Consider the following 115,343-nt stretch of genomic DNA (forward strand, 5'->3'; position numbering starts at 1 on the left):
GCAGAATCACGACCTTATGTACTTTGGATGACAAAAGAATTTCATCTTAGCGATAAGCAATTTTATTTGTTACCTAAATCAGAAAAACAACAATTTATTTCTGAAAAGTTGAATAATTCAAAAATCATTCCAAATTGGTTAAGCAAGCATTGGCAAAGTGAAACAGGTTATTCCCTACCTTCTGGACATACTTTATTTTCAGCAACATGGGCATTTCTTGCAATCACTTTATTAGGATTTAGACGGCATTATATTATTGTTACTGCAATTATTGTATGGGCATTACTAATTGAGATCAGTCGACTCGCACTAGGTATGCATAGCCCAATTGATTTATTATTAGGTATTTTACTCGCTTGGGCCATTTCATTAATATGCTATTTTTATTCACAAAAATGGCATATAGTAGAGAGATAATTTTTAACTGACATTTGATAAAGATGTTTCAAGTGATATAGACGTTTAAGTAAAATTAAAAAATATAAAGGTCATTATTATGAAATTTGTTCTATCCATTGTATTAATAACTATTATTTTCACTATCTCTATTGCATTAGGTTCATTTAATGGTGAAGTAGTGTCATTTAATTATTTGTTTGCTAAAACCGAACTCCGGTTATCGGTTCTTTTGGCCATATTTTTTGGATCAGGTTTTATTGTAGGTACAATATTAACAGGAATTTTTGTCATAATTTCTAAGCTACAACATTCATCCACTAAGCGAAAATTAAATAAGTTACAAAAAAAAATGGATGATAATCTAACTGATCATCAAAAATTAAATTTAACTAAAAATACTCAAGAATAAATATTATGTTTGAACTGTTATTTCTGTTGTTACCTATTGCAGCCGCCTATGGCTGGTATATGGGCGACAGAAATGCAAAGCAAAAATACATCAATCAATCTAATCGATTGTCACGCGAATATGTAGATGGTCTTAATTTTCTTTTGTCTAACCAGCAAGATAAGGCAGTTGATCTATTTTTAGATATGCTTAAAGAAGATGAAGGCACGCTTGAAGCTCATTTAACCTTAGGTAACCTATTTCGCTCACGAGGTGAAATAGATAGAGCCATTCGAATTCATCAAGCATTAATGGAAAGTTCTTCGTTGACATTTGAACAACGACTTTTAGCCATTCAGCAATTGGGTCGGGATTATATGGGAGCAGGACTTTACGATCGTGCAGAAGAGATGTTTTTACAACTTATCGATGAAGAAGACTTTCAACAACATGCTCTACAGCAACTCATCATTATTTATCAATCCACCAGTGAATGGATTAACGCAATTAATGCAGCAACAAAACTGGTCAAGCTAGGTAACGAAAAATACAAAACATACATAGCTCAATTTTATTGCGAGTTAGCATCCCTTGCAATTGCCAATGATGACCTTGATAAAGCGTTCAACTTATTACAAAAATCTTCAATAACAGATCCAAATTGTGCACGCACATCATTAATGTTAGGTCGAATATTATTAGTTCAAAATAAAACAGAAGAAGCGATTGAATCACTTAAACAGATTTTACAACAAGATAAAGCCTTCATTGGTGAAGCATTACCTCTTTTAAATGAGTGCTATCACAAGTTAAATAAACAAGACGAATTTCAAAAATTTTTACAATTGTGTGTTGATAAAGACACGGGTAATGTTGCTGAACTCATGTTAGCTGACATTATTGAAAAACAAAAAGGTCTTGATTCAGCCCAATATTATATGTATCGAGAGTTATTAAAACATCCTAATTTAAAAGGATTTTACCGTCTAATGGATTACCATGTAGCTGATGCAGAGCAAGGGAAAGCTAAAGAAAGCCTGTTATTGTTACGTAATATGGTTGGTGAGCAAATAAAAGCTGTACCGAATTATCGATGCCAAAAATGTGGTTTTACCGTGAATACTATCTATTGGTTATGCCCTGCTTGCCGTTCCTGGTCCACAATAAAACCCGTCCGTGATTTTGAACAACATTCCCAAAAATAAAAAGAGATTATTATGTTTTTAATTGATTCTCATTGTCATTTAGATAGTTTAGATTTGAAAAATAAAACCATTGAAGATGTCTTACAGCAAGCGATGAATAATGATGTTAAACATTGCTTAAGCGTGGCAACAACACTGTCTGGCTATGAAGCAATGAAACATCTACTTATGCCATTTAAAAATCAATGTTCCTTTTCATGTGGCATTCATCCTCTCAATCTAGAGGATGAAAAATATGACGCAAATCGCTTTCAACGCTTAGCTCAAGAAGATAATGTCGTCGCTTTAGGTGAGACAGGTCTTGATTACTATTATCAGCAAGACAATTTAGAACTACAACAAGAAAATTTTAAAGAACACATTCGGTTAGGTCGAAAACTCAATAAGCCTGTGATTGTTCATACACGTAATGCAAAACAAGACACATTAAGAATACTAAAAGAGGAACATGCCCATTCTGGTGTATTACACTGTTTCACAGAAGATATCGAGACAGCAAAGCAGCTATTGGATATTGGTTTTTACATCTCATTTTCAGGTATCATTACCTTCAAAAATGCCGAAGCGTTACGTGAAGTAGCAAAATATGTACCGCTCGACCGTATTTTAGTTGAAACAGATTCGCCTTATCTTGCTCCTGTCCCTTATCGAGGAAAAGAAAACCAACCAGCATATGTGCGAAAAGTCGCTTCTTATTTATCGGCATTAAAAGGTGTAAGTTTAGAAGTGATAGCCAAACAAACAACCGACAATTTTTGTCAATTATTCAACTTACAAGGGGTGTTAAATGAACAATAAATTGAATATTGATTGGGACGATTTTTTAACAAACTATTGGCAAAAAAAACCGGTGATATTACGTCAAGCATTCAGTCACTTTCTGGATCCCATCACCCCTGATGAACTTGCTGGATTGGCAATGGAAGAAGAGATCGAAAGCCGTATTGTGACCAACAAAAATGGTAAATGGGAGGCAAAATTTGGTCCTTTTGATGATTTTAGCCACTTAGGTGAGGAGCATTGGAGTTTATTAGTTCAAGCAGTTGATCACTGGCACGAACAAGCAGCAGCTTTAGTTCAACCATTTAAATGCATCCCACAATGGCAGTTTGAAGATCTCATGATTTCTTATGCTACGCAAGGCGCTGGCGTAGGTCCACATATCGATAATTACGATGTTTTTATTATTCAAGGTATGGGATGCCGACGTTGGCAAGTTGGCGATCGCAATTCTAATTATCGACAATTCAGTGCTCATAAAGCATTATTACATGTTGAAGATTATCATCCAATTATTGATGAACAGATCACTTCTGGCGATATTTTATATATTCCAATAGGTTTTCCGCATAATGGGATATCAATAGGTGAATCATTAAGTTATTCTGTTGGTTTTAGAACGCAAACTTCACAAGAAATGCTAAGTGGCTTTGCTGATTACATCATTGATAATTTACCAAAGGGTATTTTTTATCAAGATCCAAATTTAAAGTTACCTGAAGATCCCTACCGAGTACAACCGTATGAATTAACCAAATTACAAAATCAAATCATTGATTTAATCAAGACACCTGAGCTTTTTAATGATTGGTTTGGTAAACACATTACCTTACCGATGCACGAACTCAATATTGTTACTGTTGAACCGCCTTATGAATATGAGGAATTCAAATCAATTTTACAAACAGGTGCACAATTATCTCGTGTGCCTAGTATCCGAATTCTCAAAATTGGCGATTTTGGCTACATTCATGGTGAAAAAATAAATTTACCTATGTCCGTTATTGATATGCTTTGTCAAAACGAAATACTCGGTTATGAACATTTACAAAGTGAAGAAACACAACAAGTATTACTTAATTTTGTCAATAAAGGTTATTGGTATTTCATTGATGAATCATAACATCATTTATCCGCCGATAATAAAATCGGTGGATAAAACAACCTTTTTAAGCTTTAGACTTGGCTTTTTATAAGTTTTGAGTATATACTTGCCCCGCTTTAGAGTACCCTCCGTTTAATGGCATATTAAACATCACAAAATGTTAAATTTTAGCAAAAATCTATTTTCAATTACTAGAGGTATACATGAAAACTGAATCAAACTCAGTCAAGCAAGTTGAAAGTGAACAAATAACACTCTATCAAAAGAAAACACTTTTCGCATCGACTGTCGGTTATGCATTAGATGGCATGGATATGATGATTTTAGGTGTCTGTTTTAGCCTTATTTCGGTTACCTTTAATTTATCCAAAACCGATCTAGGAACGTTAACATCTGTAACCCTGCTTGGTGCGGTGTTAGGTGGCATTTTATTTGGCGTATTAGCGGATAAATATGGTCGAGTACGCGTCTTTTCATGGACTATATTAATCTTCTCTTTATTTACCGGATTATGTGCCATATCACCTAATTATGAATGCTTCTTGATTTTCCGCTTTTTAAGTGGTTTAGGTCTTGGTGGTGAATTTGGGATTGGTATGACCTTAGTATCAGAAAGTTGGCCAAAGAACAAGCGCTCACGAGCAACATCAATTGTTGCGTTAGGTTTTCAAGCAGGTATTATCCTTTCCACGTTAACCGTCAACTTTGTGGGTGAAGCTTATGGTTGGCGCTGGGCTTTTGCTGTTGGAGTGTTACCAGCCCTGTTTGTTGCTTGGACTCGAAAAGGTTTAAAAGAGCCCGAAATTTGGCAAAATTTAAAAGATCAAAATAAAAATGAAATTGCAATTGGTAAATTATTTAAAACACCAAAAACCACTGCAACCACGATTGGTTTAACTATTGCATGTGCTGTACAAAATTTTGGGTTTTATGGTTTGATGGTTTGGATGCCAAATATGATTGCTTCTGAACTAAAATTACCTTTTAAAGATACAGTGTATTGGACAATTTCAACCACCATTGGTATGTCATTAGGTATTTTAATTTTTGGTTGGCTTTGCGATAAATTTGGACGTCGCCCTTCTTATATTACCTTCCTTTTAATATCAGCAATTTCTATATGGTTCTATTTCCAACAAACGGATATGCTGATATTAATTATCTTTGGTTCAGCAATTGGCTTTTTTGTTAATGGGATGATGGGAGGATACGGAGCCTTACTGGCCGAACATTACCCAACCGATGCCCGTTCAAGTGCTGAAAATATTATTTTTAATGTAGGACGAGGAATTGCGGGTATATCGCAAGTTCTCATTGCTTATTTTGCTAATGTGTATTCAATTAGCTACGCACTAGCCCTATTATCAGCTACCTATCTATTGTCTGCTGCTGCTTTCGTATTTTTAATACCAGAAACGAAAGGTAAGGCTTTAGAATAAGATAATCAATCTAAACAGGGCTACTGCCCTGTTAAAACCCACAATATTGATAATCGTTTAAAATAAATAAACACCCATTTTAGTTAACATTACATGAATCAGGCGTTAATTTGATGCTAAATATTTTTTCGTTGTTAATATAATAATTATGGACAGCACCATTTGGAAAAGCATCTCGAAACTCTTTAATTTGCTGATTATCCGTGCAATAAATATTTTTCAAATTTTCGGTCGTCAATTTTTCTGTTTCAGACATGTGCAATTGGTTTTTAGATACTTTAATACTATATCGATAATTAATCGAATTATCATCTTTAAATACATCAACCAAAGTAGTGACTAAATCAACTTGATAAGGAAGAGATTTCTTCGCCTCACTAATGATCATATCTTGTGTTTGAGTAAGCTTTTCTTCTTCATTTTCTTTTGTTTTTTCACTGTTATCACAACCAAACAATCCTAAGCTTATAAAAACGCACGCTGTTATTTTTATAACTGTCATATTCATTCCTCAATGATTCATATTCCAATGCTATCAAATATTTTATTCATTATATTTAGGTAGATACAACATAGTTTTTATTCATTTCACTAAAAATCCTACGCGAAAAGCAACATATTATTATAGTACGGGTTAACTTCAATCAATAAACCATAACCAGCTAAAAATTGTTTTAAATTAGAAGGATCACAAAAAAACATCCCAATTTTTTAAAAAATGTTTACCTTATTGTACAAAACAGTGGCTAAAACTCAATCAGTATTGACGATAGGCTAAAAATAAAAATTGCACGCACTTTGTACCTTATTTAAAGACAAATTTAAATGGACTTTTACCTATAACGCATTGAAAAAATTATTTGCTTATCATAATGATTCGATTTTGAACAAAACAATGTCATTATCGTTACTAATTGAAATAAAAGGGCTTTAAAAGGCCCTTTTATTAACCATGATTAATATCTGAAAAATTACTTAGCATCACAATCACTAGGTTTTAAATCAAGGGTCAAAACTTTTTCCCCATTTAGGTAATAATTATGACTTGCACCATTTGGAAAGACTAATTTTATAGCATTCATCGTCGCATCCTTACTGCAATAAAGCGTACGCAAACTATTTAAAATATTTCTTTGATTGCCTTCTGTTTGTAACTCATCTTTCGTTATGCCTTTTAAATCATATTGATAACTAATAATATCGTTCATTTTTGTTACATCGACCAAAGTTGAATGTTGATCAACATCTAAAGGTAATTTTAAATTTATACCTTTTATTATGGCATCTTGAGCAAGGCTATAATTACCATCTTTTAGATTATTAAGTGCATCTTGAGTTGCAGATTTTGTTTGTTCATATAATTCTGATACTTTATCACTAACCTTTGAACTCGTTTGCGTAACTTGTTCTTTGATATTATCGGCTGTTGGTTTTGAATTATCACAATTTACTAAAAAAAATCCCATCATTGCCAAAGTTATTACTTTAAAAGTTCTCATTATTTTGCCCTTATTGGTTATAAGTTCCATAATAGTTACTATTAAAATTTTGCATAATAGTAGGTTAATTTAACATAAATGATTACTTATCTAACCAGTAAAAAGACTTTTTCAAGCCTTTTTACTGTAATCAATATTGATTAATTAATGTGCATACCACCTGTAACGCCATACGTTTCAGCTGTGGTATAACTAGACTCTTCAGAGGCTAAATGTACATATACTCCGGCAAGTTCAACCGGTTGTCCAGCACGTTGTAATGGTGTTTGTTTACCGAATTCAGGGATAACTTCACTCGGTTGGCCACCACAGATTTGTAATGGGGTCCAAACCGGTCCTGGTGCTACACAGTTGACACGAATGCCTTTGCTACTTAATTGGTTAGCTAAACCACGAGTAAAAGCAATAATGGCTGTTTTAGTTGCGGCATAGTCTAATAAATTGCCACTTGGTTGATAAGCTTGAACAGAGGAGGTGGTAATAATCGTTGAACCAGGTTTTAAATAACCTAAAGCAGCTTTAGTGACCCAGAAAAGTGAAAAAACATTAATTTCAAACGTTTTTTTAATTTGCTCTGTGGTAAGTTCCATAATATCTTCCACAGCGGTTTGCTTACCTGCAACGAGCGTTAAATTATCTAACCCCCCTAATTTTTGATGTGCTTGGTCAACTAATTTTTTACAAAACGCTTCATCACTTAAATCACCAGGAATTAATACCGCTTTACGACCAACGGCTTCAATAATTTTAGCAACATCTTCGGCATCTTTTTGTTCATAAGGAAGATAATTTATTGCCACATCGGCACCTTCTTTTGCATAAGCAATAGCGGCAGCCCGTCCAATACCTGAATCCCCCCCCGTCACTAACATTTTGCGACCTTCTAAACGACCATGACCTTGGTAAGTTTTTTCACCACAATCAGGAATCGGATCCATTTCACACTGTAGGGCTGGTGCTGCTTGTTTTTGTTTTGGGAATTTACCATGATGGTATTTAGTAAGAGGATTACAAATTTGTTTACTCATTATTTTCTCCTAAGTTAGCTATGCATTTGTACACAAATTCAATATAACTTAAATAAAATCAATTAGTAATTACAAAATCCTATTGTTAAGCCTATTTTATATCTTTAAAATAACCAATTAATTCAATAAATTATATTTAATGACTATAAAGTTTGAATATTTGTTTCTTAAAGCTTAATTGTGTTGCTTAATGTCATCCTCCTTCTATTTAACCAAATTAATAAAAAGAGGTAATGTATCATTAAAGGTGGCATTCCTTGATTGGCTTGGAGCGGTCACTGAAAGTAGTATTACCAAAGCCATGAGTGTTTCTTAATCTCGCACCTGACCCAGTTTAACAAATTAATTTTAACTAAGCTAGTTATAACAAATTTTGTATTCATAATTTGATTTAGGATAAACATGAATACGAGTAACTATTTTTACAACAATTAAAACGGCTTTAATCATGGGTTGTCGAGCTAGCTTCATTATTGATATTTGTATTTTCTTACTCAACCATAATTGCATACTTAATTGTCAACCCTATCCTTAAACAATGATAAAATGCGCATATCCATTAACTGGTCTGAGCAATCTATCAAATCTCTTTTTATACTGAAACGTATAGTTAACCTCAAACTTTTTTACAATTCATTTCTAACACGTTATAAAAACGAAAAAAAAAGTTGAATTTTTTTTTAAAACGAGTATTTTGTTTAGAATAAATTTTTTAAAATAACAAAAAAGTTAATCAATACCTATTATGAAATTTTCACTCAAAAACGTCCTTATCAACATTGTCAGCGTGGTCATTATTCCAACGCGGGGGCGTTTTTGAATCAAAAATATGTTTATACATAAAATCAAAAACCCCGCTCCAAATAGCGGGGTTTTTTTTATAACAATAATTGGGCAAAAAAGAACAAGTGAGGAATAAATGTTAGGAACACAGTGGATAGTAAAAACCTTAAAAGAAAAAGGCGTTACCACCGTTTTTGGATATCCTGGTGGACAAATTATGCCTCTTTATGATGCCTTGTATGATGGAGGTATTGAACATGTATTATGTCGCCATGAACAAGGTGCGGCGATGGCGGCAATTGGTTATGCTCGTTCAACAGGGAAAACGGGGGTATGCATTGCCACATCAGGTCCTGGTGCGACCAACATCATAACTGGGCTTGCTGATGCATTAATTGATTCTGTACCTATTGTTGCCATAACCGGTCAAGTGCCAACGAATCTAATTGGTACAGATGCTTTTCAAGAAGTTGATGTTTTAGGGTTATCCTTAGCTTGCACCAAACATAGCTATTTAATAAATGATGCGAAACAATTGCCCAATACATTAGAAGAGGCATTTAATTTAGCCAACTCCGGCAGGCCTGGACCAATTTTAATTGACGTTCCGAAAGATGTACAGCTTGCCAATTTAGATTATCAACAATATTTAACGACTTCTTCACTAAACAACACTCCTGATAAATCAACATTATTTACTGTCTCTCCTGAAGCAATAAAACTCGCCAAACAAATGATCGCTCAAGCCCAAAAGCCAATGCTTTATATTGGTGGTGGTGTTGGACTTTCAGGCGCCATATCAGAATTAAAAGATTTTATGTCATTGACTCACATTCCGAGTGTTTCAACTTTAAAAGGATTGGGCGTTGCTGATGCCAATAACCCTTATTATTTAGGTTTAATTGGTATGCATGGTGCTAAAGCGGCCAATTTAGCCGTACAAGAGTGTGATTTACTGATTGCATTAGGTGTACGATTTGATGACAGAGTTACAGGTAAACTGAATGAATTTGCCCGTCACGCAAAAGTGATCCATGTCGATATTGATCAAGCCGAAATTAACAAATTACGCCAAACACATTTAGGTTTACAGGCTGATATTAAGCAGGTTTTACCGTTACTTACTCAAACTGTATCAATCGAGGCATGGCATAAAAGAGTAAATGATTTAAAAGTACAACATCCAACTCGTTATGATCACCCAGGTGAAGCCATTTACGCACCAGCATTATTAAAAATCATTTCTGATCGTAAGTCAGCCAACACCATTATCACTACCGATGTGGGTCAACATCAAATGTGGACCGCTCAACATATGTGTTTTAATCATCCACAAAACTTTATTACCTCAAGTGGACTAGGTACGATGGGATTTGGTTTACCAGCAGCGATTGGGGCACAAATGGCTCGCCCCAACGATTGTGTAATCTGTATTTCAGGTGACGGGTCATTTATGATGAACGTACAAGAATTAACCACTATAAAGCGTAAAAAATTACCGATAAAAATAGTCTTAATTGATAATCAACGCTTAGGCATGGTTCGTCAATGGCAAGAACTCTTTTTTAACGAAAGATACAGTGAAACCAACTTATCGGATAACCCTGACTTTTTAATTTTAGCCAAAGCATTTGATATTCCTAGTGAAACAATCACAAAAAAATCTCAAATCAATGCTGCACTGAATAATATGTTTAATGCGTCTGGTGCATATTTATTGCACGTACGCATCGATGAACTAGAAAACGTATGGCCACTAGTACCACCTGGCGCTGCCAACGAAAATATGCTCGATAAAAGTTGCAAGGAGTAAGGGATGAATCAACAAATACAACACCAATTAACGATAAAGGCTTACGATAACTTGGGTACATTAGAACGTATTTTACGTGTTGTACGTCATCGCGGTGGGCACATTAAATCCATGCAAATGCAAACCATTGAAAATAATTTACTGATTTTGACACTCAGATTAACTATTGAAAGAGAACTTTCAATGTTACAAAATCAAGTTGCAAAATTAGCAGATGTGCTTTCAATTGAATGAAATCCTTACCGATAATTTATCGTTAAAACAAAAAGTTAAATTAAAATATGTCGATATTTTAGTTATTAAACAAACAACAAAGTATTGTATAATGTTTGACGTTTCATTGATAAAAGCATAAAGCAAGATACATGCTAAACAAAAGTAAAATTTAAGAGGAAAACAAAAAATGGGTACTACAGCAAAATCGGATTATATTTGGTTTAATGGGGAAATGGTTCCATGGGCAAATGCTAAAGTGCATGTAATGTCACATGTACTGCATTATGGGACATCTGTGTTTGAAGGTGTACGTTGCTATAATACACATAAAGGACCAGCGATATTTCGCCATAAAGAACATGCACAAAGATTATTAAACTCAGCCAAAATTTATCGTTTTCCTGTCCCTTATTCTCTTGAAGAAATTATGGAAGCTACCCGCCAAATAATCAAAAAGAATAATTTAGAAAGTGCATATATTCGTCCATTAGTTTTTATTGGCGATGTTGGCATGGGTGTTATTCCACCAGCAGGTTATAAAAGTGATGTCATGATTGCAGCATTTCCATGGGGTGCCTATCTTGGTGAAGATGCCTTAGAACAAGGTATTGATGCTATGGTATCATCATGGCATCGTTTTGCACCAAACACCATTCCAGCCGCAGCAAAAGCCGGTGGTAACTACTTATCATCACTGCTCATCGGTTCAGAAGCGCGCGCTAATGGCTTTCAGGAAGGCATTGCGTTAGACGTAAATGGTCAACTTTCTGAAGGTTCTGGCGAAAACTTATTTATCGTTAAAGATGGTATATTATTTACACCGGTACTATCATCCTCAGCGCTCCCAGGGATCACCCGCGATGCGATCATAACCCTTGCACGCGATCTAGGAATCGAAGTACGTGAACAAACACTGTCTCGTGAATCACTCTATTTAGCTGACGAAGTCTTTATGACAGGGACCGCAGCTGAAATTACTCCTGTTCGCAGTGTTGATCGTATTAAAATTGGTATTGGCCGCTGTGGTCCAATCACCAAACAAATTCAACAAACATTCTTTGGCTTATTCAATGGTGAAACTGAAGATAAATATGGTTGGTTAGATCCAGTTAAATAATCAAACAACTAAAGTCCGCCGGTTAGTTCGGTGGATCTTTTTTTAAACGACATTTACTTTTTCGCGTTATACAAAACAAAAACTGGATAGTATCGTAACTTGCATAATAAAAAACTTGGGAGCAAGAAATGCCTAAATATCGTTCAGCAACCTCCGTCGAAGGTCGGAATATGGCTGGAGCCCGTGCATTATGGCGTGCAACGGGCGTTAAAAATGAAGACTTTGGTAAACCCATCATTGCGGTGGTCAACTCATTTACACAATTTGTACCAGGTCATGTCCACTTAAAAGACATAGGACAACTGGTCGCCAAACAAATTGAAGCATCGGGCGGCATTGCCAAAGAATTTAACACTATTGCAGTAGATGACGGTATTGCTATGGGTCATGGCGGTATGCTCTACTCATTACCATCACGTGAATTAATTGCTGACTCTGTTGAGTATATGATCAATGCTCACTGTGCTGATGCTATGATTTGTATTTCAAATTGTGACAAGATCACCCCTGGTATGTTAATGGCATCGCTTCGTCTGAACATTCCAACAGTATTTGTATCGGGGGGACCAATGGAAGCAGGTAAAACAAAATTATCTGATCAGATCATCAAACTTGATCTGGTTGATGCCATGATTCAAAGTGCTAACCCAAATGTCAGTGATGCTGATAGCGAAGCCATTGAACAATCCGCTTGTCCAACCTGCGGTTCTTGCTCTGGCATGTTCACAGCCAATTCCATGAACTGTTTGACTGAGGCGTTAGGGCTATCACTTCCAGGCAACGGATCACTTGTTGCAACTCACAAACAACGTGAACAACTTTTTCTAAAGGCTGCTAAACGAATTGTTGAAATCACTAAGCGTTATTATGAACACGATGATGCCTCTTATCTGCCCCGCTCAATTGCCACCAAAGCAGCTTATGAAAATGCTATGTCATTAGATATTGCCATGGGCGGTTCAACCAACACCGTATTGCATTTACTCGCCACCGCACAAGAAGGTGAAATCGACTTTACCATGTCGGATATTGACAGATTATCACGTAAAGTGCCGCATTTATGTAAAGTTGCACCAAGTACCGCCAAATATCATATGGAAGATGTCCATCGAGCCGGTGGTGTTGTATCAATTATGTCTGAACTGGATAAAGCTGGATTGCTTAACCGTAATGTTCGTAACGTACTTGGTCTTACACTTCAAGAAACGTTCGAAAAATATGACATAACTCAAACTACAGACGAAGCAGTAAAAAAAATGTATCGCAGTGGACCTGCTGGCATTCGTACTACCCAAGCATTTTCACAGGATTGCTATTGGGATACGCTTGATGATGACCGCGAAAACGGCTGTATCCGCGATAAAGAACACGCTTATAGCCAAGATGGTGGACTAGCCACACTGTATGGAAATGTCGCTCAAGATGGCGCTATTGTTAAAACCGCCAGTGTCGCAGCCGAAAACTTAGTGTTCCGCGGACCAGCCAAAGTATTTGAGAGTCAAGAAGATGCGGTCGATGCAATCTTAAGTGGTAAAGTGATTGCTGGCGATGTTGTAGTGATTATTTACGAAGGTCCAAAAGGTGGTCCTGGTATGCAAGAAATGCTTTACCCTACCAGTTACTTAAAATCAATGGGACTTGGCAAAGCTTGCGCACTGATTACAGATGGTCGTTTTTCCGGTGGATCATCCGGTTTATCTATTGGGCATATCTCACCAGAGGCCGCCAATGGTGGCGTAATTGGACTCGTACGTGATGGTGATATTATTGACATTGACATTCCTAACCGTAAATTAGTTTTAGATGTACCGGATGATGAGCTTGAACGTCGACGCGTTGCAGAACTCACACGTGGCGATAAAGCCTATACACCACATAATCGAAACCGTTATGTGTCATATGCACTAAAAGCCTACGCCAGTTTAGCAACAAGCGCAGACAAAGGTGCAGTTCGTGATAAAAACAAATTAGGTGGCTAACTGTGAAACAAAAACATGACAAACTTACTGGTGCTGATTATTTAAAGGCAACCCTTTGTAGCGCTGTGTATGATGTGGCAGATGTCACACCTCTTGAAAAGATGGAAAAACTTTCGTCGAGAATAGAAAACCACATTTTTGTAAAACGCGAAGATAGACAATTAGTCCACAGTTTCAAAATCCGTGGCGCGCAAGCAATGATTGCCAGTCTGAGCGAAGATCAACGCAAATGCGGCGTAATTGCTGCATCTGCGGGTAATCATGCACAAGGTGTGGCTTTTTCAGCAACCAAATTAGGTATCAATTCACTGATTGTCATGCCGTTAACCACAGCAGACATTAAAGTTGAAGCAGTCAAAGGATTTGGTGGTGAAGTGCTCTTATATGGTGCTAATTTTGACGAAGCCAAAGCCAAAGCAATGCAACTTGCCAAGGAACAAAATCGCATTTTTATACCACCTTTTGATCATCCACAGGTAATTGCTGGGCAAGGCAGTATCGCTATGGAATTACTTCAGCAAAATGCTAAACTTGATCGCATTTTTGTGCCAGTTGGTGGTGGTGGGTTAGCCGCAGGCATTGCGGTATTAATCAAACAAATTATGCCATCAATCAAAGTGATTGCGGTAGAACCTGCTGATGCAGCCTGTTTAAAAGCAGCGCTTGATGCAGGTCATCCGGTTGATTTAACTCGCGTTGGATTGTTTGCTGAGGGTGTAGCGGTTAAACGCATTGGCGATGAAACATTTAGACTTTGCCAGCAATACATCGATGATATTGTCATCGTTAATAGCGACGAAATTTGCGCTGCGGTCAAAGATCTGTTTGATGACGTACGCGCTATTGCCGAGCCTTCGGGCGCCGTAGCACTAGCTGGGCTAAAAAAATATGTTGAACAACATAACATTCGTGGTGAAAACCTAGCACATATTTTGTCAGGTGCAAATTTAAACTTCCATAATTTGCGTTACGTTTCCGAACGTTGTGAACTTGGTGAAAAACGTGAAGCCTTATTAGCCGTCACTATTCCTGAAAAAAAAGGGAGTTTTTTAACTTTTTGTCAGTTATTAGGTGGACGTTCAGTAACGGAATTTAACTACCGTTATCATGACGACAAATCGGCCTGTATTTTTGTTGGTGTTAGAATATCTAAAAGCAGTGAAAAGGACGACATACTACAAGAATTAACGGCTGCCGGATATTCGATTGTTGATTTATCGGAAGACGAAATGGCAAAAGTGCATGTTCGCTATATGATTGGAGGTAAACCGTGTAAACCAATACAAGAACAAATGTATAGCTTCGAATTCCCTGAATTTCAAGGTGCATTACTTAAATTTTTACAAACATTAGGCACCAATTGGAATATCTCCATGTTCCACTACCGTAGCCATGGGACAGATTATGGTCGGGTACTTGCGGCATTTGAAATCACAAAAACAGCAACACAAGAATTTGACAAACATCTTACCAAATTAGGTTATGGTTTCCACAATGAAACGCAAAACCCATCATTAAAACTATTTTTAACACATCAGCATTAATGTGAATCATGGCTATTCATTTGACATATTGATTAGCCATTTTTTAAAAAATGTTATTCATCTGACTCTATTTAATCAGCAAAATCGTGTTGATGAATAAAACGCAAAATCCAGTTTTTCAACTAAGTAAGTAACGAGTTCAAAACCCCAATAAGTACAAAATAACAAACTGATTTTCCTTACAAAAAAAAGAACAAAACGATCACTTTGGCACTATTGATAATCTCAAAAATTGAGCGCATAGTAAGACAATCAATTTTGATAAATTATAACAATCATTAGTAAGCATGGTGAATTAAAGAAAAAATTTATCCTAATTAATCACTGCGTACAACTAATCCATCAAAGGGTATCATTTTTTAATGATTCAGTATGAAAAAACTTCTTCATACGAAAAAATTTTGGATGGTAGGTATAAAAACAATGTTCAACATAACAATCTTAGGTTAACCAAGGACATTATGATTAAATTCGCAACAATAGGTAGCAACTGGATCACAGAAAAATTCATTGATGCAGCACTGCAAACGGGTCAATATCAACTCACTGCAATTTATTCACGAGATATAAATAAAGCGCGGCAGTTTGCGCAAAAATATCATGTTGAAACTTTTTATGATGATTTAACCCAATTAGCTAATGATCGCAATATTGACGTAGTTTATATTGCTAGTCCCAATTCACTACATTTTGCTCAAGCACAATTGATGTTAAAAAACAATAAAGATGTAATTTGCGAAAAACCATTAACCTCAAATTTGCGACAAACCCAAAAATTATTAGATATCGCAAGACAACATCATCAAATTATTTTCGAAGCGTTAAAAACCTATTACTTACCTAATTATCAATTAATCCAAAACTTTCTACCCAAATTAGGAAAGATACACAAAGTATTTTTGAATTATTGTCAATATTCATCACGTTATCCTAATTATTTAAACGGTGAAAATCCCAATACCTTCAATCCTCAATTTTCAAATGGATCGATCATGGATATTGGCGTTTATCCACTTAATTTTGCAATAGGGTTATGGAAAAAACCTAATAGGATAATCGCCAGTGGTTCACGGCTTGATACCGGGGTTGATGCCCATGGTACGGTTCAACTAAACTATGATGATTTTGATATTATTATTTGGCACTCTAAAGTTACTAACTCCTATATTCCAAGTGAGATACAAGGTGAGGATGGTGCATTAATCATCAACCATTTATCGTGCTGTGAAGAAGTTTTTTATCAACCAAGACAAGGGAAACGACAAGAAATAACGCTTAAGCAAAACAGCAACGAAATGTATTATGAAGCACTGGCATTTGCCAAACTTTATCAACAAAGGCAAATCAATCATAAAGCTTTACATTACTCATTAATGTCATCAGCAATACTAACCGAAATAAGAAAACAAATTAGCGTAACATTTCCATCTGATAAAACTTAAAATTTAAAAAATAGATTTCAAAATAACAAAATTGCCACTATCCTTTACGCTCTCCAAAATATGGATTATCCCTTTTTAAGTAATGCACAATGGCAAAACTAAAAGTCATTATGAAAACGATGAGCGAACATTTAAAAGAATCTTGAGAAATGGGTCAACCTGGCTTTTATGGTAATACATTTAACACTTATATACTTATACAAGAAGAAAAAAACAAATAAACAATAGAAGGGATAAAAATCCTTCACCAAAAATTTCAATTTTGGAATTTGATTAAATTTAAAATTAATACGAAAGATCAATCACATATTCATTAAAAAGCGGAATTGCAATCTTACATAAACGTTTAAAGCATGTTTGTAAAAAAAATTTAGGAGTGTATACCGTTTGTTTTTTTATTCTTATCACATTCAACTACAAAATGCAAAACTCGCCTACGTACATTTTTCTTATGTCCTTACCTTATGTCCTTGTGTTTTTATTATGATTCATTCGCATTGTGATTTTAACCATTGCCATAATCTACCCATTTGCCTGTCTTTTCGTCACGTACGCTCCATTCTAAACGGCTTTCTAATATGGCTTGTTGTACTTTTGGGGGGTAGTCCGATAAGGTGGTTTCTTTCGGGATTGGTTTGCCTGGTTTGCCGGCTTGACGAATCACTTTTGACCAACGGGGTTGCCAGCATAAACATTCCGAAATAAAGTAACCCACAGTATAAAACGGCAATAAAATTAAAAATACCGGGATTAATAAAATATACATCCAAAAAGTAGGCGCATTTTTTGCTGCGTGAATCATCGGGCTTACATGACCACTAAAACCGTGGAAAGGCATCGGTAAATGGGTGCTTAAACGGGGTTTAGGTAGAGTATCCGGTCCATGCTCCATATAACGGCGGATAAATTCCCATTCGTCTTTATAGTCTTGTGGATTATAGGTGTTTTTGCCAATGCCCACTGAGTACGCTCTATCGGAAAACCGGTTTTATACGGGTGAAAGGTCATTAAATTGACCATATTGGTGCCGCCCATATCCGAGCCGCTCTCGCCAAAGTTCGATGGCATAATATGTTCCCATTTAAACACTACTGTGCCACCGCAATATTTAGGGCGCTGAATATAGACTTGCCTTGTCACCCGATTAAAGCGTACCCGAATATGGCGTATGGTGAAGAGTTCAAAACGATAGATATAACGGAAATAGCGGAAACATAAATATGATGTTGGTAAAAAAATAATTGAATAAAAAATTATTGATATAACATGCCCAACAGCATTATTTGTTTCATCAAAATATAATATTAGAAAGCTAACAACACAGTAAAACCCTGAACTAAAAGGAATAAAAAAAACAAGTAAAGATATCCAAGTTTGAATCCCTCGAAAATTTTCAAACATTCCGCCTCGAATTTCTAAATAGCGATCGTTATCAGCGTAGTAAGGTCCTATTGGTCTGGGATTATCACTGACCGATTCTTGGGTATAGTCTTTTTGCACCTCTTTAAGTGTCATATCGGCATGGTTATAGCCCATTTTTAATTTTTTGCGGGTTTCGGATTTCATGGCGTTACCAAACCATAATAAAAATTCGCCTGCGTACATATTAAAAAGTCTCCTGTAGTGCTTGATGCCATTCGGTGAGTTCGTCGCCTAAATCTTTAAATTTTTTACGTTCAAGGCCTTACTTAAACAGCAGCGATCAAACCATTTTTGCATGGCATTGTCATCAAAAATAATCAGGTAGACACTGACCACAATAATAATCATAGACGCGTAAAAATTAATTTCCGCCAGCCACACTGCCGCAGCTCGACCAATGGCAAAGCGACCGATGACTATCGCGACTTCAGCTACATTTACCCAAAAAGTCCTTTCAATACTGGTTGTGATAATATTATCAAACCATGGCACTAATGCACCTAAAGCAGCTACAAATTGAGAAATACTAAGGGAAAAAGTTGCAAGTGATTTTACATAGTAAGCCATTGCAATATTATAATTATCTTGGCTAACGGCTTTATTACCATCTAAAAAATCCAAAACAGTAGATACTCCCCCAGTCATCAACGCAAAACTCGCCGACCATAAAAATAATCGCCCAAACGCATTATAGGTTACGGTAGCAGTTTTTGATGTTGGGTTACCTTCGATACAACTTTTGATGGCACTGGTCAGGATTTGCGTGCCCGCTGCTGCACTTGCCATTAGGGATGCGGTTAATTCGGCTAATTCTCGTTTGCCATTGATTATTTTTTTGAGTGTTTCGTAACTACTAAATGCAAATACCATCATGGCGATTTTGGTATTGACTAAATCGGCATGGTTGAAATTTTGATGGCAAGTCGGGTGATTTGTCGTGCGCCTCGTTTCGGGATGGCTGTAAAAGAATGCCCATTGATATTATAGCCCGAGTCATACATTTCTAATGCCTTCTCACTAATTTTAGCAAAAATTAAGTTGCCTAGGCGGTTTTGAATTGTTTGATTAAATTTTTGAGTCGTGACTCTTAAAAAACTTCTGACAAGATCAGCAAAGGGAACCGATAACAATGCTATTGGAAAACCGCGATCCGCTATCTGATTGATAATCGACCCAGTCCGATTAACATGTTTAGTCAATTTGTTGAGTAAGTTAATCGCTTTATCGACATTTGGCTGATTGCTATTATTATCAGCAGACTCATTAATCGCTATGTTTTGTTGAATATCCAAGTATTCGTTAATATCGGCGATTAACGCTTTGTTGTTAAATAGGTAGGTTCGCATACATAAGTTGGTCGGAGTCACTTGCGGTTCAAGCCACCATTCGTCTAACACTTTTCTGACTTTTGATGATCCACTTGCACCACACAAGCAAACCCCCATTTGTAATTGAAACATGATTCCGTATAGCGGAATGGTATCATCATATAAGTCTAGTGCCGAGATTAATTGATGCGATTTTAACCACTTTAAGTAATCATCAGCACGTTTTTCGGCAAGTTGTTCGGCACTTTGGCTTAGTTCATTGAATTCTTGTTCAAAACGTTTAAATTTGTCTTGCGATAGGCGATCCCAATAGAATTTTTGAAACTCTTTTTCAGACAGTTCTTCCGTTTTTTGCTTGATTAAGGCTTCTTCGGCATTTTGAAATATTTCCCGACTTTTATTATTCGATAGATCACCAATTGCAGGAAGGGGGATTTTGTCGTTACCCCAATTTGCAACCTTTTCCCACTGTTTATTGTGCTTGATTAGTTGCTTGATTAGTTGCCTGATTCGATGGTTATGAAAGGATTGTTTAAAACCTAATAGCTGGCGGTAGACAATTAAACGGTGTTCGTTGGATATGCCTTCTGAATCCTTGTGTTCCATCCATGGTTTCATCTGGTGTTCAAGTGCTTGATGATATCGATTATTTAAACTTTGGGTAATTCCAATGGCATCATTAACGACTATGGCAACCCCTTGCTGTTTTTTTAGAAAGTTTTCAAAGTGCATATGATTATTGTGTAAATCCTTACCATTTTCTCCGCCAAGAGTGATTAATTTTTTATAGTGAGGAATATAAGAAACATATCTTTTATCTGTTGTATTAGGGGTAACAACTAATTATTTATTAAAATTAAATTTATGCATCGCAGTGCTGTAATCTTCTAACCATTTTTTCAATCTCCTATGTTATTTATGCTTTATTTAACGCTTTGATTAATATTGTATTTTTATTAGAATATTATTTAATATAGAAGAATAAAGGTGATGAAAAATGCCTTTGATTAGTCTAATTTAAACTTTGTCATAATCGTTATTCAAAATTAATATTACCCATATTATCAATTAAATAATAACTTACCTTATGTTGTTCAGTCATAAGCTTGTCTGTTTCTATATCAATGCAATATTCTGATTCTATTATTTCAAATTTCTTATTTTTATAAATACCTGTTCTTTTATTGATTGAGCACTCTGCTTGTGCACCATCCACAACAATCATTTTGCTAATCAGTTGATTACTCTTATCAAAAATCTGTAATTCAAGAGTTGGAAGGTTATAATATGAATCTTGATCATTACGATCCCAATAAGCAAAAAGGAACACATTTAGCTTGTTATCAAGCAGAAGCTTTTTAAATAATATAGCTTCACCTGTGTAAGGTTTTCTATGATCAACCATGCTTAATAAAGGTGTATTGGGATCATAAAGCGCATTCAATGGATTTTTTTCATCATATATTTGATTATTATCCGCAAAAAAGTCTTTCAAAGAATGATAGGAAGATGTTTTTTTTTGAATATCCTTTAAATTCATAAAGGATATTATTAAGATTTTTATCTTCTACAAAAGAAAAGAACGAGACTAATAAAATGCATATATAGAAAAATGGAAATCTGATCATTTTTAATCCTGTACATTTATAATTAAGTTAAAATCAAAACCGCATATATGTAAATGATAATTATATCTATATCCATTTGGCGGATCTTTTTTCATATGTTTTGTATATTTAAGTAAAGTATTTGATTGTTTCTTATATGTAAGATATTCCGAATACATTAACGACGTTCTAGCCCAACCAAATTTATATAATGCAGTATTAAATTTTTCTTGCTCATCAAAATCAAAAGTTGAATAAGATAGCAACATTGGCTCACCATTTCTCTTTTCTGATATATACCTTAGGTCGCCTGCAATCCCATTTATATGAGATTTGCTCTCTACAGATTTAGCGTCATGAGTGCTAAATCCGTTAAAGCCTAAATAATCAGCATTTAGTTCTAACATAGCGCCGAGCAACCCAGCAAAACAACTAGGATTTATATACCATCTATGATGATCACTATTAAATGTTGCAAATTTTGCTTTAACACTACCATCAGATGAAATGTAACCATTTTCAAATTCCTTAACATTAATTAATTCCACGTTTTGTGCTTGTGGAATATTTCCTCTTGCCATAGCCTTAGTCACATGAACAGTAAAAATACCTAACTCATGTATTTTTTTATTCTTATCATGATAGACATATTTATATTTTCGCTCAAAACCAGGGAGTATGTTTCATGTATATGCTTTTCGATTTTTCCATCTTGATAGATATGATATGTCACAATGCCTGCTTTAAATTTAAAGTAATTCATAAGGGCAACTGATGCATAAACCAAACTTTACCATTTTGACTTAAAGTGGCAGGTGTTGATGAAGTTTCAGTTTGTTTAGTTGAGGGGGGTGATGTTTTACTGTTTTCAGTGGTCGTATCACTTTGTTGTGTCTGCTGCTTTTCTAATGCTTGTATTTTGCCATATAAAGCTAATTGTCCTTGTGTCAATTTCTTTTCGGGTGCATCTTTATAATCTGCTGGAAAACGCTCATATTCTCTTCTTTGTTGTTCTAAGCCTTGTTTTATTGATTCTTGTTTGCTTGCATCCATCTTACTAATATATGCATCACGTTTTGCTTCATCACCGTCTTTTATATAACCCAAATAGTTTTCCGCATCACCAGTCATTTCACTGTTTAATGCTTCCCATTCCGGTCGCTTTCCTTCTAAATCCAGCTCTTCATACCATTCACTTTTATAATTTACTAGTAAAGCAATTAAGATTTAAGGGTTTTCATTTTTATCAATAAATACAAGCATCAATAGCTGAACAATGAAGCCATTTTTTTATGATTTTATTTTTCGATGTAGTATACTCAATATGATAAAATTCATTATTCTTCGTCAATAAATGAACTACATCACCTTTAATTAAATACATTTTTGTTTGTTTATTCATATTGGGATTATTGAATAAATAAGACTTCATGACTAAATTATAAGCATTTTCATAATTAATTTTAATATTACCCTTAACACAATGACCTTTTTCTTTACCATTTTTCCACCCATCAAATGTAGGCCTTACTTCACCAAATAACTCATCGTTATTGAAGAAACTATCCAAATTAATTTTAATGTGGCTATAACAATATTTTACTGTGAATTTTCCGTTTGATGACCATTCCTGTGTTTCATAGCTTACTTTATTAAGCATATATAAATTAGTATTTTTATCTAAACCTATATCATAATAAATTTTGAAATACCCTCTATCAGGAAAAGATGTAATTACTCTTATTAAATTATTTTCATCATAACGAGTTAATAATCTCTCAAAACGATTGCCACCATCTTCATCAAAACTAGGGATTTTTGTAATCAAATTGTTATTATGATAAAGTTCAATTACATTCCTTTTATTTTCTGTATCAATAATTGCCTTATTAATCACATTGTGATTAATATTAAATGTCAATTTCTCAGCATATGAATACCTAAAGAAAACAATCAAAAAGACAAATAATATTAGTTTAAATTTTATTGATACATTCATCATAATCAAAAATCTCTTTTAATTTGTTTGTGTATTTAATACGCTCATTTAAATGATTGTATCCCCCATTAACTAAATATGTTACCTGCTCCACATGATCTCGATCAGCGACTATATTAATATCTATTGTGGTATAAATAGCCATTTTGGTTTTTTTATAATATTGCCATTCTCCATTTAGTTTGGTACTACTTTTAAGATATTCTCCTTTATCTAGCAATTTTCCTCTTGTCCAAAAATAACCTCCCACATCTATTGCAATATGTAAATCACTATTTAATACTTCGTAATCTTTTTCAAAATCAAACTTACCCAAAAAGTTAAAATATTGTTTATATCCTATAGTACCATTTTTATTTCCAGCATGGGTTAGTTGAATTATTCCTCTACCTCTCCAAGGATCATATGAAAAACTTTCACCATATTCTTTTAAAGTTTGAAATTTATCAGACTCTACAAAAGATTGAGCTATAAAGTGTATTTTCCTTATACATGTATTAATATTATATTTTTTCATCATTTGATTTAATTCTTCAGTAAAACGTTGATAAGTTTTATCTTTATTATCTAATTTACAATTCTTTTTTGAAAACAACTCTAAAGTATTTAAACCAGCTGATTGCCTTAACTGTTTAACTATCATTTCAATATCGTTAACATCAAAATCCCGATTACAATAACATCGTTTAAACATCTGTATTGCAATCGGGTGCATAAACCAAACTTTACCATTTTGACTTAAAGTGTCAGGTGTTGATGAAGTTTCAGTTTGTTTAGTTGAGGGGGATGATGTTTTACTGTTTTCAGTGGTCGCATCACTTTGTTGTGTCTGCTGCTTTTGCTTAGCTAAACCTTTGGCGACATCATCCCACCAGAGCATTTTTGTCGCTTTTTCTTTGGTTTTTTCCCATAATTCTGACTTCTGTTCTAACTCTTTTATTTTACCCAATAAGTTAAGTTGCTCTTGTGCTAGTTTCTTGTCGGGTGCATCTTCATAACCATCTGGAAAACGTTGATAATCTCTTTTTTGTTGTTCTAAGCCTTGTTTTATTGATTCTTGTTTGCTTGCGTCCATCTTACTAACATATGCATCACGTTTTGCTTCATCGCCGTCTTTTATATAACCCAAATAGTTCTCCACATCATCGGTCATTTCACTGTTTAATGCTTCCCATTCCGGTCGCTTTCCTTCTGCATCCAACTCTTCATACCATTCACTTTGATAATTTACTAACAGCCGTCCCAGTGCCGTTGTTAAGTGTGGTTTTTCGGATATCCCTTTAAAACATTTGCAATATCAAATATTCATTATGAGCATTATCAAAAATTCATATATTTCAATAACTTTTTAATTAATAAAAAACCTTATTACTTATCTAAAAATTTTTAATCTTCATAAGGATCATCTACAAATTTTCTACAATTACTTAACTCTTTAGGTGTGCATTCTCTTTGTTTTGTAAACACCAATAGATTAGAATTTACGACCATCGTTCCAACCTCTTTATACAAACATTCTGTTTCAACATGTTTATAACGGTTATTTTCTAAGTATTTAAAATTATTTTTCAACGATATAACTTCATCTTCTTTTTTGCCCGGACAGTATTTGTAGCTATAAGCAAATTTATCTTCATCATCAATGCTGAAATCATTACCGTAAAGATTCAATTTGACAAATTTCTGCTGTTTTTTGTCATAAGAGTAAGCATAATATTTATCAATATTATTTGAACCCGACAGTTGATCTTTAACGATGAAAAAGGAATTATTATTTCCATAAAAATTAAAATCAAAACTTTCATTAGTTTTGATGCTAACATAACCATGGAACTCACATTCACTTATATCATCGATGACTTGAATAAGACGACCATCTTTTTTATTGAAGATTTTGACACCCACAATATGTGCTTTTTCCTTTTGATTTTTAGACACTATCACTTTAAAATAAAAATCTTTTGTGCTATCTCTCTGTAAATAATCTATATTGCTGAATTCCGCTTCATCTAATGAATATTCGTTATATTCAAATATTTTATCTAAATTAATCTTACTATCTTTACCAAAAGCATATCCTGCTAGCTGTTGGTAATTTTCCGAACCATCATTAAAAGTCACAACATTGAAATCTTTAATAAATATTTTATCAATCATCTTTTTATATGAATTTGCATAATAAGTTTTGAAATTAAATTCATTAGCATTGTTTTTTACAAAATCTAATAATCTAACTTGATAATCTTTACCATTTGTATGAACAAAAACAGCCGTTTCAGAATCAAAATAAAAATCAGCTTCATTTCTTCCTACATTACCAGTATAAACACGGAAAATAGCTTGACTAATAGCAGGAATTAATAATAGAAAGAGTAGAATTATTTTTTTATAACTCATTTGTTATTCCTTAATTTATTTAGTATACAGCTGGATTCATACTTATCAGTCACACAGCTATTAATAATCATCATAATCATTGGTATCTATATAATTGCGACAAAAGTTCAACTCATTAAGTGTACATGCCCTTTGTTTTTTAAACTCATATCGACCATTATTTTCGTGATAACTATCCTCCTGAAATAAGCATTCTGTTGAAATTCGTTTATAACGGTTATTACCTATGTATTGAAAATTATCGGTGAGAAATATTTGGGATCTTTCTTTTTTACTTGGACAGGTTTTGTGGCTAATAGCCTCTTTTTCTTTATAATCAAAACGAAAATCATTAACATCAAGATTTAATTTAACAAATTGTTGTTGGGTTTTATCATAAGCGTAATAATCTGCTATTTGATTAGGACCATAATTTCTATTTTTAGTCAGATAAAAATCATTATTATCACCATCAAAATTGAAATCAAAGCCTTCATGTGTTTGAATACTAACATAAGAATTAAATTCACACCCTTTTATTCCCGTAATAGTCTGAATAAGGTGACCATCCTGTTTGCTATAAATTTTGATCCCCACAATTTTTGCTTTTTCTCCTTTTTTCTTTGATACCACCACTTTAAAATAAAAATCTTTAGTGCTACTTTGTTGTAAATAATCTACATTATTAAATTCTACTTTGCGTAATGAATGTTCATCGTATTCACCGTATTCAAATGTTTTGTGTAAATCTACCTTATCACCATTAGGTGTATAGCCTGTAAGCCGTTCTGAATCAAAAATATCAACATTCTCAATCACTGGATTAACATTATTAGATTTGAATTTACTGGGATTACGAATCTGACTTATATCAAGACTCTTAACTTGATGATCTTTATCATCAATATAAACCGCAACATCATATTCAAAATAAAATTCAACTTTATCTTGACCAATGCTACCTGTGTAAATGCGACTTAATTCTGCTTGGCTAATTGTTGGTATTAGTGATATTAGAAGTAAAATAGGTTTTATATAATCCATCTTGTTATTCCTTAATTTATTTGTATTTTTTATATCATTGTTTTACTTAATCTTATTTCTCTTTTTTAACCATTTATTCTTGAATTCTTCTCTCTTTCACTTTTGTCTGCTCAGCTACATCAATTGCCTGTAAATTAACAAAGAATGCCGGATTGATTTTGTAGGCTAGTCTATCGTTTTGTGCATTTTTTGTATTAGTCCGATTACCATTTTTTTTCATAGCAATTTCAAAATGTAAATGAGGATTACAAAGTCCTTTAGCGTTACCTGTATCACCTGTATAGCCTATCAAATCACCCGATTTAACCTTGTTCCCGACTTTTAAGTCAGCACGTTTATCACTTAAATGACAATAACGTAAGTAAAAATGGTCAGCATTAATATCAAAATCATCAGCTTGAACTATCTCTTGTTTGTCGGGTTCATTAAATTCAAGCGTATAGTCATTTCTTGATGCACGTAAATCATCACCCTTGACTTTTATTACTAATACGTTTCCATATCCACCCTCTACTTCATATTGGACTATTTCTCCATCTAAACACGCGTAACATGCGGTATTTATGTCTGCAAATAAATCTAAACCTGTATGAGCTTTCGCGCCCTGATTTCTTACAAAACCAAAAGCACCATTCCAATTATTAAGATTTGTATTTGAGCTATAACAAGTGCGTTGTGGGTGCTCTAAAGGTTCATGCCAGAGTTTTCTTTTAGCATTAAAATAATCCACCATCGCTACAGGATGCATAAACCAAACCTCACCGTTTTGGCTTAACGTGGCTGGCGTTGATGATGTTTCGGTTTGTTGCTTTGAGCTGTCTTCTGTTTTATCTTTTTCTGTTTCAGTGTCACTTTGTTCTGTCTGTTGACTTTGCTTAGCTAATCCTTCGACTACATCGTCCCACCACAGCATTTTTGTCGCTTTTTCTTTGGTTTTTTCCCATAATTTATACTTATCTTCTAACCCATTTATTATGCCCAATAATTTAAGTTGCTCTTGTGCTAATTTCTTGTCGGGTGCATCTTCATAACCATCTGGAAAACGTTGATAATCTCTTTTTTGTTGTTCTAAGCCTTGTTTTATTGATTCTTTTTTGCTTGCGTCCATCTTACTAACATATGCATCACGTTTTGCTTCATCACCTTCTTTTATATAACCCAAATAGTTTTCCGCATCACCAGTCATTTCACTGTTTAATGCTTCCCATTTCACCCGTTTATCTTCAGTATTTACCTCGGCATACCATTCTCTAAACTATAGTTTCTGCATAAAAGTTGTTTGTATTGTTAAATAAGATTATTTAATGGTATAAATTCCAAATTGAAGCCTTAGATTGGCTCTGCTTGCAGTATTTAATTTTTACAGTAATTCTGGGGTAAACTTATAAAAAAATCTAAAATAAATTATGACTAACTTGAAATTAAATTCCATTTATTCCTAAAATAACTTCCAATTTAAACACTATTGTTCTACATTAATAGTGTAGGTTTTTTCAAATTCTTCTGCCGGTTGATGCAGCGTATCTAAGGTAATACCATGCATTTTAATTACTATGGTTCCTGTTACTAGAGGAGTCCCCTTAATAGTAAGATGATTATATGCATGCTTTGCATCTAAATCGAAAGGCGCTAATTCAAGACCGGAATTTTTGGGCTCAATTCGATAATCAAAAATTCTATCAATTACAGGACTAAGTTGGATATAAATTTCAGCATAATAAGGTTTATTTAATGTGGCATCAGGTAAATTTTTCGGTAAAATTTTCCCTTTTGATACGCAACCAGCAAGCATAAAGATCAAAAATAGTTTGATTAGTGAGGTTAAATAATATCGTGATTTTTTCATATAATTTATTCCAATTTAAATACTATTGTTCAACATTAATAGTATAGGTTTTTTTAAATTCTTTTCCCGAATACATTGTTCCAAAAGTACTACCTGCAATTTTAATCTTAATCATTCCGGTTACTTTAGTGCTTCCTTTTACAGCAAGATGATTATATGCAGCAGGTGAGTTTAAATCGTAAGGCGCTAACTCAAGTCCTGAATTTTCAGGTTCAATTTGATAATGAAAACTTCTACCAATTACAGGACCCGGACCAACGTAAATAAAAATTTCAGCATAATAAGGTTTATTTAATGTGGCATCAGGTAAATTTTTCGGTAAAATTTTTCCTTGTGATACGCAACCAGCAAGCACAAAGATCAAAAATAGTTTGATTAGTGAGGTTAAATAATATCGTGATTTTTTCATATAATCCCCATAGTTAGGTTTATTTAATTTTTATTAACTAAAGTATTTTTTTAAGGAATTTTACTCACAATAATAGCAGCAAACGAACATTGCACAACATCTTTCAAAAAGATTCCAGCTCTCAACCAATTTTTCACCTCCCCCCATGAAAATAGTTCAAGCTGAATCTCTTCCGTTAATGAGGTTTGTTCGGTTATGTCTTGACCATTAAGTAATTTTAATTTGTCTGTCCAAACTATCCAGTGATCTTTAGTCTTAGATTTCTCGCCATATAGAAGTAGCGATGAGGCTATTAGTACGACAACATGGGTATCCGGGCGTATATAAGAATTTAAACGACATAAATCGGCCAAAGTTAAATGTAGTCCAATAATCTGTGTCGTTATATTTGTATTAATGTCATATAAAATTTTAGCACCAGACTTTTCAAACCATGTTTTAAGGTCACCAGAGGTGGTAATACCTTGAGCTTGATCATCAGGTGAGTCGTAAGCAAAAAGATTATTTTCTGAATCCCTTAAACTCGCTAAGGTCATCCAATCTATGGGTGGTGTTTTTGGTTGATTATCTTCTCTAAAAAACTTACTAGGGTGACGACAACCATAACTTGGTTTTATTTTTAAAGTGCCAATTTTAGTTTCTCCCGATTCCCAAAGCTCTTTTACAACCTGTTGATATAAATCTGATCTATCCATTAATAAACAATAAAAGAACACTGCCGGTCCACATAAACTAGCATTACCTTGATAAGGAAAATCATATTTTTTTTTCAATCTTTCTTTTAAATCTTGTTCAACTACAGTTTTATCAAAAGGATCTAACAGAACAGCTGGTGGGCGTTCTTTAACCTCAAAAGCTTTTGATTTTAAAGTTATTTTAACTTCATATATAGGTACTTCTCCATATTGAGATTTTTCGGTTGTTTCATTGTATTCAAACTCCCTTGATATACCCCACTTTTTTTCTGACGTGACGAACCCCTTAAGCGGAACAATTGCTGTCATAGGTTCAGGTAATACTTCATATTCATCCTCACCTAGTTTATGGTATAGATTTAGCTGTAATATATAAGATGTAGTATCGGCTTCTGAAACATCTAGTGAAGGATGAACTAGCGTTTTCTTATCAGATTGTAATGGCCGTTTACCTGTAGATTCTAAAACATAAATTTTATTACCTTTATCATCTATTTTATATAACTCCATTTCATAAATAATATATCTATGATTGGTTTTTGTCTTTATACTTGTGTAGATGTTGTATACTGTCATTTAAGTTTGATCCATTATTTTAATCATTTATTTTTATATTTATATTTAAAAAAAATAACCATCTAATTATTAATGTTTTACAGGTTAATAATTTCTCCCTTACTTGTTTTACTTAGAATTAAGCGAATAACAATTTTTTCTTCTTTTTCAGTATAAAACCTTTCTGTATAACCGTTATCATCAGTTTCACCGCATATAACTGAACCATCTTCCATAAAAGCTAAATATTTTGTCTTTTTATATGGTTCCGCTTCATCATTAACCATAAGGAACTTTAAGCTATATTTATCATTTTGGTCTGATTTATTTGGCAAGAATTCAGTTACAATAGTCTTAGGCAACGTTATCTCTGGTATATCTTTTTGTGCAGTGCCCATTTTTTGCAGAGCATTGCTTTTTATATACACATTATCCGCTGTGCCCAGCTCAATGCCTTCACGGCTGATTTTGATAAAAGAGCCACCACACATTAACGTCAGCTCTTCGCTTGCTGTGAGGGTGAGTTCACCGTCCACACTGTCGATTTTGATATCTTGTTGAGCCGCCATATTCAGGTTGGCATTTTGCGCTTGCAGGTTGATTTCCCCCTGGTTGGCCAACAGTTTCATGCCCGATTTATGGGCAAATAAGCCTATGGCTTCACCGGATGTGACTGTGATGTTTTTCAGGGCATGGATGTCGGTTTGGTGTTCACTGGTTAAGGAAATACTGTTACTCGAGGACAGTTGGATATTTTCCGGACTGGTTAACGCAATGCCTGCCTGTGCATAAGCTAAGATGCCACTTTCAGTGAGCGTCGTTAACGCTGCTTTAAGCTGGTCCTGACTGGCGGTGTCAGCACCGTGTGCGTCGCATTGATTGGCAGCCTGTTGCAGCGCTTTGGCTATCGATAAGGCATTTTCCAGCTGGGTAATGGCGCCTTGCATATCCAGTTGCTGACCTTGCGCTTTGGGCTCGGTTTGTGTCGTCAGGTATAAACCTTTTTCAGCCGCTATCGCCCCCCATTCATCGGTGCGCAGTTCAAACCCTTCGCCCCGTAACGCTTTTTTTTGGTTGACTAAGTGTCCCAGATTGAGTTGCGTTTTGCCGTATTCGGTCGCCAGCTTGATGTGCTCCTGCCCCCGTTTGTCTTCCATGCGCAGTTTGTTATTGGTGGGGGTGCGAATCACATTGCGGTGTTTGTTTATCGTGGTCACCAGGTCAGGGTGCGCACTGTCGTGCAGGGCATGGGCGATATACGGTCGGTCCGGATTGCCGTTGGTGAAGGCGACCGCCACTTGCGTGCCGTCAATGAGCGGAAAGTGAATGCCATAGGTGCTGCCGGCATACGGTCTGGCCAGTCTTAACCATAGGCTCTCTTCCCCGTTTTTCCACGCTTTTAAGTCAAAGTTAAATTTAACCCGATAACGACCCTGTGTATCAATGTAACCGTAAGTGTCATTATCCGGACTGCTTACCCGTGCCGGCAGGGTGCCGTGCACCGTCGGCGCCGGCAGCGGTGCCGGTCGGTAAGGTTTTAAGGCGTGATACGGTATGGCGGTAAAACGCAGTTCGTAAGCTTCGGTGCGGTTGCCTTGCCCTTCCACACTTAATATTATGACGCCCTCATCAATGTCCATCCATGGACTACCGTTAATCTGTATGCGTTGACCCGGTGTCAGATTGGCATGATTGCTTTTCCCGTGGATGATAGTTTGTTGACTGATGGCGTGTTCATGACGTATTCGCGCATACCAGTTACCACTTTCCACCGCATTGTCGTAAGGATTGTTGCTGTTATGATGGCTCTTGTCATTGTCATTGTCATTGTCATTGTCATTGTCATTGTCATTGTCATTGTCATTGTCATTGTCATTGTCATTGCTATTGCTATTGCTATTGCTATTGTGATAATTGTCGTTATTGTTGTTATTGTTGTTATTGTTGTTATTGTTGTTGTTATCTTCCTCTTCCCCGTCTTTCTCTGCCTGACCGTGTGTGGTCAGACCTTTGTAATGCTCATCATAACGGTAATCGGTGCCATAAGTGGTGGTGTCTTTCGGCTGGCTGTTGATTTCACCAACGAAACTGGCGTTGGCATCGCGGTAGTTATAATCCTGCACCTTAACCGAGGATTCGACGACCTGACTGCGCAAGGTGATGTCCCAGACACTTTCCCGTCCACCATCCAGGGTGCCACTGGGCGGTTGGTAACGGATATCCGACGCCTGCCCATACCCCTGCTCGTTATCACTGATGACCATCACATCACAATGATGCTCGCCATGCGTTTCAAACCGGAAATACACTCCCACATCCGCCAGCAGTCGTTGAATGAATGCCAGGTCACTTTCCTGCCATTGCGTGATGAATTCTCGCTCCGGATAGTGATGGTTTAATTCCAGACGATAATCCACCCCCGTATAGCCATGACTGCGCAGCACTTCTTCAACCACACTTATCACGCTTTGTTTCTGAAAAATGGCATAATTGTGACTTAACCCCAGTCTTGCCAATGGTGAGGATAAGACCACCTGATAGCGGACCTCGTCGTGACTGACCGATAACTGTCCAAATGTGGTTATCACACCATAGAGCGTACGTGATGCACCTTGTGAGAATAGGGCGTTCAATGAATTGAGTGGCGTGTTTTGCTTTAACCCGTTTAAGGGCGCTGTCGCGCTTTGAGGATTGACCGACGACTCGGAGGGTTTTAATTCGTGCAATGCATCAAATGGGGTGCTGGCGTTCAGTAAGTCTGAGGCACCCAATGCCAAAGAGGTCAAATCGGCATGAACAGGATTGAAACGAAACCAGGCTTTTTGATTGAGAAACGATTCCGCATCCAGATGTGGATGTGGGCTGGTAAAGGTGATGGTGTAATGCCAGGGCTGGTTGAGTTGTGCATTGCCGGCAACCTGTAAAACCGAAATCGGCGCGCTTTGACCATCGACAGTTAAGGTATAGCGATGGTGACTTACCATTGATATAACATTATTACCATGAATCTTTTCAGTTAAATGACTAACAAAGTTATTGATCTTGCTTTTCACATTGTTTCCTATTTTTATTTTTTCGATCAATTACGTTATTGTTTGTATGGTTATTCTACTTGCTTAAGCCATTTAGCCGCCGTTCTTATGCGTTTTACGTGTATATTTTATTCGCGCTTTACCATCGGGCATAAAGTAAGTGCCATATCGAACCAGCCCACCCTCTTTGAAATAACAAGTCATTTCATAGGCTAATACCATGTTATCATTATTTTTTTCATCTATATTGATAATAATAGCACTTAGCCTTGGTTCATAAGTTAATAGCGTTTGTTCAATAGCCCTCATTAAAACATAAGCTGACGAAGGCAAAGCTTGAAAAACAGTTGACATATCAGGCAATCCATAATCGGGGAGATGCTGAATGGCACCTGCGCGGCTATTTAAGATCCGCTCAATGTTGTCCATCACACTTATGATTGTCTGTTCGTTTTCAGACACATCGTCAATGGCGATACCGGATTCAAAATAGCCATATAGCATGTCATACAAAGATGCACTCATTAATCTTCATCCACTATTTTGATGGTATATTTGCTTGCCTCTATTTTTCGCGCTTTGGTTATGTGTAAATCAGAACGTTTTAAAATTAATCGCCAGCTATCTTCTTTTAGATTGGGTTCTTTATAAAGTGCGACTACTGCTGCAAATTTAGCTCTGTCATCAAATGGAACTTCGATCGAAACAGAAGTATTGGGTTTTAGTACAATTTCTTTAGTATCGAGTAAGGTGGCTTTGAGTTCATCATTATCTTGATCAACCAAATTTTGGTAAGAAGCAGATTTAAATGCATCATCTTTAGTTAATTGATAAATTCGAATAACAACAGGTGATGATTTTTCTTCATCATCAAGATTTAATTCAGCCCTAGCGGTGATATCTAAATGTAATGTTTTAATATCCCACGAAAAAATACTGTTTCCTAAGCTTGATGCACCTTTTGTTACACTTTGGGCTATACCACATCCACTTAAACAAATGGTTAATAGACAAATGATAAATAAATTAATTTTTTTCATAATGATTCCTTTTTTATGCTGTATAATCCATTCCACAATAGTGACCTAAATTTACAGCTACCTTATCTTGAATATACTCGCCATGTTCTGCCATTTTGGTTAATGATGCAGTTTGTCCTAATCGACAATTCTTTGATACAAGCTGGCTACGCGGCAAAAAATTTCGCTTGATATAAAGTGTCATTTTGGCATCAACTTGATAACCTAAATATGCACGCATCAGTGCCATAAGATCCTTATATAACTGCCCATCAGGAAGTAAATCGATTATCTGCTCTTCATGTTGAGGCGTTATGGCTATATGAATTGTTTGATTGCATTCTCTTAAGCGGGATCCTAAAACCGCACTACCATCTAAACCTATTTTGTTCGTTTTATCCCCTACCTGAGCTGGTTTTTCAATAGAGTGCCAAGTAGGATAGAATTCCGTGATTTCAACTTTGGCATCATTAACGATTACTCTTGTTAAACCAGCAATCCCTTCAGCAGTTCGTGTTTTTTGAGTCACTAAACCTAACAGTGCTAAAAATCGCGAAGCTGGTGAGCCTATTTGTTCACTCGTACCTTTTATTATTAGACCTGTTAACCCAAGTAAACACTGAGATATAGAATCTTTACCGCCACTTATAAAACAGGCTGGGTAATGATATTTCAACCAAATTCGATAAAATTGTGTTATAAATCGATGGTTGAATATGTCTAAAAAATCAGTCATTGCGTGATAATTTTCTTCACGGCGAATAATATTGTGCAACAACCCAAAAGGTAATACTGCATCAACGCCATATAAACCTAAAAAACGAGTTCTTACCGTTGCCGGACGATTTATATAGGGTGATCTTTCAATGTATTTCAGCTCACTCGCAGGAAATGACATATCAACTGACGGTGCAAAACGTAAAGGATCACCAGCTGGAGTTTCCAATCGTCCAAGTATAGGTTGTTTAGCATAAAGTTGTTCAAGTAACTGACAAAAACGATAGAAGTTCATTTTTGGCAGTACTTTTTCAAGTTCCTGCATTAAAGCGCTGTTTTCGATATTTTGCTCTGTTTCCATACTATTTTATTTCCAACAGGTAGAAGATTAATGACTAATTGAGTAAATAGATTAACGTCGGCATATAGAGCAAAAAATTGATGTAATAACTCACCAAAAAGCATCACATCACCTTCGCCAGTAAACTGTAAACTATTAATTGTTACTTCGATTTCGATTCCCCTTTGTAACATTCCTTTTTCAATCCGTTTTATCATTCTATGAGATACATCGACGATACCTTCTAAGCGTCGACGATTAAGTTCGTTTTGAGTCCAATCATATAAGGCCAGCGTTCCTCTTAATACTTCTGCGTTAATTAATGATAAATAATTAGGCGCTAAATGTGATAATACTCGCCAATGAAAGCGATCTTCAGTTGGTGGATAACAAGGAAGTGTTGGCGAACACAAATTACGTACACTCGAAATGCTATTTTGTGAGCTGCATAATGATTGGATCCGAGCATTGCTCAACGCTTTCCGAGGTAACATACCATTGGTTCCTGTAACGCGTAATGATAATGTTTCAGCTTCAAGTGTCTCATTTTTATCCCAAATTTTTCCACCCAAAACCAACCATGTATCATGTAATCCTGAAGCTCCTTTTCGAACGTGGGTATGATAATATCTTTCGGGTGCATCATGACGTAACATACCGCCTCTATGTTTAAAGCTTGTAAAAGGGACATAACTGTAGCGACCATTACGAGTTATCGCTTCAACATGTTCAACGGAGTAAATTTCGATGTGTCCATCTTGACGTAATAGGGGTCTAAGCAGATATTCACTTTCTAATTGATTCACTACAATCGGATCGGCTTCCATATCAAATAAATTGATGATTGGCACACAATGTAATCGAATGTTGTCCTTATTAAAAGGCATATCATTTGGCCAAGTTTGATTAAGAATGATTTCAATATCAATGTATTTACAACCTTCCGGAACAGCCTGAACATTTAAACCGTGCAGATCGACAAACATAAATTTTTCACGAAAAGCAAAGTACTCTAATAATAGTTGATAGCCGGCAAAAGCGTTATCGGGTTTTAACCATAAGCGATCTTCTTCACCAAAGCCAACAGGCGTTATGTTTCCTTGTAACTTTACGATTTTATTCGGATCATTGGAATAGCGTAATTGTATGGCTGAAACTTGGTGAATTAATGCATGATGCAAAGTTGAAGCAATTGGCGCATCTGCATTTAAATAGAATCGTAATTTAGATAAATCAACTTGTTCTAAATCAATGAGCTCACCAAAACCTAAACGAATGTTGATAATGTTTCGACCATCATGGTGTATGGCTAAGCTGACTTGATCAATTTTAACCGGTTGTAAAGTGACGTCTTGAGTTGTTCGGAATGGACACCGTGTTCCCGACGGTCCTAAAGGCTCAGTCTGTACTTGTAACCCTTTGGGAATGACTTCCAAACGGGATAGCGTTGAATAATTGGGTGTAAGCTCAATTATTGATAATGAAGGTATTAACCTCAGATAATGGGGCCATAGCAAACTAACAAGGCTTTCCGTCAATTCGGGTAAATCATCATCAATTTTCTGACGTAATCGCCCCATCAAAAAAGCAAAACCCTCAAATAATCTTTCTACATAGGGATCACGATCACCAACACGATCTAAATTCAATTGACCTGCTCTATCAGGATGAATTTTGGCAAACTCTTTTCCTGCTTCCCGCAAGTAACGCATTTCTGATTCATAATAGCGTAAAATTAAATCATCCATTTTTTATCTCTTTTGTTTTCTATTTGTCTAACATCCATCGTATTGTAAGGCGTTATATCACACTCAGTGCCCTAGCTGGATTGAGCTGCATGAGTTCATGTTGCAGCACTTCTATTTGTTCGCCAAAATTTCGATTATTGTTATCTTTCTGTTGATTTTTTTGCTTCATTATTTTTAATAAAAATCGTTTAATCTCAAACAATAATTCTGGCTCCCATTGTAATAAGGTTATTGACTGTTGCTGGTTATTCAATCCGGTTAGTAATGTTAATGCGATATCTTGTTTTCCCAGTTGTTCTGCCACTCTTGCTTGGGTATATTGCAATAAATATTGTTGCTTAGCCGTACGTAATGAGGGCAAACTTTGTATCCATTGGAATGCATTTTCTAAACTTTCTGTGTGAGCTAACTCTAAAGCCTGTTTTTCAATCTCATTCCAATCGTTTTCACCCGATACTGCAATGGGTTTAATACCATCACCTTCATCTAAATGATGTATACGCGCATCGCTGGCTATCCAGCTTAACGTTTCATCATCAGCAAAAGGCATGCCATTTTCGAAATGAAGATGTTCTATTCCCTGTAACCGTTCTAGCATTAAGCCAATATCGGTTAAATAGATATCGGCCCATGACTGATAAGGCTCCCCCATTTTTTTTAAGGCTAAAACAGAAGCTCTCTGTAAATCTAACCAAAAATGATTTGCACTTTCCATAAAAGCACTTTCAACACGTTCAAATAGGGTGGGCCATTGTTTTTGAAGAATCAAACGACTGATGGTTTGTTTCAGTTCCGCTCTGGGTGCTGGTAATCTTGTTTTACCCTTTGTATCTACAGGTGGCAAATCCACAACCATATCCCAACGAATGACTCGTAAAAAACGACCTGCTGCAAGATATCCTTCAGGATTTTCCCGTAAAAACGCTGCCATTTTTCTAGCTTGATCAAGTAAATCTCGTTGAGAGCTTATTTTTATTTCAGCATGACTTGGTTGTACTTCGGATACCGGTGTAGAATTGACCGTTGTTTGAGATGGTTGTTCTTCATTACTGGTTTTAATAGATTGCTTGGTTATATTGCCAAAAAAATGAACCAATGCCGATAAATCAGGAGGTGTTATTGACTGATTAGGCGCTTGTGAATCAAATAATGTTTGACAGATGCTGTCTATTTGACTTAGCGCGGCAATAATACGACTTAACTGCTCATTACTTATCGGTTGTAATTGTGTCAACTTATCTATGAAACGTGCATTAGTAAGCCACTCTATGGCATTTTTGCGTATATTAGGTCTTGAGGGATAAATCAATGGACCAAATTTATCCAGTAAACCCGCTAATATTTCAAGTCCATCAGCGAATCCTTCTACACCATCTTGATTTAAACGCGCCAAACAATAGTAAGTAGCCACTCGAATATCTTTACCGCTTTGTTTAAGTATGTTTTCACTTTCCGTAATAATAAATGGATAATCGATTCCTGAAATTTTGTCTATTTCTTCTTTAATCTCCTGAAAAGAATCATGATAAGTCAAATCTTCACCTGTTGGTTTATCTGAATTGATTGGCTGTAACCAATCATTCCATGTTTGATTTAACTTTTGACTAAGATTGATCTGATCTTCAGTACCGATAAAACGGCTTAATAGTTGACTGAACATTACATTAATCCAATTTAATAGTTTAATTAAACATTATTCAAATACGTTTTGTGGTAAAGTGAAATTACGTAATTTCAACAATGTTAGGGGTCCGCCACCTAGTTGTGTTCTTAAAACATACCTAAGTTTATTCCCGTCTTTAGCTTCCCAGACCAATTCGTATCGACTGGAATCGAGCGGTTTAACTGAAGCGGATTCAAGTAATCGGATCCATGCCCAATCACCACTATAATATTGATATAACCTTAAACCTGAATTATTACTACTCCAACTGAGTTGCGAATAAGGAGCATATCCATCACCTGGCCAATTGAAGCGTTGCCAAGTTGGCACTTGATTGAAATATTCAAGTTTCTGTTTGTTAATAATCAATTCTGTTCTAGCGGTACTTCCCCCTGTGCGCGGCATTAGATCGAATGATAAAGAGATATCACCTGTTTCAAGTACTTCTGCTGAAAGTTGATTAAATAAGTTTAATGCTTCAAGAAAATTAGATGAAAAATTCAATCCTTGAGCATTGACATTATTTACCACCCAAATTCCACCTTTTTTATCTAGTACACCATTTAATTCACTGATAATAAATCGATCGATAATGCCAGTATCAGCTCGAATAAAACGAGCTAATTCAGGTAAGGAAGCTTCGTTTTCACTATTTTTAAAAGGATATCGACCAGCAAAGGATTTTTTCCACTGACTGACAACATAATTTTGCCAAATATCATTAAAGCTTTCGGCTGCTGGAGTCAATACTACTTGCCAAGATTGTTCTAAGGGTTTTTTGAATAAACTGTAACCAAATCCTGACCACTCTTTTCCTAAGTTAGCCGCAATTAAATTACCGTAATCTCGGGTTTCAGTTAAATCCACCGAAGTGCCTTTAAATACACTTTTAGCTAATTCTTGCATCATCGTTTGTGGTTCGGCACTATTAGTAATATTTTGTAGTTTCAACCGTACTTGCGTGATACGCGACAAATAAGTCTCTAAAGAAAGACCATTGGCATTATCATTTCTTAACAAACTGACAATAGGTGCAAATGTTTCAGTTAAAGGTCCTGTTGATTCATTGTTCTTTTTAGACATTCCAGTAAATGATTTATTGTTATTAATAAGCTCTTTAGCTGAACGTAAAAGATTATTGGATAAACCCTCTTCGTTATAAGTTATCTCTGATTGATATTTGATAGCATTTACCAACGCGATCAAAGGAGATTGTCTCGTATCAGCAAGTATTGTTAGCTGTTCAATCACATCTGTTACATTGTCAGATTGACGCCACTCTATAGCATTTAGAAAGTTCAACCATGCAGCACTGTATTCACTAAAATACAGTTCAGTAAGTTGTTTTTTTAATGATTCAGACGAAATCGATTTAGGTAATGAGTTATCTCCATCACTTAAAACCCAATCAATTTGTTCTTGACGAAGTTTAGAGACTTCATTGATTTCCTGTTTAATTGTATTTTCCCAAGCTTTCCGTGTGTAAATACCTGGTAAGTCATCCTTACTAAAAAACAGTAAATGATTATCAAATCCATCAAGCAATTGATTTAAACTTTGATCTGCATAATTTTGGCTAGTGCGTTGGATCATCGCTTTATAGATTGAGTTAACCGCATTTTGTGCACCAATTTTATTAATTAATATTTGGCGAGCATTTTTTACTAATAATGCATCTTCCTTCTGTACCCACTTAGGATGAAGATTTAATGATTCTCCCCAAAAACGAACAAGATCAGGCATCAATCTTTGCCAATTACCATCACTAACATCTTTCGGTGCACTCCATTTTCTGGCTGCAAATTGACTTAAATAATTCCCATCACTTTTATTAGCACGACTCATCATCAAATATACTTTTAAGACATCATACGCCGATTCAACCATTTCGTCTCGGTGAGGATCATCTGGCGGTAATTGTGTTAACAATTCTAAATAATCGGTCATGGTATCTTTAAAGGGTACAACAATGTTACGTAAGTTGGTTGTGTAATAACTGGACCACAATTTTTTTAATAATTTGGTATCATGATTTAAACCAAAACGATAAGATAACGGTGCTCCATTTTGTTGACGGAACAGTAATTGTTCTAATCTTTGTTGTAGCTGATATTGAATTTGTAACCTTGTTGTATAATCTTGAATAGCTGAATCATCAGCCGTTCTGGCAAGTTTGATACTATCTTCAATTAATGATTCATTTCGGAAATAAGATGTGAGCATAGCACATCCTGTCATGATAAGAGAAATTAATAAAACATAACAGGAGATTGCTCCCCAATTTACCCCAAGTCTTCGCCCTACGTTTGATTTTGCATCATCAAGAATTGATTGCCACGTTGGCGTCATAAAAAAATGATTTAAATCGTCAAACTCTTGTTCTTCCGTTGGCTTCGAGGACTGATAAGGCATAAAAAATAGTCCTCGAAGATTTGGAACATAACGCAAAGAGATCAATGAACTCAAATATCGTTTAATTTTGTCAATATCATTTTTTATCAGATTCTGGCTTAATTGAAGTAAATAGGCATAATGAAAGTTTTCTTTTACCTGTTGTATACCTCGTTGACAACATTCTGCAGCTAATTGTTTTAAAGATAAATCCGCGGCATCAACGATACTTTCTTTAGATGAAGCAAAAGTTATCCCAACGCTTTGTTCAATTCTTCCTTCTTGTGACCATTCACTTGTTTGCCCTGACACTAAATAAAGCGGTGCAGACCATCTTAAAATTTTATCCCGAGATCTCAGTTGCAATAAAGTTTTTTCAACTAAAATTTTTTGTTGTCGAGTATTATCAAGATAATTTTTTGAAACTGTCCAAATGATTGCATCCAGAGGTTTACGATAAAATGGTACACAACGAGAAAAACGTTTTTTTAAGGCCTTCATCCATGGAATATCTACTTCACTGGAAACATCACCGCCATAAACCATTAATGTTTGACCACTTAACTGCCATTTCGCTTGTTGTAAATTAGGAAATAATGTTTCTACATCAGATGATGACCCAATAACTAAGCATTTTCGAACTTTATAACGCCAAAATAGACCATAACGAGATTTGCATTGATTTTTTATTTCTAAAAATTCAGGAAAAGTAACCATTTTTTTTACAGGTTTCTTTTCAGCGGGATTCAATGATTCACGCTTAGCTTTATCTTTAGCCCATATTTTACGATTATTAGTAATAATAACAGGTGTTAACAATAAGCCGAGCAATAAAAGCATTGCTTGTAACCATATTGAAAATTTCTGTCCTGCTGTTACATAACCTAAACCTGCTCCCCAGAAAATAAGTCCTGTGGCGAGAATTAGTGCTCCTAATAATATAATGAAAATTAATCCAATCAGTTTCCATTTATTTTTCATTTACGACTCCCGACGTACTACCGCCAAAATTGAAAGTAACCATTTATCATGACTATATGCAGTCATAAGATTATTTTGGTTAGTGAGCAAAACCATTTCATAACCCATAGCCAAAGAAAGCCAAAAACTTAACGCAGTCTGATTACCAATAAGACTGTCTAATTTAATTAAATTAGTTGGGGTAATTTTTTGATCAGCTAACTGAGTTACCATTTCTACTTGTTTTTTATTTTCCATGTTAGCTATCCAAAGCTGTTTAACTTGTTTTATGGCAAGTTGCATATCTGTCATCTGATTAATTGCATTATCAAGTTGTGTTGCTATCATCGGTCTTAAGATTTCAACTTTTGCGCCATTTATTCCTAATTCTTGATAATGTTGTTGGCTTATTCCGAGAAAAGCACATAAAAATGCCGAATTTAATGAAACCGTATTGTTGATAATGACAAGATGAAGAGCCGCTTGCGAATCATCTATCATTTCTTGTAGTATTTCAGCATTAACGTTATCGGATAGATGCTGTGATAACTTGTATTCCCAAGGCAGTTGGGCAGTTTGATAAGCATTATGAATATCTTCATCTAAAAAAACATTTGATTCAAATGATGAGTAAATGTGAATATTAATGATTTCCTTCTCCGGTATCTCAGGGAGCAATTTACGTAAAGATAGAAAGATTTCTTCAAGAGATAAATGAATGTTGAAATCGTCACCAAATTCCAACGATTTATTGACTTTCATTGGGATATTTTCAATATTACTTAAGATGTCTTGTACAGTTAGGTGATTAGGCAAAATATAATAGCTATCAAGAATGATTAAAGATTTCATCGCCCAATTTTGCCAATTTTCTTCAATATTTTTCTGTTCTAACTGCCATATTTCATATTCCTCTTGCGCCAAACCATATATATATAAACGAATACTGACAGCTATCCCAGTAATTATTGTTGGAATAATGATTGCTGATATCCAAAATATCCACTGAGAACCATAGTTTTCATTTGGCCAGATTGACATTAACAAAATGGCTGTAATAAAAATTAAAACGATAAAAAACAAATACCATCTGCCGCGATTTAATTTTAGTGGGGGTTTCAATGGATTAAGTACTTCGGGTTTAGGCCAAGACATAATATTATTCAATCTCCGAAGTACTGATTGTTGAAATCACTTTACAACCACATTCGCATAGACATTGATCTATGACAATTGCTTTCCCATCTGAAAAACACGTCTTTGAAGATTCAATAATTTTATTTACACCATGTCCTTTCTTTGGACAACTAACCAGATCACCTATTAGAGCAACAAGTTTTCCTTCTACAGTCATTGTTGAAGAAACTGAAATAACTGATCCACCATGAGTTGTGGGATCCCCCAATCGAACCACGTTTTTCCCCATTGTTTTATTCCTTAATTACTATTCCCAAAAATGTTATTTGAATTATGTTGTGATATTTACACATTTTTTCACTGTATTTTAATTCATCCTACTGTGTACAGTTTTATGCAGTATCAACAATGATTAATAAGATACATGATGCTTTTTTTATCCCGATTTTATTCTAAACTGACCAACAAGTTTGTAGACTTGTTGGTCATCAATTCTTATTTATAACTTATTTTTTTGAATGATTTATTCAGATTTTTTTTGTTTTTTTTCCGTAGTTTTAATTGGTTTTGTTTTACCCTTAGCAGATTTTTTGCTCGTTTTGACCAAATTCTGATTTACTGATGCATCAATCATTTCAAGCACGATTCCTTCTGTTTCTTTAAAATCGAGGAATAATGTTGAAGTTTTACTGTGAGTATTATTGTTTCTTTTCAATAGTAAATTTGAAATTGCAGGCAAAATTTGTTGATTTAAAATACTATCAATATTACGTGCGCCTGTATCAGGCAATAAACAAGCAGAAGTAAGTCGATCATATATTTGCTGACCAACTTTAAACTCTATTTTGTAATGTTTTCCGATACGTGAAGCAACTTTATCCAATTTCATTTTGACTATCTGCCGTAATGCTTTATCCGTTAACGGTGTATAAATGACCGTTTGGAAACGAGCTAATAACGCTGGCTGAAAATGTTCTCGTATAATAGGTCTTAATAATTCATGTTGCGTTGCAGTGTCGGCATCAGGCATTTCTTCAAAAAGTGCCATTAATTCATCACTTCCTAAATTCGAGGTCATGAGTATTAAAGTATTTCGAAAATCAATTTCACGCCCTTCTCCATCACGCATAAATCCACGATCAAACACTTGATAGAATAAGTTAAGGACATCACGATGGGCTTTTTCAATCTCATCTAATAACACTACACTGTAAGGTCGTTTTCTTACTGCTTCGGTTAACACACCACCTTGACCATAACCAACGTAGCCTGGTGGAGATCCTTTAAGTTGTGATACCGTATGGGGTTCTTGATATTCAGACATATTAATAGTGACAAGGGATTGCTCACCACCAAATAATGCATCTGCCAGAGCAAGGGCTGTTTCCGTTTTCCCTACGCCTGACGGACCCACCAATAAAAATACGCCCAAAGGTGCATCTTCTGAAGTCAGACCTGTCTTAGTAGCTCGAATGCGTTTTGCTAACTCAAATAAAGCATTATCCTGACCAACAATTCGTTTGCGTAAATCATCCTCAAGAACCATAAGGTGACTTTGCTCATCTTTTAATAAGCTTTCTAACGGAACACCTGTCCAGTCAGCAATAACAGAAGAAACGACTCGACTATCAACATCAAGCGATAATAATGGTCTGTTTTTTTGAAGTTTATGTAACTTTTCTTGTGTTTCAGTCAACTGAGTTGACAATTTTGGATCGGGTATAGCCGTTAATTGCTTTCTCAGCTCAATAAGTTCTTCAATGATTTTCTTTTCTTCTTCAAACTGAGTTTGTTCGGCAATTAATTGTTTATGTAAATCATCTAATTGCTTGTTAATTTCAGTCATACGTTCGGATGACTGGTTTTCACCTAATAACAAATCGTCTTTAATCGCCATGTTTTCGATTGTTAATGATGTAATTTTTGCTTCAAGTTCAATGATGGATTCGGGTATGGTATCAAGGCTCATTCTTACTCTCGCTGAAGCGGTATCTAAAAGATCAACGGCTTTATCAGGAAGTTGACGACCACTAATATAACGACGTGATAACGTTACAGCAGTTTTTACTGCTTCATCCAATATGTGAACACCATGATGAATTGCATAGCATGATTTTAATCCACGTAACATAAGACAGGCTTTTTCATCATCAGGTTCATCAACTTTGACCATTTGAAAACGGCGCTCAAGTGCGGCATCTTTTTCAAAATATTGTTTATATTCCGACCATGTTGTAGCTGCAATGGTTCTTAATTCCCCTCGAGCCAAGGCTGGTTTTAATAAATTTGCTGCATCCGCACCGCCTGCCGAATTTCCTGCACCAATAATGGTATGAGCTTCGTCGATAAACAGAAGAATTGGGGGTTGTGAGTGCTGAACGGCTTCAATAACATTTTTAAGTCTCTGTTCGAATTCACCTTTAACACCTGCACCGGCTTGCAATAAGCCTAAATCAAGGGATAATATACTCACCTCTTTAAGATTATTTGGTACATTGCCTTCTGCTATTCGTAATGCTAACCCTTCAACCAAAGCAGTTTTACCTACACCTGGCTCACCCACTAAAATTGGATTATTTTTTCGGCGACGAGATAAAATATCAACCATCTGCCTGATTTCTTTATCACGACCTAATACAGGATCAATTTTACCTGCTTTGGCCTTGTCTGTAACATTTTCAGTAAAACGACTTAATACAGCTTGATGATGTTTCTGCTGAAGAGCTTTATTCTCTTCTTTTGCCCCTTCAACTTGGGTTATTTGCGAATGATGACCTGAATTTTGTGGCTCATTTTCGTTTTGTAAACCATCATTAGAATCATTCAAAGGACTTTCATCGGATTGTTCATCTAAATTTGAACGGAGTTCCTTTAAAGAAACTGGTGTTAATCTAAGAAGTTGCCATGCATCTTGCGCTTTTAAACATTGTGGCATTTCTTGTAATACTTGCAGGATATGAAGAGATCGAATTGTTTCTTCATGATCTTCTAATGAAGCTTTCAACCATGCTGCTTGCAATACAGCAATAAGTGATGATGATAAACTAGGTTTATTATTTATGGTATGGGGTAATGCATCAAGGAAGCTAAGTAGTCCTTGCCAAATTTTATCCATATCAAGTTGATAATGCCTTGCTATGATTGTAATATCACCAGATCCTTGCTCTAATAGTTTCAACAACCAATGTTCAAGTGTGATTTCAGTATGGGCGCGGGTTTGACATAACTCCGCTGCCGCTTCTAGTGATTTTGCACAGTAAGGGTTCAGTCGCCTTAATAAAATAGATGGATCGGCAATCATTACTATTCCTTTTATTATATATTGATCTCTAATCGTTATTCCCAAAGATGCTGATCCTTAAGTCAGGAAAGGATCAGCAAATATTTAATTACGCTCGACTTTCTACCCAGCTATCTGAGTGGATGATGTTGCCATCTTTATAAGTCCAGGTAATTTTTTCATAACGAAGTTCAACACGCTCTAAATGATTGTATTGTTCTTTTGATGGGTCTTTGATATTGTGCATTTCTGGTTTCACAGACACTACTTTTACGCCATCCATAAACGTATTAAAATACTCAACTTCTTGACCTGCATCGTTAATTTTGTACCATTTGATCTCAACTGATTTTAAGTTTTGACCAGTAGTCACTGCTTTGTAAAGATAAGGTGATGAAGCATCGACTTCTTTAACAAACTCAAGTGCTTTATGAACACGTGTACCTGTTAATTTACCCGTGTTGCCATCTGTTGGGATGTACACTTTATGGTCAAATTCAACAAGTTCAACACTACCTTCACGGCCAACTACGGTTACAGATCCTTTGATTTCCGCACCACCGTCATCTTTTAAGAACATATATGCTGGAACAGCCATTGTTTTACTCCTTTTTTGTTTTAGTTAAATCCCTTAGTTTTCTTTTGTCATAATACAATTTGACATTTGAGGAACTAAGCTTATTTCTACACGTCGATTTTTGGCACGATTCTCTACAGTATCGTTATCAACCAACGGTTTTTTTGAGCCATACCCTTGTATGGCAAAACAGGTTTCAGGCATGTCGCTTGTTTTCATGAACCAATTTCTAACCGAAATAGCACGATCTAATGATAATTGTATATTTTTGTCCTCATTACCGGTGGAATCGGTATGTCCACCTATTAAGATAAGCCATCCTGTTTCCTGATTGGTATTGATTTGTTTTTGCATTTCGACTAAAGCATTGATCAGTATTTTGGTCGAATCTGGTTTTAAATTTGATTGACCTGTTTCGAATAATGACAAGCTATCCAAACGTATTACCATCGGTAATACCACCTGAGGTTCTTTCACTTCTGGAGGTTTAGCAACGTAATTACTGATTGCAATATTTAACGGTTCTATGAGCTGTTGACCGTGGTATAATCCAACACTTAGGCGTACAGGTTCACCTTGTGAGAAATACTTATTCAACATTATTCTGTCGTTTTTTAAAATTTCTAATGCTTTTCGTTTTTCTTCATAATTATCCATAGCGATGGAATTATAAAAAACGATATCACTTTCAACTTGCTTAGCCAGTTTTATATTATTTTTAAATGATGCCCCTAAACATCCCATAATAAATAAGGAAGTTATAATCAGTAAACCACAGATCATTGAGCTAATAGGAGAAAACGGATATGCAATTGGCATATACTTTACTAAATCATCTGGAGGACTGATGTTTTCTTGTATCTTTCGAGTATTAGGGAGCGTCATGGTTGTAAGACTTTCCCATTGAATTTGAATGATATTATTATTCACTGTCTCTTGATTAACAGGGTAAATAGCCGCGGCAACTGGCATACATTTCGCTACAGGCTGTTTAGAATCAGCTAATGTTGACAATACGACTTTTTCAATCCAATCTTTTGTTTCATTTAAAAAAGCTTGAAGACTTAATCGACGTTCTCTTTCCTTTGTTGAAATTTTACTGTCATTAATCCAACTGGTTATTGGAGATAAATAACGATCGAGCAAGTACAAATTGTGGTTTTTAACTTGAAACCATTGAGGAGGAATCGATTCAACTTCATCATAAATTAAATCATTGAATCCAATATGTACCGATAAGTAAACCGGTAATGAATATTTTGCAATTTTACTTGTATCAACCCAAGATTGACGAAAAGCTTGCAATTTTGCTATCAATATCCCTTGTTCATTCTCAATTTCGGGGATCAAAGCTAAAAAAATTCCTATCCTGCCCAGCATATCAGGCCATTTAGCGATTAATGAATCATAAACTATTGGCAAGTGCGAATATTCATCTACATAGATCCAAACGGCTTCAGATGAAACTAAGATATTAGAGTGAGCTAAAGATAGATCATCAGGGAAAAAATCTTTCGCCCCACTTCCTGTTACTAATAAAATAGGCAGACGATATCGCTGTTTTGCCGGTAGTAAATCAAGTTTTTCAGTTAAAAATGCAATATTTGTTGTCGATGAAGCAAGTACTTTTCGATAGCGCTTCATTCGCCATAATATGCCCATAGCTATAACTACCACTAAAGCTGATCCTATAAGCTGCCAACCGATTGATATTGGTAAGAAAACAAATAACAATAATAAGCTTAAGACAGCAGCATGAATAATTACAATACGCTTAGGATAATCGCTCATAAAACCCCTTTTTAACCAATAAGCGAATCAATTAAATTATCAAGTTGATTATTCAAAATAAAATAGAGTGAGATCACACAAATAAAAGACAATGCTGTTAAAGATAAAAGCAAAGTCTTTCGTCCCCAATAACGATGATCCGGAGCTTGTTCAATAAGCGGATGCGATTGCTCTGGTTCAAATTCACACAAGGCTTCTCGAAGCGCTAATATAAGATTATCTCTTTCTGCTTGCGCTTTTCCCAAATAACATCCCTGGAATCCAAGCCCTAATACCCTATCAAAGCAACTTAGAACAATTTCCTCTTTTTTATCATCTTTTAAACGACTACGAATTTTTTCAAACAAATCATAACCTGCATTATTAGTATTAAAATAGATGACTTGTAGCGGTTCACCTAGCCATTCACCATAGCCTTGATCACTTGGATTATCTCTTTGATAAAGTAAAACTGTTTCATCTAATAATGCACACAACGCATAGCTAATATCATCTATAACATCTTGTTTATATTGGGCATTATATAAACTTTCACGAACACGTTTGATTTGTTCTTTACAATGTTCATACAGTTTATGCCCTGATGGAATTTTTGCTTTTGCTTTTAACTCAACAACCACTAATATTGAGTCACGCAATAGTTCATCGATAACAATTTTTTTTGGTTCTATATTCATTACTCTAACCCTATGATCTCAGTACTGCGAAAAGTTCTAATGAAATATCTGGCATTGCCCGTGGAACGTAAAATTCGCAACATCTAGCAAGCAACATTTTTTTTGCTGAACTATGAGACAAATCCAGAGCAAAATATTGGTTTTCTAACCGAAAAGGTATTGCTGCTGGAACATGATTTAATGCTTTAATCGGAATACCTGAAAGTGCTGAATGTATAATTTGTCTAACATCATCAGGTGCCCCTGCTTTACACAGTATCGGGAATTGTGAATTTAGTTCATGGCCAGGCAAACTTGAACGAACTGACAGGTAGAAATCTGCATCCTCAACCAGGCGTGAATCATTCAATCGACCAGTCCATAAGGTATCTTGATCATGTACCAAATCAATTTTAATTACACGTGAAGGTAAACTTTCTTCTAATACATTACGCACCAATTCAAAAAGTGGAGGGAAAACCTTATTAAGATTATCATGCTGATAAGCAGGAATATCATTAACACTATGTACTAATGAAAAAGTCAATAAAGAACCGGTAAACGCTACTAAAGTTCGATAAAGACATTCAGGATGAGTTGTTGGATTATCGCGTAAAAATTTAAGCTGAGGTTCATATGAACTCAATGCATTGAGAAGCCAAAATAAAGAAACATCCGCTATTTCAAAATCAGCAATTTGTTGATTTCGCTCATGGCGCATACCGAGTAAATGTTGACGTTTGGCTTCTATCTGAGTGCATAAAAGATCTAATTCTTTCAGTAGTGAGCCACTTTGTGTTAAAAGATTTAATATTGGCGGAATGTATTGTGAATCGAGAACAAATCGACCGTTAAGATCACGTTTCAAACGAGCAATTGGACAGGTTACATAATCACTATTATCTTCAAAATCAAATAAGAAGGTCAATGCATAACGTTCTACAGCAATGGTTTCAGTGTTTTGACCAAAAAGATCGGGTACTTCAACCCACTCTTTTCGATAACGAAGGGGTCTTTCTAAACGTTGATTATCTTGTAGACAATTCCCACCATTAGCATTTAATAATGGAATTCCGATTAAAACAATGAACTCATTGAGTTCAACAGGAATATTGGCATTTAACATTCTTGCTTCTGGCAAATTATCAGCAATATCAGTATCCACAACTACACCATCATTAAACTGAATGCTAATCGATTCAGCTTTAAGACGGTCTATTAAAAGCGCTTGTGTATCAATATTTATTTTTTTAACGCCCCACGGATTAGCTACTAACATAGCCATTAAGTTTTGTGAGGAGTATTGCCGCCATAATTCTTGTTGTTGGAATTGCTGAGGCGTCAGAAAGACGCCTTCATTCCATAAAGGACGAAATATTTTCATTTATCCTAAGGCTCCAGTTTTTTCCTATAATCGATATTAATTTTTAGCTTTTGGCATTTGTGAAACCATTGATAAATTAATATCCATACCTTCTATCTGGAAATGAGGAACTAAAAATGTTTTAACACGGAAAAATCCTGGATTATCCTCGATGTCTTCAACAATTACTTTTGCTTCTCGTAATGGGTGCGATGCTTGAACTTCATCACTTGGATCGGTCATTTCTGTAACAAGATTACTAATCCATTTATTGAGTTCAAGTTCGAGTACACGGCGATCTTTAGTTGCACCAATATTCTCACGCTGAATTACTTTAAGATAATGAGCTATACGTGATAATAAGAAAATATACGGTAAACGAGAATTAATACGGCTATTTGCCGTTGCCTCTTTGGTATCATAAAGTGCTGGTTTTTGTGTTGAATTAGCAGAGAAGAAACATGCATAATCTCTATTTTTATAAAAAGATAACGGTATAAAACCTAAATTAGCAAATTCAAATTCTCGAGTTTCAGGAATAAGAACTTCCGTTGGAATTTTAACTTGATTACCGGTTCCTAAATCATAAAGATGAATTGGTAAGTCTTCAACTAATCCCCCAGCTTGTGGACCACGAATTTGAACACACCAACCATTACGAACAAAACTTTGTGCCATATTTGCTGCAAAAGCATAAGATGCATTAGCCCAAAGATAACGATCATGATCAAGACCTTTAACATCTTCAATATAGTTAAAACTACGCACTGGAACAGTATCAGGTCCATATGGTAAACGTGCTAATACACGAGGTAAAGTTAACCCAACATAACGTGAGTCATCGGTTTCTCGAAAACTGTTCCATTTTGTATATTCCGCACGATCAAAATAGTTTCCAATATCTTTGATCGCCGCAACTTCTTCCATGGTCTCTTTACCAAAAAATTTCGCTCCAGCAGAGCCAATGAATGGCATATGCGCTGATGCTGCAACTTTAGAAATGTTACGTAATAATGCGATATCCTGTGAACTACGATCAAATTCATAATTTGATATGGTTACGCCAATCGGTTCGCCGCCTGGTGTATCATATTCCTGAATATAAGTATGTCTGAAAAACCCTGTTTGGGAAATTTCAGGTGCATCTTCAAAATCTTGACGAAGATCTTCTTTAGATACATCTAGTAGTTCAATTTTCACATTTTGACGGAAGTCAGTACGATCAACTAAAAATTTTAAACCGCGCCAAGTTGCTTCAATTTCTTGAAAAGTCTCATTATGCATTACAACATCAAGTTGACGGCTGATTTTTTGATCTATTTGACTGATATGATAATCAAGTAAATGCTTATCTAATTTTTCGATTTTTTGAGATGAACCTTGTATTAGCTGAAGTAAAATATTAACGGCCATCGTAACTCGTTCATCTTGTGAAGTTTCAAACAAAACTTCGTTATCTTCATATTTATCGATGTCGCTAACTTTTTTAATAGTATTTAAATTTATTTTATCAAATAAAGATTGGTAAACACTTCCTGTTTCCTGCAAAACTGTCTCCACAGCAGCTTTATTCTCTTGCTTTTGTTCCATTGTTTTCTCTCGTAATACTTAGCTATAACATACTAATTTATCATTAATTTTTGAAATAATTCTTATAAAGAAACTACTTTGTACTTTCAGACACAATTGATTCTAATTCAGCCCGTAGATCATCAGATAATTGTTCATCCTTAACGATTTTTTCAAGTTCATAACGGAATGTTGCATTATCCAGTAAATTAGATTTTAAATCTCTGAGTAAATTACGCATTGCAAGTAAAGAACGTAATTGAGGGATCTTCTTAGCGACTTGTTCTGGAGAGAAATCATTCATGGATTCAAAAGAGAGATGAACACTGACATCACTACCATCATCAGAAAGCGTATTAGGAACAGAAATTTTCGCTTCAGGTTTAAAGTCTTTTAACACTGCATCAAAATTATTCTTGTTGATAGACACTTTTTCTTTTTCTGAAAGCGTGCGTTTATCTTTACCTCGACCATAATCACCAACAGATAAAATTTTTAACGGTAATTCAACTTTCTTTTTGGCCCCACCTGTATGCAGATCGAGTTCAATATTGACACGTGCGGCAGGTACTTCATTTTGATAACTATTAGACATTTTAATTCCTTAATTTCCCTATATTTTATAAATCTTAGCATCGAGATCAATTATTGATCCGTTTCTGTTTGGAATTTACACTAATTAATATCAATTTACAACCTTCATGACTAATTTTATTTAACATTTTTTTAGAAGTAAAAGTTCTTATTTCATTTGAATCCAAATAAAATCTACGAACTCACTGTTAATATTAGGTTTTTTTTTAGTAAAGAATAAGAAAAACTTAATTCTTCTTTATTTAATTTCACATGATAAAAATTCATGTGATATCTTCAATTAGTAATATCGTTTTTTAAAAAAAACATTTTTTATAAATTGACTTGATAAATTGCATTTCATTTTTAATGAAGGCAACGTTTTGTAAAAATGTGTTGAAAAAGTTGGATAAATTTATTAGAAATGTTACTTTTAATTTTAGAATGATTTATCTAGGCTTTTAAAATCGATGTCCGTTTTAATTCTACTTTTGATCAGATAGAGTTAATTTTTATTAAATAATTGAGACTTATTCAATAATTTGTTTAGGTTGATCATCTTGTGATTTTAATTGTTTATAGCTTAAAAAATAATGATTACTGTCATTATTATTTCTGCTAAAAAATAAGGTTAAATTATTAACAAATCATCACAAATGAAAAGATAGTATTCATAAGAAAAATTTTTATCTTGGTTAATCTTTAATCCATTAAGATATCCTTTTTTATCATATCTATCATTCATATAGATAGAACAAACTACTTTTAATTTAAATTTTATATACAATAATTTATCTTTCAAACTTGCATTGTATAACTTAGGAAACTTTAAAAAATTTGACTTTTACTTATTTAATGATAATAATTCTCATTATTATTTAATGCAGTGAAATTTTTTAAATAAATTTAATACCAAAGAATTATCAGTAAAATGGATTTTACTTTTTTAAATCATAAAACCTCTCACTGATTTTCTGTATTTTGCTTCACTTTGGTTATATATCAAACAACAGGAGTCGCTAATGAAGTTTACGTTTTTTAAACGACGCAAAACCTTACTATCAGTAATACTATCCTCTTTGCTTGCTTTAACAGGTATGTCCGAGTCTTCAGCAGCAGAAAAAAAATTTAAAGTTGTTACAACATTTACAATCATCCAAGATATTGCTCAAAATGTTGCTGGGGATGCTGCAACCGTTGAATCAATCACTAAAGTAGGGGCTGAAATACACGAATATGATCCGACGCCGCAAGATATTACTAAAGCTCTTTCAGCCGATTTAGTTTTATGGAATGGACTTAATTTGGAACTTTGGTTTAAACGTTTTTTTGAAGATATTAAAGATGTTCCATCAGTTATTGTGACAAAAGGCATCGAACCAATGCCAATTCAAGAAGGAAGTTATAAAGGTAATCCAAATCCTCATGCATGGATGTCACCAACACTTGCCTTAACTTATATTGAAAACATTCGAGCCGCCCTTGTTAAGTATGATCCTAAAAATGCTTCTGTCTATAATAAAAATGCGCAGAATTATGTTGCTAAAATTAAAGCACTTGATGCCCCATTGCGTGAGCGTTTAGCTAAAATTCCAGAAACGCAACGTTGGTTAGTAACAAGTGAAGGAGCCTTTAGCTACCTTGCTCGTGATTACAATTTAAAAGAAGCGTATTTATGGCCAATTAATGCCGAACAACAAGGTACGCCAAAGCAAGTTAAAAATCTTATTGATTTAGTTAGATCGAATAAAATTCCAGTTATTTTTAGTGAAAGTACCATTTCTGATAAACCCGCGAAGCAAGTCAGTAAAGAAACGGGAGCGAAGTATGGAGGTGTGCTTTATGTTGATTCGCTTTCCAAAAAAGAGGGGCCTGTTCCAACCTATATTGACCTTTTGAAGGTTACGGTTGAAACCATAGCTCAAGGATTTGAAAAATCATGACACAAATATGCTTGAACGTTGATGATATTACAGTGACTTATAATAATAGTCACACTGCAATTCATAATGCCAGTTTCCGTCTTAATGGTGGTACCATTTGTGCTCTGGTGGGAGTGAATGGTAGCGGTAAATCCACATTATTTAAGAGTATTATGGGCATGATTCGTCCAACCCGAGGACAAGTGACATTTAATGATATTTCGGTTGCCCAAGCATTGAAGCAAAATATCATAGCTTATGTTCCGCAAACAGAGGAGGTTGATTGGGATTTTCCTGTTTTAGTTTCGGATGTCGTTATGATGGGTCGTTATGGTCATATGTCTTTTTTTCGCATCCCAAGTAAAGAAGATAAAAAACAGGTTGATATTGCACTCGAACGCGTCAATATGCTGGAATTTAAGCATCGCCAAATAGGTGAGTTATCAGGAGGTCAAAAAAAAAGGGTTTTTTTAGCGAGAGCTTTAGCACAACAAGGTAAAGTATTATTGCTTGATGAACCATTTACAGGCGTTGATGTAAAAACTGAAAATGCCATTATCGATTTGCTGAAAGATTTGAGAAAAGAAAATCATCTTATTTTAGTTTCTACCCATAATTTAGGCAGTGTGCCAGAATTTTGCGATCAAGTCGTGTTAATTAATCAAACTGTATTGGCTTTCGGACCAACCGAAACGACCTTTACCCCTCAAAATTTGATGACGACCTTCGGTGGTGCGTTACGTTATCTAAGTTTATCTGGCGAAAAATTACACCAAGATGAAGATCCTCGTAAGGTATCCATCTTAACCGATGATGAGCGTGCGGCAATTTTTTATGGAGAAGGTAAAGATGATTCACCACACCAAGATCTGTTGGTCGATGATCAGCAAAATTAAGCAAAAGGATGACAATAATGGAATTCTTTCTTGAACCATTTAGCTATAACTTTATGCTTAAAGCCATTTGGGTTAGTAGCATTGTTGGGGCTTCTTGTGCTTTTTTATCAGCGTTTCTTATGTTGAAAGGTTGGTCATTAATGGGCGATGCATTATCCCATTCGGTGGTCCCTGGTGTTGCAGGTGCTTATGCGCTGGGTTTACCTTATTCGATCGGCGCTTTTTTTACAGGATTACTTGCTGCCTTATCTATAACTTTCGTCCGCGCCCTTACTCGCTTAAAGGAAGATGCCATTATTGGCTTTATTTTCTCGACTTTTTTTGCAATTGGACTATTAATTATTTCACTAAATCCAACTTCAGTTAATGCCCAAACGATTATTTTTGGGAATATTTTAGGCATTGATGATAGTGATATGTGGCAGGTACAGATTATTATTTTGGTTTCTTTAATTTTGTTATTATTTTTTTGGAAAGATCTGTTAGTGGTATTTTTTGACGAAATCCATGCACGCTCAATAGGTCTAAAGCCATTACATCTCAAAATTCTTTTTTTCACTATTTTAAGTGCTTGTACCGTCGCAGCCTTGCAAACCGTTGGAGCGATTTTGGTGATTGCTATGGTAGTCACTCCCGGAGCAACAGCCTATTTGCTTACTAATCGATTTTCTAAACTGTTAATGATTTCCGTCGTAATTGGTGCGTCAACCAGCGCCATTGGGGCTTATTTTAGTTACTTTTTGAATGGTGAAACAGGCGGTGTTATTGTCACGCTACAAACTTTGGTTTTCCTAATGGTATTTTTGTTTGCACCAAAACAAGGTTTAATATCAAACCGTTTACGAATAAGGCAAAGCCGTTTGAATAACGGGGGAAATCTATGATAGATATATTGGAATATCTTTATTACCCTTTTACTCTTCCTCTTATGCAACGTGCTATTTTAGCTGCACTTTCAACAGGTATTGTTTGTGCGCTTCTTTCATGTTTTTTGGTATTAAAAGGCTGGTCTTTAATGGGAGATGCAATATCGCATGCCGTATTACCTGGCATTGTGCTTGCCTATTTAGCTGGTATTCCAATTATCCTCGGTGCATTTGCATCGGGATTATTGTGCTCAGTTGCCACTGGCTATATTAAAGAAAATAGCCGGATAAAAGAAGATACAGTAATGGGAATTGTGTTTTCGGGAATGTTTGCGTTCGGATTAGTGTTGTTTTCAAAAGTAGATACATCACAGCATTTAAATCATATCTTATTTGGCAGCGTGCTCGGTACCAGTTATGATGATTTAAAACAAATTATATTAATTGCAGCGATAATATCAACAATAATAATCATTAAGCGTCGTGATCTACTTCTGTATTGTTTCGATCCAGTACAAGCCAAAGTTGTCGGTTTATCTGTAAAATTATTACATTATGGTTTACTTTGTGTTTTGGCTTTAACTATCGTCAGCTCTTTAAAAACGGCTGGAGTGATATTAGTGATTGCAATGCTGATAGCACCTGGTATTATTGCATTTTCGTTGACTAAATGTTTTGAAAAAATGCTGTTGATAGCAGTAATTGTTTCGATATTTGCAACGGTTGTCGGTACGCTCATTAGTTTTTACTTTGACGCATCGTCCAGTGCGTGTATTGTAATTTTGCAAGCTGTTATCTTTCTTGCAGTACAAGTCTGCCAATTTATTGTAAGAAAAAATATAACGCATTAATTAAGAATACATTATCTATAGCGTGAGTATAAGTGTGCTCACGCTACCTTTCTGATAATCGGCAATTATTCATCATCCATATATTTACTGGAATCGGCATAATTATCAAATCGAGAAAATTGACCTTGGAATTTTAAGCGAACTTTACCAATTGGTCCGTTTCTCTGTTTACCTAATATAATTTCAGCAATCCCTTTATGTTCAGATGCTTCATTATAAACTTCGTCACGATAAATAAACATAATTACGTCAGCATCTTGTTCAATGGATCCCGATTCACGTAAATCTGAATTAACTGGTCGTTTATCCGCTCGTTGTTCTAAACTACGGTTTAGCTGTGATAGCGCTACTACTGGTATTTGTAACTCTTTTGCTAACGCTTTTAATGAGCGAGAAATTTCGGCAATTTCTAAAGTTCGGTTTTCAGAAATATTGGGTACACGCATCAACTGTAAATAATCGACCATAATCATACTTAAACCTTTATGTTCACGATAAATACGTCTAGCCCGTGAACGCAATTCCATTGGTGTTAAACCTGATGAATCATCAATATAAATATTTTTCTTTTCGAGTAAAAGTCCCATCGTGCTCGAGATTCTTGCCCAGTCATCATCTTGCAATTGTCCTGTTCGAATACGTGTTTGATCAACCCGCGATAATGAGGCAAGCATACGCATCATTATCTGTTCAGAGGGCATCTCTAAACTGAATATTAATACAGGTTTTTCTTGCGTCATTGCCGCATTTTCGCATAAGTTCATTGCAAATGTGGTTTTACCCATTGATGGTCTGGCAGCAATGATGATTAAGTCTGAACTTTGTAACCCAGCGGTTTTTTTATCTAAATCAATATAACCTGTTGAAACACCTGTCACACCGTCATGTGGACGTTGAAATAGTTCTTCAATTTTAGCAACCGTTGCTTCAAGCACTTCAGTAATGCTTTTAGGACCATCGCCCTGCTTTGTTCGACTTTCAGCAATTTGAAAGATTTTACTTTCTGCTAAATCTAATATTTCAGTACTGTCTCGACCTTCTGTAGCATAACAATTATCTGCGATTTCATTTGAAGCACTGATTAATTCGCGCAAAATCGCCTGTTGTCGAATAATCTCACTATAAGCAACCACATTAATCGCACTTGGCGTATTTTTAGAAAGCTCAGCTAAGTAAGCAAATCCCCCCACATCCGTTAATAGATCTTTGCTTTCTAAGCTTTCTGATAAAGTAATTAAATCTATCGGTGTACCTTTGCTTATCAGCGAATGCATTTCAGAAAAAATCAGTTGATGATGGCGCGAATAAAAATCGCGATCCATAATCATTTCAGCAACCGTATCCCAACGTTGATTATCAAGCATCAAACTACCAAGCACAGCTTGTTCTGCCTCAATTGAATGCGGAGGCATCTTGATGTTATGTAGATTTGATTTTTTCGCCTCTTGATTTCTTGAATTTCTGTTTAAGCTTGTTTCATCTTTGTTCATTACGTTCATCTTTTTAATCTAATTCATCATTAAGCTTATTGGCTTACGCTAAAAATAATGGTCCTAATGCGAGATTAGGTATTTGATACTCACTAGGATAATCCACTTGTACTAAATATAAACCTTCAGGTTTTGCTGTTGCTGCTGCTTGAGTCCTGTCTTTTACGCGTAGAAGTTCATCAATCCATTTTGGTGGTTTATTGCCTACCCCAACTTCAAGTAAACTACCTACTATATTGCGAACCATATGGTGAACAAATGCATTCGCTTTGATATCAACGAGGATATACTCACCCTTCCTTATTACTTCAATATGATGAACATTTCTCCAAGGTGTTCGTGATTGACATTGTGCCGCTCTAAATGATGAAAAATCATTTTCACCTAATAGATATTGTGCAGCTTGATTCATCAATGTCTCATTTAAAGGTAAATAATAGTGCGATACACCTTTAGCTAAAATTGCTGGGCGATAACGGTTATTATAAATGATATAACGATAACGCCGAGCTGTTGCGCTAAACCGAGCATGGAAACTATCATCGACAACTTGAGACCAGCGAACAGCGATATTTACCGGTAAATGTGCATTGACCCCCATTGTCCAAGCTGTTTGGGATCGTCTAGCTTGGGTTTCAAAATGCACTACTTGTCCTGTCGCATGCACACCAGCATCAGTCCGACCTGCGCAAAACAAATTGATGGGTTCATTTGCGACAATCGACAAGGCTGATTCTAATTTTGCTTGGATAGAATCAACCGATTGCTGACGCTGCCACCCAAAATAGCCACTGCCATCATACTCAATTCCTAATGCAATTTTAGAGGTAGTCATTAATTAAGATCTCAAGGGTCTCAATCAACATTAATGCCCCTAAATAACGGACATTGTCAGCTACTGACCAAAATTGAATTTGTTCATAATGCCCATAACTGTGTCGTAAATTAGCCAATTTAATTGTTAACTGAGATTCGGATTCAGGGCTAACTTCTGTTACTGGTGTTGGTAAGTTATCTTCATGTACTTCAACACCATATTCACCAAATCGCGCCATATCCAATTCAATAGGTAAACTGCTCGATACATTAATTGCTTGGGCAAGCCCATAAAATACTGGTACCACAACAGATTCGATCGATACAGGTAAATCATAATTATTAAGGACTTTGCGAATTTGGTTAATTTGTGATTTTTCACCTAATGCCATATCATCACGTTCATGTGATATTGGTAATAAATTAAAAGCCAATTGTTTATCAAATAACGCATTATCAACTGGCATGCCATTAAGCAAACGTGCACTTTGCCCTGCTAATTCATCAACACCAGGCTTACCATAGAGTGATGCTGGGATAAAACTGGTTGCATGTAAGTTAGTGAGTAAGTCAGTATCGGTTAACGATGCCACACAACGCAATAACTGGCATACTGTTGCGCTTGCTACAGCAACAATATTATCATTACGATATTCAGTTAACACATTATTATTCACTTTTGGCACAATTAAAGGAATATGATCTTGAGTCGCAAAATAACCACTGGCATCAATAACAACACAACCAGAATCAGTCACTACTTGTGCATATTTTTCACTGGTCTCAGCCCCAGCAACAAAAAAGGCAAAATGACACTGACTCCAATCCATTTGTGCACCATCAATAACAGTTAAGTTTTTACCCGCAAAGCGAACAATTTCACCCGCGCTGTTATCACTTCCAACTAAATAAAGATTTTCAATTTGTAAATTATGTTTTTGTGCCTCGTCTGTTTGAACACAATGTTGTTGTAACAATTCAATTAGCGCAGAACCGACTTGTCCTGTCGCACCGACAATAGCAATATTCCATGCAGACATATTTAATAACCCAAATAAAAAAGTTTAGTGGTAATTATATCACTATATCGTAAATATAGCGGTAAAAGATATTTTGCCATGATATTGGCATTTGTTCTCGTTAGCCTCGTTCATATAAAAGGAATTGATTAGACTTGATTTTTAGAAAAACTTAACATTCGTTTTTAATTATTTTTTTATTATCTCTAATAAATTTTTTGGAATATTGATCGACAAAAAAGATCTTTTCCAGTTACTAATTGAATAATCATCGCTAAATTAGACAATTATAAAACACATTCAAAATCATCTATTATGGCAAAAAAAACATTATCCACCATTGCTAAACAAGCCAATTTATCCATTGCTTCCGTGTCGAGAGTTTTAAAAAAACCGCATTTAACTTCTCCCATAACACAATCGAAAGTTTATCAAGCTATTGAAGAGCTCAATATTGATATTCATAAAAATTTTAAATCACGTAATGATCATCATGATAGTAATAAAATATTGGTACTCGACAATCAATTTATTACAAGAACACACATTAACTTTGGTTTAGAGCAAACATTGACTAAAGCGGGTTTTGTAACTTTTTACTTTCGTTTTCCCTATCATACGAGACAAGATATTCATTATCTAATTAAATATATTAGTCAACATTCTTTTGCGGGTATTTTAGTCATTAATGACGCACCTTATTTGCAGGAGCTGGAAAAGTTTAAAAAAGTTTTACCGCCTATTGTTTTAATTAATCACTTTTCCCTCAACTTTATATGTGTTCATTTTGATCATTTAGTAATTGGACATCAAATAACCCAATATTTATTAAGTAATTCTCATACTAAAATTGCGGTTCTATATAATGACAAAAATAAAGCCAGTTCGACGCTTTTCTTACAAGGTTATAAACAAGCTTTGTTAAGAGCAAATTTAATCGTTAACAAAGACTATCTTATTGAAGATTGTTTTACTTATGAGCATGGCAAAGCAGCAGTTAAACAATTAATTAATAGTAATAGTCCTCCTACTGCTGTTATCTGTTGTGATCATATCAATCTAAATTATTTAGATGAACAATGTCAAAAATCAGAGTTTTTTTCAACACATTATAATGTCATTTTAGGTGCATTACATCAGGCTAAGGAAAGTGAAATTCAATTGCCTAAACCGCTTACAATAACGTACCTTAGCCACTCAACAGATAGACAATATAATGAATTAGATAAACTAAGTCGAATTAATAAACCCCTGTATAAAATGGGGCAAGAAGCAGCAACATTGCTTTGCCACTATATATTAAATAAATTGGCATCAACTAAACATTACCATATTATTGATACTGAGGCATTTTTTTATTAAAAATTCAAACCATACCGTGTTAATATAATTCAATATAGTCTATTAATTCGATAAAGCATTATTAAACATTACGAAGTTGATATTAAGCGTTTTGGCGATAATTTATTAAACAGCTGTATACCTGCTCCAATGAATTGTTCATCTTGATAGATTCTTACCAATGTTTCGACTGGTATACAATTATCAAGTTCAATTGTTCGCCCCAGTAAAATATCATTACCTTGAGCATGCGTCAGTATCACTTTTGGACAATCTTGTAATGGGCTATCAACAGCCATTAAGAATTGTTCTTTATCGATCATATCTTCTAATGTTTCTAATGTGACCATATTTTCAATAGGATAATTGGATACTTGTAAACGTCTTAAATAAATAACATGTGCACCACAACCAAGACGTTCACCCAAATCATCAACAATGGTGCGAATATAAGTTCCTTTTGAACAATGTATCTCTAACGTCAATTCATTTTTTTTATCATCAAATTGAATAAATTGATTTTTATATACAGTGATAGGCCTAGCTTGGCGTTCAATCACAATACCTTGACGAGCATATTCATAAAGTGGCTTACCTTGATGTTTTAATGCTGAAAACATGGTTGGTACTTGTAAAATATCACCACGAAAATGCGTCAAAGCTTGATTAATTTGTAATTCGGATACCTCAACAGGTCTGGTACACACAATCTGACCATCTGCATCAGAAGTGTCCGTTCGTTCACCAAGTTTAGCAATAACACGATAACACTTGTCAGAATCTAACAAGTATTGAGAAAATTTGGTTGCTTCACCAAAGCAAATTGGTAACATTCCCGTTGCTAATGGATCAAGCGCTCCGGTATGTCCTGCTTTTTTTGCTTTAAACAGTCGTTTTACTTTTTGCAGTGCATCGTTTGACGTCAGACCTTGTGGTTTATCTAGCAATAAAACGCCGTGAAGATCACGGCGAGTTTTTTTTATGTTTATCATCTTTTTATACTGAAACGTATAGTTAACCTGAAACTTCTTTACAAAAAATTAGAAGTTATTTTTAAAATTAATCTTTATGACGCTCGTTGTCTTGCTTAATAACATTAGTTACTAAATTAGACATATGCATACCTTTAACCAGAGACTCATCATAAAAGAATTTAATCTCAGGAATAATACGTAAGCTCATGGCTTTACCGATTAAAGTACGAATGTAGCCTTTAGCATCATTAAGCACTTTTAAACCCTGTTCAATAACTCGCGGATCTTCATCATTTAAAAAAGTCACAAAAACTTTAGCATAGGAAAGATCGCGTGAAATATCTACCCCAGAAACCGTCACCATACCTAAACGAGGATCTTTGATTTCCCGTTGTAAGATGATTGCAATTTCTTTTTGTAATTCATGTCCGACTCGAGATGAACGATTAAATGCTTTTGCCATATCTATTTTCCTTTAAATATAAATAAGCAAGGTCTAAACCTTGCTTATGAAAGACAGCGAAATGACTAAATCGTACGTTTGATTTCAATAGTTTCAAAGACTTCAATAGCATCGCCAACACGAACATCATTATAGTTACGTACACCAATACCACATTCCATACCATTACGAACTTCGTTAACATCATCTTTAAAGCGACGTAATGATTCAAGTTCGCCTTCATAGATAACCACGTTATCACGTAATACACGAATTGGGTTATGACGCTTAACCACACCTTCAGTTACCATACAGCCAGCAATCGCACCAAATTTTGGTGATTTAAAGACGTCACGTACTTCGGCAAGACCAATGATCTCTTGTTTGTACTCAGGTGCAAGCATACCACTCATTGCTTGTTTCACTTCATCAATGAGATCATATATTACTGAATAGTAGCGTAGATCTAAGTTTTCTGTTTCAATAACTTTACGTGCAGATGCATCAGCACGTACATTAAAGCCTAAAATAATTGCATTAGATGCTGCTGCAAGTGATGCATCAGTTTCAGTAATACCACCTACACCTGAACCAATAATTTTAACTTTAACTTCATCTGTTGATAGTTTAAGTAATGAATCAGAAATTGCTTCAACTGAACCTTGAACATCGGCTTTTAAAACAATATTAAGTTCAGATACATCACCCTCAGTCATGTTGGTAAACATGTTTTCAAGTTTCGCTTTTTGTTGACGAGCTAATTTCACATCACGGAATTTACCTTGTCGATAAAGCGCAACTTCACGCGCTTTCTTTTCATCACGAACAACGGTTGCTTCATCACCTGCTGATGGCACACCAGATAGACCGAGAATCTCAACTGGAATAGATGGACCAGCTTCGGTCACTTCTTTACCTAATTCGTTACGCATTGCACGAATTCGACCATACTCAAATCCACAAAGTACTATATCACCTTTATGTAACGTACCTGATTGAACCAGTACAGTAGCAACAGAACCACGACCTTTATCGAGGAATGATTCAATAACTACACCACTTGCCATTCCAGTCTCGTAGGCAGTTAATTCAAGAACTTCAGCTTGTAATAAGATTGCTTCAAGTAGTTGGTCGATGCCTGTACCTGCTTTAGCCGAAACATGAACAAACTGAGTATCCCCCCCCAATCTTCTGACATAACGCCATATTGGGCCAGTTCACCTTTTACGCGCTCAGGATCGGCTTCTGGTTTATCAATTTTATTTACAGCAACAACAATTGGCACATTCGCAGCTTTAGCATGCTGAATAGCCTCAATAGTTTGTGGCATCACACCATCATCAGCTGCAACGACAAGCACCACAATATCGGTCGCTTTCGCACCACGGGCACGCATTGAAGTAAATGCCGCATGACCTGGAGTATCTAAGAAAGTGATTTCACCATTTGCGGTTTTAACATGGTAAGCACCGATATGCTGAGTTATACCACCTGCTTCGCCTGATGCGACCTTCGCTTTACGAATATAATCAAGTAACGATGTTTTGCCGTGGTCAACGTGCCCCATAATGGTCACAACTGGAGCTCGTGCAACCTTTTCTGCTCCAGTATCACGATCGCTCATAAGCGATTCTTCAAGCTCATTTTCACGACGAAGCACAACTTTATGTCCCATTTCTTCAGCAACAAGCTGAGCGGTTTCTTGATCGATAACTTGGTTAATGGTTGCCATTGCGCCCATCTTCATCATGGTTTTAATGACTTCTGAACCTTTAACAGCCATTTTATTGGCTAATTCAGCAACCGTAATCGTTTCACCAATCACAACATCACGATTAACCGCTTGCACTGGTTTATTAAAGCTTTGTTGCAATGCACTTTTACCTTTCTTTTTATGACCACTTCGAGTAACTGCACGCGCTTCTTCACGTTCAGCTTTGCCTTCAGAAAGTTTACTGCCTTTTTTCTGTTTAGTTTGTTTAGCGTTGCGACCACGCCCACGAGCGCTTTCGACTTCACGATCAGTATCATCTTCAGCCGCTCTCGCATATTTTGAAGTCGTCACGTGATAATCTTCATCATCCGGATTATCACTCACTTCAGTATCACTATATTGTTCGGCTAATTTACGTGCTTCTTCTGCCATACGTTTAGCATCTTCTTCAAGTTTACGACGATTTTCTTCTTCTGCTTTTCGTTTAATTTCGTTAGCTTCGGCTTCTAAACGTGCTTTCTCTTCCTGTGCTTTTTTCACTTTAGGATCCACTGGGTGTGCTTGTTCAATTTTAGCTACTTGCTTAGTTTTTTCTTCTTCAGCCTGAGCTTGGGCCTGAATTTCAGCTTGCTTTTTCGCTTCTTCTTCACGTTTTCTGGCTTCTTCTGCGGCTGCTAATTTTTCTTTTTCTTCCGCTTCGTTACGTGCTTTCATTTCAGTTTCTTGTTTAATTTTTTCAGCTTCAAGACGAGCTTTCTCTTGCTGTGCTACGACTTCAGCAGGATCACGCTTGACAAAAGTACGTTTTTTACGGACTTCTACTTTAATTTCTTTGCTTTTACCACCAGCACTTGACACATTCAAAGTTGAATGGGTTTTACGTTGCAACGTTAATTTAGTCGGACCTTGCTGAGGATTTAAATGAGCAAGCAAAGCTTCTTTTTCCTTTTGTGTAACAGTATCTGATGCTGTTTTTTTAATGCCCGCATCGGCAAACTGTTGCAAAAGTGTTTGCACTGGAGTGTTTATCTCTTGAGCCAGTGTTTCGATTGATACTTTGGTCATGTATTACTTTCCCTCAATTATTCATTTGCAAACCAACAAATATTACGTGCAGCCATAATAAAATCGCCAGCTTGTTTGCTTGTTAAACCCTCAATATCGGCTAGATCGTCGGTACCTTGTTCAGCTAAATCTTCCAAAGTAGTTACGTCATGTTGTGCTAATTGATAGGCCAATTCTTGTGTCATACCCGCCAAATCTAATAAATCCTGAGCAGGTCTTTTATCACCACTAGTAGCTAATGCCATTGTGGTTAATGCATCCTTTGCTCGGCTTCTTAATGCTTCAACGAGTTCTTCATTGAGTTCTTCAATTTCAAGTAATTCATCAACTGGTACATAAGCAAGCTCTTCCAGTGAAGTAAAGCCTTCTTCAACTAACAGTTGTGCAAGATCTTCTTCAATATCTAAATGCTTCATGAAATTACTAATTGAAGCAAAAGATTCTGCATGATGTTTTTCTTGTAAATCTTCGGTACTCATAACATTTAATGTCCAACCCGTAAGTTGGGATGCTAAACGAATGTTTTGCCCATTTCGACCAATTGCCTGTGGCAACGTATCGGCATTCACGGCGACATCCATAGTATGCTTATCTTCATCAACAACGATTGACACCACATCTGCAGGCGCCATAGCGTTAATTACGTATTGTGCTGGATTATCATCCCACAAAACAATATCGATTCGCTCACCACCAAATTCATTTGATACCGCTTGAACTCGTGCACCACGCATACCGACACAAGCACCCACTGGATCAATACGACGGTCATTACTGCTCACTGCAATTTTTGCGCGCGATCCTGGATCACGAGCAACTCCTTTAATATCAATCATCTCTTCACCAATTTCTGGCACTTCGATACGGAATAATTCTTCCATCATCTCAGGGTTAGAGCGACTAATACAAAGTTGTGCTGGTTTATTATCTTGTTCAACGAGGTATAAAATACCACGAACACGGTCACCAATGCGAAAATTTTCACGTGGTAACATATCATGACGTAACATCATTGCATCAGCATTATTCCCTAAATCAAGAATAACACTATCACGGTTGGTTTTCTTAACAATACCGGTTACTATTTCACCAATGCGATTTCTAAACATGTCAATGACCATGGCTCGCTCAGCTTCACGTACTTTTTGTACGATAACTTGTTTAGCTGTTTGGGTAGTAATACGGTCAAATGCTACTGATTCGATCTGCTCTTGAACATAATCACCCAATTGTACTGATGGATCTTCGTATTGTGCTGCTTCTAATGTTATTTCTTTCGTTGGTTGAGTAACATCACTCACAACATGCCAACGACGAAATGTGTCATAATCACCTGTTTTATGGTCGATTTTTACAATAACGTCAATATCCACATTCTGTTTCTTTTTCGTGGCTGTTGCTAATGCTGTTTCTAACGCTTCAAAAATTTTGTCACGCGTTAGTGCTTTTTCATTTGATACTGCTTCAACAACAGCTAAAATTTCTTTATTCATCCTTTACACCCGTACTCTATTTAAGGTTAAAATTAGGTACTATGTTTGCTTTCTGTATATTAGTAAAAGCAAACACTTCATCATTATCTTCCACCGTTAATGTAATCATCTCATTATCAATGGATTTTATCCGACCTTTCCACTTGCGACGATTTGCAACAGGAATACGTAAACTAACAGTGACTTCTTCACCAATAAAACGTTGATAATGTTCAAGCGTAAACAGAGGTCTATCCATACCAGGAGATGAAACTTCAAGATTGTAGGCGTCTTTGATAGGGTCTTCAACATCAAGTACTGCGCTAATTTGTCGGCTTACATCAGCACAATCATCAACAGTTATACCGTTTTCACTATCTATATAAACTCGTAACACTGGGTAACGGCCACGAATGTATTCAACGCCAACTAACTCAAAGCCAAGTGCACTTACTGGTTCTTGAATGATATCAGTTAATTGCTGTTCTATATTAGCCAAACAAACCTCCACTGCAGAAAATAAAAAAGGGCATATAGCCCAACATTCTTTTTAAACTTACGCTTAAAATCACAACACGAAAAAAAACCTCGACATGCGAGGCTACATTTAAAAAACTCATTATAATGAAGCCACTTGAGTTGAACTTTCATGCAATAAAAGGGTTGATTGATTTATGGATGAAAATTTAAGTGGTTGCGGGGGCTGGATTTGAACCAACGACCTTCGGGTTATGAGCCCGACGAGCTACCAAGCTGCTCCACCCCGCGATAGATGACTGAGAATTATACTTCTTTTTGGATAAAATGCAACTTAAAATCACGCTAGTTTTATCAATTCTGCTTAAAGTTTATAAAAATAACCTACTACAACTTGGCTTATGCATTTAGATAAATTAAGCATAATTGGTTACCTCATATTGGTATAAAAAACCTATTTTAAAGTTTATTATACCAATGTGCGTTCATTAAATAATGATTACTTGATTGTCGCCTGTTTCATGATTTTAACAAAGTGAGCTAATTCGCTTAGCATTTTGTCTGTGTTATTCAGATTATGTTCAATAATTTTTACCGTAGCGGAACCAGCAATAGCCCCAGCAGCACCAGATTTAATGGCTTCACTCACTTGCAACGGTTCTGAGATACCAAATCCTTGAATCGCTGGCGGCGCGCCGTACTGAGTCAATTTTTGGATTAAATGCGTTAAAGGTTTATTGGCGCGATTTTCAATACCGGTTACACCAGCACGTGACACAAGATAGGTGTAACCTTTACCCAATTCAGCTATTTTTTTAATAACTTCGTCATCAGCATTTGGTGGGCAAATAAAGATTGGCGCAATCTTATATTTTTCTGCATGTTTGGTAAATTCTTGTGCATACTCAACCGGTAAATCAGCAATTAATACTGAATCTACGCCTGCTTTTGCACATTTCGCATAGAAGTTATCAATACCATTTTTAAAAACTAAATTAGCATAGATGAGTAAGCCAATAGGAATATCAGTATGATAGTTTCTAATTTGAGTTAATATTTCAAAACATTTTTCAACACTAATACCACCTTTAAAAGCGCGAATATTCGCATTTTGAATGGTTGGTCCATCGGCCATAGGGTCAGAAAACGGAATACCCAGCTCTAATGCATCCGCACCAGCATCAATTAAAGTTTGTATTATTTGTAAAGAGAGTTCTGGATTAGGATCCCCAACAGGAACAAAAGGAACAAATGCGCCCCGCTTTTCTTGATTTAATTTATCAAATAATTTTTGATAACGGTTCATTCAATTTCTCCTTTTGCTTTTAAAATATCATAAACAGTAAAGATATCTTTATCTCCGCGGCCCGATAGATTGACAATCAACAGCTGTTCTTTATTAGGATTTTCTTTGATCATCTTTAGTGCATAAGCTAAAGCATGCGATGATTCTAACGCAGGAATAATACCCTCATGACGCGACAACGCTTTAAAGGCATCTAACGCTTCATCATCGGTAATCGAAACATATTGCGCACGTCCGATACTATCTAAATAAGCATGTTGAGGTCCAACCGATGGAAAATCAAGGCCCGCTGATATCGAATACGACTCTTCAATTTGTCCTTCATCAGTTTGCATCATTGGCGATTTCATACCAAAGTAGATACCCAATTTACCATGTTTTAATGATGCACCATGTTCACCGCTTTCAATGCCGTGTCCACCCGGTTCAACACCAATTAAGCGTACTGATTTTTCTTCAATAAAATTCGCAAACATCCCAATTGCATTAGATCCACCGCCAACACAAGCAATCACGGCATCAGGCAAACGTCCTTCTTTTTCTAATATTTGCTGTTTGGCTTCGCGGCTAATCATCTGCTGAAATTCACGTACAATAGTCGGGAAAGGATGTGGACCTGCTGCGGTACCTAGCATATAGTGAGCTTTTTCATAACTTCCTGACCAGTCACGCAGTGCCTCGTTACAAGCATCTTTCAAGGTAGCTGAACCTGTTTCAACCGGAATCACAGTCGCCCCCATTAAACGCATTCTAAACACATTAGGCGCTTGCCGTTTAACATCTTTTGCGCCCATATAAATACGGCATTTTAAGCCAAGTAACGCACAGGCCAGTGCTGATGCAACGCCATGCTGCCCTGCACCGGTTTCGGCAATAATTTCGGTTTTGCCCATACGTTTGGCAAGTAACGCTTGCCCTAATACTTGATTGGTCTTATGCGCACCGCCATGTACAAGATCTTCACGTTTTAAATAGAGTTTCGTTTTAGTACCTGCAGTTAAGTTTTTACATAAAGTAAGCGCAGTTGGTCGACCGGCATAATTGACTAATAAATCATTAAACTCTTTTTGAAAGCTCGGGTCATGGATTGCTGCAATAAAAGCATCCTCAAGTTGCTCAAGCACCGGCATCAATATTTGAGGGACATACTGCCCACCAAACTCACCAAAATAAGGATTTAATTTTGACATAACTATTCCTTTTAACATTAATTAAATTTGTTCAAATACAGCTTGAATTTTGTGTTTATCTTTAATACCCGGCGAAATTTCGATACCAGAATTTAAATCCACCCCAATCACATTTGTAGCTAAAGCATTTTTTATATTTTGCGGATTAATGCCGCCGGCTAAAATCACATTAGTTAAATTTTGCCCTGCTAGTAGTGACCAATCAAAGCTTTTACCCGTTCCCCCAGCACCATGATCGAAAATGTAACGACTGACTAATGGGTTATTGTGTTCGGGGATGGTATTGCTGATACTTAATGCTTTCCAAATCTGACAATTTTTAGGTAATTTTTCACGTAATAATTGGATATATTGGTTATCTTCATCACCATGCAATTGAACAGCATAAAGTGAGAGTTGTTCGGCTATTTGACAAACTTGATCTATCGTTTCATTTTTAAACACACCTACCCAATTCAGCGGCGCAGCTGAAATGACTATTCGGGCATTTATTGGCGAGATATAACGAGGTGATTTTGGTGCAAATATCAATCCACCATATACCGCACCCGCTTGGTAAGCAGCTATCGCATCTTCAGCACGGGTTAAACCGCAAACTTTATTTTCGCCCAGCATGACTTTACGAATCGCTAAGGTTAAATTAGGTTCTGACATCAGCGCGCTACCAATTAAAAAACCACTAGCAAACTGACTTAATTCTTTAACTTGATTATGTGTGTAAATCCCCGATTCGCTGATAATAATGCGATCATCAGGAATGGTTTTCGATAGATTTTTAACGCGATTTAAATCGACACTCAAATCACGCAAATTACGATTATTAATACCTATCACTTTAGCACCAAGTGCAATTGCTCGTTCCACTTCGGCTTGCGTGCTTGCTTCGGTTAATACGCCCATATTGAGTTGATGAGCGATACGGCTTAAGTGACGATACTCATCGTCATTGACGACTGATAGCATTAATAAAATGGCATCGGCCTGATAATAACGCGCTAAGTAAATTTGATATTCATCAATAATAAAGTCTTTGCAAAGAACAGGCTGAGTTACCTCATTACGTACGATAGGCAAAAACTCAAAACGTCCTTGAAAGTATTTTTCGTCGGTCAACACCGAAATAGCCGAAGCATAATCTTTATACACTTTGGCAATAGTTGCAGGATCAAAATCATCCCGAATTAACCCTTTTGACGGTGAGGCTTTTTTACATTCTAAAATAAATGCTGTTTTAGTTTGATTCAATGATTGATAAAAATCACGATCACTAGGCTTCACATCCATTTTAAATGTTTCAAGCGGTTTTGATGCTTGCTGTGAGACTAACCAACTTTGTTTATCTTCGATGATTTTTTTCAATACGGTTGCCATTTCAACATTTTCTGTTAATGCTGCAATTGCCATATTTTTCTCCACTGTTATCTTGCCGCTAATTGCTGTAATAGTTGATAAGCTTTACCACTACGCATCATTTCAATCGCTTGTTTAGCATTTTGTTTTAAGTCGGACTGACCAAACAAACTCATTAACATCGCAACGTTAGCGGCGATCGCTGCTTCATGAGCCGGTTTGCCATGTCCTTGTAAAATCGCAATTAACATATCACGATTCATCTCTGGCGTGCCACCTTCAATATCTTTTAATGTATATTGCTGTAAGCCAAAATCTTGCGGTGTTAACGTAAAGTAACGAATTTTGCCATTATGCACTTCAGCCACTTGCGTTTCACCATGAATCGCAACTTCATCCATTCCTGAACCATGTACCACATAGGCATGGGTATAACCTAACATAGTTAACGTTTCAGCAATCGGTTTGATTAAATCTGGGTGATATACCCCTAATAAAATTCGTTTAGGACGAGACGGATTAATGAGCGGCCCTAGTACATTAAAAATCGTTCGAGTCTTCAATTGCTGACGAACCGGCGCGGCATGACGAAAACCTGAATGATATTGCTGAGCAAATAAAAAACATACACCAAGTTCATCTAACGCCTTACGCGAATCTTCAGCCGGCATATTTAACTTAATGCCTAAAGCAGACAACACGTCTGATGAACCTGATTTACTGGACACCCCACGGTTACCATGTTTAGCCACCTTATAACCTAACGCAGCAGCCACAAAGGCACTGGCGGTTGAAATATTAATACTGTTGGTACCATCACCGCCTGTTCCGACAATATCGGTAAACGCATAATCTGGAATAGCAAAACTATCGGCATTTTCAAGCAACGCTTGCGCGGCTCCTGCGATTTCATCTGGCTTTTCACCGCGAACTTTCATACTAATTATTGCAGTTGCCAATACCGTCGGTTCGATTTTACCTTGAATAATTAAGTTGAACAGTATTTTACTTTCTTGTTGGCTTAATACCTGTCCTAAATATAATTTATTGAGAATAGGTTGAACATTATACTCTTGCTTATCAATAATGGCTTCTTGTTTTGGTTGCGCTGTTTGTTGTGATGGATTAAGCGCCCACTCAATGGTTTGCTCAAGCAGTTTTACCCCTTGAATAGTTAAAATTGATTCGGGATGAAACTGAAAACCACACACCCGATCCTCATCATTACGCACCGCCATCACAATATTATTACACAAGGCATTAATGGTTAGAGTTTTAGGAATATTTTCGCCTTTTAATGAATGATACCGCGCGACCGGTAATGGATTAGGTAAGCCTTTGAACATAGCTTGTTCATCGTGTTCAATAAGTGAAGCTTTGCCATGTAAAATATCACCCGCCGGTACAATGCTTCCACCATAAGACTCAACAATCGCCTGATGACCAAGGCAGATACCTATAATCGGTAATTTACCTTTTAGGCGTTTAAGTAATTCTGGCATACAACCTGCTTCACTTGGTGCGCCGGGTCCTGGCGATAACATCAAAATCGGATTTTGCATTTGTGATAGTTTTTCAACTATAACATCAGCCGGGATCGTATTACGGTAAATCGTCACATTATGTTGGCTATTACGTAGTTGATCGACGAGGTTATAAGTAAAAGAATCAATATTATCAATAAATAAAATATTAGCCATTAGAATACACCTTCTACATTATGTGCTGCCATAATTGCTCTAACCACAGCGCGCGCTTTATTACGTGATTCGTCGGATTCAAATTGTGGTTCAGAATCTAAAACCACGCCGCCTCCTGCTTGAACAGTCGCTATGCCGTTTTCAACATAAGCACTACGAATCACAATACACGTATCAAGATCACCATTGGCAGTAAAATACCCTACTGCCCCACCATAGCTACCCCGTTTAACTTTTTCTGATTCGGCAATCAATTGCATTGCACGAATTTTGGGCGCACCGGTTAATGTCCCCATATTCATGGTCGCTTGATAAGCATGAAGTGCATCTAAATCTTCACGTAATTGACCAATGACTTTAGACACCAAATGCATCACAAACGAATAGCGATCAACTTTGAGTAAATCTTTAGTATATCGTGTACCCGGCTGACAAATACGTGCTAAATCATTACGAGCTAAATCCACTAACATTAAATGTTCTGCTAGTTCTTTCTTGTCGGTACGCATATCTAACTCTAAACGACTATCTAAATCATAATCAATGTCGCCATTAGCGGTTAAGCCTCGAGGACGCGTTCCGGCAATAGGATAGATTTCAACTTGATTGGTGGCTTTACTATATTTAAGCGCGCTTTCTGGTGAAGCACCAAATAACACAAAATCCTTATCTTGCATATAAAACATATAAGGGCTTGGATTATTAGTTTTAAGAAGTTGATAGGCAGACAAAGGCTTAGGACAAGGCAATGTAAAACGACGAGATGGCACTGCTTGAAATATTTCGCCTTGTTGAATCGCATCTTGCATCTTTTTAACTATGGTATTAAAGTCATCATCACTTTTATTACAATTAACAATAATATTGGCAAGGGATTGAGTAGGAATTGGCTTTATCGGTTGGTTTAACAAAGTTTGCAGCTCATCAATACGTTTAGTTAAACGTTCCACTTCGTTTGGATCAGCCGTGAAAGCGGTCGCTTTTAATATTGAAACGTGATTTTGATGATTAATTTCTAATAACGTTTCGGCTAAATAAAAACAAAAATCTTGGCAGCGCATATCAGTAGGGAGTTTAGGTAAATTTTCAAAACCAGCCACCAAATCATAACTAAATAGCCCGCCAACAAAAATCGCATCATGGCTTGCTTGTTTCGAATAATTCACAAGACTAAGTAGCGTTCTTAACGCATCAAAAACGGATAGCGATTTTAATCGAGAATCCTCATCTTGCATGGCATCAACTTGAGGAAACACCAATGTCAACTTTGACGTTTCAACTTCAACTTTCACAGTACTTGCTGAAAATGCATCGGCAAGTAAAGGTAACAACGTTTGCCCATTTGAAGTTAAAGCTTCAAATATCACCTGCTGATCGATTGCCGAAATGCGTAACGCACTATCCACAATCATCACACTTTTTATGCCTTGCTTGTTATCGATTTCGGCTGATTCAAGCAGCAATGTAGCTGGCCGGTCATGACATAATTGATAAAATACCTGAGTCGGATCTTGATAATAACCAATGGTTTTGGTTATCTGCGTTAATGTTGGCTTATTCATTGTTGACTCTCTATTTTTAAATTTTTATTTAAACTATGCATTTGATTATGAAAAACTAAAAACCCGCGCTAAGCGGGTTTTACATACAAAGACAATGCTTTATCAGATTACCCGCCCAAAGTGATACGCCACCAACCAAAATTAGCGAAATTGCAAATAATCAAATAACAGTATTGTGATTTCATGATTATTATTAATGTAAAATGAATGTTGTACTATTAAACTAGTTCATTGATGCAATGTCAAGTGAATATTTTGTGTGCAGAAATAAAATTTATTTTAGTATATCAATAGCAAATTTAACCAAAGGATGCTATTTGTTATAAAGCATCCTTTGTAAAAATTAGCGCAACGGCATTTCGGATTGAATCACTTTAACCAACTTAGATCTTGGTTTTGACGAAATTCGAAAGTGGTTAGTAATCCATAATTTATGATGTGCTTCACATTGCGGACCTAAATAAATCTTCTCAATATAATCTTCCACTGTTTTGTAATTAATAAATAAACTGCTGGCTTGAACATAATCTGTCGGCGCTTGAATTTTTTCATCGGCAATATTTGTGATATAAATCATTCGACATTCATCTTCATCTTCAAATGCAGCATGTTTAATTAAGCACGAGATAGGCATGACAGCTAAAGTTATTAATTGATCGAGAATAGAAAGATTTTTTATCTTTTCGTTCGCCTTTAATTTTTTTATTTTTTGTTTTATTTGATTTAATATCTTTCTAATTGTTTTAATTTTATGCTCTTCATCTAATTGGGTTAGGTAGTCATTCCATTTTTCTTCAATCTCAGCTGCAGAACTTTCTCGGTGCTCCAGATAAAAAGAAAATTTATTACGTTTGGCAAGACTAATATATTCATTATTTGGATCAAAATACAAACAACGGAACAAAGGTAGATCATGAAAGAAGGATTGTGTTAACGGTTCGTTCTTCTCATTAGCATCAGTTTTATTATCAATAAAATCTTGTTTTGGTATTTTAACTGATGTGAATTTATTTAAATGATTAATACCATCAGGATTGATGCTGTGTTCAACATCGTCGCCAAAAAAATTTTGATTAAATACGACACTGACACTGGAGCCGACAATATTGTTTTCATTGCCATATAAACGAAATTGATTTAACGAATTATGATTAAATGAAAAACTGGCTAAAAAGCTTTTTATTTCACTATCCCTATCGGTTTTAATATTAAGCCAACTAGTGAGCACCTGATTTTCAGTAGGATCGTTCATAAAATCAACCACATTTAAACGAAAATCGCTAGTCTCATTTTTTAAAAGACTAAATAACACGCCCGGTCTGGTATAATGCGCAACCTGCCGTTCATATTGTTTGTTTTGACTTTTTAACTTTTTATTTAATTTAAATGTAACCAGTAACTGCTTCTGAATATTTTCTGCTAATGTTCTGATATCACAAATGTAGTGAGTAACGGATTGCTCGCGTTTATTGGCATCGGCAAATAATGTAGAAGCTTCATTATTATTATCAATGACTGATAACATGATTTGAGCAATAGTATAAAGCATAAATAAATCATTGGAATAAGATACATTCAGATAATATTCTTCTGCTTTTTTTAAACTACCTTTTGTTTGATTAAAATAGATATTATCCCCTAAATAAATATTTGCCATATTTGAAATTTTAAGATCAGAGCTCTTATAACATTGTAAGAAACATTGACTGGCTTTGTTATAAAGCTGTTTTTCAGTTTGATAGATAAGACCTAAATTCCATTGAGCCCAAACATAAACATCGGCATTATCCTGCTTTTTCACCCGTAAATAATGGCGTTCGGCCTTTTCGATATCCTGTTTTTTAAATTGGTTAATAAGGGCTAAATTCCATTGAGCCCTAGCATAAGCTTCGGCATTATCCTGCCTTTTCACCCGTAAATAATGGCGTTCGGCCTGCTCAATATTCTGTTTTTTAAATTGGTAAATACCCGCTAGATTAAATTGTGCCTTAGCATAAGCATCGGCATTATCCTGCCTTTTCACCTGTAAATAATGGTGTTCTGCCTGCTCGATATCCTGTTTTTCTTCTTGGTAAATACCCGCTAAATTAAATTGTGCCTTAGCATAAGCATCGGCATTATCCTGCCTTTGTACCTGTAAATAATAGTGTTCTGCCTGCTCAATATCCTGTTTTTCAACTTGGTAAATAAGTGCTAAATTCCATTGAGCCTCGGCATAAACATCAGCATTATCCTGCTTTTTCACCTGTAAATAATGGTATTCTGCCTGCTCGATATCCTGTTTTTCTTCTTCGTAAATAAGCGCTAAATTAAATTGTGCCTTAGCATAAGCATCGGCATTATCCTGCCTTTTCACCCGTAAATAATGGCGTTCGGCCTGCTCGATATCCTGTTTTTTAAATTGGTTAATAAGGGCTAAATTACATTGTGCCCTAGCATAAGCATTGGCATTATCCTCCCTTTGTACCTGTAAATAATGGTGTTCTGCCTGCTCGATATCCTGTTTTTCTTTTTCGTAAATAAGCGCTAAATTGTATTGTGCCTTAGCATAAGCATCGGCATTATCCTGCCTTTGTACCTGCAAATAATGGTGTTCTGCCTGCTCGATATCCTGTTTTTCTTCTTCGTAAATAAGCGCTAAATTAAATTGTGCCTTAGCATAAGCATCGGCATTATCCTGCCTTTGTACCTGTAAATAATGGTGTTCTGCCTGCTCGATATCCTGTTTTTCTTTTTCGTAAATAAGCGCTAAATTACATTGTGCCCTAGCATAAGCATCGGCATTATCCTCCCTTTGTACCTGTAAATAATGGTGTTCTGCCTGCGCTATGTTATTTTTTTCATCTTGATAGATCTGGGCTAATTTGAACTGAGCTTGGGCATATAAAATAGGATCAACACTCTTTTCAATCTGTAAATAATGGCATTTGGCTTGCGCTATGTTATTTTCATCTTGATATATCAGGGCTAAATTGAACTGAGCTTCGGTATATAATGTCGAATTACCTAGCTTTTCAACCTTTAATAAATGTTTGATTGCGGCTTCACTATTTTTTTTATCTAAAAAATAAATTTTGGCTAACTCTAATTGAGCCTCTGAATATGCTTCATCGCCATCGTTTTTGGTGATTTTTTTTAAATCTGCAATTTTCTGCTCGATCGTTTGTTGTTTAATATTTTGTTCAAATTTTTGCTCTTCCATTATTATTCCTATTCTGTTTTTCTTGTCATATTTAATCGTAGTAAACAATTAAACGACAGCCAGTATGTATTTGGCTGGAATGATTCTTGTTGGTTAATATTAGCGCGTCGTTTAAATTAATAGACACAGTTTAGCGTTAAGTTAAAAAATCACCAAAAATTTAACAAGGGATAGAGCAAAAATATGACTAAAAATAAATTAGCTTCATAAAATCAATAATAAATAACATAAAGATTATTTATTAATAACTGGTCAAAAAATCTCATAGCCATTAGAATGCTTATACCGTCGAAATTCATATTACTAAGAGAAATTAATCTATGCCTATATTTTATATTTTTATCGGTATCATCGTGTTACTCGCACTAATCACCGTTTTAAAATGCATTACCATTGTTCCGCAAGGTTATCAATACACCATTGAGCGTTTTGGAAAATACACCCACACACTTGAACCGGGATTGAATATCATTATTCCTTTTATGGATGGGATTGGTCGTAAAATTAATATGATGGAACAAGTGCTTGATATTCCATCACAAGAAGTTATATCAAAAGATAATGCCAACGTACAAATTGATGCCGTTTGCTTTATTCAAGTGCAAGACGCAGCTAGAGCCGCTTATCAAGTCAATCAACTTGAACGTGCTGTGATTAATTTAATGATGACCAATATTCGTACGGTACTCGGCAGCATGGAACTTGATGAAATGCTATCACAACGTGATCATATCAACTCAAAATTACTTAGCATTGTTGATGATGCAACAAACCCTTGGGGCATTAAAATCACCCGTATTGAAATTCGAGATGTTCGCCCGCCGGCAGAACTTATTGCCGCGATGAATGCACAAATGAAAGCAGAACGTAATAAACGTGCGGAAATTCTGGAAGCTGAAGGTGTTCGTCAGGCAGCAATACTACGTTCAGAGGGTGAAAAACAGTCCGAAATATTAAAGGCCGAAGGTGAGCGACAAGCTGCATTTTTACAAGCCGAAGCCCGTGAACGTGCGGCCGAAGCCGAAGCAAAAGCCACACAAATGGTGTCTGATGCAATTGCAGCAGGTAATATTAATGCGGTTAATTACTTTGTTGCACAAAAATATACTGAAGCGCTACAACAAATTGGATCGGCAGATAACAGTAAAGTCATTATGATGCCTTTAGATGCATCAAGTTTAATGGGCAGTATTGGTGGCATTGCGGAGCTCATTAAAAACTCTAAATGATGTCACAAGGTAGTTTCCGAACTGGTTGTATATATTTTCCAAGGTACTTTAAGTACAAGTTATTTTGGAATTAAATAAATACTTTTGCAATTTCAATTATGTAATTAGGTAAATTAAACGATGACTGATATTTTAACCGTTATTTATAATTCCCCTCATTGGGTATTTTTTATTTTAGGGGGAACATTATTAATTGCAGAATTGCTTGGTACTGGTGGCTACTCACTTTGGAGCGGCATCGCTGCAATTGTTGTGGGTCTTATTGCTTGGATTTTGCCTCTGTCTTGGCCTGTTTTATGGATTTTATTTGCTATATTTACCTTGGTTTCAGCATATTTATGGTGGCTATGGCTTAAAAAGTCTGGGCAAAGCAAACCGAATAGCAACGAAATTAATCAACCACAACAAGATTTAATTGGTATTAAAACCCTTGTTACTGACGCCATTATCAATGGCTCAGGCCGAGTCAAAATCAAAGACGGCACTTGGCCAGCACAATGTAATATTAATTTACCGGTTGGTCATGCTGTTGAAGTTATCGCGGTTAATGGTCTAGTTTTAACGGTACAACCAATAAAAAACTAGTCACATTTTGCTTTTTACCAGTAAAAAAACGCGCCTAAGGCGCATTTTTTTTTAGATTGATAATAGTTGAAAAGCAATAATAACAAACTGTTGTTCGTTAGGATAAATGTCACTAATGATTTTTTTCAGTTCAGTTAAGCTCATATTTTCCTGCTTAGCCTGTTCTTCAGTCAATTGATTGAGTGTTACAGGCGTCACATTAGTAATTTTTATACTACAAAAATATGCATCCGTTTCAAAAACGCCCACTCGCAACGTATCACCAACCTTAAAATGTGATTCACTTTTATCACGAATAGTAATCGTTTTTAAACCTGCCAAAATATCCGATTTAAAACGTTGGTAAAACGTTATATCATTTTTCACAACGATCATCCTTTTTATTAAACGAGCGGTTAAGGTTTGATACCGATCACTTGCCAATTATGGTTAGATTCATCAGTAATTTTACCTTTTTTGACGTCTGTAATATATTTTATCGTCATATTACGGATAGTGCCTTGTTCATCACCAAAAGCGGTTCGTGAATCCCAAGTTGGTTCAACACGTCTTCCTTCTAATGGCCCACCTTTTTTGACTAACATCTCGTAACGATAAGCGTTCATACCTAATTTTAGCTTCATATCCGCAGTGATAGCCTGACCATTAAGCAATGTTAAATTTTTAATTCGCTCACCAACCGGTTGAGTTAAATCAATAGTATATTTGACCCCACCAAACATATCGTAAGTCATATATTTTGACGCGCCACGAATGGGATCATATTGATAATTTTTATCGCCCGGTTGTACTTGAGCAAAATAAGCAGCAGACCATTCCATATAGTCTTTAAGGTCTTGACCGGTAACTTCGAATATACTGGTTTCACCAGCGGTATATTGATAATTATTGGCGATATCTTTACGCGTAATTGGACCTTTATTCAGTATTGCTTTTTTATTATCAACCAACACAGAAGTCACATCCGCACCGCTATAATATAATTGAACAGCGTTGAGTAAATGGGTTAGCCCTGTTTCTTCGAGGTAAATCGCAGGAATACCATGAATCATTTGCTGGGGGACCAAATCACGATCGGTTTCACCAATAACCTGATTGGCTATTTCTCTTAATTGTTGATGATAAGGCGCATAAATTTTTTCAATTGCCGGATCGGCAGCATACGATTTAACTGGCTGTGTTTCGGCTTTTTTATTCACTAAAGAGGTTTTGTTTTTTTCAAGATCAAAGGTTAAATCAACCACCGAAACCACGGTACCATAACGATGCGGTTCAGTAATCAAAACATTATTGATCACTTTTTCACTTATATTTTGATGATTGTGCCCAGCTATAATCACATCGATATCGGGCACTTGGTTAGCCACATCAGCAACGCCGGTTCCTGGTTTATTGTTTTCATTATCCACCCCCATATGGGTAACTAAAACAATAGCATCAACATGTTGTTGTTTTAACTTTTCAACTTGTTTTTGTATTTCTGGAATTGGCATAGTGAATTCCATTTGTTTTACATAACCTGTTTTATCTTCATATTCAGGTACAAATGGTGTCGTTGCCCCAATAAAACCAATTTTTACACCATCTTTTTCAATAATGGATGTAGCGGGTAAATAGGCTTTACCTGAGTCTTTATAAAAGATGTTCGCTGCTAATGTTTTACCTTTAAATTCAGCAACGATTTTATCAACAACTGGCATGCCAAAATTAAATTCATGGTTACCTAATACCATAATGTCATATTTCATAGTATTAAGAGCCTCAATAGCTGGATGATTTTTCACATCGTGAAAACGTTCAATTTGGTTATCTTGAATAATATCACCCGCATCAACCAAAATAACATTGGCATGATTGCTACGATATTGATTCACAAAGGAAGAAATTTGAGCATAAGAGCCAGAAAAATCCGCCTTGTCGGTACCGTAATCCCAAGGTAACATGCGACCATGGACATCTGTTGTTGCGAGAATCGATACATTAATCTGTTTTGCCAATACGTGAAATGAACTGCTAAATATTAAAATGCTACACAATGAGAGTAGCTTTTTGTTAATGCGCATTTTTATCTCCTATCAATATTCTGCACATTTTAAATTTTAATAAATAAAGTAGAGTCAAGATATGCTATTTTTCATATTTATAATTTTCATCCTCAACTCACAGTAACTTATTTAGTAAATAGGCGTCTATTGGTATTTGACTGTAATTGTGATAAAAAAAATGCCCATCAATCTTTATTGAAAGATGAGCATAAGATAGGCAATTTAAAACTTATTAATAATCTTAAGAAACCTAATTAATAAGGCATCCTATCAAATAATAATTAGTGTGACATAGAGGTTTTAACGCCACCTTTCGGAATTGGTACATAAGCGGTTTCTTTATCTGTTCTATGTTTGTTATTACGAACTTTAAGCACAGTTCTGATACCAAAGAAGATGATACTATAAACAACCAGCAAAAATAGTATACTTAAACCCGCATTAGTATAATTATTAATCACAATATGGTGCATATTATCAATTTGCTGAGAAGTTAGCGAGTTAGCATCAGCAATGCGACGATTGTACTCGTTAGCTAAATAGAAGAATCCTTCCAATTGAGGATCATTACTAAACAGTTTTAATACTAATGCCCATGTAGTACAAATTAATAACCAAACGGCTGGAATGATTGTTACCCAGACGTATTGAGCTCGTTTCATCTTAATTAATACAACTGTCGCTAACACTAACGCTACAGCCGCCAACATTTGGTTAGAGATACCAAATAATGGCCATAAGCTCTTCACACCCCCTAATGGATCGACGACGCCTTGATAAAGCAAATACCCCCATAAACCAACACAACCAAGCGTACCAATAAAGCCAGCAACGAGTGAATCGGTTTTCTTCAAGAAAGGCACATAATTACCTAATAAGTCTTGTAGCATAAAGCGACCTGATCGTGTACCTGCGTCCAATGCAGTTAAGATAAATAACGCTTCAAATAAGATCCCAAAATGGTACCAAAAGCCCATATTTGCACCAGGAAGAATTTGATGGAAAACATGCGCAATACCTACAGCTAAAGTAGGCGCCCCACCAGCACGATTTAAAACCGATGGCTCACCAATGTCTTTCGAAGTTTGCATGATTTGTTCAGGTGAAATGACAAATCCCCATGAACTAACCGTTGCAGCAGCATGAGTAGTGACATCTTTCAATTGAGCCATAATCATAGGCGCATCCTCTGTTCCGAGTTTATGCAAATCTGGCATGGTAATACCTAACGCAGATGGCGGGGTATTCATTGCAAAATAGAGACCCGGCTCAATAATGGACGCTGCCACTAAAGCCATCATTGCCACAAAAGATTCCATCAGCATTGCACCGTAACCAATAAAACGAGCATCGTTTTCATTAGCCAATAATTTTGGTGTAGTACCTGAGGAAATCAATGCATGGAAACCTGAAACAGCACCACAAGCAATCGTGATAAATAAGAATGGGAATAGCGAGCCTTTCCAGACAGGACCGGTACCATCGACATATTGGGTAACATCAGGCATTTTTAAATCAGGATTTAAAATAACAATACCTATTGCTAAACCCACAATTACGCCAATTTTTAAGAAAGTAGCTAAGTAATCGCGTGGTGCTAAAATCAACCAAACAGGTAACATGGCAGAAACAATTGCATACCCTACAAGAACATAAGTAATTGTGGTCGCCTTGAAAGTTAACGCTGGTCCCCAATAAGGGTCATGCGCAATAACCCCACCATACCATATTGATAAGATTAATAATATTATACCAATAATTGAAACTTCCAGTACTCGTCCCGGTCGTAGCAATCGCATGTAAATCCCCATAAATAAAGCAATTGGTACTGTTGAACAGACGGTAAATACGCCCCAAGGACTTTCAGCTAATGCTTTAACCACAATTAATGCTAATACTGCAAGTATAATTAGCATAATTAAAAAGCAACCAAATAAGGCGATAGTGCCAGGAAAAGCCCCCATTTCTTCTTTGATCATTTCACCTAATGATGAACCATTACGGCGTGAAGATAAAAATAGAACCATAAAGTCTTGCACAGCACCAGCAAAAACGACCCCAGCAAGTAGCCATAGTGTGCCCGGTAAATACCCTACTTGTGCAGCAAGAACTGGACCAACTAGAGGTCCTGCACCAGCAATGGCAGCAAAATGGTGACCAAACAAGACATATTTGTTAGTTGGCACATAATTTAAACCATCATTATTAATCATTGCAGGAGTTGCGCGGGTAGGATCTAATTGCATAACGTTTGATGCAATATACAAACTGTAATAACGATATGCGACAAGGTAAATTGATACTGATGCAGCAACAATCCATAGCGCACTAACATGTTCACCACGCCTTAAAGCAACCACAGCAAGGCAACATGCTCCAATAAGAGCTAAGATTAACCATGGAATGTGCTTAAAGACTTTATTATTCATGATCATTCTCTTCAAAAATCCAAATTAATTAGTTTGATATTTAAGTCCATCAAAACAAAGGCTATTTAACAATGACTGTAAATGATTAATAGGAATCTTCTTCATAAATAAAAGATTAAATTATCATTTTTCAATGACTTAATTTATCAACTAAAGGTCCTTTATGTTGGAGAACATAGTAAGTTTTAATGTATAAAAATAGTAATATTATTTAAGTTTTAGGTTGGATTAAGACTATGAGTGGTCAAAATTAGACATTAAGCGGTAAAATAAACATCAATCAATAGGCTTTTAAGTCAGTTGTTATAGCCTTAACAAGGCTTTAAGAAATTTTAGGTAACGGCGACTAACCGGAACAGAAATATCATTGATAAAAATTACATCTACACCGCCAGCATCATTAAAACGGATTTCTTTAAGTTTTTTTAAATTAACAAGATATTGTCGATGGCAGCGAATTAAAGGTGTTTTGTCTTCAAGTGTTTTTAAGGTTAATTCTGTGTAATATTCATTATTGGATTGATTGAAAACATAAATCCCACTGATTTTCGATGAAACATAAAAGACATCCTCTAGGTTTAATAAATAAATTCGATTATGCCCAATGCATGGAATGTATTTTAGATTCTGATTTATCTCTTCTGATTCATTGATCTTTCTTGATAAGCTTTGATGATGTAAACGATGTAAAGTTTTATTTAATCTTTCTTGCTCAACAGGTTTAAGGAGATAATCAAAGGCTTGTTCTTCAAATGCCTTGATAGCAAATTCGCCATAAGCCGTTAGAAATACGATCCTAGGCATGGTTTGTGGGTTAAGCATAGATAACATTTCAATGCCGTTTATTTTTGGCATTTGGATATCCAAAAAAACAACATCAGGTTGCAGACGATGAATTTCACGTATTGCTTCCATAGCATTATTACACTCAGCAATAATAGAAATTTGAGGATCGTTTTCTAATAAACAACGTAAATTTTCGCGTGCGGGTAATTCATCATCAACAATAATAACTTTTAGCATTGAACCTTCGTATCCTTTTGCAACGGCAAGATTAACATCACTTTCGTATATTCATCCGATTTACATTCTATCTTGATACCGTATTTTTCACCATAACGAATCTTGATCCGTTTATCGACAAGATTTAGACCTAATCCATGGTTATCTTTTTTATTTTCACAATAATTACCTGCATTATCAATAATTTCTATTATTATTGATTGACTCTTGTCATAAGCACGTATAATTACTTTTCCTACTCCGATCAATTGTGAAGTACCATGTTTTATTGCATTTTCAACAATGGGTTGTAATGAAAACGCCGGCAATTGTACACATTCTAATTCGGATGGGATATCAATTTCGATAGTCAATTGATCCATAAATCGCATTTTTTCAATTTGTAGGTAGGCGTTAACATGCTCAAGCTCATCTTTTAAAGTGACTATTTCTTCGGTCATTTTTAAGTTTTTTCGAAAAAACGTAGATAAATTTTGCACTAATTGCGAAGCTTGTGTTTTATCACGGCGAATGACTGCAAGCAAAGTATTTAAAGCATTAAATAAAAAATGAGGATTCACTTGCGCATGCAGTAATTTAATTTCTGTTTTGGAAAGCAGTTGTTTATAGTATTCATACTTACCGGCTAGAATTTGGGCGGATAATAGGCTGGCTATACCTTCTCCGAGAGTTCGATTTATTGAGCTAAATAAGGTATTTTTTGCTTCGTACAGTTTAATGGTACCAACAACAGTATTATTTTCACCTCTCAGTGGTATAACGAGTGTTGAACCTAAGCGACAACCTTTACTTATGGAACATTGATAAGGTTGATGTGCACCATCAAGATATTGTACTTCATTCCTTTCAATCGCCTTAAAAGTGCTATTAGAGGTTATTAGTGTTCCTGGTTTATGATGATCATCCCCAATACCTATAAAAGCTAATATTTTTTCTCGATCAGTAATTGATACCGCACCAATATCAAGTTGCTGATAAATGATTTGAGCAACTTTAGTACTATTGCACTGGTTAAAACCATCGCGCAACAAACCTTCAGTACTAACAGCAATTTTTAATGCTCTGGCTGAAAAAGCTGAAGTATATCTATCAAATATTGCCCGTCTATCTAATAAAATCCGCATGAACATCGCCGCTCCAATACTATTGGCAATTATCATCGGTGCGGCAATACTTCTAACTATATGCAAAACGACATCAAAGGGTCGAGAAATGGCTAGCACTATTGTCATTTCAAGTGTTTCAACCAATAATCCTAAAATACCAACTAAAAAAGGATTGTAGATAAGATCGACCCGTCCTTTTTTCATTAATAAGTAGTGAACCAGACCACTTAATAAACCGGTTAAAATAGTTGATAACATACAACTTTCAGCAGTAATACCGCCCATTAAATAACGATAAAATCCACCTGTAATACCAACAAGTAATCCAACAATTGGTCCACCAAGAAGTCCTCCCAAAATAGCGCCTATCGCTCGCGTATTGGCAATCGTGTCTTCAATATGCAAGCCAAAATAGCTTCCCATAATACAAAATAAAGAAAAGATACAATAACAAACTAGTTTGTAAGGTAAATGTACAGTAACTTGCATAAGAGGAATAACAATTGGTGTTTTACTTAGCAAATAAGCAATCACTAAGTAAACACACATTTGTTCTAGTAGCTGTAAGACAAGATCAAATTCGAACATAATATTGCTACCAAATCGAAACGGTCAAAAAATTTCGATAAAAGATTGCCGATTTATTTATCTAATAAAGAAAATGTCTGTTTATTCTGAGTTGTCGAGTCAAAACCAACGAACACATTAAATTTACCCGATTCGGCAACATATTGCATTTTATCATTCCAAAATTTTAACATGTCATATTTGATGACAAATTTTACTTGACCTTTTTCATGCGGTTTTAACGTAATATTGTCAAAACCGACAAGCTGCTTGACAGGACGGCTGACCGATGCAGTAATATCTTGTAAATACAGTTGTACTGTTTGTGTTCCTGATCTTTCGCCAATGTTTTCAACATTAGCAGTGACAATAATCTCACTGTTCTTAGTCATTTCAGTGTTGGACAGAACAAAATCAATGTTAAAATTGGTATAACTCAAACCGTAACCAAATGGGAATAATGGTTCGTTAGGGCTATCAAAGTAGGAAGTTGTATATTTACCCATATTTTCAATTCCCCTAGGTCGCCCCGTGTTTAAATGGCTATAATAAACAGGGATCTGCCCAACATTAAGAGGAAAAGAGATAGGTAATTTTCCCGAAGGGTTATAATCACCAAATAATACATCAGCGATAGCATTACCTCCTTCTGTGCCTAAATACCATGTTTCAAGCATAGCATCAGCTTGGGCATACTCTTCGTTTAATGTTAATGGACGTCCATTCATTAAAGCAATCACTAATGGTTTACCTGTCGCTTTTAAAGCTTTAATTAACTGTTTTTGGCTAATTGGTAAAGATATATCTGTTCGGCTTGATGACTCGTGCGCCATACCTTGAGCTTCACCAACAAATGCAATTATGACATCGGCTTTTTTTGCTTTTAGAACCGCTTCATCTATCATTTTATCCGCAGGTCGATTATCAAATTTGGTCGTTTGTTCATATAAATTTAAAAAGCGATATAAATTAGCATCATTTGATAGATTTGCTCCAAAGGCATAATTTACTGAATGGACATTATTCACCGCATGTTTAATGCCTTCTAGTGGTGTTACCGCTAAATCAGCTCGACCTGCCCCTGACCAACTACCCAAAATATCACGTTTTGAATCAGCTAACGGACCCACTACAGCAATCTTTGCATTTTTAGAGATTGGCAAAATGTTATTGCTATTTTTTAATAAGACAATACTACGACGAGCAACCTCTCTTGCTTCTTGACGATGCAAACGGTTATCAGCAAACATGGTAGTGCTATCTAAGTGAGGATCTAAATTTCGGTGAGGATTATGAAATAATCCCATATCATATTTAAGTTCGAGTACATGACGACAAGCCTGATTAACTTGAGCTTCAGTAACTGCACCTTCTTTAATCAATTCGGGTAAAAATTGTAAAAAATATTCATCGTTCATGCTCATATCAATCCCGGCATTAATAGCAACACGCACGGCATCTTTCGGATCGCTTGCCACACCATGATTAATAAGTTCGCGTATTGCACCATGGTCACTCACTACAACACCATTAAAATGCCACTTATCACGAAGTATTTCCGTTAAGAGCCAGTGATTAGCTGTTGCTGGAATACCATTAACACTGACTAACGCAACCATAACAGCACGGCTACCTGCATCAATAGCCGCTTTATAAGGCACCAAATATTCTTGGAACATTTTACGTTCACTCATGTCAGTACTGTTATACTCACGTCCCCCTTCAACAGCTCCATAAAGAGCAAAATGCTTAACCGAAGTCACTAACGATTTTTTATCTGCCAACGATTGTTTTTGCATCTTTTCTACAAAAATCCGTCCAGCTTCTGACGTTAAATAAGGATCTTCCCCAAAACCTTCAGAAACACGCCCCCATCTTGGATCTCGGGTAATATCAACCATAGGAGCCCAAGTAATATTTAATCCATCGGATGTGGCTTCATCAGCCGAGACGTCAGCCACTTTACCAATGGCATGACGATCCCAAGTTGCGGCTATGCCTAAATTGATAGGAAATACTGTTCTATGACCATGAATTATATCAAAACCCAGTAATAGTGGAATTTTATTGGGGGATTTTAAAGCGCGATCTTGCATCTGTGATAGATCAGGTTCGACAATGGTATTAAATATTCCCCCAATCTCTCCTGCTTCAATTTCATCGAGCGTCTTGCTAAGTGTCTGTTCATCACCCACACTAATTAAACGCAGTTGACCAACTTTTTCTTTAATGGTCATTTTGGATAATAGATCATCAATAAAGCGTTTTTTTTCTTCGCTTTGAGTTTGTTGTGCTAACAGACTCCCAGAAAAGGCGATAAGAAATAAAAGTGTCGCTATTTTTTTTATCATAATATTTTTTATTTAAGAGGATAGATTAATGAATAGCATAACGCATTCATTGAAGAAAATCTTACTTTATAAGCATTGATTTTCATATTTAAGACGCTTTAGCAATGGTTATTTTAAATTTTTATACTAAAACGTATAGTTAACCTCAAACTTTTTGACAACAATAAATTTATTTGTTAAAGGTTAACTTTGTCGACTAACGTCGACAAAAATGAACATTAATTTTGATTAGTCTCTAAAATTAGTAAACTGGAATGGTTGTCCAAATTCTCCATTTCGCACTAAAGTCATAGTAGCTTGTAAATCGTCCCGAGATTTACCCGTAACTCGTACTTGCTCACCTTGCACTTGAGCCTGTACTTTTATTTTGCTATCTTTAATGGTCTTTACAATTTTCTTGGCTAACTCTTTATCAATTCCTTGTTTAAGCTTAACAGTCATACTGTACAGTTTACCACTGTGTTCCATTTCTTCTGGAATTTCTAAAGCACCGCCATCAATACCACGCTTGGCTAACTTATCACGTAAAATATCGAGCAATTGTTGTACTTGGAAGTCAGATTGACTTGTCGCTTTGATTGTTTCATTTTTTTCATTTAATTCAAACGATGCTTCAACGTTTTTGAAATCCCAACGGGTTGCCAATTCTCGTGTAGCATTTTCAACGCCGTTTTTAACTTCAGGCATTTGTATCTCAGAGACAATATCAAAAGAAGGCATAAACTCTCCTCTTATAATGGTTATAAAAATAATTAGATTTAAGAATGAATAAAATATCAGCCGCCTTTCTAATTAGGCGGCATGTAAAGACGATGACAGCTAAATTAATCGATAGTACGTAGTAGTTCGTTAATACCTACTTTACCTAATGTTTTTGCATCTACTTTTTTAACAATGACTGCACAATATAGGCTATATTTGCCATCTTTAGTGGGTAAGTTACCTGACACTACAACTGAACCTGCTGGTACACGACCATAATGGACTTCACCTGTTGCACGATCATAAATTTTAGTGCTCTGTCCAATAAATACGCCCATTGAGATTACACTACCTTCTTCAACAATCACACCTTCAACGATTTCACTACGTGCACCAATAAAACAGTTATCTTCAATTATTGTTGGATTAGCTTGTAATGGTTCTAATACACCACCAATACCCACACCACCTGATAAATGGACATTTTTACCAATTTGTGCACAAGATCCAACTGTTACCCAAGTGTCAACCATAGTACCTTCATCAACATATGCACCAATGTTAACATAAGATGGCATTAAAACGGTGTTACGTGCCACATAAGCACCTTTACGCGCAATAGCGGATGGCACAACACGAAAACCTTCTTGCTGGAATCGAGCTTCATCATAATCGGCAAATTTTAATGGTACTTTATCGTAATAATTCGTTGCACCACCATTAATAAGTTGGTTTTCATTAATACGGAAAGAGAGCAACACCGCTTTTTTTAACCATTGATGAGTCACCCAATTGCCATTAATCTTTTCCGCAACACGCATCTTACCGCTGTCTAATAAAGCGATACATTGATTAATTGCGTCACGTGTTACTGCATCAACATTTGATGGAGTGATTTCTGCGCGGCGTTCAAAGGCTGCGTCGATAATAGTTTGTAATTGTTGCATCTCGAGTTTCCTTTACTTATAAGTCCGTTACTAAATATAAAATGGATAAACAGTATAATATAATCTTCCTTGCTTTTTAAGTGGTTTGTCATCGCCAATAAGTTCAGTGAGAAAAAAATACAATTTATTTGGAACAAATCACACAGATTTTTCCTTCCTAAAAAACATTTGTAGAGTAAATTGTACAATTATCCATATCAGTTTTAAGCACAAAAATGATTATGCATGCTCAAGGTTTTTCATTACTCGAACTTTTAATAGTTATAGGCATTAGCTCTATTCTTGCAACTGTGGGAATTCATCATTGGAAAGCTATTCAACTTCGTAATGAATTAGTTTCAACAACACAACAATTGGCTCACTTTTTAAATGAAGTTCAGGTAAAAGCTTATACCGAAAATCAAAATTATAAACTTTTTGTTTTTTCATCTCCTTGGTGTTTAACCATTACATCCGAAGAACGCCCCACATCTTGTAAACAAGGTGCATTGCAATTTATCAAACCAAATAATACTGTAAAAATTAGTGGATTAACTGAAAAAAAACATATTTATTTTTGGGGAAGACGCAATATGGCACAATCATTTTCCTTAGAGCTATCTAATGAAATTGGTAAAAGTAAAGTTTTTGTCTCATACCGTGGGCGTATTCGATTTTGCCAGTTGAACAGTTATTTACCGAGTTTACCGCCATGTTAAAGGCGTTAGGATTTTCATTATATGAAATGTTAATTAGCATTACTTTAGTAAGTTTGATTGTGATAGGGATAACATCTTTTTATAATAAATTACAACAAAATACATTGCATCATTACCAAATAATGCATTTGCAACAAACTATTAAGCAAGCATTAGTTGGTTTATCAAAAGACATCAAACGAGCGGGATTTATTGCCGATGATCCAACTAAAATGAAAAAAAGTGCTTTTGAAATAGTTGGCTCTCTAAACTGTATGATTATTCGATATGATAGTGAAATTCGCCATGATTGGATCGACGATCCTTGGAACTTAAACAATTCGGATATATTTACTTACCGTTTCAAAAATAATAATGTTGAATACAGAACTGGAGCAGTAAATTGCAAAGAGACCAAATGGGAAAAATTATTCGATCCTGCTGAAATTAAAGTAACAAAATTTGATATCAAACAGAAAAATAACACAATTGAATTATCAATTGGAGCTGAATTAAAAAAACACAAACATGTTAAATATCAAATAACAAAAATAATCAAAAATGAAAATCTATTTAAGACTGCATCAGAATAATGAAAATGGTTTTAGCGCTATTATCATGGTCGTTATTTTAATGGTCATTGGATTATTCTTATTAACGAATTTTAATCTATTACTGATTTCTTGGCAGAAAACTGTTGTTATGGAAAATCGCTATTATCGACAGTTTAATCAAGCAAGTTCAGCATTGAATTGGGCTTTAACACAGGATTGGCAAACACCAACAAAACATTGGCAATGCTTAACAGACTCAAAATACCATTTAAAAGCTTGTGTAAAAAAATCACTGCTAAAAGTAGATAATTATCAACTTTTACGAAGTGAAGCTGATGGTTTCTTTTTATATTCGCTTGCACATTTAAATGGTACAAAACTTGTTGTAGAAAAAGGTCATTGGTTAGATTACTGTCCGGAGAAAAGAAGCAGTGATTGTGAATAATAAAAATATTATGGGATTTAGCTTAGTTGAAGTAATGATAGCAAGTTTACTATTTTCAATTGTCATTCTTGGTTTTACAGGTTATCAACAATCACTAATTTATCAATACCATTATCTTTCTAATCAGTTACAAGCAGAACAAATAGCGTTTGAACTGCTTGAAAGTTATCCCGAGATTACCAACGATATTATTCCAAATGATTGGCAATATACGCTAAAAAGTGAACAATATAACATCAGATGCAAAATGATTTTTGTTACTGTGACACCAATGAATTATAAGTCAGTCAATCAACAACGGTTATTTTGCCATTAACTGCCAAAATTTTACCATAAAAAACACAAAAATTATCCGGAACTCAATGAGCAATTCAACCAATCCTGTAAAAGTTGTAAAACTTCCTGTGTTTTTTCAGCATGCACGTTATGCCCTGCGCCAGAAATAGTTACAATTTCAGCATGGGGAAATTGAGCATAAATAGTATTTTGATATTTCTCAGCTAAATAAACCGAATTTCCTCCACGAATAAATAATATCGGTTTTAAACATGGCGCATTAGCTGGTATGATTTGCCAGTCGCAAATGTTTGCGTATTGATCATTGATGGCATTTAAATTAAATAGCCAATGTTGATTTTTATAAGATTTTAATAAAAAAAGACAAATTGCGTCAGTAATACCCGCTTCTCGCATAACTGCCATAATTTGCTTTCTATCGGTAATCTGGTTATTAAGGCAATACATTAAAGATCGTAATATAATCGCGTTAGGTGATCCATTATATTTTACTGGCGCGATATCAATCACAACTATTTTTTGGATGAGATCAGGGATAACTTGTGATAATTGCATCGCTACTTTTCCCCCCATAGAATGCCCAATCAAAATGATATCTTTTAATTGAAGTTCGCGACAAAGGTCAGCCACATCTTGCGCCATTGCGGGATAACTTATTTGGTCTGACCAAGGTGATTGGCCATGATTACGCAAATCAACTTGTAATGTTAGATATTCAGATACTAGACCGCCAGCCAGCTGATTTAAATTATCTAAGCTACCAAACACGCCATGCAGAAAAACAACAGGTTGCCCTTTACCTTGCAATTTATAATTTAATTTCATCTTTCAACTTAGTATTTTATATTTAAATATGAATAATATATGGTTAATGCTAAATTCACCAACAATTAATTCAATAACAACAATCTTCATAACTATGATAAAATATTAAAACAGTTTTTAAAAAAGTGTTAAATCGTATGTTTCATAATAATCCGCTACTTGCACAACTTAAGCAAGAACTTCATCAACAAACACCGCGTATTGAAGGTACTGTCCGAGCCCATGAGAAAGGATTTGGTTTTTTAGACGTCGACAATAAAACCAGTTATTTCATTACAGCTAATAAAATGAAAACCGTGTGCAATGGCGATAAAGTATCTGGAACAGTAATTGAAAATGGTGATAAAAAGTTTTTTGAACCTGAATCACTAATAGAAAGTCCCTTACAAAGATTTATAGGAAAAATCGGTTTTCAAGAACAAACAATGGTTATTTATCCTGAAAACATGCCTTCAAATTTAGCCATTCGATGTAAAAATAATAAACAGATTCAAGAGAATCTCAAAGATGAAGATTGGGTAGTCGCCACATTGATTTCTCATCCTCTAGAAGAAGGTAAAAATCATTTTTTAGCAGAAATTACGCATTTTGTGGCTGAAAATGGTTCAATTTATCTACCTTGGTTAAAAACTTTAGCCCGACATAATTTAGAATCGAATCCCCCACAATCGGATACATTAACCATTGATGAAAATGAACTGATTAATCGTCAAGATTTAACCGATATAAACTTTTTTACCATAGATAGTGAATATACAGAAGATATGGATGATGCCATTGCCATTTCAAAAGACGAGCAAGGTAATTACCAACTTAAAGTCGCTATTGCCGATCCCACAGCGTATATTTCACAAGACAGTCAATTAGATAAGATCGCTAAACAAAGAAGCTTCACAACTTATTTACCTGATTTTAACATTCCAATGCTACCTGAAGAGTTAGCCAATAACCTTTGTTCTTTAAAAGAAAACCAAAAAAGACCGGCGTTAGTATGCAATATTAATATCGATGTAAACGGTAATATAGATGAAAATAGCATCATTTTTATGACAGCATTTATCGAATCAAAAGCAAAGCTTTCTTATAATAATGTTTCAGATTTCTTAGAAAATGCTGATGAATTGCTATCTAATAACGCAACATTACCCGAGCAACTGAATTCATTGTTAGATTTGGCAAAAACAAGAACTATCTGGCGACAAAACAATGCACTTGTTTTCAAAGACAGCAATGATTATCGTTTTGTGCTTGATGAAAATCGTCATGTCAAATCTATCAATAAAGAATCTCGTCGTATTGCCAGTCAAATTGTTGAGGAAGTAATGATCATTGCCAATCAAGCCTTAACATTGCAATTTATTAATAAAATCGGATTTGGTATATTCAATATTCATTCAGGTTTTGACATTAAATTTATTGATCAAATTTTGAAAGTTCTCACCAATCATGGTATTGAGGGATTTAATAAAGAATCATTATTGTCTTTCGATGGATACATTAAATTACGACGAATGATCGATAATGATGCGTTTTTATCAGCTCGGCTCCGTAAATGTCAAAGTTCGGCCGATTTTTCAATTGAACCACAACCTCATTTTGGCTTAGGATTGAATGCTTACGCTACTTGGACATCACCAATACGCAAATATGGGGATATGGTTAATCATCGTTTAATTAAAAATTATTTACGTTCACATTCTTTGAATAAACCCGACAACGAGCAGCTAAAGATCATCAATGAAAGACGTAAATTATTACGCTATGCTGAACGAGATATCGCTGAAAATCTTTATGTTCAATACTTATCAGATAAAATTGGTGATAACTTTGTTGCGGAGATTGTCGATATCAACCGCGGAGGTGCTCGTCTGCGTTTAACGGATATTGGTGCATTTGTGTTTTTACCACTCTCAATGATTCATCCAACTCGAGAAGAAGTGGTTTCATTTCCTGATGAGGGCGTCATTAAAATTAATAATAATATCTGTTATAAACTTGCCGATACCCTTACCGTTAAAATTCACCAAGTTAAAAAAGAGAATCAATCAATAATTGTTAAATTAGTTACCGATAAATAATGGCATAAAAAATTGAATTCACAATAATCTTGTTGATTTTGCAACCCCTGATATTACATAGGGGTTGCCTAACTAATAATTGATGATATTTTAACGCTCAACCTCTTTTTTTTCTTAATAATATCTGATATCTTTCTTCATCCATTAAAATATTTTTATCAACTAAAATAAACAAGATTCAGAGGGTGCTATGTTATCAATTCATGGACATGAAGTCTTACAAATGATGGCTGGTAATAACTATACAGAATCATCTCTTCTTCAAGCCATTGAAACAAAATTTGGGAAAAATGCTAAATTTCACACTTGCTCTGAAGCTAATATGAATGCAGAACAACTCATCTGCTTTTTAAAGTTAAAGGGTAAATTCAAACCTGCTAATAATTCTGGATTTACAGTCAACGAAACAAAAATCTGTCGTCATTAACTTTGTAAGATATTAGTGACTGTTCATAATGCTTTTTTTTACACATTTGAATTAATCGTATGGTGTATTTAATAGAATATGAGTATATAATTTCGCGCAGATATTAGCCTGCCCTAAAATTACAACTCGAAAAATATATTCATGGAATTTATATATGAAATTAAGTAATATTTTTATATGCGCAATTGTTCCTATTTTTATTGCCAGTTGTGCGCATAAATCGGTTACATCCGTTAAAAATGTAGAACCTTCACAGACTGAAACGGATCGATTATCTGTATTAATGCAAAAAACAGAATCGAATAACCCATATGTGATTGATGCAAAAGATCAATTACAAAAACTGGTTCAATCAAAAAATTTTAACGAATACATTTCAAATGAAGGTATCCTAGACTGTGTTAATGACAAGAACCAATCAGCGTGTGTTTTAAATTTTTATCTTCATCAATATTATAAATTAAAATATGATTTTCAAGTTAAAAAAATTATTGAAAATAATCAAATAGAGCACAAAATTGAATTAAGCAAAATCAATACTACACAAGCGAATATCAACAACTATTGTGACCTTTCAGCTGATTTTATTGCAGCTATTTATACAAACAATAATAACAAAACTTCTACTTTTCAGACGTTATTCAAAATGAATAAAGAAGACTTATCAATTTTACATACTAAAATTCTCAAGGATAACTATACTCACTTTTTGATTGATGAAAATCCAAGTATTCTTCAAGAAATGAAGGCAGAATTTATGGAAAAGTGTCTGAATGATCCTAAGAATAACATTATCAATTATCTAAATATTTTCCGTTAACCCGAATGCGAGTTTTTATGTATAATTTATTACCAATCAGTCAGTTTAGTAAAACAGTAACTTGCAAAATGCTTTGCTTAGTTTCAGCTCTTTTTATTAGTTTTTCTTCATCAGCTTTTTCGTTTAACGATGTTATTACTAAAGCAGAAAAACTATCAAAGAAAAGTTATGTACAACCATCTAAAAACATACCAAATGAGTTAGCGGCTTTACAATTTGCTGATTATCAGAAAATTCAATTTAATCATGAAAAAGCTTATTGGAATGACAAAAAAAATCGTTTTAAATTAGAGTTTTATCATGAAGGGATGTATTTTGACACCCCCGTTCAAATCAATGAAATTGTCAATAATCAAGTTAATGAAATTAAATACGACCCAAGTTATTTTGATTTAAGTCAAGCAGGATTAGAAAATCTAGACACAAAAAAACTTGGATTTGCCGGATTTAAGGTTCATTATCCAATAAACAATCCAACTAAAACCGATGATGAAATTTTTACAGCGCTTGGAGGCAGTTATTTCCGAGCAGTAGGAAAAGGTCAACGATATGGATTGTCCGCTCGAGGATTAGCCATTGATACCGGAGAGATGACTGGTGAAGAGTTCCCTCGTTTTAAGGAGTTTTGGCTCGTAAGACCATTGCCTAAACAAAAACATTTAGTCATTTATGCTTTACTTGACTCACCTCGCGTAACAGGCGCTTATAAGCTCATTTTAGTACCAAGTATAGATACAACAATAACGGTTGAAGCTAAAATATTTTTCCGCGATTCGGTAAAAAAACTCGGTATCGCCCCTTTGACAAGTATGTATTTATTTGGTCCAAATCAGCCATCTCCTTTATTAAATTATCGACCAGCAATGCACGACTCTAATGGGTTATCTATTTTATCTAACAGTGGTGAGTGGATATGGCGACCATTAAATAATCCAAAACGCTTATCTTTTTCATCATATAGTTTTGATGCTCCTAAAGGTTTTGGATTGATTCAACGAGATAACGGATTTGAGGATTACCAAGATCTTGATGATCATTATGAACTGCGCCCTAGCGTGTGGACAGAAATTTTAGGCAATTGGCAAAAAGGTCGTGTTGAATTGGTTGAAATTCCAACTGCTGATGAAACAAATGACAATATCGTTTCTTTCTGGGTACCTGAAAAACATTACAAAGCCGGTGATAGTCTTGATATTAAGTATCGATTGCATTATTCATTAAATGAAAAGCAACGTTATCCAGATAATGTAGCTAGAGCAATTAGCACTCGATTATCATTAGGTGATATAAAGCAGGCAAATTTAATCCGTAAACTTGATGGTTCAAACGCTTATGTTATTGACTTTGCCGGTCCTAAATTATCAGAACAAGAACCGGTCAGAGCAATATCAAGCATTAATAACGGATCGATTGTGAGTTCTGAGGTACAATATAATTCAGTCACAAAAGGCTGGAGAGTTCTTATACGGTTCAATGTTCAAGACAATAAAAAACCAACGGATATTCGTGTTCAATTAGCTTCAGAGAAAACGAATGAGATTTTATCTGAGACATGGAGTGGTCAATATCCAGGGCAATAACGATAATAAGATAACATAATGAAAAAAGATTACTTTGCTACACTTTCTGGCGCTGATGATTGGCGTCAGAAATTAAAAAACAATGAAATTGCACCAAATGATACTGAATTTCTGAAATATCGCCTAAATCAAATTGGCGATACATCAAATTACATTGATGAAAGAAATCAGCAACCCAGTTACCCTAAAGTTGAACGAGTTTCGATTCAACCACAAACATGGAATAAACGCTATAAAGCTAATTTCAAAGATAAAGTTAATCTCATTGCGGTTATCCGTCGCTTAATAATGTTTGCACTAATTGTGATTCAAACCTATTTCGGAACGACTTATCTATCGACATTATTGCCTTATCAAAGTTGGGAAAAAATCAATTTTATGGCTAATTGGGTAAATAATCCTAAATTAGCCATATATAGCATCATTCCATATATTATACAAGGGTTTATTATTTTTCTGTTTGCTATTTTGTTTGCCTGGATTTCAATAGGCTTTTGGACCAGTATTATGGGACTGATTTTAGCTGTAATAAAAAAAGACCGTTATACTATTGAGATCCCAAAAGATGCAACGAAACACATTGATGCGAAACATCGTACAGCATTAGTTATGCCAATTTGTAATGAAGATGTAGCACGAGTTTTTGCGGGATTACAAGCAACCTATCAATCTTTAGTTGAAACCGAGCATGCTGATTACTGTGATTTTTATATTTTAAGCGATACGAATGATCCCGATCTTTATGTAAATGAATTAAAAGCATGGTCAGATTTTAATGCTCAAAAGGAGAATAACGGATGTAATATTTTTTACCGACATCGTAAACGTCGAGTAAAACGTAAAAGTGGTAATATCGATGACTTCTGTCGACGCTGGGGACATTTATATGAATATATGTTGATACTTGACGCTGACAGCATCATGACGGGTGATTGTATTTTAAAGATGATTGCCATGATGGAAATGACACCTAAAGCGGGCATATTACAGTCACCGCCGAAATCAGTTAGAATGAAGACACTGTATGGTCGAATCCAACAATTTGCCAATCAGATTTACAGTGATATCTTTTGTGCTGGTACTCACTTTTGGCAACTCAGCGAAGCTCAGTATTGGGGACACAATGCCATGATTCGCTTAAAACCTTTTATTGAACACTGTATTTTATCCCCACTTCAAGAACGTAAAGGACCAATTCACATTTTGTCTCATGACCTTGTTGAAGCTACATTGATGAGACGCGCTGGCTATGGAGTTTGGATCGCCTATAATATGAATGGAAGTTACGAAGAACTACCAGGCAATATGATAGAAGATCTTAAACGAGATAACCGTTGGTGTATGGGTAACTTAATTAATTTAAAATTGCTTTTTAAAAGTGGGATCACTTTAACTCATAGAGTAATGTTTTTAACTAGTGGGATGGCTTATATTTCATCTTTATTGTGGTTAATATTTTTATTCTTTTCAACGCTTCTTCTATTAGTTTTTAACTTATCCGATCAACAATATTTTTTCCAACCTAATCAATTTTATCCGACATGGCCAAGATGGGATGAAAATTTAGCATTACAATTGTTATCTACAACGATGGTATTATTATTTGCACCAAAATTCTTTAGTTATGGCATTATCATCGCTCGCACAGGAGCTAAAGATGTGGGTGGCATTTTTAAACTTACCCTATCGATATTTATCGAAATGTTATGGTCGATGATATTAGCCCCAATACGTATGATATTCCACAGTAAATTTGTGGTTAAAGCATGGTTAGGCAGCAAAATTCAATGGAAGTCACCTTCAAGAAACGACGATGCCCTAACATGGGGAGAGTCTTTTTATTTTTGTTGGCCTCTTTCTTTATTAGGCATTGTTTGGCTTGGTGTGATTATTTGGTTAAATCCTCAGTTTACTTATTGGTATATCGCTATTCTAATTCCACTGACTATTTCGCCTTTAGTGATCAGAGTTTCAGGATTATCAAGTATTGGAATAAAAGCCCAAAAACTCGGTCTATTTTTAACTCCAGAAGAAACTCATCCTACGAAAGTCGTAACCAATACGGGAAAATGTCTAGTTAAAACAGAAGCGAATATTGTTGAACACGGTTTTATCATGGCTTTAGTTGATCCCATTTACAATGCTTTAGCTTGCGCATTGTCTACTTCTCGTCATTTACCAAACATAAAAATTGAGCAAAGACGTCTTGAGATAATTGAGCAACTCAAACAAGTTGATTTAGAAAAAATCAATAAAGAACAACAATTAACAATTTTAGAAGACCCAATAATTCTTTCTGAATTACATCAGCATATTTGGCAACAGCAAGAAAAGTACGACAATTTATTCACTTTATGGCAAAATGAACGTCAATAATAAAAAATAGGGCTTAAGCCCTATTTTTCTTTTTCAGTAATTTATCAAAATCCATGGATATTTTTTATGACTTGGCAACCTTCCGCATCTATCAATAATCTACTTAAGCGCGCAAAAATTATTTCACAAATACGACAATTTTTTACCGATCGATGCATATTGGAAGTCGAAACGCCAACTTTAAGCCAATATGCTGTTACTGATGTGCATTTAAGTTCTTTCTCTACTACTTTTTTTAGACCCGGTGAATTCGATCAACAACTTGGGCGAAAGATGTCATTAATTACTAGCCCTGAATATCACATGAAGCGTTTATTAGCTGCGGGCAGTGGTCCAATCTATCAGATATGCAAATGTTTTCGCAATCATGAAGAGATCAGCGATTTTCATAATCCTGAATTTACTATGCTCGAATGGTATCGAATTCAGTTTGATATGATGCAAATGATCAATGAAGTTGATGATCTATTACAAACAATTTTGGATTGTGAACCAGCGGAACGTATCTCTTATCAAAAAGCGTTTCAACGTCATCTTAATATTGATCCCTTAGAGGCTGATTATGCAACATTAGTGAACACTATTAATCAGTTAAATATTGGAATTAAAACAGAAGAGTTCGATAAAGATGGTTTATTGCAATGTTTATTTACTTTTGGTGTAGAGCCACATATTGGTCATGATAAACCGATTGCCGTGTATAACTTCCCTGCTTCACAAGCAGCATTAGCTGCAATTAACAGCGAAGATCATCGTGTTGCTGGTCGCTTTGAATTTTATTACAAAGGTGTAGAGCTTGCGAATGGTTTTAAAGAATTAACAAATCCACAAGAACAAAGGCTGCGTTTTGAACAAAACAATCAAGATAGGCTCAATCTTAATCTACCTCAACAAGAGATCGATATTGAGCTATTAGCTGCAATGGAAAATGGTCTACCTGACTGTGCCGGAGTGGCAGTAGGTTTAGATCGTTTGATCATGTTAGCGCTTGATTCAATGAAACTTGATGATGTAATTTCATTTACCTTTGAAAGGGCCTAGCGATGATAAGTCATTTAGGACTAATTGAGTGGATCGCCATTGTGCTTGGATTAGTATCCTTAATTCTCTTAATTTTATTGATTAAATCACTGCTGGTTATTAGTAATTCAAATCAACTATTTAATTTACAACTTTCTCAGTTAAAACAAGAGAATCAAACATTAACTAATGAAGTAAATCAGCTTGAAAGTGAATTAAACGAACATCGACAACAAAATATCGAACAATTTGCTACTATTAGTGAACTAAAAACACGTTTAGAAGAAACGCGTAATGCAGCTCATGAACGCCAGACAGTACTAGAGCAAAGTGAACAACGACTTACCACTCAGTTTGAAAATTTAGCGAATCGTATATTTGAGCACAGCGGTAAAAAAATTGAACAACAAAATAAACAAAGCCTTAATTTCTTATTATCGCCATTAAAGGAACAATTAGAAAGCTTTAAAAAGCAAGTCCAAGATAGTTTTGGCGAAGAAGCAAAAGAACGCCATACGCTTACTTATGAGATCCGTAATTTACAGCAATTAAATCAACAAATGACTAAAGAGGCATCCAATCTTACTAACGCTTTAAAAAGTAACAATAAGATCCAAGGAAATTGGGGAGAGTTTATACTTAGTCAAATACTTGATAATTCCGGTTTAAGATTGGGTCATGAATATGATACTCAGGTTAATTTAACCAATGAAAATAACCAACGTCTTCAGCCTGATGTCATCGTACATCTACCTCAAGGGAGAGATGTGGTTATTGATTCTAAAGTGACGTTGGTTGCCTATGAACGTTATTTTAATAATGACGAAGAATTCATAAAAAGCAAAGCATTATCCGATCATTTAACTGCGGTACGTAACCATCTAAAGCAACTTAGTCAAAAAGATTATCATAAGTTAATTGGTATTAATTCTTTAGACTATATATTAATGTTTATTCCAGTAGAACCGGCATTTTTATGTGCCATTGATCATGATCCATCATTAATCAATGATGCACTCAAAAATAACATTATGATTGTCAGCCCAACCACCCTTTTGGTTGCCTTACGCACGATTCATAATTTGTGGCGTTATGAGCACCAAAATCGTAATGCTGAGCTAATTGCAGATAAAGCAAGTAAATTGTATGATAAAGTCCGCGGTTTTGTGGAAGATATGGAAAATCTAGGTAATACCCTTGATAAAGCTCAACAAACTTATCAAAATTCTATTAATAAACTATCCAAAGGTCGCGGTAATATTATAGGTCAAATTGAGCAATTTAGAGAATTAGGAGTTGAAGTTAAAAAACCTATTAATCCAGACATAGCATCATTTTCTGTAGATAATCTTAACAAAAATAAAGATTAATGATTTACCGTGATGGCTAACCAATGAAATCAACCTTGTTGATTTTTTGTCAAGAAGTTTCAGGTAGTGCATATGTTTGAGTATAAAAAACATCTTAATTCACTTTACTGAAAATACGTGTATACTCATTTTGTACAACAAGGAATAAAATATGGCTAAAAAACAAGTTACTGAACCAAGTTTTGAAGAGACCCTTAAACAACTTGAAATCATCGTTGCACAATTAGAAAATGGCGATTTACCATTAGACGAAGCATTGAATGAGTTTGAAAAAGGTGTTAAATTAGCTAAATCGGGTCAAAAGCAATTACAACAAGCGGAACAACGCATTCAGATATTATTATCTGAAAATAGTGATGCAGAACTATCTGAATTTTTAACCGATAATAATGAATAATTTAAAACCATTACAAGAGCGGATTAATACGTTCTTAGCGACATATATTACTCAGTTCCCTTCTTCTAAATTGCAACAAGCTATGAGTTATAGCTTGTTAGCCGGCGGTAAGCGAATTCGTCCAATACTGGTCTATTTAACTGGACAAATGTTCAATTGTCCGTTATCAAGATTAGATGAGGCTGCTGCTGCAATTGAGATGATACATACTTATTCATTAATTCATGACGATTTACCTGCAATGGATAATGATAACCTTCGACGCGGAAAACCTACATGTCATATTCAATATGGACATGCTGAAGCGATACTTGCTGGTGATGCATTACAATCATTAGCTTTTAGCTTATTATCTGAAAGCCAATATCTGAATAATCAAGTTAAAATTGATATGATTGCTGAACTTGCTAATGCTAGTGGGTTAACGGGTATGTGCTTAGGACAGTCTCTTGATTTGCAAGCAGAGCACCAAACTATTACCTTGGAACATTTACAAAAGATCCACAACTACAAAACTGGGGTATTAATTAAAACAGCGGTTCGATTAGGTGCGTTTGCCAGTGGCGAGATAAGCAAACCATATTATCCCTTGCTTGATAGTTATGCTCAAGCAATTGGACTTGCCTTCCAAATACAGGATGATATTTTAGATGTTATTGGTGAACAAGCTATTATGGGCAAACCTAAAGGCTCCGATATTATCCATGAAAAAAGTACTTACCCTGCTTTATTAGGTCTACAAGCAGCTATAGACATGACAAAACAGTTATACGATCAGGCTATCGATAGTCTCAATCAAATACCTTATAATAGCCAACAACTACAAGATCTTGCTAGTTTTATTATAAATCGAAATAGTTAACATAATGGCTTAATGATAAAAATGAATTTGGATAATTATCCCTTATTAAAAAAAATTAATTTCCCAGAGGATTTGCGGTGTTATCCTCAATCTCAACTGCCTGAAATTTGTCGTGAACTAAGGCAATTTTTGTTAAATTGTGTGAGTAAATCCAGTGGACATTTAGCATCAGGACTGGGGGTGGTTGAATTAACAGTAGCACTGCATTATGTTTACCACACTCCTTTTGACAAAATTATTTGGGATGTTGGCCATCAAGCTTATCCTCATAAAATTTTAACTGGTCGGCGTGATCAAATGCTCACAATACGGCAAAAAGGTGGACTTCATCCATTTCCACACCGTAATGAAAGCGAATATGATGTTTTAACAACAGGTCATTCTTCGACTTCTATCAGTGCCGCATTAGGTATTGCTATTAGTGAGCAAAAAAAACAATCTGGGCAGAAGGTAGTGGCAATTATTGGTGATGGTGCCCTTACCGCTGGTATGGCTTTTGAAGCAATGAATCATGCTGGGCATATTAAACCCAACATGTTAGTTATTGTTAACGATAATGATATGTCAATTTCAGAAAATACTGGTGCACTTAATCAACATTTAGCTCAAATACTATCAAGTAAAACCTACACCGCTTTCCGTGAAAGCGGCAAACGAGTGCTTGCTAATATTCCACCATTGAAAGAACTATTAAAAAAAACCGAAGAACATTTAAAAGGCTTAATGACGCCGGCAATTTTATTTGAAGAACTTGGCTTTAATTATATTGGTCCTGTTGATGGACATGATGTTGAAAGTTTGGTAACCACTTTACAAAAAGTTCGGCAATTAAAAGGCCCACAATTGCTTCATGTTATTACTCAAAAAGGTAAAGGTTATGCACCAGCAGAACAAAATCCAACTTTGTGGCACGGTGTACCGAAATTTAATCCTAATGATGGAATATTGCCAGCAGCTAACCAAATTACACCAACCTATTCACAAGTTTTTGGTGATTGGTTATGTGAAATGGCACGCCATGATAAACAACTAATGGCTATCACTCCAGCAATGAGCGAAGGTTCAGGTATGACTAAGTTTGCCAATCTTTATCCTGATCAGTTTTTTGATGTGGCCATCGCTGAGCAACATGCAGTGACGCTTGCTGCTGGTTTTGCTATTAGTGGTTTAAAACCGGTCGTTGCAATTTATTCAACTTTTTTACAACGTGCTTATGATCAAGTTATTCATGATGTTGCCATTCAGAACTTACCAATTTTATTTGCTATAGACAGAGCCGGTATTGTTGGTGCTGATGGTGAAACCCACCAAGGGTCATTTGATCTAAGCTTCATGCGTTGCATACCTAATTTTGTCATAATGACGCCAAGTGATGAAAATGAGTGCCGACAAATGCTTTATACAGGTTATTTGCATAATGGTCCTGTAGCTGTGCGATATCCTCGCGGTGAAGGTAAAGGTGTGCAATTAGAGCCACTAGCAACCATACCAATTGGAAAATCAAAATTATGCATCGAAGGTGAAAATATAGCTTTACTCAATTTTGGCACATTACTACCTGAAGTTTTACAGGCTGGTAAAAAAATTAATGCTACAGTCATAGATATGCGTTTTGTTAAACCATTAGATGAAAAAGTCCTTTTGCACATTAGCCAAACTCATAATATACTTGTCACTGTAGAAGAAAATAGCATTAAAGGCGGTGCAGGAAGTGGCGTCTGTGAATTTTTATTATCTAAAAAAATAAAATGTGATATTTTAAATATTGGATTACCAGATAAGTTTATTCCTCAAGGATCTCAAAATGAGATAAGAAAAGAGATGGGATTAAACGGTGAACACATTATAGAAAAAATTAATGAATTTATAAATCAATAGGTTAAATATGGAAACTCAAGCTGTCACTATTCAAATTTTTGGACGTACATTAAAATTCAATTGTCCGGTTGATGAAGTTGACGCACTAACCAATGCTGCAAAAGATTTGGATGAGCGATTATCTCATTTGCGTGAAAAATCTCCACAAATAGGTAGTGAACAACTAATCATGACCGCAGCGCTTAATATTTCTTATGAATTAACAAAGGAAAAAGAAAAAAGTAACGAATTTAGCCATAGACTAAAAATGCTGCAACAATTGCTTGATTCTGCTTTGAATACCAACAATTAATGTTTTTATTTGTAAATTTGATAAAAACCTCCTTGTATCATTTGTTAAATTCTGTAATATTATATGCATCTCTGGGATGTTCGCGATGTGGGTTAGTCCCCTGAGCCGATATTCTTTATATTAGAACGATGTGACTTTTGATTGGTGTGTATGCCTTACTCGTAAGGAAACCTAAAAATCGAAACATGTTGTTCACCTTGAACCTTGGGTTCAAGGGTTACGACCCTAAACGACATCTTGGAGTGTTTTTATCTTGTTTTATTCTCACAGTGATAACTGATGAATATTAGACAGACTATACGCCAAAAAAGACGTCAACTCTCTCCAATTGAACGCGTTAATGCGCAGCATGCTATTTATCAACAAATCCTCCAACACCAAGATATAAAATTAGCCCAAAATATAGCTATATTCCTATCAGTTGATGGTGAAGTCGATACTAAATCAATTATAGAATATTTATGGCAACAAAATAAATCTGTCTATTTACCCGTTATACATCCATTTGTTTCTACGCATTTACTTTTTTTAAAATATACCCCACAAACCTCTTTAATTAAAAATAAATTCAATATACTGCAACCAACTCTAAATGTTCTTAATGTATTACCTCATCATAAATTAGATATCATTTTTACGCCACTGGTTGCTTTTGATGAAAGAGGATATCGTATAGGTATGGGCGGAGGATTTTATGACCGTATGTTAGCGAATTATCAAAGCCAGAAAATTTTGCCTATCGGCCTAGCTTTTGCCTGCCAAAAAGTACCACATATTGATAACCAACCATGGGATATCAAGCTTCCCGAAATCATCTACGCTTAATCTTATCGAAAAGTAATATTGCCAATAATTTAGCAAAACAGAGCATTATTATGCCTAGTTTTCTGATATAATTATCAGCATGAACCAATTGCATTACTATTAGCTGTAAAACTGAGAGAATGAATTTGTGACACCATTATCGACAATTTGAAGCTAGTTTTTTAACTTGGTTTGTTGGTTTAATTCGTTATCTCACTATGCATATTTTTTTATTTCTGCGCTTTTAACACGCATTACCGTTCCAGTTTTTTGTTTTAGTAACGTTATATTCAGATCTCAATTAGGTAAGTAATTAGTTTACTTACAACGTTTATATAATAAAAAAGGAGTATTGCAATGTCAGAAAAAAAAGTCTTAACCACCAATAATGGGGCACCTATCTCCGATAATCAAAACTCACGCACGGCAGGTCCACGTGGTCCAGTTTTGATTGATGATTTTCAACTCATCGAAAAACTTGCTCAATTTAACCGCGAGAACATTCCGGAGCGCCGTGTACATGCTAAAGGCTCAGGCGCACATGGAACTTTTACGGTCACCAAAGATATTACCCAATATTCATATGCCAGTATTTTCGCCAATGTTGGCAAACAAACTCCAGTATTTGCTCGATTTTCAACTGTGGGAGGGGAAAGAGGCTCATCTGATACGGCTCGAGATCCGCGTGGATTTTCGATAAAATTCTACACCGATCAAGGTAACTGGGATATTGTCGGCAATAATACACCTGTGTTTTTTATTCGTGATGCACTCAAATTTCCGGATTTTATTCATACCCAAAAACGCGATCCGAAAACCAACTTAAAAGATCCACAAATGATGTGGGACTTTTGGTCTTTATCACCGGAATCATTGCATCAAGTCACTATTTTATTTTCTGACCGTGGAATTCCAGATGGTTATCGTCATATGCATGGTTTTGGTAGCCATACTTATAGTCTTATCAATAAAGATGGTATACGAACTTGGGTTAAATGGCATTTTAGAACTGAACAAGGCATTAAAAATATTCATCCAAAAGTTGCTGCTGAAATGGATGGTACTCATCCCGATTCAGCACAAGAAGATTTATTTAAGGCAATTGAACGAGGTGATTATCCAAAATGGCGACTTTATATGCAAGTAATGACCGAAGAACAGGCCAATAATCATCCCGAGAATCCATTTGATGTCACTAAAGTTTGGTCACAAAAACAGTATCCCTTAATGGAAGTAGGTGTGATGGAACTTAACCGTAATCCAGAAAACTATTTTGCCGAAGTTGAACAAGCGGCATTTGAGCCAAGTAATATCGTACCGGGTGTTGGTTTATCACCAGATAAGATGTTACAAGGACGAGTTTTTGCTTACGCCGATGCGCACCGCTATCGTATAGGTACCAATTATCAGCAGTTACCAATTAATGCGCCAAAATGTCCAGTTCACAATTATCAACGTGACGGTTCAATGCGTTTTTACAGTGTAGATAATGCACCTAATTATGAACCTAACAGCATCGATAGTGCACCAAAACAACAACCACAATATGCCGAACCACCAATGCATGTACCACCAACGGATGCTATGGATAGGTATGATCATAGGGTCGATAATGATTACTATTCACAACCGAGAGCTTTGTTCAATTTAATGCATCCCGATCAAAAACAGTTGCTTATTGACAATATTGTCGGCTCAATGAAAAGTGTTGATCGCGATATTCAAATTAGACAACTTCAACACTTCTATAAAGTTCATCCTGATTATGGTTCAGGTATTGCTAAAGGATTAGGTATTGATGTTGATTTAATCAAAAGTTAATGCATCAAATAATAATACCGGCTAAATTTAGCCGGTATTATTTTATTAGGTAATATGAGTCAATTTAACTCCGCTGATTAATAGTCAATATAACTGATTGTTATGGCGAAGACGACATGAGTGAAAATATTTATTTTAATGATAATTAAACAACCAATACCTTTGGTATTTTCCTTTTTAAAGAAGTGACAAATCCAAATAGTATTGGTAAATACAAGAAAGGTAATTTATTTCAATTAAGGAAAATAAAATAGCGCTGCAAAGGTTTGTAGAATTTATTAATTCTGATGATGTACAATTATCCTAAGAAGTAATATCTGAAGATGAAATATTTTATGCCCAACAAGCTCAGATACATTAAAAGAATCCACAGACTACGTATAAATTCTCAATATAATGCGAACAACATTCATTGATATTCAGTGGAAATTAGAGCAAGTTGTTGCAGAACAAATTAGCGTTTTGTTTATGGTTTAAAATAGTTGGACAGGGAGACAAAGCAATTGACAGCAACAAATCAAATTGACGTGTATCCTTAAAAAAGTGAAATAGATATCCCTAATAGTGCATTATGAACTTACTGTTTTTGTGCTTGTGTGGCATTGATGATAAAACCTTTATTACGACTATTGAAATTACGGGTATACATCTTTTTTGTAAAAAAGCATCAATTTTATTGCGTACTGTTCGTACACTAATTTGGAAATTTATCGATAGCATTTCGACCGTTAAAGAATAGTCAATTGAAATAAATTTGCTACCTAGTTGGTATTTTTGCAAATACAAATTGCAAAATTTATAGAGTGGGAATTTTTAAACAAAGGGAATAAAAGAAGCAAAAAATGAATCCTATCTAAAGGATTCATTTAATTATTTTTATAAAAATACCATTAACTATGTTTGTTTCGTTTTTGGATAGCAGTTATTAATGGACGATGACATTTGTAGATCATATCTGACGGAATCATAATCAGTTCAGCAATAGGTACTGCCCAGTTTGGGATTTCGGTGTTATCAAAATTTTTTTCATCAATAGATACATCCACGGCATAACGTTCAGTTTTAGCAAATAATTGTTGTTTTTTTGCAATATCATTGTCATCTGCATCACAAAGCATTCGACAATTATCCAATACTGTTTGGGCAAAAACTTCTGGCCAATTTTCGGGTACATTTTTTAACGTAACTAATTCAGAAAGGTACCGAAGCATGTCACGAAATAATAACAAATAGACCATTTGTAAATTGCGACCTGATAAATTGGCGAGTTGTTCATCGGTTAATTGATCATTTATAACACTTGGCCCCCATTTAAAAAACAAGGTATCCTTATACAAATTGATAATCGGTCTGATGGCTTTGTATTGTGTTCTTACTACATTATCAATTTCGCGTGAAATTTGGATAGTAGGATAACCAACATTATTACGACCATGAAGATCTCGCCCTGAAAGCGCAGAAATTTCTTTTTTGATTGGTAATAGTTTTTTAAGCAATCCTAGCATATTACTCCTACTTACTATTTGTTCTTCTGGCGCACAATTTCAAATAAACAAACACCTGTCGCGACCGATACATTAAGCGAAGAGACAATACCTGACATTGGAATACTCACTAATTCGTCACAATGTTCTTTTGTTAAACGACGCATTCCCTCACCTTCTGCCCCCATAACCAAAGCTAATGACGTCGGGGTCGATGATTGATAAAATTCAGTTTGATAAAGTGTTCTATCAGCTTCACCAGCGGTACCAACAATCCAAACTTGGTATTCATCTTGTAGCATCCGCATGGTGCGGGCTAAATTTGTTACTCTCACAACTGGAATGCTTTCTGCTGCACCACAGGCTACTTTTTGAGCAGTAGAATTAAGAGGTGCTGAGCGATCTTTTGGAACGATAATAAAACTTACACCTGCTGCGTCGGCAGTACGAATACATGCCCCTAAATTATGAGGATCAGTCACGCCATCCAAAATTAAGATAACAGGATTGGATTGCTGCTCCATCAGTAGTGGAATGTCATTTTCTTGATAACCACGATTTGGTTTAACCATAGCTAAAATGCCTTGGTGAACACCATTTTTGGTTTTTTCATCCAACCACTGACGATTCGCTATTTTAACTGGCAATCCCAGTTGTTCTAATTGATGAACAAGGGCAATTAGACGTTTATCTTCACGCCCTTTAATAATAAATACCTCAATAATTCTTTCCGGTGAGCGCGCTAATAATGCTTCAATAGCGTGCATACCATAAACTGTTTCACTCATTTATTTGCTACTCTTTGTCTTTTTATTCGTAATTTTTTTACTGGTCGATTTTAATGTACTGTTTTTCTTTGTTCTCTTTTTATTTTTGGATTTAGCTTTAGTTTTTACTATCGCTTTTGGTTTCCCGTTGCTTTTTGTTTTATTTTCAGCTTTAGTGCTAGCATTATCGCTTCTTTTTTTACTGGATGATTTTTTAGCTTTTCGTTTAATTGGTAAATCTGCACTTAAATCAATTTTATCCTGTTTAGTTTTATCTTTAGCTGTTTTACCTTGACGTTTCGGCTTATTATTACTGCCTACTAACGAAAAATCAATTTTACGTTCTTCAGGGTTCACATTATCGACTTTAATCTGTACTTTATCGCCCAAACGATATATGAAACGAGTATTTTCGCCAATTAAGCGATTGCGTGAGCCATCAAAATTATAATAATCATTTTCAAGTGAAGAGACATGAACCAAACCGTCAATAAACAAATCATCCAAACGAACAAAGAATCCAAAATTAACGACGCTTGAAATTGTTCCATTAAACACTTCTCCAAGATGATCTTGCATGTAATCACATTTGAGCCAGTCCACTACATCACGCACGGCTTCATCAGCTCGTCGTTCAGTCATTGAACAGTGTTCACCAAAGTAAAGCATTTCACTAGTATTATAACGATAACCACCAGTTTTACTGGTTTTATGATTTTGGTCAGCCAAGATCCATTTAATAGCTCGATGTAACAGTAAATCGGGATAACGACGAATAGGCGAAGTAAAGTGTGCATACTCTTCCAGCGCCAAACCAAAGTGGCCTCGATTTTCTGGATCATAAATAGCTTGTTTCATTGATCGTAAAATAACAGTTTGTAGCATTTCATGATCTGAACGCTTTTCAACAGCAACCATTAACTCTGCAATATCTTTTGGTTTAGGATTTGGACCACCACCAAGGGACAACCCTAGTTCACTTAAAATACTGCGCAGATTATTCATGCGCTCTTCATCAGGTTTATCATGTACTCGGAATAAAGACGGAACATCCGCTTTAATGACGAATTTTGCAGCAGCTACATTCGCTAAAATCATACACTCTTCAATAATTTTATGAGCGACATTACGTTGAGTCAGTTCAATGCTTTCAATACGTTTATCAGCATTAAAAATGAATTTTGGCTCTTCGGACTCAAAACCTATCGCACCGCGTGCAATACGAGCTTTATCTAGTACATTATAAAGACCTTGCAAGTTTTTAAGGTGTGGCACTAAATCACGATAATGTTCAAGCAATTCTTTATCACCATCTAAAATTTTGGCTACTTTGCTATAAGTCAATCTTGCATGAGAATTCATCACGGCTTCGTAAAACTCAAAACCAGTTAGACGACCTTTATTTGACACCGTCATTTCGCACACCAAACATAAGCGATCAACTTGCGGATTTAATGAACAAAGCCCATTAGATAACACTTCTGGCAACATAGGAATCACACGAGAGGGGAAATAGACTGATGTACCGCGTAAGCATGCTTCTGTATCTAAAGCCTTACCTGGTCGGACGTAATAACTCACATCCGCAATAGCAACCCATAAACGATAGCCTCCACCACGATTTTTTTGGCAATAAACAGCATCATCAAAATCACGGGCGTCTTCGCCATCAATGGTAACTAAAGGTAATTCGCGCAAATCCTTACGGCCTTTTTTGGCGTTTTCTGGAACTTGCTCAGTAAATTTGCTGGTCTCTATTATCACTGTTTTAGGTAATTCATAAGGAATTTCGTGATTACGAAGCGCAATATCAATAGCAAGGTTGGTTCCCATAATTTCACCAAGCACTTCTTTAATGGTCCCTACCGCTTTCTGACGACGCTCAGGACGTTGCTGTAATTCAACAACCACTACTGATCCCATACGCACAGTACGATGCGCTTTACCAACAATTAATATATCAAAATTCAACCGACTGTCATCCGGCACGACAAAGCCAACACCTTGTTCAATAAAATATCGTCCAACGATAAAATTACTGCGAGGTTCTAAAATTCGCACTACACGTGCTTCAATTTTACCACGATGTTGCGTCCCCATTGGTTGAGCTAAGATCACATCACCTTGTAACACTTTTTTCATCTGTTCGGGTGATAAAAAATAATCTTCTGGAGTACCTTCTACTCGCAAAAAACCGAAGCCATCACGGTGTGCAATTACACTCCCTTTAACCATATCGAACTTTTCAGGTAAGGCATAACATTTGCGACGGGTAAATACAACTTGTCCGTCACGTTCCATCGCTCGAAGACGACGATGTAAAGCTACTTTTTGCTCATCGTCTTTTATTGAAACAGCTTGGGCAATCTTTTCTAAATTTGCAGGTTTCGCTTCTTGTTTAAGATAATCTAAAATAAGTTCACGACTGGCAATTGGAGAATCATACTTTTCTGATTCTCTATCAAAGAAAGGATCTTTTATCATAAATAACATCCTGTGATCTAATATTATTGCTAGCATAACACAGAGTGATATAACTTAAAATGAACATTCAATTTATCAACAACAATCAGGGAAATCTTAATTTATTTTTAATTTTTATTAATGAATTATTAATATTGGTAAACACAAAAAGCTGATGTTAAGATTTAGTCAATTCTACACCAACAGCAATCGAGCATTTATAGGTTAATTTACGTTTATCAATCAAATGATACCAATATGCTATATATCGACTTAATATTGATATAAAATATAATGTTAAATAGCTATAACTTAGCTAGGAATGTCAAAAATCAAGCAATACGGATAAACATGAAAAAAACAATTGTTTGTATTTTAAATGATTCTTTGGACTTTTGTAATATTACCTGGTGGGTTAGTTGCGGGTCTTGTAAACTATTCAGCAGAAAGCTGGCTTGATATGTTCACTTTTGAGCAATTAAGGTTTGCTTTTTTTAGCCTTATTTTATCAGTTATCACTGTATTTATATTATTTTTTTGGAATAAACAGCTCGATAATTGGTCTAAATATTTATTTATCTCTATCTTTTTATGCATTTTAGCTTCGTATTTACCTATTTTTTCACCTCCTGT

General features: G+C 35.4%; 99 protein-coding genes, 1 tRNA gene and 1 other RNA gene (2 of these 101 cut by a window edge). 39 read left to right on the forward strand and 62 right to left on the reverse strand.

The features are described from left to right. The 6 genes from J4T76_RS01235 to J4T76_RS01260 all read left to right on the forward strand — a co-directional run. Positions 1-417: the 3' portion of a phosphatase PAP2 family protein gene (locus J4T76_RS01235; protein ID WP_267341842.1), read on the forward strand. 303 nt of this gene lie to the left of the window's left edge; only the last 417 of its 720 coding nucleotides appear in the window; its start codon lies beyond the left edge, outside the window; the stop codon is at positions 415-417. Between the two features lie 79 nt (positions 418-496). Further along, a complete protein-coding gene (locus J4T76_RS01240; protein ID WP_267341841.1) occupies positions 497-808 on the forward strand; it encodes a LapA family protein in 312 nt (103 codons plus the stop codon). Positions 809-813: 5 nt separating this feature from the next. Further along, positions 814-1,992, forward strand: a complete 1,179-nt coding sequence (lapB, locus tag J4T76_RS01245; RefSeq protein WP_267341840.1) for a lipopolysaccharide assembly protein LapB — start codon at positions 814-816, stop codon at positions 1,990-1,992. A 12-nt stretch (positions 1,993-2,004) separates the two neighbouring features. Then, entirely contained in the window at positions 2,005-2,790 is a 786-nt protein-coding gene (locus J4T76_RS01250) for a YchF/TatD family DNA exonuclease (protein WP_267341838.1), read from the forward strand. Beyond that, the gene (locus J4T76_RS01255; RefSeq protein ID WP_267356148.1) at positions 2,780-3,895 is read left to right on the forward strand and encodes a ribosomal protein uL16 3-hydroxylase; all 1,116 of its coding nucleotides are present in this window, start codon (positions 2,780-2,782) and stop codon (positions 3,893-3,895) included. Before J4T76_RS01250 ends, J4T76_RS01255 begins: the two co-directional genes overlap by 11 nt. Before the next feature lie 185 nt (positions 3,896-4,080). Then, entirely contained in the window at positions 4,081-5,316 is a 1,236-nt protein-coding gene (locus J4T76_RS01260) for an MFS transporter (RefSeq protein WP_267356150.1), read from the forward strand. A 79-nt stretch (positions 5,317-5,395) separates the two neighbouring features. On the opposite strand, the gene J4T76_RS01265 is transcribed toward J4T76_RS01260, so the two are convergent. The 3 genes from J4T76_RS01265 to J4T76_RS01275 all read right to left on the reverse strand — a co-directional run bounded on the left by J4T76_RS01265 (position 5,396) and on the right by J4T76_RS01275 (position 7,843). Beyond that, on the reverse strand, positions 5,396-5,818 hold the full coding sequence (locus J4T76_RS01265) for a hypothetical protein (protein WP_267341835.1): 423 nt from the start codon (positions 5,816-5,818) through the stop codon (positions 5,396-5,398). A 469-nt stretch (positions 5,819-6,287) separates the two neighbouring features. Next, entirely contained in the window at positions 6,288-6,815 is a 528-nt protein-coding gene (locus J4T76_RS01270) for a hypothetical protein (protein ID WP_267341831.1), read from the reverse strand. Positions 6,816-6,955: 140 nt separating this feature from the next. Next, positions 6,956-7,843, reverse strand: coding sequence for an SDR family oxidoreductase (locus tag J4T76_RS01275; protein ID WP_267341829.1), 888 nt, complete (start codon positions 7,841-7,843; stop codon positions 6,956-6,958). A 919-nt stretch (positions 7,844-8,762) separates the two neighbouring features. Between J4T76_RS01275 and ilvG the strand changes: the two genes are divergently transcribed. The 6 genes from ilvG (at position 8,763) to J4T76_RS01305 (ending at position 16,737) form a co-directional block, all read left to right on the forward strand. Continuing rightward, on the forward strand, positions 8,763-10,439 hold the full coding sequence (gene ilvG, locus J4T76_RS01280) for an acetolactate synthase 2 catalytic subunit (protein ID WP_267341828.1): 1,677 nt from the start codon (positions 8,763-8,765) through the stop codon (positions 10,437-10,439). Positions 10,440-10,442: 3 nt separating this feature from the next. Beyond that, positions 10,443-10,673 carry an acetolactate synthase 2 small subunit gene (gene ilvM, locus J4T76_RS01285; RefSeq protein WP_267346176.1) on the forward strand — a complete coding sequence of 77 codons (231 nt, stop codon included), beginning with the start codon at positions 10,443-10,445 and terminating at the stop codon, positions 10,671-10,673. 169 nt (positions 10,674-10,842) lie between these two features. Then, the gene (locus tag J4T76_RS01290) at positions 10,843-11,772 is read left to right on the forward strand and encodes a branched-chain amino acid transaminase (protein WP_267341825.1); all 930 of its coding nucleotides are present in this window, start codon (positions 10,843-10,845) and stop codon (positions 11,770-11,772) included. 128 nt (positions 11,773-11,900) lie between these two features. Next, on the forward strand, positions 11,901-13,751 hold the full coding sequence (gene ilvD / locus J4T76_RS01295; RefSeq protein ID WP_267341823.1) for a dihydroxy-acid dehydratase: 1,851 nt from the start codon (positions 11,901-11,903) through the stop codon (positions 13,749-13,751). A 2-nt stretch (positions 13,752-13,753) separates the two neighbouring features. Continuing rightward, the gene (ilvA, locus tag J4T76_RS01300; RefSeq protein WP_267356152.1) at positions 13,754-15,295 is read left to right on the forward strand and encodes a threonine ammonia-lyase, biosynthetic; all 1,542 of its coding nucleotides are present in this window, start codon (positions 13,754-13,756) and stop codon (positions 15,293-15,295) included. Between the two features lie 461 nt (positions 15,296-15,756). Next, positions 15,757-16,737 carry a Gfo/Idh/MocA family protein gene (locus tag J4T76_RS01305; RefSeq protein ID WP_267341821.1) on the forward strand — a complete coding sequence of 327 codons (981 nt, stop codon included), beginning with the start codon at positions 15,757-15,759 and terminating at the stop codon, positions 16,735-16,737. A gap of 505 nt (positions 16,738-17,242) precedes the next feature. On the opposite strand, the gene J4T76_RS01310 is transcribed toward J4T76_RS01305, so the two are convergent. From J4T76_RS01310 to tssB, 31 genes are all read right to left on the reverse strand, one after another. Next, positions 17,243-17,629 carry a hypothetical protein gene (locus tag J4T76_RS01310; protein ID WP_267356154.1) on the reverse strand — a complete coding sequence of 129 codons (387 nt, stop codon included), beginning with the start codon at positions 17,627-17,629 and terminating at the stop codon, positions 17,243-17,245. Further along, positions 17,590-18,342 (reverse strand): hypothetical protein, encoded by a 753-nt coding sequence (locus J4T76_RS01315; RefSeq protein ID WP_267356156.1) that lies wholly within the window; start codon positions 18,340-18,342, stop codon positions 17,590-17,592. Before J4T76_RS01315 ends, J4T76_RS01310 begins: the two co-directional genes overlap by 40 nt. 48 nt (positions 18,343-18,390) lie before the next feature. After that, complete coding sequence (locus tag J4T76_RS01320) at positions 18,391-19,032, reverse strand: hypothetical protein (RefSeq protein ID WP_267356157.1); 642 nt, start codon at positions 19,030-19,032, stop codon at positions 18,391-18,393. A gap of 17 nt (positions 19,033-19,049) precedes the next feature. After that, complete coding sequence (locus tag J4T76_RS01325; protein WP_267356158.1) at positions 19,050-20,219, reverse strand: hypothetical protein; 1,170 nt, start codon at positions 20,217-20,219, stop codon at positions 19,050-19,052. Between the two features lie 304 nt (positions 20,220-20,523). Then, a complete protein-coding gene (locus J4T76_RS01330; protein ID WP_267356159.1) occupies positions 20,524-21,027 on the reverse strand; it encodes a hypothetical protein in 504 nt (167 codons plus the stop codon). A 90-nt stretch (positions 21,028-21,117) separates the two neighbouring features. After that, complete coding sequence (locus tag J4T76_RS01335) at positions 21,118-21,675, reverse strand: hypothetical protein (RefSeq protein ID WP_267356160.1); 558 nt, start codon at positions 21,673-21,675, stop codon at positions 21,118-21,120. A gap of 178 nt (positions 21,676-21,853) precedes the next feature. Continuing rightward, positions 21,854-22,225 carry a hypothetical protein gene (locus J4T76_RS01340; RefSeq protein WP_267346161.1) on the reverse strand — a complete coding sequence of 124 codons (372 nt, stop codon included), beginning with the start codon at positions 22,223-22,225 and terminating at the stop codon, positions 21,854-21,856. 115 nt (positions 22,226-22,340) lie between these two features. Next, a complete protein-coding gene (locus J4T76_RS01345) occupies positions 22,341-23,096 on the reverse strand; it encodes a hypothetical protein (protein ID WP_267341809.1) in 756 nt (251 codons plus the stop codon). Next, positions 23,071-24,222: a hypothetical protein gene (locus J4T76_RS01350; RefSeq protein WP_267372672.1), complete on the reverse strand. Its 1,152-nt coding sequence runs from the start codon at positions 24,220-24,222 to the stop codon at positions 23,071-23,073. The genes J4T76_RS01345 and J4T76_RS01350 overlap by 26 nt, the downstream gene beginning before the upstream one ends. A gap of 257 nt (positions 24,223-24,479) precedes the next feature. Beyond that, positions 24,480-25,490 carry a hypothetical protein gene (locus tag J4T76_RS01355; protein WP_267346159.1) on the reverse strand — a complete coding sequence of 337 codons (1,011 nt, stop codon included), beginning with the start codon at positions 25,488-25,490 and terminating at the stop codon, positions 24,480-24,482. Positions 25,491-25,550: 60 nt separating this feature from the next. Beyond that, positions 25,551-26,513 carry a hypothetical protein gene (locus J4T76_RS01360; protein WP_267356162.1) on the reverse strand — a complete coding sequence of 321 codons (963 nt, stop codon included), beginning with the start codon at positions 26,511-26,513 and terminating at the stop codon, positions 25,551-25,553. 73 nt (positions 26,514-26,586) lie between these two features. Continuing rightward, the gene (locus J4T76_RS01365; RefSeq protein ID WP_267355109.1) at positions 26,587-27,726 is read right to left on the reverse strand and encodes a M23 family metallopeptidase; all 1,140 of its coding nucleotides are present in this window, start codon (positions 27,724-27,726) and stop codon (positions 26,587-26,589) included. A 249-nt stretch (positions 27,727-27,975) separates the two neighbouring features. Further along, positions 27,976-28,359: a hypothetical protein gene (locus J4T76_RS01370; protein WP_267342162.1), complete on the reverse strand. Its 384-nt coding sequence runs from the start codon at positions 28,357-28,359 to the stop codon at positions 27,976-27,978. 22 nt (positions 28,360-28,381) lie between these two features. After that, positions 28,382-28,768, reverse strand: a complete 387-nt coding sequence (locus J4T76_RS01375; RefSeq protein WP_267342161.1) for a hypothetical protein — start codon at positions 28,766-28,768, stop codon at positions 28,382-28,384. A gap of 50 nt (positions 28,769-28,818) precedes the next feature. Continuing rightward, complete coding sequence (locus J4T76_RS01380; protein WP_267355110.1) at positions 28,819-30,039, reverse strand: hypothetical protein; 1,221 nt, start codon at positions 30,037-30,039, stop codon at positions 28,819-28,821. Positions 30,040-30,116: 77 nt separating this feature from the next. Continuing rightward, positions 30,117-33,071: a type VI secretion system Vgr family protein gene (locus J4T76_RS01385; protein ID WP_274460501.1), complete on the reverse strand. Its 2,955-nt coding sequence runs from the start codon at positions 33,069-33,071 to the stop codon at positions 30,117-30,119. A gap of 72 nt (positions 33,072-33,143) precedes the next feature. Then, the gene (gene tssE, locus J4T76_RS01390; protein ID WP_267339347.1) at positions 33,144-33,575 is read right to left on the reverse strand and encodes a type VI secretion system baseplate subunit TssE; all 432 of its coding nucleotides are present in this window, start codon (positions 33,573-33,575) and stop codon (positions 33,144-33,146) included. Continuing rightward, a complete protein-coding gene (gene tssJ / locus J4T76_RS01395) occupies positions 33,575-34,090 on the reverse strand; it encodes a type VI secretion system lipoprotein TssJ (RefSeq protein ID WP_267355695.1) in 516 nt (171 codons plus the stop codon). The genes tssE and tssJ overlap by 1 nt, the downstream gene beginning before the upstream one ends. Positions 34,091-34,103: 13 nt before the next feature. Beyond that, positions 34,104-35,147, reverse strand: a complete 1,044-nt coding sequence (gene tssG, locus J4T76_RS01400; protein ID WP_267345281.1) for a type VI secretion system baseplate subunit TssG — start codon at positions 35,145-35,147, stop codon at positions 34,104-34,106. Then, positions 35,111-36,874 carry a type VI secretion system baseplate subunit TssF gene (gene tssF, locus J4T76_RS01405; RefSeq protein WP_267339350.1) on the reverse strand — a complete coding sequence of 588 codons (1,764 nt, stop codon included), beginning with the start codon at positions 36,872-36,874 and terminating at the stop codon, positions 35,111-35,113. The genes tssG and tssF overlap by 37 nt, the downstream gene beginning before the upstream one ends. 52 nt (positions 36,875-36,926) lie before the next feature. Next, positions 36,927-38,534: a type VI secretion system protein TssA gene (gene tssA, locus J4T76_RS01410; RefSeq protein WP_267354427.1), complete on the reverse strand. Its 1,608-nt coding sequence runs from the start codon at positions 38,532-38,534 to the stop codon at positions 36,927-36,929. 33 nt (positions 38,535-38,567) lie between these two features. Next, positions 38,568-41,909: an ImcF-related family protein gene (locus J4T76_RS01415; protein WP_267339352.1), complete on the reverse strand. Its 3,342-nt coding sequence runs from the start codon at positions 41,907-41,909 to the stop codon at positions 38,568-38,570. Continuing rightward, positions 41,910-43,043 (reverse strand): hypothetical protein, encoded by a 1,134-nt coding sequence (locus J4T76_RS01420; RefSeq protein WP_267339353.1) that lies wholly within the window; start codon positions 43,041-43,043, stop codon positions 41,910-41,912. 4 nt (positions 43,044-43,047) lie between these two features. After that, on the reverse strand, positions 43,048-43,314 hold the full coding sequence (locus J4T76_RS01425; protein WP_267339354.1) for a PAAR domain-containing protein: 267 nt from the start codon (positions 43,312-43,314) through the stop codon (positions 43,048-43,050). Positions 43,315-43,548: 234 nt separating this feature from the next. After that, positions 43,549-46,326 (reverse strand): type VI secretion system ATPase TssH, encoded by a 2,778-nt coding sequence (gene tssH, locus J4T76_RS01430; protein WP_267339355.1) that lies wholly within the window; start codon positions 46,324-46,326, stop codon positions 43,549-43,551. Between the two features lie 88 nt (positions 46,327-46,414). After that, a complete protein-coding gene (locus J4T76_RS01435) occupies positions 46,415-46,903 on the reverse strand; it encodes an Hcp family type VI secretion system effector (RefSeq protein WP_267339356.1) in 489 nt (162 codons plus the stop codon). 33 nt (positions 46,904-46,936) lie between these two features. Beyond that, positions 46,937-48,673, reverse strand: a complete 1,737-nt coding sequence (locus tag J4T76_RS01440) for an OmpA family protein (RefSeq protein ID WP_267354429.1) — start codon at positions 48,671-48,673, stop codon at positions 46,937-46,939. 11 nt (positions 48,674-48,684) lie between these two features. Beyond that, positions 48,685-49,350, reverse strand: coding sequence for a type VI secretion system protein TssL, short form (gene tssL / locus J4T76_RS01445; protein WP_267339358.1), 666 nt, complete (start codon positions 49,348-49,350; stop codon positions 48,685-48,687). A gap of 10 nt (positions 49,351-49,360) precedes the next feature. After that, complete coding sequence (tssK, locus tag J4T76_RS01450; RefSeq protein WP_267355699.1) at positions 49,361-50,713, reverse strand: type VI secretion system baseplate subunit TssK; 1,353 nt, start codon at positions 50,711-50,713, stop codon at positions 49,361-49,363. 36 nt (positions 50,714-50,749) lie between these two features. Then, positions 50,750-52,282: a type VI secretion system contractile sheath large subunit gene (gene tssC, locus J4T76_RS01455; RefSeq protein ID WP_267339360.1), complete on the reverse strand. Its 1,533-nt coding sequence runs from the start codon at positions 52,280-52,282 to the stop codon at positions 50,750-50,752. Between the two features lie 73 nt (positions 52,283-52,355). Further along, positions 52,356-52,856, reverse strand: a complete 501-nt coding sequence (tssB, locus tag J4T76_RS01460) for a type VI secretion system contractile sheath small subunit (RefSeq protein ID WP_267339361.1) — start codon at positions 52,854-52,856, stop codon at positions 52,356-52,358. 1,075 nt (positions 52,857-53,931) lie between these two features. On the opposite strand from tssB, the gene J4T76_RS01465 reads away from it, so the two are divergent. Genes J4T76_RS01465 through J4T76_RS01480 form a run of 4 tightly spaced genes read left to right on the forward strand, consistent with a single transcriptional unit; the run spans position 53,932 to position 57,369 of the window. Further along, entirely contained in the window at positions 53,932-54,777 is an 846-nt protein-coding gene (locus J4T76_RS01465) for a metal ABC transporter substrate-binding protein (protein ID WP_267339721.1), read from the forward strand. Beyond that, positions 54,774-55,652, forward strand: a complete 879-nt coding sequence (locus tag J4T76_RS01470) for a manganese/iron ABC transporter ATP-binding protein (protein WP_267339362.1) — start codon at positions 54,774-54,776, stop codon at positions 55,650-55,652. Before J4T76_RS01465 ends, J4T76_RS01470 begins: the two co-directional genes overlap by 4 nt. A 14-nt stretch (positions 55,653-55,666) precedes the next feature. Beyond that, complete coding sequence (locus J4T76_RS01475; protein ID WP_416380578.1) at positions 55,667-56,536, forward strand: metal ABC transporter permease; 870 nt, start codon at positions 55,667-55,669, stop codon at positions 56,534-56,536. Beyond that, entirely contained in the window at positions 56,533-57,369 is an 837-nt protein-coding gene (locus J4T76_RS01480; protein ID WP_267339364.1) for a metal ABC transporter permease, read from the forward strand. The genes J4T76_RS01475 and J4T76_RS01480 overlap by 4 nt, the downstream gene beginning before the upstream one ends. A gap of 65 nt (positions 57,370-57,434) precedes the next feature. Here J4T76_RS01480 and dnaB read toward each other — a convergent pair whose 3' ends face one another. From dnaB to J4T76_RS01495, 3 genes are read right to left on the reverse strand one after another with little or no spacing between them, the layout of a single operon-like run. Then, positions 57,435-58,859: a replicative DNA helicase gene (dnaB, locus tag J4T76_RS01485; protein WP_267339365.1), complete on the reverse strand. Its 1,425-nt coding sequence runs from the start codon at positions 58,857-58,859 to the stop codon at positions 57,435-57,437. Positions 58,860-58,902: 43 nt separating this feature from the next. Then, complete coding sequence (gene truA, locus J4T76_RS01490; RefSeq protein WP_267339366.1) at positions 58,903-59,694, reverse strand: tRNA pseudouridine(38-40) synthase TruA; 792 nt, start codon at positions 59,692-59,694, stop codon at positions 58,903-58,905. Continuing rightward, a complete protein-coding gene (locus tag J4T76_RS01495) occupies positions 59,681-60,715 on the reverse strand; it encodes an aspartate-semialdehyde dehydrogenase (RefSeq protein WP_267339367.1) in 1,035 nt (344 codons plus the stop codon). The genes truA and J4T76_RS01495 overlap by 14 nt, the downstream gene beginning before the upstream one ends. 294 nt (positions 60,716-61,009) lie before the next feature. On the opposite strand from J4T76_RS01495, the gene J4T76_RS01500 reads away from it, so the two are divergent. Continuing rightward, complete coding sequence (locus J4T76_RS01500) at positions 61,010-62,056, forward strand: LacI family DNA-binding transcriptional regulator (protein WP_267339368.1); 1,047 nt, start codon at positions 61,010-61,012, stop codon at positions 62,054-62,056. Positions 62,057-62,124: 68 nt separating this feature from the next. Here the strand turns inward: J4T76_RS01500 and truB are convergent, their stop codons facing one another. The 13 genes from truB to J4T76_RS01565 all read right to left on the reverse strand — a co-directional run bounded on the left by truB (position 62,125) and on the right by J4T76_RS01565 (position 78,489). After that, positions 62,125-63,027, reverse strand: a complete 903-nt coding sequence (gene truB / locus J4T76_RS01505) for a tRNA pseudouridine(55) synthase TruB (protein ID WP_267354431.1) — start codon at positions 63,025-63,027, stop codon at positions 62,125-62,127. A 67-nt stretch (positions 63,028-63,094) separates the two neighbouring features. After that, positions 63,095-63,472, reverse strand: a complete 378-nt coding sequence (rbfA, locus tag J4T76_RS01510; RefSeq protein ID WP_267339370.1) for a 30S ribosome-binding factor RbfA — start codon at positions 63,470-63,472, stop codon at positions 63,095-63,097. A 65-nt stretch (positions 63,473-63,537) separates the two neighbouring features. Continuing rightward, entirely contained in the window at positions 63,538-64,638 is a 1,101-nt protein-coding gene (infB, locus tag J4T76_RS11795; protein ID WP_274460504.1) for a translation initiation factor IF-2, read from the reverse strand. Then, the gene (locus J4T76_RS11800) at positions 64,536-66,230 is read right to left on the reverse strand and encodes a translation initiation factor IF-2 N-terminal domain-containing protein (RefSeq protein WP_274460505.1); all 1,695 of its coding nucleotides are present in this window, start codon (positions 66,228-66,230) and stop codon (positions 64,536-64,538) included. Before J4T76_RS11800 ends, infB begins: the two co-directional genes overlap by 103 nt. Before the next feature lie 17 nt (positions 66,231-66,247). Then, entirely contained in the window at positions 66,248-67,723 is a 1,476-nt protein-coding gene (nusA, locus tag J4T76_RS01525; RefSeq protein WP_267339372.1) for a transcription termination factor NusA, read from the reverse strand. A 16-nt stretch (positions 67,724-67,739) separates the two neighbouring features. Next, on the reverse strand, positions 67,740-68,201 hold the full coding sequence (rimP, locus tag J4T76_RS01530; RefSeq protein WP_267339373.1) for a ribosome maturation factor RimP: 462 nt from the start codon (positions 68,199-68,201) through the stop codon (positions 67,740-67,742). Positions 68,202-68,393: 192 nt separating this feature from the next. Continuing rightward, positions 68,394-68,470, reverse strand: a tRNA-Met gene (locus J4T76_RS01535). 208 nt (positions 68,471-68,678) lie between these two features. Next, complete coding sequence (trpA, locus tag J4T76_RS01540) at positions 68,679-69,485, reverse strand: tryptophan synthase subunit alpha (protein ID WP_267339374.1); 807 nt, start codon at positions 69,483-69,485, stop codon at positions 68,679-68,681. Further along, entirely contained in the window at positions 69,482-70,675 is a 1,194-nt protein-coding gene (gene trpB / locus J4T76_RS01545) for a tryptophan synthase subunit beta (RefSeq protein WP_267355704.1), read from the reverse strand. Before trpB ends, trpA begins: the two co-directional genes overlap by 4 nt. Before the next feature lie 21 nt (positions 70,676-70,696). Further along, positions 70,697-72,079 (reverse strand): bifunctional indole-3-glycerol-phosphate synthase TrpC/phosphoribosylanthranilate isomerase TrpF, encoded by a 1,383-nt coding sequence (gene trpCF / locus J4T76_RS01550; RefSeq protein ID WP_324123782.1) that lies wholly within the window; start codon positions 72,077-72,079, stop codon positions 70,697-70,699. 14 nt (positions 72,080-72,093) lie between these two features. Next, positions 72,094-73,725, reverse strand: coding sequence for a bifunctional anthranilate synthase glutamate amidotransferase component TrpG/anthranilate phosphoribosyltransferase TrpD (gene trpD / locus J4T76_RS01555; protein ID WP_065633362.1), 1,632 nt, complete (start codon positions 73,723-73,725; stop codon positions 72,094-72,096). Beyond that, positions 73,725-75,287 carry an anthranilate synthase component 1 gene (locus J4T76_RS01560; protein ID WP_267355707.1) on the reverse strand — a complete coding sequence of 521 codons (1,563 nt, stop codon included), beginning with the start codon at positions 75,285-75,287 and terminating at the stop codon, positions 73,725-73,727. The genes trpD and J4T76_RS01560 overlap by 1 nt, the downstream gene beginning before the upstream one ends. Before the next feature lie 343 nt (positions 75,288-75,630). Next, positions 75,631-78,489: a tetratricopeptide repeat protein gene (locus J4T76_RS01565; RefSeq protein WP_267355709.1), complete on the reverse strand. Its 2,859-nt coding sequence runs from the start codon at positions 78,487-78,489 to the stop codon at positions 75,631-75,633. A gap of 320 nt (positions 78,490-78,809) precedes the next feature. On the opposite strand from J4T76_RS01565, the gene J4T76_RS01570 reads away from it, so the two are divergent. Together J4T76_RS01570 and J4T76_RS01575 are read left to right on the forward strand one after the other, a co-directional pair. Continuing rightward, positions 78,810-79,718 carry an SPFH domain-containing protein gene (locus tag J4T76_RS01570; protein ID WP_267333377.1) on the forward strand — a complete coding sequence of 303 codons (909 nt, stop codon included), beginning with the start codon at positions 78,810-78,812 and terminating at the stop codon, positions 79,716-79,718. Between the two features lie 120 nt (positions 79,719-79,838). Further along, positions 79,839-80,303 carry an NfeD family protein gene (locus J4T76_RS01575; RefSeq protein WP_267333376.1) on the forward strand — a complete coding sequence of 155 codons (465 nt, stop codon included), beginning with the start codon at positions 79,839-79,841 and terminating at the stop codon, positions 80,301-80,303. A 51-nt stretch (positions 80,304-80,354) separates the two neighbouring features. On the opposite strand, the gene yqfB is transcribed toward J4T76_RS01575, so the two are convergent. The 8 genes from yqfB to dapD form a co-directional block, all read right to left on the reverse strand. After that, a complete protein-coding gene (yqfB, locus tag J4T76_RS01580) occupies positions 80,355-80,669 on the reverse strand; it encodes a N(4)-acetylcytidine aminohydrolase (protein ID WP_323849428.1) in 315 nt (104 codons plus the stop codon). Between the two features lie 29 nt (positions 80,670-80,698). After that, positions 80,699-82,366 carry a bifunctional metallophosphatase/5'-nucleotidase gene (locus tag J4T76_RS01585; RefSeq protein ID WP_267355711.1) on the reverse strand — a complete coding sequence of 556 codons (1,668 nt, stop codon included), beginning with the start codon at positions 82,364-82,366 and terminating at the stop codon, positions 80,699-80,701. A gap of 263 nt (positions 82,367-82,629) precedes the next feature. Next, positions 82,630-84,777, reverse strand: a complete 2,148-nt coding sequence (locus J4T76_RS01590) for a carbon starvation CstA family protein (protein WP_416380588.1) — start codon at positions 84,775-84,777, stop codon at positions 82,630-82,632. Between the two features lie 303 nt (positions 84,778-85,080). Beyond that, positions 85,081-85,800 carry a two-component system response regulator BtsR gene (gene btsR / locus J4T76_RS01595; protein ID WP_267339381.1) on the reverse strand — a complete coding sequence of 240 codons (720 nt, stop codon included), beginning with the start codon at positions 85,798-85,800 and terminating at the stop codon, positions 85,081-85,083. Then, entirely contained in the window at positions 85,794-87,494 is a 1,701-nt protein-coding gene (locus J4T76_RS01600; RefSeq protein ID WP_267354435.1) for a sensor histidine kinase, read from the reverse strand. Before J4T76_RS01600 ends, btsR begins: the two co-directional genes overlap by 7 nt. 53 nt (positions 87,495-87,547) lie before the next feature. After that, a complete protein-coding gene (gene bglX, locus J4T76_RS01605; protein WP_416380589.1) occupies positions 87,548-89,821 on the reverse strand; it encodes a beta-glucosidase BglX in 2,274 nt (757 codons plus the stop codon). Positions 89,822-90,052: 231 nt separating this feature from the next. Then, positions 90,053-90,544 (reverse strand): YajQ family cyclic di-GMP-binding protein, encoded by a 492-nt coding sequence (locus tag J4T76_RS01610; protein ID WP_267339384.1) that lies wholly within the window; start codon positions 90,542-90,544, stop codon positions 90,053-90,055. 104 nt (positions 90,545-90,648) lie between these two features. Continuing rightward, positions 90,649-91,473: a 2,3,4,5-tetrahydropyridine-2,6-dicarboxylate N-succinyltransferase gene (dapD, locus tag J4T76_RS01615; protein ID WP_267339385.1), complete on the reverse strand. Its 825-nt coding sequence runs from the start codon at positions 91,471-91,473 to the stop codon at positions 90,649-90,651. Between the two features lie 215 nt (positions 91,474-91,688). Here dapD and J4T76_RS01620 point away from each other — a divergent pair, with 215 nt between their 5' ends. The 4 genes from J4T76_RS01620 to J4T76_RS01635 are packed head-to-tail and all read left to right on the forward strand — an operon-like array spanning position 91,689 to position 93,465. Beyond that, positions 91,689-92,171 carry a prepilin-type N-terminal cleavage/methylation domain-containing protein gene (locus tag J4T76_RS01620; protein WP_267355713.1) on the forward strand — a complete coding sequence of 161 codons (483 nt, stop codon included), beginning with the start codon at positions 91,689-91,691 and terminating at the stop codon, positions 92,169-92,171. Next, entirely contained in the window at positions 92,129-92,743 is a 615-nt protein-coding gene (locus J4T76_RS01625; RefSeq protein WP_267339387.1) for a prepilin peptidase-dependent protein, read from the forward strand. The genes J4T76_RS01620 and J4T76_RS01625 overlap by 43 nt, the downstream gene beginning before the upstream one ends. Then, entirely contained in the window at positions 92,712-93,149 is a 438-nt protein-coding gene (locus J4T76_RS01630; RefSeq protein WP_267339388.1) for a DUF2509 family protein, read from the forward strand. The genes J4T76_RS01625 and J4T76_RS01630 overlap by 32 nt, the downstream gene beginning before the upstream one ends. Next, positions 93,142-93,465: a type IV pilus modification PilV family protein gene (locus tag J4T76_RS01635; RefSeq protein ID WP_267339389.1), complete on the forward strand. Its 324-nt coding sequence runs from the start codon at positions 93,142-93,144 to the stop codon at positions 93,463-93,465. Before J4T76_RS01630 ends, J4T76_RS01635 begins: the two co-directional genes overlap by 8 nt. A 32-nt stretch (positions 93,466-93,497) precedes the next feature. Here J4T76_RS01635 and J4T76_RS01640 read toward each other — a convergent pair whose 3' ends face one another. Next, complete coding sequence (locus J4T76_RS01640; RefSeq protein WP_267345258.1) at positions 93,498-94,271, reverse strand: alpha/beta fold hydrolase; 774 nt, start codon at positions 94,269-94,271, stop codon at positions 93,498-93,500. A 137-nt stretch (positions 94,272-94,408) separates the two neighbouring features. Here J4T76_RS01640 and J4T76_RS01645 point away from each other — a divergent pair, with 137 nt between their 5' ends. From J4T76_RS01645 to J4T76_RS01715, 15 genes are all read left to right on the forward strand, one after another. Further along, the gene (locus J4T76_RS01645; protein ID WP_267355715.1) at positions 94,409-96,349 is read left to right on the forward strand and encodes an exoribonuclease II; all 1,941 of its coding nucleotides are present in this window, start codon (positions 94,409-94,411) and stop codon (positions 96,347-96,349) included. A gap of 190 nt (positions 96,350-96,539) precedes the next feature. Continuing rightward, positions 96,540-96,776, forward strand: coding sequence for a YecH family metal-binding protein (locus J4T76_RS01650; RefSeq protein WP_267339392.1), 237 nt, complete (start codon positions 96,540-96,542; stop codon positions 96,774-96,776). Positions 96,777-96,930: 154 nt separating this feature from the next. Further along, on the forward strand, positions 96,931-97,596 hold the full coding sequence (locus tag J4T76_RS01655) for a hypothetical protein (protein ID WP_267339393.1): 666 nt from the start codon (positions 96,931-96,933) through the stop codon (positions 97,594-97,596). A gap of 17 nt (positions 97,597-97,613) precedes the next feature. Then, a complete protein-coding gene (locus J4T76_RS01660) occupies positions 97,614-99,176 on the forward strand; it encodes a glucan biosynthesis protein G (RefSeq protein ID WP_267339394.1) in 1,563 nt (520 codons plus the stop codon). A gap of 18 nt (positions 99,177-99,194) precedes the next feature. Further along, complete coding sequence (gene mdoH / locus J4T76_RS01665; protein WP_267354439.1) at positions 99,195-101,552, forward strand: glucans biosynthesis glucosyltransferase MdoH; 2,358 nt, start codon at positions 99,195-99,197, stop codon at positions 101,550-101,552. A gap of 66 nt (positions 101,553-101,618) precedes the next feature. Next, positions 101,619-102,593, forward strand: a complete 975-nt coding sequence (gene epmA / locus J4T76_RS01670; protein ID WP_267339396.1) for an elongation factor P--(R)-beta-lysine ligase — start codon at positions 101,619-101,621, stop codon at positions 102,591-102,593. A gap of 2 nt (positions 102,594-102,595) precedes the next feature. Then, on the forward strand, positions 102,596-103,942 hold the full coding sequence (gene rmuC, locus J4T76_RS01675) for a DNA recombination protein RmuC (protein WP_267339397.1): 1,347 nt from the start codon (positions 102,596-102,598) through the stop codon (positions 103,940-103,942). A gap of 151 nt (positions 103,943-104,093) precedes the next feature. Continuing rightward, positions 104,094-104,339, forward strand: coding sequence for an exodeoxyribonuclease VII small subunit (gene xseB, locus J4T76_RS01680; RefSeq protein WP_267339398.1), 246 nt, complete (start codon positions 104,094-104,096; stop codon positions 104,337-104,339). Continuing rightward, positions 104,332-105,201, forward strand: a complete 870-nt coding sequence (ispA, locus tag J4T76_RS01685; protein ID WP_267339399.1) for a (2E,6E)-farnesyl diphosphate synthase — start codon at positions 104,332-104,334, stop codon at positions 105,199-105,201. The genes xseB and ispA overlap by 8 nt, the downstream gene beginning before the upstream one ends. A gap of 15 nt (positions 105,202-105,216) precedes the next feature. Beyond that, positions 105,217-107,079, forward strand: coding sequence for a 1-deoxy-D-xylulose-5-phosphate synthase (gene dxs / locus J4T76_RS01690; RefSeq protein ID WP_416380332.1), 1,863 nt, complete (start codon positions 105,217-105,219; stop codon positions 107,077-107,079). Between the two features lie 7 nt (positions 107,080-107,086). Continuing rightward, positions 107,087-107,371: a cell division protein ZapA gene (gene zapA / locus J4T76_RS01695; RefSeq protein ID WP_267339401.1), complete on the forward strand. Its 285-nt coding sequence runs from the start codon at positions 107,087-107,089 to the stop codon at positions 107,369-107,371. A 65-nt stretch (positions 107,372-107,436) separates the two neighbouring features. Beyond that, positions 107,437-107,618, forward strand: a non-coding RNA gene (ssrS, locus tag J4T76_RS01700) — 6S RNA. 32 nt (positions 107,619-107,650) lie between these two features. Further along, positions 107,651-108,196 carry a 5-formyltetrahydrofolate cyclo-ligase gene (locus tag J4T76_RS01705; RefSeq protein ID WP_267339402.1) on the forward strand — a complete coding sequence of 182 codons (546 nt, stop codon included), beginning with the start codon at positions 107,651-107,653 and terminating at the stop codon, positions 108,194-108,196. A gap of 336 nt (positions 108,197-108,532) precedes the next feature. Further along, the gene (locus J4T76_RS01710; protein WP_267355717.1) at positions 108,533-109,996 is read left to right on the forward strand and encodes a catalase; all 1,464 of its coding nucleotides are present in this window, start codon (positions 108,533-108,535) and stop codon (positions 109,994-109,996) included. Positions 109,997-110,567: 571 nt separating this feature from the next. Continuing rightward, positions 110,568-110,735 (forward strand): hypothetical protein, encoded by a 168-nt coding sequence (locus tag J4T76_RS01715; protein WP_267345253.1) that lies wholly within the window; start codon positions 110,568-110,570, stop codon positions 110,733-110,735. Positions 110,736-110,886: 151 nt separating this feature from the next. Here the strand turns inward: J4T76_RS01715 and J4T76_RS01720 are convergent, their stop codons facing one another. From J4T76_RS01720 to rnr, 3 genes are read right to left on the reverse strand one after another with little or no spacing between them, the layout of a single operon-like run. Further along, the gene (locus tag J4T76_RS01720; protein WP_267345252.1) at positions 110,887-111,501 is read right to left on the reverse strand and encodes a hypothetical protein; all 615 of its coding nucleotides are present in this window, start codon (positions 111,499-111,501) and stop codon (positions 110,887-110,889) included. A gap of 14 nt (positions 111,502-111,515) precedes the next feature. After that, entirely contained in the window at positions 111,516-112,268 is a 753-nt protein-coding gene (gene rlmB / locus J4T76_RS01725) for a 23S rRNA (guanosine(2251)-2'-O)-methyltransferase RlmB (protein WP_267339406.1), read from the reverse strand. After that, on the reverse strand, positions 112,269-114,731 hold the full coding sequence (rnr, locus tag J4T76_RS01730; protein WP_267339407.1) for a ribonuclease R: 2,463 nt from the start codon (positions 114,729-114,731) through the stop codon (positions 112,269-112,271). 358 nt (positions 114,732-115,089) lie between these two features. Here rnr and J4T76_RS01735 point away from each other — a divergent pair, with 358 nt between their 5' ends. After that, a protein-coding gene (locus J4T76_RS01735) for a hypothetical protein (protein ID WP_267339408.1) crosses the window boundary here: on the forward strand, positions 115,090-115,343 show its 5' portion. Its footprint extends 85 nt past the window's final position; the window shows 254 of its 339 coding nt (coding positions 1-254); the start codon lies at positions 115,090-115,092; its stop codon lies off the right edge, out of view.

This window comes from Gilliamella sp. B3022, assembly GCF_028751545.1.
Taxonomy (GTDB): Bacteria; Pseudomonadota; Gammaproteobacteria; order Enterobacterales; family Orbaceae; genus Gilliamella.

What these genes read in the sequence shown, in the direction of transcription:
- J4T76_RS01240 (WP_267341841.1), top strand. Translation starts at nt 497, where the DNA reads ATGAAATTTGTTCTATCCATTGTATTAATAACTATTATTTTCACTATC.
- lapB (WP_267341840.1), top strand. Translation starts at nt 814, where the DNA reads ATGTTTGAACTGTTATTTCTGTTGTTACCTATTGCAGCCGCCTATGGC.
- J4T76_RS01250 (WP_267341838.1), top strand. Translation starts at nt 2,005, where the DNA reads ATGTTTTTAATTGATTCTCATTGTCATTTAGATAGTTTAGATTTGAAA.
- J4T76_RS01255 (WP_267356148.1), top strand. Translation starts at nt 2,780, where the DNA reads ATGAACAATAAATTGAATATTGATTGGGACGATTTTTTAACAAACTAT.
- J4T76_RS01260 (WP_267356150.1), top strand. Translation starts at nt 4,081, where the DNA reads ATGAAAACTGAATCAAACTCAGTCAAGCAAGTTGAAAGTGAACAAATA.
- J4T76_RS01265 (WP_267341835.1), bottom strand. Translation starts at nt 5,818, where the DNA reads ATGACAGTTATAAAAATAACAGCGTGCGTTTTTATAAGCTTAGGATTG.
- J4T76_RS01270 (WP_267341831.1), bottom strand. Translation starts at nt 6,815, where the DNA reads ATGAGAACTTTTAAAGTAATAACTTTGGCAATGATGGGATTTTTTTTA.
- J4T76_RS01275 (WP_267341829.1), bottom strand. Translation starts at nt 7,843, where the DNA reads ATGAGTAAACAAATTTGTAATCCTCTTACTAAATACCATCATGGTAAA.
- ilvG (WP_267341828.1), top strand. Translation starts at nt 8,763, where the DNA reads ATGTTAGGAACACAGTGGATAGTAAAAACCTTAAAAGAAAAAGGCGTT.
- ilvM (WP_267346176.1), top strand. Translation starts at nt 10,443, where the DNA reads ATGAATCAACAAATACAACACCAATTAACGATAAAGGCTTACGATAAC.
- J4T76_RS01290 (WP_267341825.1), top strand. Translation starts at nt 10,843, where the DNA reads ATGGGTACTACAGCAAAATCGGATTATATTTGGTTTAATGGGGAAATG.
- ilvD (WP_267341823.1), top strand. Translation starts at nt 11,901, where the DNA reads ATGCCTAAATATCGTTCAGCAACCTCCGTCGAAGGTCGGAATATGGCT.
- J4T76_RS01305 (WP_267341821.1), top strand. Translation starts at nt 15,757, where the DNA reads ATGATTAAATTCGCAACAATAGGTAGCAACTGGATCACAGAAAAATTC.
- J4T76_RS01310 (WP_267356154.1), bottom strand. Translation starts at nt 17,629, where the DNA reads ATGGAGCATGGACCGGATACTCTACCTAAACCCCGTTTAAGCACCCAT.
- J4T76_RS01315 (WP_267356156.1), bottom strand. Translation starts at nt 18,342, where the DNA reads ATGTACGCAGGCGAATTTTTATTATGGTTTGGTAACGCCATGAAATCC.
- J4T76_RS01320 (WP_267356157.1), bottom strand. Translation starts at nt 19,032, where the DNA reads ATGATGGTATTTGCATTTAGTAGTTACGAAACACTCAAAAAAATAATC.
- J4T76_RS01325 (WP_267356158.1), bottom strand. Translation starts at nt 20,219, where the DNA reads ATGCACTTTGAAAACTTTCTAAAAAAACAGCAAGGGGTTGCCATAGTC.
- J4T76_RS01330 (WP_267356159.1), bottom strand. Translation starts at nt 21,027, where the DNA reads ATGAATTTAAAGGATATTCAAAAAAAAACATCTTCCTATCATTCTTTG.
- J4T76_RS01335 (WP_267356160.1), bottom strand. Translation starts at nt 21,675, where the DNA reads ATGGCAAGAGGAAATATTCCACAAGCACAAAACGTGGAATTAATTAAT.
- J4T76_RS01340 (WP_267346161.1), bottom strand. Translation starts at nt 22,225, where the DNA reads ATGACTGGTGATGCGGAAAACTATTTGGGTTATATAAAAGACGGTGAT.
- J4T76_RS01345 (WP_267341809.1), bottom strand. Translation starts at nt 23,096, where the DNA reads ATGATGAATGTATCAATAAAATTTAAACTAATATTATTTGTCTTTTTG.
- J4T76_RS01355 (WP_267346159.1), bottom strand. Translation starts at nt 25,490, where the DNA reads ATGAGTTATAAAAAAATAATTCTACTCTTTCTATTATTAATTCCTGCT.
- J4T76_RS01360 (WP_267356162.1), bottom strand. Translation starts at nt 26,513, where the DNA reads ATGGATTATATAAAACCTATTTTACTTCTAATATCACTAATACCAACA.
- J4T76_RS01370 (WP_267342162.1), bottom strand. Translation starts at nt 28,359, where the DNA reads ATGAAAAAATCACGATATTATTTAACCTCACTAATCAAACTATTTTTG.
- J4T76_RS01375 (WP_267342161.1), bottom strand. Translation starts at nt 28,768, where the DNA reads ATGAAAAAATCACGATATTATTTAACCTCACTAATCAAACTATTTTTG.
- J4T76_RS01380 (WP_267355110.1), bottom strand. Translation starts at nt 30,039, where the DNA reads ATGACAGTATACAACATCTACACAAGTATAAAGACAAAAACCAATCAT.
- tssE (WP_267339347.1), bottom strand. Translation starts at nt 33,575, where the DNA reads ATGAGTGCATCTTTGTATGACATGCTATATGGCTATTTTGAATCCGGT.
- tssJ (WP_267355695.1), bottom strand. Translation starts at nt 34,090, where the DNA reads ATGAAAAAAATTAATTTATTTATCATTTGTCTATTAACCATTTGTTTA.
- tssG (WP_267345281.1), bottom strand. Translation starts at nt 35,147, where the DNA reads ATGGAAACAGAGCAAAATATCGAAAACAGCGCTTTAATGCAGGAACTT.
- tssF (WP_267339350.1), bottom strand. Translation starts at nt 36,874, where the DNA reads ATGGATGATTTAATTTTACGCTATTATGAATCAGAAATGCGTTACTTG.
- tssA (WP_267354427.1), bottom strand. Translation starts at nt 38,534, where the DNA reads ATGTTCAGTCAACTATTAAGCCGTTTTATCGGTACTGAAGATCAGATC.
- J4T76_RS01415 (WP_267339352.1), bottom strand. Translation starts at nt 41,909, where the DNA reads ATGAAAAATAAATGGAAACTGATTGGATTAATTTTCATTATATTATTA.
- J4T76_RS01420 (WP_267339353.1), bottom strand. Translation starts at nt 43,043, where the DNA reads ATGTCTTGGCCTAAACCCGAAGTACTTAATCCATTGAAACCCCCACTA.
- J4T76_RS01425 (WP_267339354.1), bottom strand. Translation starts at nt 43,314, where the DNA reads ATGGGGAAAAACGTGGTTCGATTGGGGGATCCCACAACTCATGGTGGA.
- tssH (WP_267339355.1), bottom strand. Translation starts at nt 46,326, where the DNA reads ATGATTGCCGATCCATCTATTTTATTAAGGCGACTGAACCCTTACTGT.
- J4T76_RS01435 (WP_267339356.1), bottom strand. Translation starts at nt 46,903, where the DNA reads ATGGCTGTTCCAGCATATATGTTCTTAAAAGATGACGGTGGTGCGGAA.
- J4T76_RS01440 (WP_267354429.1), bottom strand. Translation starts at nt 48,673, where the DNA reads ATGAGCGATTATCCTAAGCGTATTGTAATTATTCATGCTGCTGTCTTA.
- tssL (WP_267339358.1), bottom strand. Translation starts at nt 49,350, where the DNA reads ATGAATATAGAACCAAAAAAAATTGTTATCGATGAACTATTGCGTGAC.
- tssK (WP_267355699.1), bottom strand. Translation starts at nt 50,713, where the DNA reads ATGAAAATATTTCGTCCTTTATGGAATGAAGGCGTCTTTCTGACGCCT.
- tssC (WP_267339360.1), bottom strand. Translation starts at nt 52,282, where the DNA reads ATGGAACAAAAGCAAGAGAATAAAGCTGCTGTGGAGACAGTTTTGCAG.
- tssB (WP_267339361.1), bottom strand. Translation starts at nt 52,856, where the DNA reads ATGTCTAATAGTTATCAAAATGAAGTACCTGCCGCACGTGTCAATATT.
- J4T76_RS01465 (WP_267339721.1), top strand. Translation starts at nt 53,932, where the DNA reads ATGTCCGAGTCTTCAGCAGCAGAAAAAAAATTTAAAGTTGTTACAACA.
- J4T76_RS01470 (WP_267339362.1), top strand. Translation starts at nt 54,774, where the DNA reads ATGACACAAATATGCTTGAACGTTGATGATATTACAGTGACTTATAAT.
- J4T76_RS01480 (WP_267339364.1), top strand. Translation starts at nt 56,533, where the DNA reads ATGATAGATATATTGGAATATCTTTATTACCCTTTTACTCTTCCTCTT.
- dnaB (WP_267339365.1), bottom strand. Translation starts at nt 58,859, where the DNA reads ATGAACAAAGATGAAACAAGCTTAAACAGAAATTCAAGAAATCAAGAG.
- truA (WP_267339366.1), bottom strand. Translation starts at nt 59,694, where the DNA reads ATGACTACCTCTAAAATTGCATTAGGAATTGAGTATGATGGCAGTGGC.
- J4T76_RS01495 (WP_267339367.1), bottom strand. Translation starts at nt 60,715, where the DNA reads ATGTCTGCATGGAATATTGCTATTGTCGGTGCGACAGGACAAGTCGGT.
- J4T76_RS01500 (WP_267339368.1), top strand. Translation starts at nt 61,010, where the DNA reads ATGGCAAAAAAAACATTATCCACCATTGCTAAACAAGCCAATTTATCC.
- truB (WP_267354431.1), bottom strand. Translation starts at nt 63,027, where the DNA reads ATGATAAACATAAAAAAAACTCGCCGTGATCTTCACGGCGTTTTATTG.
- rbfA (WP_267339370.1), bottom strand. Translation starts at nt 63,472, where the DNA reads ATGGCAAAAGCATTTAATCGTTCATCTCGAGTCGGACATGAATTACAA.
- J4T76_RS11800 (WP_274460505.1), bottom strand. Translation starts at nt 66,230, where the DNA reads ATGACCAAAGTATCAATCGAAACACTGGCTCAAGAGATAAACACTCCA.
- nusA (WP_267339372.1), bottom strand. Translation starts at nt 67,723, where the DNA reads ATGAATAAAGAAATTTTAGCTGTTGTTGAAGCAGTATCAAATGAAAAA.
- trpA (WP_267339374.1), bottom strand. Translation starts at nt 69,485, where the DNA reads ATGAACCGTTATCAAAAATTATTTGATAAATTAAATCAAGAAAAGCGG.
- trpB (WP_267355704.1), bottom strand. Translation starts at nt 70,675, where the DNA reads ATGTCAAAATTAAATCCTTATTTTGGTGAGTTTGGTGGGCAGTATGTC.
- trpCF (WP_324123782.1), bottom strand. Translation starts at nt 72,079, where the DNA reads ATGGCAATTGCAGCATTAACAGAAAATGTTGAAATGGCAACCGTATTG.
- trpD (WP_065633362.1), bottom strand. Translation starts at nt 73,725, where the DNA reads ATGGCTAATATTTTATTTATTGATAATATTGATTCTTTTACTTATAAC.
- J4T76_RS01560 (WP_267355707.1), bottom strand. Translation starts at nt 75,287, where the DNA reads ATGAATAAGCCAACATTAACGCAGATAACCAAAACCATTGGTTATTAT.
- J4T76_RS01565 (WP_267355709.1), bottom strand. Translation starts at nt 78,489, where the DNA reads ATGGAAGAGCAAAAATTTGAACAAAATATTAAACAACAAACGATCGAG.
- J4T76_RS01570 (WP_267333377.1), top strand. Translation starts at nt 78,810, where the DNA reads ATGCCTATATTTTATATTTTTATCGGTATCATCGTGTTACTCGCACTA.
- J4T76_RS01575 (WP_267333376.1), top strand. Translation starts at nt 79,839, where the DNA reads ATGACTGATATTTTAACCGTTATTTATAATTCCCCTCATTGGGTATTT.
- J4T76_RS01585 (WP_267355711.1), bottom strand. Translation starts at nt 82,366, where the DNA reads ATGCGCATTAACAAAAAGCTACTCTCATTGTGTAGCATTTTAATATTT.
- J4T76_RS01590 (WP_416380588.1), bottom strand. Translation starts at nt 84,777, where the DNA reads ATGAATAATAAAGTCTTTAAGCACATTCCATGGTTAATCTTAGCTCTT.
- btsR (WP_267339381.1), bottom strand. Translation starts at nt 85,800, where the DNA reads ATGCTAAAAGTTATTATTGTTGATGATGAATTACCCGCACGCGAAAAT.
- J4T76_RS01600 (WP_267354435.1), bottom strand. Translation starts at nt 87,494, where the DNA reads ATGTTCGAATTTGATCTTGTCTTACAGCTACTAGAACAAATGTGTGTT.
- J4T76_RS01610 (WP_267339384.1), bottom strand. Translation starts at nt 90,544, where the DNA reads ATGCCTTCTTTTGATATTGTCTCTGAGATACAAATGCCTGAAGTTAAA.
- dapD (WP_267339385.1), bottom strand. Translation starts at nt 91,473, where the DNA reads ATGCAACAATTACAAACTATTATCGACGCAGCCTTTGAACGCCGCGCA.
- J4T76_RS01620 (WP_267355713.1), top strand. Translation starts at nt 91,689, where the DNA reads ATGATTATGCATGCTCAAGGTTTTTCATTACTCGAACTTTTAATAGTT.
- J4T76_RS01630 (WP_267339388.1), top strand. Translation starts at nt 92,712, where the DNA reads ATGAAAATCTATTTAAGACTGCATCAGAATAATGAAAATGGTTTTAGC.
- J4T76_RS01640 (WP_267345258.1), bottom strand. Translation starts at nt 94,271, where the DNA reads ATGAAATTAAATTATAAATTGCAAGGTAAAGGGCAACCTGTTGTTTTT.
- J4T76_RS01645 (WP_267355715.1), top strand. Translation starts at nt 94,409, where the DNA reads ATGTTTCATAATAATCCGCTACTTGCACAACTTAAGCAAGAACTTCAT.
- J4T76_RS01650 (WP_267339392.1), top strand. Translation starts at nt 96,540, where the DNA reads ATGTTATCAATTCATGGACATGAAGTCTTACAAATGATGGCTGGTAAT.
- J4T76_RS01655 (WP_267339393.1), top strand. Translation starts at nt 96,931, where the DNA reads ATGAAATTAAGTAATATTTTTATATGCGCAATTGTTCCTATTTTTATT.
- J4T76_RS01660 (WP_267339394.1), top strand. Translation starts at nt 97,614, where the DNA reads ATGTATAATTTATTACCAATCAGTCAGTTTAGTAAAACAGTAACTTGC.
- mdoH (WP_267354439.1), top strand. Translation starts at nt 99,195, where the DNA reads ATGAAAAAAGATTACTTTGCTACACTTTCTGGCGCTGATGATTGGCGT.
- epmA (WP_267339396.1), top strand. Translation starts at nt 101,619, where the DNA reads ATGACTTGGCAACCTTCCGCATCTATCAATAATCTACTTAAGCGCGCA.
- rmuC (WP_267339397.1), top strand. Translation starts at nt 102,596, where the DNA reads ATGATAAGTCATTTAGGACTAATTGAGTGGATCGCCATTGTGCTTGGA.
- xseB (WP_267339398.1), top strand. Translation starts at nt 104,094, where the DNA reads ATGGCTAAAAAACAAGTTACTGAACCAAGTTTTGAAGAGACCCTTAAA.
- ispA (WP_267339399.1), top strand. Translation starts at nt 104,332, where the DNA reads ATGAATAATTTAAAACCATTACAAGAGCGGATTAATACGTTCTTAGCG.
- zapA (WP_267339401.1), top strand. Translation starts at nt 107,087, where the DNA reads ATGGAAACTCAAGCTGTCACTATTCAAATTTTTGGACGTACATTAAAA.
- J4T76_RS01705 (WP_267339402.1), top strand. Translation starts at nt 107,651, where the DNA reads ATGAATATTAGACAGACTATACGCCAAAAAAGACGTCAACTCTCTCCA.
- J4T76_RS01710 (WP_267355717.1), top strand. Translation starts at nt 108,533, where the DNA reads ATGTCAGAAAAAAAAGTCTTAACCACCAATAATGGGGCACCTATCTCC.
- J4T76_RS01715 (WP_267345253.1), top strand. Translation starts at nt 110,568, where the DNA reads ATGAACTTACTGTTTTTGTGCTTGTGTGGCATTGATGATAAAACCTTT.
- J4T76_RS01720 (WP_267345252.1), bottom strand. Translation starts at nt 111,501, where the DNA reads ATGCTAGGATTGCTTAAAAAACTATTACCAATCAAAAAAGAAATTTCT.
- rlmB (WP_267339406.1), bottom strand. Translation starts at nt 112,268, where the DNA reads ATGAGTGAAACAGTTTATGGTATGCACGCTATTGAAGCATTATTAGCG.
- rnr (WP_267339407.1), bottom strand. Translation starts at nt 114,731, where the DNA reads ATGATAAAAGATCCTTTCTTTGATAGAGAATCAGAAAAGTATGATTCT.